General features: G+C 55.4%; 116 protein-coding genes, 2 tRNA genes and 6 pseudogenes (2 of these 124 cut by a window edge). 63 read left to right on the plus strand and 61 right to left on the minus strand.

Annotated features, from left to right (window positions below):
• From THINI_RS03920 to THINI_RS03930, 3 genes are all read right to left on the minus strand, one after another.
• Positions 1-22, minus strand: partial view of an LEA/WHy family protein gene (locus THINI_RS03920; protein WP_002707362.1) — the beginning only. It extends 422 nt beyond the left edge of the window; 22 of the gene's 444 nt are visible here — the first part of the coding sequence; its start codon is at positions 20-22; its stop codon lies off the left edge, out of view.
• Positions 23-161: 139 nt separating this feature from the next.
• Positions 162-1,250, minus strand: coding sequence for an iron-sulfur cluster carrier protein ApbC (gene apbC / locus THINI_RS03925; protein WP_002707363.1), 1,089 nt, complete (start codon positions 1,248-1,250; stop codon positions 162-164).
• A gap of 159 nt (positions 1,251-1,409) precedes the next feature.
• A complete protein-coding gene (locus THINI_RS03930; protein ID WP_002707364.1) occupies positions 1,410-2,006 on the minus strand; it encodes a DUF938 domain-containing protein in 597 nt (198 codons plus the stop codon).
• A gap of 59 nt (positions 2,007-2,065) precedes the next feature.
• Here THINI_RS03930 and THINI_RS03935 point away from each other — a divergent pair, with 59 nt between their 5' ends.
• The 3 genes from THINI_RS03935 (at position 2,066) to THINI_RS03945 (ending at position 5,128) form a co-directional block, all read left to right on the plus strand.
• Positions 2,066-2,392: a heavy metal-binding domain-containing protein gene (locus tag THINI_RS03935; RefSeq protein ID WP_002707365.1), complete on the plus strand. Its 327-nt coding sequence runs from the start codon at positions 2,066-2,068 to the stop codon at positions 2,390-2,392.
• A 5-nt stretch (positions 2,393-2,397) separates the two neighbouring features.
• Complete coding sequence (locus THINI_RS03940) at positions 2,398-2,958, plus strand: thermonuclease family protein (RefSeq protein WP_002707366.1); 561 nt, start codon at positions 2,398-2,400, stop codon at positions 2,956-2,958.
• A gap of 79 nt (positions 2,959-3,037) precedes the next feature.
• Positions 3,038-5,128, plus strand: coding sequence for a metallophosphoesterase family protein (locus THINI_RS03945; protein ID WP_002707367.1), 2,091 nt, complete (start codon positions 3,038-3,040; stop codon positions 5,126-5,128).
• 7 nt (positions 5,129-5,135) lie between these two features.
• Here THINI_RS03945 and THINI_RS03950 read toward each other — a convergent pair whose 3' ends face one another.
• Genes THINI_RS03950 through THINI_RS03960 form a run of 3 tightly spaced genes read right to left on the minus strand, consistent with a single transcriptional unit; the run spans position 5,136 to position 6,883 of the window.
• Positions 5,136-5,723 (minus strand): DUF1007 family protein, encoded by a 588-nt coding sequence (locus THINI_RS03950; RefSeq protein WP_002707368.1) that lies wholly within the window; start codon positions 5,721-5,723, stop codon positions 5,136-5,138.
• Between the two features lie 33 nt (positions 5,724-5,756).
• On the minus strand, positions 5,757-6,281 hold the full coding sequence (locus tag THINI_RS03955; protein WP_002707369.1) for a HupE/UreJ family protein: 525 nt from the start codon (positions 6,279-6,281) through the stop codon (positions 5,757-5,759).
• 11 nt (positions 6,282-6,292) lie between these two features.
• Positions 6,293-6,883 carry a HupE/UreJ family protein gene (locus tag THINI_RS03960; protein WP_002707370.1) on the minus strand — a complete coding sequence of 197 codons (591 nt, stop codon included), beginning with the start codon at positions 6,881-6,883 and terminating at the stop codon, positions 6,293-6,295.
• 110 nt (positions 6,884-6,993) lie between these two features.
• On the opposite strand from THINI_RS03960, the gene THINI_RS03965 reads away from it, so the two are divergent.
• From THINI_RS03965 to THINI_RS24055, 9 genes and pseudogenes are all read left to right on the plus strand, one after another.
• Positions 6,994-7,707 carry a class I SAM-dependent methyltransferase gene (locus tag THINI_RS03965; RefSeq protein ID WP_002707371.1) on the plus strand — a complete coding sequence of 238 codons (714 nt, stop codon included), beginning with the start codon at positions 6,994-6,996 and terminating at the stop codon, positions 7,705-7,707.
• Positions 7,708-7,763: 56 nt separating this feature from the next.
• Positions 7,764-8,078, plus strand: coding sequence for a putative signal transducing protein (locus THINI_RS03970; RefSeq protein WP_002707372.1), 315 nt, complete (start codon positions 7,764-7,766; stop codon positions 8,076-8,078).
• A 79-nt stretch (positions 8,079-8,157) separates the two neighbouring features.
• Complete coding sequence (locus THINI_RS03975; RefSeq protein ID WP_002707373.1) at positions 8,158-9,651, plus strand: leucyl aminopeptidase; 1,494 nt, start codon at positions 8,158-8,160, stop codon at positions 9,649-9,651.
• Positions 9,652-9,678: 27 nt separating this feature from the next.
• On the plus strand, positions 9,679-10,107 hold the full coding sequence (locus tag THINI_RS03980) for a DNA polymerase III subunit chi (RefSeq protein WP_002707374.1): 429 nt from the start codon (positions 9,679-9,681) through the stop codon (positions 10,105-10,107).
• Positions 10,108-10,120: 13 nt separating this feature from the next.
• Complete coding sequence (locus THINI_RS03985) at positions 10,121-10,462, plus strand: hypothetical protein (RefSeq protein ID WP_154724340.1); 342 nt, start codon at positions 10,121-10,123, stop codon at positions 10,460-10,462.
• Positions 10,463-10,530: 68 nt separating this feature from the next.
• On the plus strand, positions 10,531-13,485 hold the full coding sequence (locus THINI_RS03990; RefSeq protein ID WP_002707376.1) for a valine--tRNA ligase: 2,955 nt from the start codon (positions 10,531-10,533) through the stop codon (positions 13,483-13,485).
• 93 nt (positions 13,486-13,578) lie between these two features.
• Positions 13,579-13,800, plus strand: a complete 222-nt coding sequence (locus THINI_RS03995) for a hypothetical protein (RefSeq protein ID WP_040839070.1) — start codon at positions 13,579-13,581, stop codon at positions 13,798-13,800.
• A gap of 97 nt (positions 13,801-13,897) precedes the next feature.
• Positions 13,898-14,257: a HopJ type III effector protein gene (locus tag THINI_RS04000; protein WP_002707377.1), complete on the plus strand. Its 360-nt coding sequence runs from the start codon at positions 13,898-13,900 to the stop codon at positions 14,255-14,257.
• Between the two features lie 285 nt (positions 14,258-14,542).
• Positions 14,543-15,552 (plus strand): annotated as a pseudogene (locus tag THINI_RS24055) (ISAzo13 family transposase).
• A gap of 69 nt (positions 15,553-15,621) precedes the next feature.
• On the opposite strand, the gene THINI_RS04015 reads toward THINI_RS24055, so the two are convergent.
• Positions 15,622-15,858: a PIN domain-containing protein gene (locus THINI_RS04015; RefSeq protein ID WP_002707379.1), complete on the minus strand. Its 237-nt coding sequence runs from the start codon at positions 15,856-15,858 to the stop codon at positions 15,622-15,624.
• Positions 15,855-16,187 (minus strand): DUF7317 family protein, encoded by a 333-nt coding sequence (locus THINI_RS04020; protein WP_002707380.1) that lies wholly within the window; start codon positions 16,185-16,187, stop codon positions 15,855-15,857. The genes THINI_RS04015 and THINI_RS04020 overlap by 4 nt, the downstream gene beginning before the upstream one ends.
• A 169-nt stretch (positions 16,188-16,356) precedes the next feature.
• On the opposite strand from THINI_RS04020, the gene THINI_RS24985 reads away from it, so the two are divergent.
• From THINI_RS24985 to THINI_RS04030, 3 genes and pseudogenes are all read left to right on the plus strand, one after another.
• On the plus strand, positions 16,357-16,572 hold the full coding sequence (locus THINI_RS24985; protein WP_154724341.1) for a hypothetical protein: 216 nt from the start codon (positions 16,357-16,359) through the stop codon (positions 16,570-16,572).
• Between the two features lie 9 nt (positions 16,573-16,581).
• Positions 16,582-17,001, plus strand: a pseudogene (locus THINI_RS26260) (element excision factor XisH family protein).
• Positions 16,986-17,321 (plus strand): XisI protein, encoded by a 336-nt coding sequence (locus THINI_RS04030; protein ID WP_002707381.1) that lies wholly within the window; start codon positions 16,986-16,988, stop codon positions 17,319-17,321. Before THINI_RS26260 ends, THINI_RS04030 begins: the two are co-directional and overlap by 16 nt.
• Positions 17,322-17,325: 4 nt before the next feature.
• Here the strand turns inward: THINI_RS04030 and THINI_RS04035 are convergent, their stop codons facing one another.
• The 3 genes and pseudogenes from THINI_RS04035 to THINI_RS04050 form a co-directional block, all read right to left on the minus strand.
• The gene (locus THINI_RS04035) at positions 17,326-17,583 is read right to left on the minus strand and encodes a BrnA antitoxin family protein (RefSeq protein ID WP_002707382.1); all 258 of its coding nucleotides are present in this window, start codon (positions 17,581-17,583) and stop codon (positions 17,326-17,328) included.
• A 58-nt stretch (positions 17,584-17,641) separates the two neighbouring features.
• A pseudogene (locus tag THINI_RS27155) lies at positions 17,642-18,582 on the minus strand (IS1595 family transposase).
• Positions 18,583-18,597: 15 nt separating this feature from the next.
• The gene (locus THINI_RS04050) at positions 18,598-19,032 is read right to left on the minus strand and encodes a GIY-YIG nuclease family protein (RefSeq protein ID WP_002707383.1); all 435 of its coding nucleotides are present in this window, start codon (positions 19,030-19,032) and stop codon (positions 18,598-18,600) included.
• 292 nt (positions 19,033-19,324) lie between these two features.
• Here THINI_RS04050 and nifB point away from each other — a divergent pair, with 292 nt between their 5' ends.
• The 7 genes from nifB (at position 19,325) to THINI_RS04080 (ending at position 24,357) form a co-directional block, all read left to right on the plus strand.
• Positions 19,325-20,839, plus strand: coding sequence for a nitrogenase cofactor biosynthesis protein NifB (gene nifB / locus THINI_RS04055; protein ID WP_002707384.1), 1,515 nt, complete (start codon positions 19,325-19,327; stop codon positions 20,837-20,839).
• 11 nt (positions 20,840-20,850) lie between these two features.
• Entirely contained in the window at positions 20,851-21,129 is a 279-nt protein-coding gene (locus THINI_RS04060) for a 4Fe-4S dicluster domain-containing protein (RefSeq protein ID WP_002707385.1), read from the plus strand.
• A 99-nt stretch (positions 21,130-21,228) separates the two neighbouring features.
• Positions 21,229-21,384 carry a hypothetical protein gene (locus THINI_RS24995; RefSeq protein WP_002707386.1) on the plus strand — a complete coding sequence of 52 codons (156 nt, stop codon included), beginning with the start codon at positions 21,229-21,231 and terminating at the stop codon, positions 21,382-21,384.
• Entirely contained in the window at positions 21,377-22,666 is a 1,290-nt protein-coding gene (locus THINI_RS04065; protein WP_002707387.1) for an FprA family A-type flavoprotein, read from the plus strand. Before THINI_RS24995 ends, THINI_RS04065 begins: the two co-directional genes overlap by 8 nt.
• A 50-nt stretch (positions 22,667-22,716) precedes the next feature.
• The gene (locus tag THINI_RS04070; RefSeq protein ID WP_002707388.1) at positions 22,717-23,001 is read left to right on the plus strand and encodes a 2Fe-2S iron-sulfur cluster-binding protein; all 285 of its coding nucleotides are present in this window, start codon (positions 22,717-22,719) and stop codon (positions 22,999-23,001) included.
• A 17-nt stretch (positions 23,002-23,018) separates the two neighbouring features.
• Positions 23,019-23,366, plus strand: coding sequence for a 2Fe-2S iron-sulfur cluster-binding protein (locus THINI_RS04075; RefSeq protein ID WP_002707389.1), 348 nt, complete (start codon positions 23,019-23,021; stop codon positions 23,364-23,366).
• Positions 23,367-23,565: 199 nt separating this feature from the next.
• Positions 23,566-24,357, plus strand: coding sequence for a P-loop NTPase family protein (locus THINI_RS04080; protein WP_002707390.1), 792 nt, complete (start codon positions 23,566-23,568; stop codon positions 24,355-24,357).
• 74 nt (positions 24,358-24,431) lie between these two features.
• Here THINI_RS04080 and THINI_RS27160 read toward each other — a convergent pair.
• Positions 24,432-25,699 (minus strand): annotated as a pseudogene (locus tag THINI_RS27160) (ISAzo13 family transposase).
• A gap of 291 nt (positions 25,700-25,990) precedes the next feature.
• Between THINI_RS27160 and THINI_RS04095 the strand changes: the two are divergent.
• Positions 25,991-29,407, plus strand: a complete 3,417-nt coding sequence (locus THINI_RS04095) for a zinc-dependent metalloprotease family protein (protein WP_081485763.1) — start codon at positions 25,991-25,993, stop codon at positions 29,405-29,407.
• Positions 29,408-29,418: 11 nt separating this feature from the next.
• A complete protein-coding gene (locus THINI_RS04100; protein WP_002707393.1) occupies positions 29,419-32,004 on the plus strand; it encodes a S8 family serine peptidase in 2,586 nt (861 codons plus the stop codon).
• On the opposite strand, the pseudogene THINI_RS25000 reads toward THINI_RS04100, so the two are convergent.
• From THINI_RS25000 to THINI_RS04125, 7 genes and pseudogenes are all read right to left on the minus strand, one after another.
• Positions 31,997-32,281: pseudogene (locus tag THINI_RS25000) on the minus strand (IS30 family transposase); the annotation flags it as partial. The gene THINI_RS04100 and the pseudogene THINI_RS25000 sit on opposite strands and share 8 nt — an antisense overlap.
• 21 nt (positions 32,282-32,302) lie before the next feature.
• Positions 32,303-33,928, minus strand: a pseudogene (gene tnpC, locus THINI_RS04105) (IS66 family transposase).
• An 87-nt stretch (positions 33,929-34,015) separates the two neighbouring features.
• Positions 34,016-34,333 (minus strand): IS66 family insertion sequence element accessory protein TnpB, encoded by a 318-nt coding sequence (gene tnpB / locus THINI_RS25580; protein ID WP_169314582.1) that lies wholly within the window; start codon positions 34,331-34,333, stop codon positions 34,016-34,018.
• Positions 34,333-34,680, minus strand: a complete 348-nt coding sequence (gene tnpA / locus THINI_RS25585; protein ID WP_002706643.1) for an IS66 family insertion sequence element accessory protein TnpA — start codon at positions 34,678-34,680, stop codon at positions 34,333-34,335. Before tnpA ends, tnpB begins: the two co-directional genes overlap by 1 nt.
• Positions 34,681-34,754: 74 nt before the next feature.
• Positions 34,755-35,270 carry an IS30 family transposase gene (locus tag THINI_RS04120; RefSeq protein WP_050987995.1) on the minus strand — a complete coding sequence of 172 codons (516 nt, stop codon included), beginning with the start codon at positions 35,268-35,270 and terminating at the stop codon, positions 34,755-34,757.
• Complete coding sequence (locus THINI_RS24075) at positions 35,161-35,487, minus strand: helix-turn-helix domain-containing protein (RefSeq protein WP_081485765.1); 327 nt, start codon at positions 35,485-35,487, stop codon at positions 35,161-35,163. The genes THINI_RS04120 and THINI_RS24075 overlap by 110 nt, the downstream gene beginning before the upstream one ends.
• A gap of 101 nt (positions 35,488-35,588) precedes the next feature.
• Entirely contained in the window at positions 35,589-35,966 is a 378-nt protein-coding gene (locus THINI_RS04125; RefSeq protein WP_002707394.1) for a type II toxin-antitoxin system RelE/ParE family toxin, read from the minus strand.
• A gap of 242 nt (positions 35,967-36,208) precedes the next feature.
• On the opposite strand from THINI_RS04125, the gene grpE reads away from it, so the two are divergent.
• The 6 genes from grpE (at position 36,209) to THINI_RS04155 (ending at position 42,752) form a co-directional block, all read left to right on the plus strand.
• Positions 36,209-36,769: a nucleotide exchange factor GrpE gene (gene grpE / locus THINI_RS04130; RefSeq protein WP_002707395.1), complete on the plus strand. Its 561-nt coding sequence runs from the start codon at positions 36,209-36,211 to the stop codon at positions 36,767-36,769.
• A 92-nt stretch (positions 36,770-36,861) separates the two neighbouring features.
• Complete coding sequence (gene dnaK / locus THINI_RS04135; protein ID WP_002707396.1) at positions 36,862-38,781, plus strand: molecular chaperone DnaK; 1,920 nt, start codon at positions 36,862-36,864, stop codon at positions 38,779-38,781.
• 78 nt (positions 38,782-38,859) lie between these two features.
• A complete protein-coding gene (gene dnaJ / locus THINI_RS04140; protein ID WP_002707397.1) occupies positions 38,860-40,023 on the plus strand; it encodes a molecular chaperone DnaJ in 1,164 nt (387 codons plus the stop codon).
• Positions 40,023-40,826: a 4-hydroxy-tetrahydrodipicolinate reductase gene (gene dapB / locus THINI_RS04145; protein ID WP_002707398.1), complete on the plus strand. Its 804-nt coding sequence runs from the start codon at positions 40,023-40,025 to the stop codon at positions 40,824-40,826. The genes dnaJ and dapB overlap by 1 nt, the downstream gene beginning before the upstream one ends.
• Complete coding sequence (locus THINI_RS04150) at positions 40,826-41,506, plus strand: cytochrome b/b6 domain-containing protein (RefSeq protein WP_002707399.1); 681 nt, start codon at positions 40,826-40,828, stop codon at positions 41,504-41,506. The genes dapB and THINI_RS04150 overlap by 1 nt, the downstream gene beginning before the upstream one ends.
• A gap of 115 nt (positions 41,507-41,621) precedes the next feature.
• Positions 41,622-42,752 (plus strand): YeeE/YedE family protein, encoded by a 1,131-nt coding sequence (locus THINI_RS04155; protein WP_002707400.1) that lies wholly within the window; start codon positions 41,622-41,624, stop codon positions 42,750-42,752.
• 81 nt (positions 42,753-42,833) lie between these two features.
• On the opposite strand, the gene THINI_RS27165 is transcribed toward THINI_RS04155, so the two are convergent.
• The 4 genes from THINI_RS27165 to THINI_RS04170 form a co-directional block, all read right to left on the minus strand.
• Positions 42,834-42,986, minus strand: a complete 153-nt coding sequence (locus THINI_RS27165; RefSeq protein ID WP_211206959.1) for a cytochrome c — start codon at positions 42,984-42,986, stop codon at positions 42,834-42,836.
• Positions 42,931-43,314 carry a c-type cytochrome gene (locus tag THINI_RS25920; RefSeq protein WP_086014498.1) on the minus strand — a complete coding sequence of 128 codons (384 nt, stop codon included), beginning with the start codon at positions 43,312-43,314 and terminating at the stop codon, positions 42,931-42,933. The genes THINI_RS27165 and THINI_RS25920 overlap by 56 nt, the downstream gene beginning before the upstream one ends.
• Before the next feature lie 50 nt (positions 43,315-43,364).
• Positions 43,365-44,006, minus strand: coding sequence for a hypothetical protein (locus THINI_RS04165; protein ID WP_154724344.1), 642 nt, complete (start codon positions 44,004-44,006; stop codon positions 43,365-43,367).
• A gap of 104 nt (positions 44,007-44,110) precedes the next feature.
• Positions 44,111-45,244: an alginate O-acetyltransferase AlgX-related protein gene (locus tag THINI_RS04170; RefSeq protein WP_002707402.1), complete on the minus strand. Its 1,134-nt coding sequence runs from the start codon at positions 45,242-45,244 to the stop codon at positions 44,111-44,113.
• A 201-nt stretch (positions 45,245-45,445) separates the two neighbouring features.
• Here THINI_RS04170 and THINI_RS04175 point away from each other — a divergent pair, with 201 nt between their 5' ends.
• A complete protein-coding gene (locus THINI_RS04175; RefSeq protein ID WP_002707403.1) occupies positions 45,446-45,928 on the plus strand; it encodes a low molecular weight protein-tyrosine-phosphatase in 483 nt (160 codons plus the stop codon).
• 12 nt (positions 45,929-45,940) lie between these two features.
• Here THINI_RS04175 and THINI_RS25925 read toward each other — a convergent pair whose 3' ends face one another.
• The gene (locus tag THINI_RS25925; RefSeq protein WP_002707404.1) at positions 45,941-49,027 is read right to left on the minus strand and encodes an Rne/Rng family ribonuclease; all 3,087 of its coding nucleotides are present in this window, start codon (positions 49,025-49,027) and stop codon (positions 45,941-45,943) included.
• Positions 49,028-49,567: 540 nt separating this feature from the next.
• Between THINI_RS25925 and THINI_RS04185 the strand changes: the two genes are divergently transcribed.
• Genes THINI_RS04185 through pncC form a run of 4 tightly spaced genes read left to right on the plus strand, consistent with a single transcriptional unit; the run spans position 49,568 to position 52,583 of the window.
• Positions 49,568-50,500, plus strand: a complete 933-nt coding sequence (locus THINI_RS04185) for an RluA family pseudouridine synthase (RefSeq protein WP_002707405.1) — start codon at positions 49,568-49,570, stop codon at positions 50,498-50,500.
• Positions 50,497-51,162 (plus strand): HAD family hydrolase, encoded by a 666-nt coding sequence (locus THINI_RS04190; RefSeq protein WP_002707406.1) that lies wholly within the window; start codon positions 50,497-50,499, stop codon positions 51,160-51,162. The genes THINI_RS04185 and THINI_RS04190 overlap by 4 nt, the downstream gene beginning before the upstream one ends.
• Positions 51,159-52,103, plus strand: coding sequence for a S49 family peptidase (locus THINI_RS04195; protein ID WP_002707407.1), 945 nt, complete (start codon positions 51,159-51,161; stop codon positions 52,101-52,103). Before THINI_RS04190 ends, THINI_RS04195 begins: the two co-directional genes overlap by 4 nt.
• Before the next feature lie 3 nt (positions 52,104-52,106).
• Entirely contained in the window at positions 52,107-52,583 is a 477-nt protein-coding gene (pncC, locus tag THINI_RS04200) for a nicotinamide-nucleotide amidase (protein ID WP_002707408.1), read from the plus strand.
• Between the two features lie 15 nt (positions 52,584-52,598).
• Here the strand turns inward: pncC and THINI_RS04205 are convergent, their stop codons facing one another.
• The 3 genes from THINI_RS04205 to THINI_RS04215 form a co-directional block, all read right to left on the minus strand.
• The gene (locus tag THINI_RS04205; RefSeq protein WP_002707409.1) at positions 52,599-53,093 is read right to left on the minus strand and encodes a hypothetical protein; all 495 of its coding nucleotides are present in this window, start codon (positions 53,091-53,093) and stop codon (positions 52,599-52,601) included.
• Between the two features lie 89 nt (positions 53,094-53,182).
• Entirely contained in the window at positions 53,183-54,553 is a 1,371-nt protein-coding gene (locus THINI_RS04210) for a leucyl aminopeptidase family protein (RefSeq protein WP_002707410.1), read from the minus strand.
• Positions 54,554-54,566: 13 nt separating this feature from the next.
• The gene (locus THINI_RS04215) at positions 54,567-56,300 is read right to left on the minus strand and encodes a hypothetical protein (protein ID WP_002707411.1); all 1,734 of its coding nucleotides are present in this window, start codon (positions 56,298-56,300) and stop codon (positions 54,567-54,569) included.
• Between the two features lie 185 nt (positions 56,301-56,485).
• On the opposite strand from THINI_RS04215, the gene ndk reads away from it, so the two are divergent.
• From ndk to bamB, 7 genes are all read left to right on the plus strand, one after another.
• Positions 56,486-56,917 (plus strand): nucleoside-diphosphate kinase, encoded by a 432-nt coding sequence (gene ndk, locus THINI_RS04220; RefSeq protein WP_002707412.1) that lies wholly within the window; start codon positions 56,486-56,488, stop codon positions 56,915-56,917.
• A 61-nt stretch (positions 56,918-56,978) separates the two neighbouring features.
• Positions 56,979-58,085 (plus strand): dual-specificity RNA methyltransferase RlmN, encoded by a 1,107-nt coding sequence (rlmN, locus tag THINI_RS04225; protein WP_040839083.1) that lies wholly within the window; start codon positions 56,979-56,981, stop codon positions 58,083-58,085.
• Positions 58,086-58,090: 5 nt separating this feature from the next.
• Positions 58,091-58,825, plus strand: a complete 735-nt coding sequence (gene pilW, locus THINI_RS04230; RefSeq protein WP_002707414.1) for a type IV pilus biogenesis/stability protein PilW — start codon at positions 58,091-58,093, stop codon at positions 58,823-58,825.
• Positions 58,826-58,843: 18 nt separating this feature from the next.
• A complete protein-coding gene (locus tag THINI_RS04235) occupies positions 58,844-60,013 on the plus strand; it encodes a RodZ domain-containing protein (protein WP_002707415.1) in 1,170 nt (389 codons plus the stop codon).
• A 2-nt stretch (positions 60,014-60,015) separates the two neighbouring features.
• A complete protein-coding gene (hisS, locus tag THINI_RS04240; RefSeq protein WP_002707416.1) occupies positions 60,016-61,296 on the plus strand; it encodes a histidine--tRNA ligase in 1,281 nt (426 codons plus the stop codon).
• Between the two features lie 28 nt (positions 61,297-61,324).
• Positions 61,325-61,951: a YfgM family protein gene (locus tag THINI_RS04245; protein WP_002707417.1), complete on the plus strand. Its 627-nt coding sequence runs from the start codon at positions 61,325-61,327 to the stop codon at positions 61,949-61,951.
• 8 nt (positions 61,952-61,959) lie between these two features.
• Positions 61,960-63,120, plus strand: a complete 1,161-nt coding sequence (gene bamB, locus THINI_RS04250; protein WP_002707418.1) for an outer membrane protein assembly factor BamB — start codon at positions 61,960-61,962, stop codon at positions 63,118-63,120.
• Here bamB and THINI_RS04255 read toward each other — a convergent pair.
• Both THINI_RS04255 and THINI_RS04260 read right to left on the minus strand, forming a co-directional pair.
• A complete protein-coding gene (locus THINI_RS04255; protein ID WP_002707419.1) occupies positions 63,097-63,726 on the minus strand; it encodes a uracil-DNA glycosylase family protein in 630 nt (209 codons plus the stop codon). The genes bamB and THINI_RS04255 overlap by 24 nt on opposite strands.
• 17 nt (positions 63,727-63,743) lie before the next feature.
• On the minus strand, positions 63,744-64,058 hold the full coding sequence (locus THINI_RS04260; protein WP_002707420.1) for a hypothetical protein: 315 nt from the start codon (positions 64,056-64,058) through the stop codon (positions 63,744-63,746).
• Between the two features lie 157 nt (positions 64,059-64,215).
• Here THINI_RS04260 and THINI_RS04265 point away from each other — a divergent pair, with 157 nt between their 5' ends.
• The gene (locus THINI_RS04265; protein WP_002707421.1) at positions 64,216-64,398 is read left to right on the plus strand and encodes a hypothetical protein; all 183 of its coding nucleotides are present in this window, start codon (positions 64,216-64,218) and stop codon (positions 64,396-64,398) included.
• A 25-nt stretch (positions 64,399-64,423) separates the two neighbouring features.
• Here the strand turns inward: THINI_RS04265 and THINI_RS04270 are convergent, their stop codons facing one another.
• On the minus strand, positions 64,424-64,960 hold the full coding sequence (locus THINI_RS04270) for an NUDIX hydrolase (protein ID WP_002707422.1): 537 nt from the start codon (positions 64,958-64,960) through the stop codon (positions 64,424-64,426).
• 63 nt (positions 64,961-65,023) lie between these two features.
• Here THINI_RS04270 and der point away from each other — a divergent pair, with 63 nt between their 5' ends.
• The 3 genes from der to THINI_RS04285 are packed head-to-tail and all read left to right on the plus strand — an operon-like array spanning position 65,024 to position 68,902.
• Entirely contained in the window at positions 65,024-66,445 is a 1,422-nt protein-coding gene (der, locus tag THINI_RS04275; RefSeq protein ID WP_002707423.1) for a ribosome biogenesis GTPase Der, read from the plus strand.
• Positions 66,446-66,453: 8 nt separating this feature from the next.
• Positions 66,454-68,448: a S41 family peptidase gene (locus THINI_RS04280; RefSeq protein WP_002707424.1), complete on the plus strand. Its 1,995-nt coding sequence runs from the start codon at positions 66,454-66,456 to the stop codon at positions 68,446-68,448.
• A gap of 34 nt (positions 68,449-68,482) precedes the next feature.
• Positions 68,483-68,902 carry a secondary thiamine-phosphate synthase enzyme YjbQ gene (locus tag THINI_RS04285; protein WP_002707425.1) on the plus strand — a complete coding sequence of 140 codons (420 nt, stop codon included), beginning with the start codon at positions 68,483-68,485 and terminating at the stop codon, positions 68,900-68,902.
• On the opposite strand, the gene THINI_RS04290 is transcribed toward THINI_RS04285, so the two are convergent.
• The 7 genes from THINI_RS04290 to THINI_RS04315 all read right to left on the minus strand — a co-directional run bounded on the left by THINI_RS04290 (position 68,903) and on the right by THINI_RS04315 (position 76,888).
• Complete coding sequence (locus tag THINI_RS04290; RefSeq protein WP_002707426.1) at positions 68,903-70,273, minus strand: radical SAM protein; 1,371 nt, start codon at positions 70,271-70,273, stop codon at positions 68,903-68,905.
• Positions 70,266-70,961, minus strand: coding sequence for a prolipoprotein diacylglyceryl transferase family protein (locus THINI_RS04295; protein WP_002707427.1), 696 nt, complete (start codon positions 70,959-70,961; stop codon positions 70,266-70,268). The genes THINI_RS04290 and THINI_RS04295 overlap by 8 nt, the downstream gene beginning before the upstream one ends.
• Positions 70,962-71,106: 145 nt before the next feature.
• Positions 71,107-71,256, minus strand: coding sequence for a hypothetical protein (locus THINI_RS25010; RefSeq protein WP_002707428.1), 150 nt, complete (start codon positions 71,254-71,256; stop codon positions 71,107-71,109).
• A 62-nt stretch (positions 71,257-71,318) separates the two neighbouring features.
• On the minus strand, positions 71,319-71,897 hold the full coding sequence (locus tag THINI_RS04300; protein ID WP_002707429.1) for an NUDIX domain-containing protein: 579 nt from the start codon (positions 71,895-71,897) through the stop codon (positions 71,319-71,321).
• Between the two features lie 94 nt (positions 71,898-71,991).
• The gene (locus THINI_RS04305; protein ID WP_002707430.1) at positions 71,992-73,662 is read right to left on the minus strand and encodes a hypothetical protein; all 1,671 of its coding nucleotides are present in this window, start codon (positions 73,660-73,662) and stop codon (positions 71,992-71,994) included.
• Between the two features lie 107 nt (positions 73,663-73,769).
• A complete protein-coding gene (locus THINI_RS04310; protein ID WP_002707431.1) occupies positions 73,770-76,223 on the minus strand; it encodes an ABC transporter permease in 2,454 nt (817 codons plus the stop codon).
• Positions 76,220-76,888: an ABC transporter ATP-binding protein gene (locus THINI_RS04315; protein ID WP_002707432.1), complete on the minus strand. Its 669-nt coding sequence runs from the start codon at positions 76,886-76,888 to the stop codon at positions 76,220-76,222. The genes THINI_RS04310 and THINI_RS04315 overlap by 4 nt, the downstream gene beginning before the upstream one ends.
• A gap of 18 nt (positions 76,889-76,906) precedes the next feature.
• Between THINI_RS04315 and THINI_RS04320 the strand changes: the two genes are divergently transcribed.
• Positions 76,907-77,545, plus strand: coding sequence for an arylesterase (locus tag THINI_RS04320; protein WP_002707433.1), 639 nt, complete (start codon positions 76,907-76,909; stop codon positions 77,543-77,545).
• 89 nt (positions 77,546-77,634) lie between these two features.
• Positions 77,635-79,113, plus strand: coding sequence for a B12-binding domain-containing radical SAM protein (locus THINI_RS04325; RefSeq protein ID WP_040839091.1), 1,479 nt, complete (start codon positions 77,635-77,637; stop codon positions 79,111-79,113).
• Positions 79,114-79,117: 4 nt separating this feature from the next.
• Here the strand turns inward: THINI_RS04325 and THINI_RS25015 are convergent, their stop codons facing one another.
• Together THINI_RS25015 and THINI_RS04330 are read right to left on the minus strand one after the other, a co-directional pair.
• A complete protein-coding gene (locus THINI_RS25015; protein ID WP_002707435.1) occupies positions 79,118-79,300 on the minus strand; it encodes a hypothetical protein in 183 nt (60 codons plus the stop codon).
• The gene (locus THINI_RS04330; protein WP_002707436.1) at positions 79,279-79,482 is read right to left on the minus strand and encodes a hypothetical protein; all 204 of its coding nucleotides are present in this window, start codon (positions 79,480-79,482) and stop codon (positions 79,279-79,281) included. The genes THINI_RS25015 and THINI_RS04330 overlap by 22 nt, the downstream gene beginning before the upstream one ends.
• A gap of 144 nt (positions 79,483-79,626) precedes the next feature.
• Between THINI_RS04330 and THINI_RS04335 the strand changes: the two genes are divergently transcribed.
• The 6 genes from THINI_RS04335 (at position 79,627) to THINI_RS04360 (ending at position 86,217) form a co-directional block, all read left to right on the plus strand.
• Entirely contained in the window at positions 79,627-80,328 is a 702-nt protein-coding gene (locus THINI_RS04335) for a response regulator transcription factor (RefSeq protein ID WP_002707437.1), read from the plus strand.
• Complete coding sequence (locus tag THINI_RS23165) at positions 80,325-81,386, plus strand: PAS domain-containing sensor histidine kinase (RefSeq protein ID WP_002707438.1); 1,062 nt, start codon at positions 80,325-80,327, stop codon at positions 81,384-81,386. Before THINI_RS04335 ends, THINI_RS23165 begins: the two co-directional genes overlap by 4 nt.
• Before the next feature lie 117 nt (positions 81,387-81,503).
• On the plus strand, positions 81,504-82,433 hold the full coding sequence (locus THINI_RS04345) for an ABC transporter ATP-binding protein (RefSeq protein WP_002707439.1): 930 nt from the start codon (positions 81,504-81,506) through the stop codon (positions 82,431-82,433).
• Positions 82,430-83,203: an ABC transporter permease gene (locus THINI_RS04350; protein ID WP_002707440.1), complete on the plus strand. Its 774-nt coding sequence runs from the start codon at positions 82,430-82,432 to the stop codon at positions 83,201-83,203. The genes THINI_RS04345 and THINI_RS04350 overlap by 4 nt, the downstream gene beginning before the upstream one ends.
• Complete coding sequence (locus tag THINI_RS04355; protein WP_002707441.1) at positions 83,200-84,432, plus strand: TIGR03862 family flavoprotein; 1,233 nt, start codon at positions 83,200-83,202, stop codon at positions 84,430-84,432. The genes THINI_RS04350 and THINI_RS04355 overlap by 4 nt, the downstream gene beginning before the upstream one ends.
• Positions 84,433-84,474: 42 nt before the next feature.
• Positions 84,475-86,217 (plus strand): ABC transporter ATP-binding protein, encoded by a 1,743-nt coding sequence (locus THINI_RS04360; protein WP_002707442.1) that lies wholly within the window; start codon positions 84,475-84,477, stop codon positions 86,215-86,217.
• A gap of 18 nt (positions 86,218-86,235) precedes the next feature.
• On the opposite strand, the gene THINI_RS04365 is transcribed toward THINI_RS04360, so the two are convergent.
• Positions 86,236-86,574 carry a nucleotide pyrophosphohydrolase gene (locus THINI_RS04365; RefSeq protein WP_002707443.1) on the minus strand — a complete coding sequence of 113 codons (339 nt, stop codon included), beginning with the start codon at positions 86,572-86,574 and terminating at the stop codon, positions 86,236-86,238.
• Between the two features lie 75 nt (positions 86,575-86,649).
• Here THINI_RS04365 and THINI_RS04370 point away from each other — a divergent pair, with 75 nt between their 5' ends.
• Positions 86,650-87,219, plus strand: coding sequence for a hypothetical protein (locus THINI_RS04370; RefSeq protein WP_002707444.1), 570 nt, complete (start codon positions 86,650-86,652; stop codon positions 87,217-87,219).
• A 7-nt stretch (positions 87,220-87,226) separates the two neighbouring features.
• Here THINI_RS04370 and THINI_RS04375 read toward each other — a convergent pair whose 3' ends face one another.
• From THINI_RS04375 to THINI_RS04425, 11 genes are all read right to left on the minus strand, one after another.
• The gene (locus THINI_RS04375) at positions 87,227-89,602 is read right to left on the minus strand and encodes a sugar-binding protein (protein WP_002707445.1); all 2,376 of its coding nucleotides are present in this window, start codon (positions 89,600-89,602) and stop codon (positions 87,227-87,229) included.
• A 220-nt stretch (positions 89,603-89,822) separates the two neighbouring features.
• Positions 89,823-89,899 (minus strand) — tRNA-Pro (locus tag THINI_RS04380).
• Positions 89,900-89,949: 50 nt separating this feature from the next.
• Positions 89,950-90,333, minus strand: coding sequence for a MerR family transcriptional regulator (locus THINI_RS04385; protein ID WP_002707446.1), 384 nt, complete (start codon positions 90,331-90,333; stop codon positions 89,950-89,952).
• The gene (ihfA, locus tag THINI_RS04390) at positions 90,308-90,613 is read right to left on the minus strand and encodes an integration host factor subunit alpha (protein WP_040840026.1); all 306 of its coding nucleotides are present in this window, start codon (positions 90,611-90,613) and stop codon (positions 90,308-90,310) included. Before ihfA ends, THINI_RS04385 begins: the two co-directional genes overlap by 26 nt.
• Positions 90,614-90,636: 23 nt before the next feature.
• Entirely contained in the window at positions 90,637-93,024 is a 2,388-nt protein-coding gene (pheT, locus tag THINI_RS04395) for a phenylalanine--tRNA ligase subunit beta (protein ID WP_002707448.1), read from the minus strand.
• A gap of 13 nt (positions 93,025-93,037) precedes the next feature.
• Positions 93,038-94,057: a phenylalanine--tRNA ligase subunit alpha gene (pheS, locus tag THINI_RS04400; RefSeq protein WP_040840028.1), complete on the minus strand. Its 1,020-nt coding sequence runs from the start codon at positions 94,055-94,057 to the stop codon at positions 93,038-93,040.
• Between the two features lie 116 nt (positions 94,058-94,173).
• Positions 94,174-94,533, minus strand: coding sequence for a 50S ribosomal protein L20 (rplT, locus tag THINI_RS04405; protein WP_002707450.1), 360 nt, complete (start codon positions 94,531-94,533; stop codon positions 94,174-94,176).
• Between the two features lie 14 nt (positions 94,534-94,547).
• On the minus strand, positions 94,548-94,748 hold the full coding sequence (gene rpmI / locus THINI_RS04410; protein WP_002707451.1) for a 50S ribosomal protein L35: 201 nt from the start codon (positions 94,746-94,748) through the stop codon (positions 94,548-94,550).
• 169 nt (positions 94,749-94,917) lie between these two features.
• Positions 94,918-95,439, minus strand: coding sequence for a translation initiation factor IF-3 (gene infC / locus THINI_RS04415; protein ID WP_002707452.1), 522 nt, complete (start codon positions 95,437-95,439; stop codon positions 94,918-94,920).
• Between the two features lie 24 nt (positions 95,440-95,463).
• A complete protein-coding gene (gene thrS / locus THINI_RS04420) occupies positions 95,464-97,386 on the minus strand; it encodes a threonine--tRNA ligase (RefSeq protein WP_002707453.1) in 1,923 nt (640 codons plus the stop codon).
• A 53-nt stretch (positions 97,387-97,439) separates the two neighbouring features.
• Positions 97,440-97,516, minus strand: a tRNA-Val gene (locus tag THINI_RS04425).
• 104 nt (positions 97,517-97,620) lie between these two features.
• Here THINI_RS04425 and THINI_RS04430 point away from each other — a divergent pair.
• The 3 genes from THINI_RS04430 (at position 97,621) to THINI_RS04445 (ending at position 101,110) form a co-directional block, all read left to right on the plus strand.
• Positions 97,621-98,643, plus strand: a complete 1,023-nt coding sequence (locus THINI_RS04430) for a GDP-D-glucose phosphorylase 1 family protein (protein ID WP_002707454.1) — start codon at positions 97,621-97,623, stop codon at positions 98,641-98,643.
• 110 nt (positions 98,644-98,753) lie between these two features.
• The gene (locus tag THINI_RS23170) at positions 98,754-99,773 is read left to right on the plus strand and encodes a DUF2189 domain-containing protein (RefSeq protein ID WP_002707455.1); all 1,020 of its coding nucleotides are present in this window, start codon (positions 98,754-98,756) and stop codon (positions 99,771-99,773) included.
• The gene (locus tag THINI_RS04445) at positions 99,770-101,110 is read left to right on the plus strand and encodes a cbb3-type cytochrome c oxidase subunit I (protein WP_002707456.1); all 1,341 of its coding nucleotides are present in this window, start codon (positions 99,770-99,772) and stop codon (positions 101,108-101,110) included. The genes THINI_RS23170 and THINI_RS04445 overlap by 4 nt, the downstream gene beginning before the upstream one ends.
• Positions 101,111-101,396: 286 nt before the next feature.
• On the opposite strand, the gene cyoE is transcribed toward THINI_RS04445, so the two are convergent.
• Genes cyoE through THINI_RS04465 form a run of 4 tightly spaced genes read right to left on the minus strand, consistent with a single transcriptional unit; the run spans position 101,397 to position 104,524 of the window.
• A complete protein-coding gene (gene cyoE / locus THINI_RS04450; RefSeq protein WP_245536574.1) occupies positions 101,397-102,296 on the minus strand; it encodes a heme o synthase in 900 nt (299 codons plus the stop codon).
• Between the two features lie 25 nt (positions 102,297-102,321).
• On the minus strand, positions 102,322-103,101 hold the full coding sequence (locus THINI_RS04455) for a DUF2189 domain-containing protein (protein ID WP_002707458.1): 780 nt from the start codon (positions 103,099-103,101) through the stop codon (positions 102,322-102,324).
• Between the two features lie 50 nt (positions 103,102-103,151).
• On the minus strand, positions 103,152-103,784 hold the full coding sequence (locus THINI_RS04460) for an SCO family protein (protein WP_002707459.1): 633 nt from the start codon (positions 103,782-103,784) through the stop codon (positions 103,152-103,154).
• Positions 103,781-104,524: an SURF1 family protein gene (locus THINI_RS04465; protein ID WP_050987996.1), complete on the minus strand. Its 744-nt coding sequence runs from the start codon at positions 104,522-104,524 to the stop codon at positions 103,781-103,783. The genes THINI_RS04460 and THINI_RS04465 overlap by 4 nt, the downstream gene beginning before the upstream one ends.
• Before the next feature lie 21 nt (positions 104,525-104,545).
• Here THINI_RS04465 and THINI_RS04470 point away from each other — a divergent pair, with 21 nt between their 5' ends.
• Positions 104,546-104,797 carry a twin transmembrane helix small protein gene (locus THINI_RS04470; protein ID WP_002707461.1) on the plus strand — a complete coding sequence of 84 codons (252 nt, stop codon included), beginning with the start codon at positions 104,546-104,548 and terminating at the stop codon, positions 104,795-104,797.
• On the opposite strand, the gene THINI_RS04475 is transcribed toward THINI_RS04470, so the two are convergent.
• The 6 genes from THINI_RS04475 to THINI_RS04495 are packed head-to-tail and all read right to left on the minus strand — an operon-like array spanning position 104,775 to position 109,666.
• A complete protein-coding gene (locus THINI_RS04475) occupies positions 104,775-105,668 on the minus strand; it encodes a cytochrome c oxidase subunit 3 (protein WP_002707462.1) in 894 nt (297 codons plus the stop codon). The two genes, THINI_RS04470 and THINI_RS04475, sit on opposite strands and share 23 nt — an antisense overlap.
• Before the next feature lie 17 nt (positions 105,669-105,685).
• Positions 105,686-106,234, minus strand: coding sequence for a cytochrome c oxidase assembly protein (locus THINI_RS04480; protein WP_002707463.1), 549 nt, complete (start codon positions 106,232-106,234; stop codon positions 105,686-105,688).
• Complete coding sequence (locus THINI_RS25020; RefSeq protein ID WP_002707464.1) at positions 106,234-106,374, minus strand: hypothetical protein; 141 nt, start codon at positions 106,372-106,374, stop codon at positions 106,234-106,236. The genes THINI_RS04480 and THINI_RS25020 overlap by 1 nt, the downstream gene beginning before the upstream one ends.
• Positions 106,371-107,981, minus strand: a complete 1,611-nt coding sequence (locus tag THINI_RS04485) for a cytochrome c oxidase subunit I (protein ID WP_002707465.1) — start codon at positions 107,979-107,981, stop codon at positions 106,371-106,373. Before THINI_RS04485 ends, THINI_RS25020 begins: the two co-directional genes overlap by 4 nt.
• A 20-nt stretch (positions 107,982-108,001) precedes the next feature.
• Positions 108,002-109,126, minus strand: coding sequence for a cytochrome c oxidase subunit II (coxB, locus tag THINI_RS04490; RefSeq protein ID WP_002707466.1), 1,125 nt, complete (start codon positions 109,124-109,126; stop codon positions 108,002-108,004).
• Positions 109,127-109,171: 45 nt separating this feature from the next.
• Positions 109,172-109,666 carry a DUF2244 domain-containing protein gene (locus THINI_RS04495; protein WP_002707467.1) on the minus strand — a complete coding sequence of 165 codons (495 nt, stop codon included), beginning with the start codon at positions 109,664-109,666 and terminating at the stop codon, positions 109,172-109,174.
• A 174-nt stretch (positions 109,667-109,840) separates the two neighbouring features.
• On the opposite strand from THINI_RS04495, the gene THINI_RS04500 reads away from it, so the two are divergent.
• From THINI_RS04500 to THINI_RS04515, 4 genes are all read left to right on the plus strand, one after another.
• Entirely contained in the window at positions 109,841-110,296 is a 456-nt protein-coding gene (locus tag THINI_RS04500; protein ID WP_169314583.1) for a TlpA disulfide reductase family protein, read from the plus strand.
• Positions 110,296-111,288, plus strand: a complete 993-nt coding sequence (locus THINI_RS04505) for a COX15/CtaA family protein (protein ID WP_002707469.1) — start codon at positions 110,296-110,298, stop codon at positions 111,286-111,288. Before THINI_RS04500 ends, THINI_RS04505 begins: the two co-directional genes overlap by 1 nt.
• A 103-nt stretch (positions 111,289-111,391) precedes the next feature.
• Positions 111,392-112,612 carry a DUF1015 domain-containing protein gene (locus THINI_RS04510; RefSeq protein WP_002707470.1) on the plus strand — a complete coding sequence of 407 codons (1,221 nt, stop codon included), beginning with the start codon at positions 111,392-111,394 and terminating at the stop codon, positions 112,610-112,612.
• A gap of 167 nt (positions 112,613-112,779) precedes the next feature.
• On the plus strand, positions 112,780-113,461 hold the 5' portion of the coding sequence (locus THINI_RS04515; protein WP_002707471.1) for a hypothetical protein. 197 nt of this gene lie beyond the right edge of the window; only the first 682 of its 879 coding nucleotides appear in the window; its start codon is at positions 112,780-112,782; the stop codon falls past the right edge of the window.

Genomic DNA, 113,461 nt, shown 5'->3' on the forward strand with positions numbered 1-113,461 from the left:
AGACAAGGATTCGTTTCAGCATGTGTTTTTCTTCAGGTTGGTTGGAGTGCTGAATATAAACGAGGAAGGGGGAGGAAGAAACCCCTCCTAACCTCCCCTTATCAGGGGAGGAACAAGAGGGTGCTCCGTTTGCTTGCCCCCCTGATAAGGGGAGGAGTTTCTTAAACGTTCATGATCTTGATGGTCGGGAACTTGGTGCTGTAGTCCTTGGCTTGGCGTGCCAGACGGGCAGCTGCCTTGCGGGCGATGTCTTTGTAGATTTGCGCGACTTTGCCATCCGGGTCAGCAGCAACGGATGGGTTACCGTTGTCGACCTGTTCGCGGATTTTAATGTCCAGCGGCAGGCCGCCAAGGTAATTCACGCCGTATTGTTCCGCCATGCGCTGGCCGCCGCCTTCGCCGAAGATGTGTTCCGCGTGGCCGCACTGGCTACAGATGTGGATACTCATGTTCTCGACAATGCCAAGGATAGGCACTTCGACCTTCTCGAACATTTTCAGACCCTTGCGGGCATCCAGCAGAGCGATGTCCTGCGGGGTGGTGACGATGATTGCGCCAGAAACCGGAATTTTTTGCGAAAGTGTCAGCTGGATGTCGCCAGTACCCGGCGGCAGGTCGATAACCAGATAATCCAAGTCGCCCCAGTTGGTGTCGCCCAGCAACTGTTCCAGCGCCTGCGTGACCATTGGGCCGCGCCAGATCATTGGGGTATCTTCTTCGATCAGGAAGCCGATCGACATGGCTTTGATGCCATGATTTTCCATCGGCTCCAGACTTTTGCCGTCTTCGGAAACGGGCTGGCCGCTGATGCCCAACATGCGTGGCTGGCTGGGGCCGTAAATATCCGCATCCAGCATCCCGACAGTTGCGCCATCAGCTTTCAGCGCCAATGCCAAGTTGACGGCGGTGGTGGATTTACCTACCCCGCCCTTGCCGGAGGCGACGGCGATGATGTTCTTGATGCCATCCTTGCGTTTGACGCTTTTCTGTACGGCATGGGCAGCCACCTGGGTTTCGACAGTCACAGCGGCGTCGGCAGCGCCAGCCGCCGTCAGGGCAGCCTTGATTTCAACCGCCAGTTCATCACGGTATCCGCCTGCCGGGTAACCCTGCACCACGCGCACGGCTACCTTGCCGCCATCCACGGTAATGTCCTTGACCTGGTTGAGGGACACGATGTCCTGCTCCAGATAACGATCCTTGATTTCTTTGAGTAACGTTTCAACCTGTTCGCGTGTCATGTCAGCCATTCCGGTCTCCATTCAATGAGCTTGTAAATCTGGGCGCGATTCTACACCAACTGTTGGCAGACCCGAAATAAGCACCTATTCAGGAATGAGAATTTCCAGATCATGCGCCCGTGGCCTGAATTTTTCCGGTTTTCAGAGGGTTCTGTATTGGGTATGGCGTCAGTTTTTGCGCCATACCAGCGTCCGGTTATTCACCGGCATTTCAATATCATGCAACAGCACCATCCCCGCCGCTGCCGCTAGCCGGTTGAGGTCATCCATATCCCGAATCCCGCTGTTCGGGTCACGCATCTTCAGCCACTGGTCGAAACGCGCATTGCTGTCACTGGTGTATTGCCCACCGTAGTTGAACGGGCCGTACAGCGCGAATAGCCCGCCTTCTGGCAACAGCTTGCCAACTCCGGCGAAAAAAGCTTCCACTTCCTGCCACCCCATGATGTGTGCGGTATTGGCAGAATACACCGCATCCACCACCATGTCCGGCCATGGATCGCGCAGCACATCCAGCGGCAGCGGCGGGCGGGTATTTGGCAAGCCCGCCTCTTCCAGCCACAGCAGGATACCGGGATGGTTTTCCGCCATGTCGCTGGTATGCCACACCAGATACGGCAGGTTGGCCGCGAAATGGACGGCGTGCTGCCCCGTGCCACTGCCGATTTCCAGCACATTGCGGCAATCGCGGAACAGCGGCTCAAGCACTGCCAGAATCACATCCTTGTTCTGTTCAGAAGATTCGGCAAAAGGTTTTATTGTCATCAGGCATCCATCCGCTAGAATTCAAAGATAGCCACATTGTAACAATAACGGAGCACAACATGATCCAGTCAACCACCCCCACCATCCAGGGTAAGGAAATCACCCAGTACTACGGCGTCGTGACCGGCGAAGCCATCCTCGGCGCGAACATTTTCAAGGACTTTTTCGCCGGCATCCGCGACATCATCGGCGGGCGTTCCGGCGCTTATGAAAAGGAACTGCGCCGCGCCCGCGAAATCGCTTTCGCCGAAATGGAAGAACAAGCCCGCGAGATGGGCGCAAACGCGGTGGTTGGCATCGACATCGACTACGAAAACGTCAGCATGGGCAACGGTGGTGGCATGTTGATGGTCAGCGTCAGCGGCACAGCAGTGACAGTGAAATAACCGGCATGAAGAAACTCCTGATCATTCCACTGTCAGCCCTGTTGCTGGCAGCCTGCATCGACACCTTTGATGTCAAACCAGACAGCAAACTCCAGTCACAACTGCCGCCTGATGCAAAGGTAACCGGGGACGGCCATCTGCTTGCCAGCGGGCGCGTCGTCAGCATCAGCGACGGTGACACCCTGACTGTGCTGGGCGCTAACAACCAACGCTACAAAATCCGCCTGCAAGGCATCGACGCACCGGAAAAAAACCAGCCCTACGGCCAGAAATGCAAGGAAGCCCTGATGATGGCGACCGCCAACCTGCCGGTCGAGGTAGAAGCCTACAAGCTCGACCGCTATGGGCGCATCATCGCCAAAATCATGGCTGGCGGTAAAGACGTAGCGCTGGAACAAATCAACAACGGCTGCGGCTGGCATTACACCGCGTATGCCAAAGAGCAAAGCGCCGCCGACCAGCAAGCCTATTCCGCCGCCCAAAAGCAGGCGAAGAAGTCGCGCAAGGGTTTGTGGCGCGACAAACAGCCCACCGCACCGTGGGATTTCCGCCGCCAGCAGCGCTAGAAGGGCATTTCCATTCGACAAACTTATCGCTTTCGGCCTATGCTTGCTGTAACAAACAGCAAACATGGGCGGCTTTACCATGGAAGAATCCCTTACCCTCCCTGCACTACCGCGTATTCTGGCAGGCCCCATCCTGCGGCGCGTCACCACCGGCAGCGTCACCGTGTGGCTGGCCAGCAGCACTGAACTGAAACTGACCTTACGCATTCTGGATGCCAGCGGCGCGCTGATCAGCCAGCCTGCGCAACCCGATTCCATCCACCGTTCCCACATTATCCCTGGCCAGTCAAACTGGCAGTTGGGTAAACAATTGTGGGTCACATTGGTGGAAGCTTGTCCACTCGCCACAACCTTCCCCACCGATGCCCTGCTCAATTATGAGCTGTTTGACCATAATGCCAATACGCTGCTGGATCTGGATGATGTTTGTCTGGCCGGAGAAAGGCTCCCTGGTTTTTTCATCCCCAGCCAGCTTGGGGTGATTGCCTATGGCTCCTGCCGCAAAACGCACGGCTTATCGTTCAACGACGATGGGCAGGTGCAGCACAAAGATTCGCTGGCACTGCTGACCGACCAGCTGGAAGACACCCGCCGCGACCTGGACAAACGCCCTGCCATGCTGTTCCTGGTCGGTGACCAGATTTACGCCGATGATGTGCGGCCAGAGCTGATGGTTTACCTGCAAGCACTGGCACTGCAACTGATGGGCAAGGACATCGCGCTGCCCGATAACGCCAATGTTTGCCAGATTACCGACGCAGAGCGTTCCCTGATCAAGACCGGTTGCGGCCTGACATCCAGCTCCAAATATGCGCATGTACTCAGCTTTGGCGAGTACGCCGCCCTGTATCTGGTCACGTTCGGCAACCGGGTCGGTTTCCAGTTCAACGCCAGCGGCATGGAAAAGGCCGAGGAACTGAACGGTCTGGAACGCTTTTCCCCCGACAAGGTGCAGGATCTGGAGCGGCACAGCCTGCAAGCCTTTGTCGAAAGCCAACCGCAGGTGCGCAAAGCATTCGCCAACATCGCCACCTACATGAATTTCGACGACCACGACATCACTGATGACTGGAATTTGTGCCGTAGCTGGTATGACACGCTCAGTTCCAGCAGGAATGGCACACGGGTGATCTCCAACGGGCTGGCCGCCTACTGGGCGTTCCAAGCATGGGGCAACAGCCCGGCGCAGTACCACGACAGTTTCATCCAGATCATCAAAGATCATCTGGATGACCCGGACGACCCGCCCAAAGCCGCCGAATACGACTTTCATCTGTGGAAATTCCGTCGCTGGAGCTTTGTGCTACCCACCACGCCGCCCATTTTCGTGATGGATTCGCGCACCCAGCGCAATTTCGGCAGTAACAATGAACCGCCGCAACTGATGGATCGTTACGCGCTGGATGAAATGCGCGGTGAATGGCTCAATATTATCGACACCAACCAACAGCCCATCTTCATTACCGGCACGCCGGTATTCGGCTTTTCCTCGATCGAATGGTTGCAGGATTTCCTCTACCGCATCGGTGTACTGGCGGGCGGTTTCACCGGCCTGTTCAGCGCCAGCAGCATGGACGTGGAAAGCTGGGTCGCCAACCGGCGCGGGATGGCATTTTTCCTCGACACATTACGGGTACGGATGAGGCTGGAAAAAGTGACCTTCCTGTCCGGCGACGTGCATTACAGTTTCGTCAACCGCGCGACCTACACCAACCGCAGCAATCCGCTGGATCCGCAAGTGTTGCAATGCCTGCAACTCACCAGCAGCGCGATGCGCAACACGCCACAGGTGGGGCGGATGCTGGAAACCTTCCTCGCCAACTGGGCCACCAAGGTGCGGCGCGGCCACTGTAGCCCGGAAACCTTGCCGTGGTGGGAACGGGTATTTTTCTGGCGGTTGTTCCGTTACGACACCTGGAAAATGAAAGTGAGCGGCATACCCGGCATCGCATCAGACCGGCGCAAACTCACCCCGTGGTGGAAGATATTCCTGTTCTGGCGCATGATCGACATCGAAAACAAACGCCCTGTGCTGCGTACCGAGCTGAACTGGATTACCAGCCGCCCCAATGTGGCACTGGTGTATCTGAAGAATGGCGAAGTGGTGCGCCAAGTGCTGCTCTCAGGCGACCAGCGGGAGAACAACCTAGTTTACGAAATCAAGCCCTGATCATTGGCTATCTGCACTGTACATGCGCGATTTGGGCAGGGTCGCCATGGGCAAAGTCTTCTTTCTGCTCCAACCCCACTGTGCAGGTAGCCTTGAGTTTGCTTCCCAGCTTGATGCGACTGGCATCCCGGTATTTCAGCGTCGCGCTACCGCTGGAATCAGCGAGGGCGACATCCAGCTTTTTCCCCGCCAAATGTTGTGGCGTCACAATCGGTAACAGGAAATCCAGTTGCAGGCGCTGGTCTTGCGTCAGTTCCAGACGATACCGGGTCACGGTAACCAACTGCAATGCCTGCCCATCCAGATTCAGGCGGGTGAAATAGTTCAGCTTGAGCAGGTCACCCAGCATTTGATCTGCCAGTGCTTGCAGGCTTGCGGCGCGCTTACCAGCGGACAGATCCTCGCCTTCCAGCAACATTTGCGAAACTTCCTGGCCATACAGCCAACGCATTTGCAGACCGGTCAACTTACCACTGGCGTCTTCCACCAACTGGTTGTTGACATCAATATCGTAGTGAAAACCACCAGCCAAAACCGGTCTGGTAAAACTCGACAGCACGACCGCCACACCCAGCCAAAAATTGTTAAAAGACATAAAAAAACACCAATAAACAATTGAATTAAATAGCTATGGCTTGACCAGCATAAAAGTCAATACCATCATGGCGCTGGCCAGCACCCAGGAACCGATTACCCGCAGCACAATACCATCCAGCAAGTTACGCAGCAGATAGCCGGTTAGCGCCAGTAAAACCAACACCCCACTGGCACCAACCAGCGTACCCGCCAGCATGGCCTGAATTTTCATGGCTTTCATGCCGGGGATCAGGGCAGGCGCAGAATCCAGCCCCACCAACAGCGCGCCAAAACCTGCCAGTAACACACATAACCAAGGCGGCAAACCCAGGCGCAAGGCCAGCAGTGCACCCGCGATACCTGCCAGTATCAGCAGCAACACTTCGTTACGCCAGTCAGCTACACCCAACTGGGTCAATTCCAACCCCAGCAACGCCAGTAGCAGGAAAACCAACCCGCCTGAACGCATTTGTCGCATACCTTGCTGCCCAAGCAGTAACCCCAACCCTATCAAGGCAATCAGGTGAGCCGGATACAGTAGCGGGTGCTGCAAACCTTGCAGGAAAAAATGCATCATGGGTGAGCCGCTTACAGCAAACCAGCCAGAAAACCGACACCCGCCAACGCAATCACCGCGCCGCTGGCCCGGACAGCCGTATTGCCCCACTGCCAGCGGGACAATTCACCGAAGGCGATCCCGCTCAGGTGCAGCAAACCGGTCGCCACCACAAAACCGATGCTATAAACAAGCGGGTTAGCAGCAACCGGCAATTCCGCCCCATGCGCATGGCCGTGGAAAATGGCGAAAGCGCCCACCAGCAACGCCGCCACCCACAACGGCGGGCGTACCGCCAGCACCACCATCAGCCCCAGCACCAGCGCCGATGCCGCAATACCGGTTTCGACCCCAGGCAGCGGAACACCCACGACACCCAACATCCCACCAAACGCCATGACCACCGGAAACACCACCGGCAACAGCCAAATCGCAGGCCGCCCCAGAAACGCCCCCCACAAACCGACCGCCACCATGGCCGCCACATGATCCCAACCAAACAGCGGGTGGGTGAAACCACTCATGAAACCGCCGCTGAGGCTGGCGGCGTCGGAATGCGCCAGCGCTGTCCCTGTTGTCAGCGCCAGCAACAACAATACCCTGGCCATCTGTTGCAATCCCATTCAATGTCTCCTTGATCTCTGCTGAATGGCTGGCATTGTAGTCCAAAAACTTGAATACCCGGCAGGGATTCATGCCAAAATAAACCCTCCGTAACCATCTGCTGACCGCCATGCAAATCCACAACCCAAATGCCAACACCCTTTGCAACGAACTCGACCTGATCGGTAAGCACCTGCCGCTGGAGAACGCCACCGTGCTGGAACTCGGCTGCGGCAAGGCGCAAATGACGCGCCGCATCGCCGACCGTTTCCCGGTTACCCGCATCATCGCCACCGAAGTCGACCAGATCCAGCACGCCAACAACCTGGCCAGCGAACGCCCCGCCAATATCGAATTCCACGCAGGCGGCGCGGAAGCCATTAACGCGCCCGACAACAGCATCGACGTGGTATTCATGTTCAAATCCCTGCACCATGTGCCGCGTGAGCTGATGGGGAAAGCCATGCAGGAAATCGCCCGCGTGCTCAAACCCGGCGGCATGGCATGGATTTCCGAACCGGTGTACGCAGGCGATTTCAACGACATCCTGCGCCTGTTTCACGATGAAAAAGTGGTGCGTGAGCTGGCCTTTAATGCCGTGCGTGAAGCGGTCGAATCCGGCAAACTGGAATTGGTGGAACAAATTTTCTGCAACACCGAAAGCCGTTTCGCCAACTTTGACGAATTTGACCAGCGCATCATCCAGGTCACCCACACCAACCACCAACTGGATGACACGCTGTACCAGAGCGTAAAAACCCGTTTCAACGCCCACGTAAGCCCCGAAGGCGCACGCTTCCACAACCCGGCGCGTTTCGACGTGCTGCGCAAACCTGTCCAGTGAACCCAGTGATTATCAGGAATTGCCGTGGCAACAGGAAAAAACGCTAGAATGTCAGCATGATGAAACGTGTCTACACCTCCGCCACCCCGATGATGGCCAGCTTCCTGCATGACGTGCTGGAAAATGCCGGTATCCGCTGCATCCTGAAAAATTACTTCCTCAGTGGTGGTACAGGCGAACTGCCGGTCAACGAAACCTGGCCGGAACTGTGGGTGCAAGAAGCAGACGAAACCCGCGCCCTCGCCGTCATCCGCCTGACCCTGGAGGCCCGCACGAATGCCCCTGACTGGACTTGCCCCAGTTGCCACGAACGCATCGAAGGCCAGTTCCAGGCTTGTTGGAACTGCGGTTACACTGCCGAATCGGCATGAACAACGGCAGTCTTTCAGGATTGGAATTCTGTCGTGTAAACTGTGTCACGACAACAAAAGCCATCTGAAGGGATAACGCATGAACTACCATTTCGAACCGTCTGCCAATGCCGCAGTATTACACACTGACTGTGTGATTGTGGGCGTTTACCGGCATGGCAAGCTTTCCGCCGCAGCCGCCCAACTGGATGCCGCCAGCGGCGGCGCACTGCAAAACCACCTCGACATTGGCGATTTCAGTGGGGATAAAAACCGCACTAGCCTGCTGTATAACCTGCCCGGCGTCACCAGCAAACGGGTACTGCTGGTAGGAATGGGGGAAAAAGACAAACTGACGCTGGAAGCACTGGCGCAAATCACCCAAAGCGCCGTCAATGCCCTGAAAAGTGGCAAGGTTGGCAATGCCATTTCCTTCCTGACTGATGAAATTGCCTCCGAATACCTGCAAAGTGCCGTGCGCCAGACAGTTACGGCTGTAGCCGACGCGCTCTACACCTTCGATGCCTACAAGAGCAAAAAGGATGATGCCGCCAAACCCATGCTGGAAGGCTGGATAATTGCCCACACCATCGCAGGCGATTTCAGCGCCGCCGTCACCCAGGGGTTCGCCATCGCCGAAGGGATGCAGGTCAGCCGTGACCTTGCCAACAGCCCCGGCAACGTCTGCACCCCCACGTATCTGGCCGAAATCGCCCAAGAGCTGGCCAACTCCTGCAACAAGGTGGACATCAACATCCTGGAAGAAACCGACATGGATGCGCTGGGCATGGGGTCATTCCTCTCCGTATCCAAGGGCAGCGAACAGGACGGCAAGCTGGTGATCCTGCAATACCACGGCGGTAATGCCGGGGATGCGCCTTTCGTGTTGGTCGGCAAAGGCATCACCTTTGACACCGGAGGCATTTCGCTCAAACCGGGCAATGCGATGGATGAAATGAAATTCGACATGACCGGCGCAGCCAGCGTGATCGGTACACTCACCGCTTGTGTGGCAATGCAGTTACCGCTGAACGTAGTGGGTGTAATCGCTGCGGCTGAAAACATGCCCAGCAGCAGAGCCAGCAAACCCGGCGATATTGTGACCAGCATGTCCGGTAAGACCATCGAAATCCTCAACACCGACGCCGAAGGCCGTCTGGTACTGTGTGATGCCCTCACCTACGTGGAACGCTTCAACCCCACCGCCGTGGTCGACATCGCCACCCTGACCGGCGCGTGCATCACGGCGCTGGGGCACCACACCTCCGGCTTGCTCAGCAACAACGACGCGCTGGCGGAAGAGGTACTGGCGGCAGGCAAGCAAGCCTGTGACGAAGCCTGGCGCTTGCCAATGGGCGAAAAATACCAGGATCAGCTCAAAAGCAACTTTGCCGACATGGCCAATATCGGCGGGCCACCAGCGGGGACGATTACCGCCGCCTGTTTCCTGTCACGCTTTACCGAAAGTTACCCGTGGGCGCATCTCGACATTGCCGGGACAGCCTGGAAAGGTGGCGCGGCCAAAGGCTCTACCGGTCGTCCGGTTCCTCTGCTTTGTCAGATCCTGATCAACCGTGCCAACCAGCATGGGTAACCCGATGCATACGCCCGCCCAGTGCCCATGACGAAAATTGATTTTTATGTTGGGAAAACCCATGGCTTGCAGGCACGGCTGATGCTGGCCTGCAAGGTGGTGGTGAAGGCTTATCAGCAGCAAATGCATACCTACATCCACACCGACTCCGCCACGACCAGCCAACGTCTGGATGATTTATTATGGACATTCAATGACTTGCTATTCATCCCTCATGCGCTGGCTCCAGTGCGTGAACAAAATGAACTCATCCTGATCGGCCATGATCACGAACCGATGGAAAATTGCGGGCTGCTTATCAATCTTTCCAACGAAGTACCAGGATTTTTCTCACGTTTTGAACGATTAGCCGAAATTCTAGATCAGGAAGAACCCGTAATACACGCTGGTCGTAAACGCTACCAGTTTTACCGTGACCGGGGCTATAATCTGGACTATCATCAACTTAAGATTTAAACAACGACGGACTATGATGCGGCAAGACTTCGACAAAACCATCCGTATTCCAGTCATTACTGATCTGGTACGGGCAGGTGACAGCGAAATTGTCAGTCAGGCACGCAACCCCCGTTCCCACCAACAACGCCGTGAAACCTTTGAACAACGCCTGAAAGAGCGCATTGCCGAGCTGCAATCCGCCACCGGGCAGGACGAATACTCCGGTCTGGCGCGTGCCCACGCCATCCGCTCCGAAAACAACAAGCAGGCAGCCCCCCCACCTACCCCGACCCGCCTCGACCCTTCCGTGGAAAAACACATCGACCAGGCGCGTGACGAGCTTCTGCGTGAACTTTCCAGCATGTTGAAGTGATTTCCCACCCGGGTAATAAACCCGCTATAATGCCGCTCTTTTTCATCCATTATTGAAAAGCGGCGGCTATGGACAAGACCTACCAACCCCAGGACATCGAACAACGCTGGTATCAGCATTGGGAACAAAGCGGCTATTTCGCCCCACAAGGTGACGGCAAGCCGTATTGCATCATGATCCCACCGCCGAACGTGACCGGTACTCTGCACATGGGGCACGGTTTCAACCAGATGGTGATCGACACCCTGATCCGCTACCACCGCATGAAGGGCGACAAGACCCTTTACCAGCCGGGTACTGACCACGCAGGTATCGCCACGCAAATGGTGGTCGAACGCCAGTTGAATGCACAAAATATTACCCGCCACGATCTGGGCCGGGAAAAATTCCTCGAAAAAGTTTGGGAATGGAAAGAACACTCCGGTAACACCATTACCCGCCAGTTGCGCCGCCTGGGCACTACACCGGACTGGTCGCGTGAACGTTTCACCATGGATGATGGCTTGTCCGAAGCCGTGCGCGAAGTGTTCGTGCGCCTGCATGAAGAAGGTCTAATTTACCGTGGCCAGCGTCTGGTGAACTGGGATCCCATTTTACATACTGCCGTTTCCGATCTGGAAGTCATTTCCGAGGAAGAAAACGGCTTCATGTGGCACTTCCGCTATCCGGTAGCCGATGCTGGCGGCAATGCTACCAACGAATTCCTGACCGTTGCCACCACCCGCCCGGAAACCATGCTGGGTGACTCCGCCGTTGCGGTACACCCTGAAGATGAGCGCTATAAGCAATTGATTGGCAAGCAAGTTGTGCTGCCACTGGTTGGCCGCCTGATCCCGGTCGTTGGCGATGAATACGCCGACCCGGAAAAAGGCACAGGTTGTGTCAAGATCACCCCAGCGCACGATTTCAACGATTATCAGGTAGGCAAGCGCCATAACCTTGAACTGATTAATATTTTTACGCAAGATGCAAAAATCAAATCTAGCCACTTTGACGATATGTCTTGGGGGCATCGTGCATCTCCTGATGTCCCATCCGAACTCCAAGATAAAGTAGGAATTACAGATGTAGATAGCCCACATTTGCAAGGAAATACATCTGCCGGTATTCCAGAAAAATATCGAGGCTTGGATCGCTATGAAGCCCGCAAACAGATCGTGGCGGACATGGACGCACTCGGCCTGCTGGCGGAAATCAAGGATCACAAACTGATGGTGCCGCGCGGCGACCGCTCCGGCACCGTTATCGAGCCTTACCTGACTGACCAGTGGTACGTTGACCTGACCCGTGACATACAGCCGGATGGCCGCCCCGGCGGTAAAACCGCTATTGCGCAACCGGCGATTGATGCGGTGGAAAGCGGGAAAATCCGTTTCATTCCGGGCAACTGGGTAAACACCTACAATCACTGGATGTACAACCTCGACGACTGGTGTATCTCTCGTCAGTTGTGGTGGGGACACCGCATTCCGGCGTGGTATGACAACGCAGGTAACGTCTACGTCGGGCGTAATGAAGAAGAAGTCCGCAGCAAGAACAATCTGCCTGCCGACCTTGCCCTGCGTCAGGATGAAGACGTGCTCGACACCTGGTTCTCCTCTGCACTGTGGCCGTTTTCCACCCTTGGCTGGCCGAATGTGGACGACGAAGCGCTGAAAAACTTCTACCCCACCCAGATGCTGATGACCGGTTTCGACATCATCTTCTTCTGGGTGGCGCGCATGATCATGTTCGGCTTGAAATTCATGGGCGACGTGCCGTTCCACGATGTCTATATTCATGGCTTGGTGCGTGACGCCGAAGGCCAGAAAATGTCCAAATCCAAGGGCAACGTGCTTGACCCGCTGGACATCATCGACGGCATCGACCTTGAATCACTGGTCGCCAAGCGCACCAGCGGCATGATGCAACCGCAACTGGCCGCCAAGATCGAGAAAGCCACCCGCAAGCAGTTCCCGGATGGCATTGAACCTTATGGTACGGATGCGCTACGTTTCACTTTCGCCTCCTTCGCCACCGCCGGGCGCGATATCCGCTTTGACCTGCAACGGCTGGAAGGCTACCGCAATTTCTGCAACAAGCTGTGGAATGCCGCGCGTTACGTACTGATGCAGTGCGAAGATCAGGATACCGGCCTCGATGCCAGTCTGCCGGTGGAGCTTTCCGCTGCCGACCGCTGGATCCTGGCACAATTGCAAAATACCACGGCAGAAATTACCGACCACATCGACAACTACCGTTTCGACCTCGCCGCCAAGGCCATGTACGAATTCGCGTGGCACGAATACTGCGACTGGTATCTGGAACTGACCAAACCGATCCTCGGCAAGGCCAACGACAATGAAGCTGCCAAGCGTGGCACCCGCCGCACGCTGGTGCGTGTTCTGGAAAGCACCCTGCGCCTGATGCACCCAATCATGCCCTTCATTACCGAAGAAATCTGGCAGAGCATCAAAGGGCTGGCGGGAACAGATAGTGCTTCCGGCGATTCCATCATGCTGCAACCCTACCCTGTCGCTGATGAATCCCTGATCGACAAGGCTGCCCTGACCGAAATCGAATGGGTGAAAGCCTTCATCATGGGCATCCGCCGCATCCGCTCCGAGATGGACATCAAGCCGGGGCAAGCGCTCGACGTGCTGCTGCAAAACTGGAGCGACACTGACAAGGTGCTATACGCCAATAGCGAAGCCTTTGCCCGCTCACTCGCCAAGGTTGCATCCGTCACCTGGCTGGCGAAAGACGAAACCGCGCCAGAATCCGCTACTGCCCTGGTAGGCGAAATGAACGTGCTGATTCCGCTGGCTGGCCTGATCGACAAGGCTGCGGAAATCGCCCGCCTGGGCAAGGAAATCGACAAACTGCAAAAAGGTCTGGCAGGTCTGGAAGGCCGCCTCAATAACCCCGCATTTGCCGAAAAGGCGAAACCGGAGGTCGTGGCAGCTGCGCGCCAGCAGGCTGAAGAGCAGCATACAGCCTTGACACAGTTACAGGCACAACTGGAAAAGATCAAAGCTTTGTAGTGTGAAAACCCCGGCTTGGAATGTAAGTGAATTACCGGATATGCCCACCTGTTCGGGTATACTTCAGGCTCGTCCGTTTCGCAGGAGCCTTTCATGCCCCAGTCCGACGCCCTGATCTTTGAAGTCTCCCACAGCATTCAACACATCCGTGCTGCTGAACTCCCGCAAAATGCCCATCGTGGTCGAATTCACGGGCGCATGGCCGGAACCCTGCATCCGTATGGAAAACGCCCTGGGCGCACTGGCACGGGAAATTCCCCGGCCAGTTCATTTTCGCCAACCCGGAATACAAGGATGGTGCTGCCCGTGAAATGATTATCAACCTGACCAACATGCTGACGCCGAACGACCCTGAACTCGCCAAAGCATTCCGTCGACGTTTGGGCAGCGCCACTGCATAAGGAGGATCACCATGAGTATTGATGAACTGTTAAACCAGCTCGAAACGCAGCCTGATCAGATCGACTTTGCCAGCGTCATCACGGCCATCGAAGTACATTACGACTATACGCCGCAGGCATTTAGCAACGGCGTGAATGGCAGCAGCGTAAGCAACCCTGCCGGCACCAATGAAGGCTCCTGCAAGGTATTCGCCTTCGCGCAATTACACAACCTGTCCGAATTCCAGACCCTGAAGCTGTTTGGCGAACATTACCGTAAAGTGCTGGCGACGCCGGACGAAACCGACCACGCCAATATCCGCGCCTTTATGCGCCACGGCTGGGAGGGCATCCAATTTGATGCGCCAGCATTGCAAGCAAAAGCGGTTTAAGGGGATTTCCCTGAAAGATTCCCCCGCAATGGCTACACTTGTCTTATCGACAAGCGGAGTCCCTATCCCCATGCCCCCGAACCCCAAACAGCTAACCCGATCCTGAGCGAATCCCAGATAGCCGACCTGAAACTGGCGGCCTCGAAAATGTCTGGCAGCACCCGCCGTGCGTTCCAGGCGGACATGAGCCGGAAATATTGTGCAGGCAACGCCCGCCAGACTGAAAGGTGTTTTGGCTGGGGTCGGGAGGGGGTGCAGTTGGGTTTGGAGGAACAGCGCAGCGGCATGGTTTGCGTGGGTGCGCAGGCGGCGTATTGTGGCCAGAAGCGCTGGGAGGAAACCCAGCCGGAAGCGGCAGCCGCCTTGCTGGCGCTGGCGGAAGCACATAGCCAGCAAGACCCGACATTCCGCAGCAGCATCGCCTACACCCGCCTGACGGCGGCGGAAGCCATCCGGCAGTTACAGGCCATGGGGTTCAGCGGTGGACAAGTGCCCGCCCCCAGCACCATGGCGCGGATACTCAACCGGAATGGCTACCGCCTGCGCAAGGTGGAGAAAGCCAAGCCGCAAAAAAAATTCCAGAAACCGACGCCATCTTCGCCAATATCCAGGCCAACGATGGGCAGTTTGCCGATGGGGCGGTCAAACGCCTGAGCATGGACTGCAAGGCGACCGTCAACATCGGTGACTACTCACGGGGCGGGAAAACACGGGGTGACAATAAAGCCGCTGACCATGAGATGGGCTGCAAAGAGAAATACATCCCTTTTGGCGTACTGGATGAGGACAGTGGGCAGGTTTACCTGACCTTCGGCAGTTCCAGCAAAACCAGTGACTTCATCGTGGATTCCCTGTGCCGGGTATGGGAACAGATGCCTTCTGCTGACAAGGACGCCTGCCAGTGCATCCAGATCAAAGCGGACAATGGCCCGGAAAGCAGCGGGATCAGGACGCAATTCCTCAAGCGCATGGTGGAATTCGCCAACCATACCGGTAAGACAGTCCACCTGCTGTACTACCCGCCTTACCACAGCAAGTACAACCCGATTGAACGCTGCTGGGGGATTCTGGAACAACACTGGAACGGCACCCAGCTCAAGGATGCCGAAACCCTGCTGGAATGGGCAAAAACCATGACCTGGAAAGGCATCAACCCCATGGTCGAATTCAGCCACAAGGTTTATGAGAAGGGCGTGACCCTCAGCAAAAAAGCTATGGAGGCTGTTGAGGCGAGGCTGGAAAGAAATGCTGCTTTACCAAAATGGGACATTCTGATTCGCCCTGTTTTTGGGTAATATCTTTGAGGTAAATCACCTAAGTGCACAAGTCAGGAAAATCCGCTAAACCTTTAACTCCCCGGGAAGTTAAGGAACCGGAGCGCACGCACCCTGTATCTGATCGTTGCTGGCGACGCGCAGCCAACCGGCTTCCAGGGCTGATTTCAGTTTTTGGCTGCCGGGGCGCTGGGCGTCAGGTTTCAGTTCGGCGTGGACTGCGGGGGGAATCCATATTTCCGCATACAACAGGTGCAGCAAATCAAGCTGGCCGATACGCGCCAAACCTATCAACGGGCTGGAATCGGCAATGACAATGCCGCTCAAAGCGCGTGCTCCAGTTCCCCCTCCAGTTCTTCGGGCGGGTAGTCCACCGCATCAATACCGCTTGCGCCCAGCAGTTCGATGAATTCCTCCAGATCAAGCCCGGCGAAACGGGCGGCCTGGGCAAGCGTCATCTGGCGGGATTGTACGAAATACAAGGCCATTGTCCGCTGTACGCCGTGGCGCAGCAGGTTTTCATCAAAGGGAATCGCCAGCATGGAAGGTTTGCCGTGCTTGGTGATAACGGTCATGTGACCCTGTTCGGCGTGCTTGATCAACTCACCGGAACGGTTGCGCAAATCACGGGCGGAGAAGACTTCGACAGCTTGCATGGTGATGTTTCCCGGATCAGTTATGTACACAAAGTGTAGCACAGCTCATATTTGGAAAACCCAAGCAAATGGTAGAATGTTGCCGCCGCTGAACAAACAAAATACCGTTCTCACCAGCGGATTTTACGGCTAAACTTTTCCTTATCGCTTTATCCACGGTACAAAAATCATGACAATTTCTGTACGTCCATCACCGGAAATGCCACCGGGTAACTATTCCCGGCAGCTATCCTCACAACAGATTAAGATGCTCAAGACATTGGCAAACAAACCGGATACAGAAATTGATCTGAGCAACATCCCCGAAGCAGGTAATGGCGCATGGAAAGATGCTGTACCCGGAGCATTTTCTGTCGCCAATAATCCCGGCCAAACCGACCAATAAGGAGCAAAGATGCCGCGTCTGGACGTTTACCACGATCAAGTCAAACGGGCACTGGAAAAGGATGGCTGGGTCATCACTCACGATCCGTTCCCGCTGACGATGGGCAAGAAGCGCATGTTTGCAGACCTTGGCGCGGAAACATTGCTCAGTGCGGAAAAAGAGTAGGCCAGAATTGTTGTCGAAATCAAAAGCTTTACGGGTGTATCCGTTATCAAGGATTTGGAGCAAGCGCTGGGGCAATACACGCTTTACCGGCGGATTCTGGAAGTAAAGGAACCGGAGCGCATCCTGTATCTGGCGGTCACGACCCGCGTTGCCCGTGAAGTTTTCGAGGTGGAATTAGGCCAATTGTTGCTGGATACGGGGTCTGTGCGTATTCTGGTATTTGATGCGGAACAGGAGGTTATCACCCAATGGCTACCCAACTAGACTACCCGGCGCTGATCAAGCGCATCCTGCTGGAGTACACTCAATACAAGCCCGTGTATGGCGACATCGAAACCACCGTCAGCTTTGATGACGAACATGCCAACTACGCCTTGTTGCAGTCAGGCTGGGATGGGGATGACTACCTGCATGGCGCGATTGTCCATATCCGTTTGATCGACGGCAAAATCTGGATTCAGTATGACGGCACGGAAGAAGGCGTCGCCACCGACTTGCTGGAAGCGGGCGTGCCGAAAGCGCATATCGTGCTGGGATTCCGGCATCCCAGCGAACGGAAATATACGGGGTTGGCGGTGGCGTGAGTAATCAGGCTGCAACCTGTTTCCTTTCCGCCATCATTTCTTCACGGATAACCCGGCGTAATACCGTCTCCAGCGATTGGCCTTCCTGCTTGATATGGGCTTTCAAGGCATCGTTGATCAGGCTCTGATAGTTGCCGCCGCCCTTCACCTGATCCCGGAACCATTGCACGACATCAGGGTCGAACCGGATGGTGATCTTCTCCTTGTTGGTCTTGATGACCGCGCCGCGTTTGCCGCCGCTGAAATCATGCTGGTTATTCATAATGTAATTGTTGATGAATATTGTTAATAATGTAAGGCTCAATATGCGTTTCAGGGTCTTATCCCAACAGCAGCGAAAGCAAGGACTGTAAGGCAGCTTGCCCCCGTTTCCTGATGTTGTGAAGAGACTCGAAGAATGCAAGGTAACACGGTAGCTTTTCTTGTGAGATCCCCCCGATGAGGTCGTAACCATGAGCGTAACAGTGACCAAAAACCTTCCATCGTATTGACGTGGACTTCATGGAAACCGTCACCATCTTCGTCACGGGGCATATTCGCCTGCGCCATGGTTGACGGTTTTGTGGGCATAGCCCCATTCTTCCAATCGGCTGTAAATGTTGTACTCATCGGTGTAGACCAGCGTGCCTGCTGCCACCGTTTCCACAATCAACGGCTTGATCGTCGTCTGTTTCACATTCGCCAGCATACGGATCACGACCTCCCCGGAACGCTGGATCATGCCGAAAATGGGTGGTTTGTCCTTTCCAGTGTCCCACGCCCCGGCGCACCTTTCAGGGCGCGGCGGCGACCTTCACGCCCAGCATCCGCGACGGCTTCGGGGTTTCCCTTGTGTCCAGCCTTGACATAAACCTCATCAAATTCAACATTCCCAAACAGGTTTACTTGGCGTTTTTTTTCTTCGTACACCACGCCGTAACTGTTCCGTCATCGCCTGAACATCATCCTTGTTCAACCCCAATTCGCGGGCGATTTGTTGGTTGGACAGGTTCAACGACATCAGGTACAGGCACAACACCCACACCTTCAGCGGCTGGTGGTGGCCTTCAAACACCGTTCCCGTCAGGTCATCAAAACGCTTTTGGCAATCCTTACACTGGTAACGCTGGCGTTCCTGCTGGGTGTCATCCTTGCCTCGACGGATAGTGTCCTGTGAACCGCAGTGCGGACAAATCACCCCATTAGGCCAACGCACGGAACGGACTTGCTCGAAACAGGCGGCATCACTGGTCAGGCTGGAAATACTGATGAGCGAGGTCATAAAGCCTCTCCTTGGCTATCGGAAATGACTAACTTTACCGCTATCCATCACGTTTGCAATGCCGGGGAAAACAAGACCCTGAAACGCATATTGAGCCAAAAGAGATTCAATAGCTTCGATATCTTTTTTATAAGTATAGCGAGGATATTCCTCACGTTTTTTATCCATGTTATCAATAAGATACCAGCTTGTAAACTTTCCAATTGAAGCCGCATACACTTGAATTAAATCAGATTCAAATTTTATCCATGGCATATGTTGTCTTAGGCGGCGTTCAATTCCATGCAAAGTCATGCCTATATAGACTAACTGGTTTTTTCCGTATAAAGGATGCGTACTATAAATGGCATAAAGAACGTGATTTTCACAAGATTTACTAAGCTTAATATCCTCAGTTATGGAAAAAGGCCCCTCCCAAAATACATCAAACACCTGTTCTTCACGCACCATAGTAATTAACTCCACCTCGTTCCACAGCTCAAAAAAATTCCCAAAAGGCGATTTTATCGCCAATAGTTTATTAGAGACTACTCTTTCGCTTCAACAAATAATTTAATCTGTCGCTTTCCCTACATCACATTCCCGACATTCCCCCTCAAAACCTCTTGTAGCACAACCAACACAACCACCCCATCCCATTGAAAAACAAACAATAAACCCAAAACCCACCCACTTGGCACGCAACTTGAAACAGTCCCCCCAACACCCACACGAAACCCTTTTCGTTACGGAGAACACGCGCATGGAACTGACTGTTTTAGGGCAAAGCCAAACCGACACCGCTCCCGCCGCCGGGGGGTGTTCCTCCAGCGGTTGCGGAGGCAGCGACGATCAACTGAGCCACCTGCCGGAACACATCCGCGCCAAGGTGCATAACCACCCGTGCTACTCCGAAGAGGCGCACCACCATTACGCGCGGATGCACGTCGCGGTCGCCCCGGCCTGTAACATCCAGTGCCATTACTGCAACCGCAAGTATGACTGCGCCAACGAATCCCGCCCTGGCGTGGTTTCCGAGCTGCTCACCCCCGATCAGGCGGTGAAAAAGGTCATGACCGTGGCCGCCAACATTCCGCAGATGACCGTGCTGGGCATCGCCGGCCCCGGCGACCCGCTCGCCAACCCGGAACGCACCTTCGACACCTTCCGCCAACTGACCGAGAAAGCGCCCGACATCAAGCTGTGCGTCTCCACCAACGGTCTGGCCCTGCCCGAACAGGTCGAGGAACTGTGCAAGCACAACATCGACCACGTGACCATCACCATCAACTGCGTCGACCCCGACGTCGGCGCACAGATTTACCCCTGGATATTCTGGAACAACCGCCGCATCCACGGGCGCAAGGGTGCTGAAATCCTCATCAAGCAGCAGCAGAAAGGTCTGCAAATGCTCACCGAACGCGGCATCCTGGTGAAGGTCAACTCGGTGATGATTCCCGGCGTCAACGACAAGCACCTGGAAGAAGTCAGCAAGGTGGTCAAGGAAAAAGGCGCGTTCCTGCACAACGTCATGCCGCTGATCGCCGAAGCCGAACACGGCACCTTCTACGGCGTCATGGGCCAGCGCGGCCCCACCCACGACGAACTGCAAACCCTGCAAGACGCCTGCGCAGGCGACATGAACATGATGCGTCACTGCCGCCAATGCCGCGCCGATGCGGTAGGCATGTTGGGTGAAGACCGTGGCGATGAATTCACCATGGACAAGATCGAAGCGACGGAAGTCGACTACGCCGCCGCCATGGTCAAACGCGCCGAAGTCCATGCCGCCATCGAAGCCACCCTCGCCGCCAAACAGCAGAAGAAAAACGAAACCTTCATCTCGCTGGCATCCCTCGGCGTCAAACCGAAACAGGAAACCCGCCCGGTACTGATGGCGGTCGCCACCGCCGGTCAGGGCGTGATCAACCAGCACTTCGGCCACGCGCGCGAATTCCTCATCTACGAAGCCAACGCCCACGACGTGCGTTTCATCAGCCACCGCAAAACCGACCTGTATTGCAGCGGCGATGACACCTGCGGCGACGGCGAAAGCGTCCTGCAAAAAACCATCAACGCGCTCAAGGGCTGCGAGGTGGTGCTGTGTTCCAAGATCGGCTACGAGCCATGGGGAATGCTGGAAGAAGCCGGAATCATGCCCAACGGCGAACACGCGATGGAAGCCATCGAAGACGCGGTAGCTGCCGTCTATAAGGAGATGGCCGACAAGGGCTTGCTCGACAAAAAACCTGAAACCCAACAGCGCGCTACGGCGTAAGGAGATCAGTCATGGCATTACAAATTGTTGATGGATGCGTGAACTGCTGGGCATGTGAGCCACTCTGCCCCAGCCAGGCCATTTACGCCGCGCTGCCCCACTTCCTGATCGACGCGAAGAAATGCACTGAATGCGACGGCGACCACGCCGACCCGCAATGCGCCAGCATCTGCCCGATCGAGGAAGTGATTGTGGATAGCGCGGGCGCGGCGCTGAACCCGCCGGGTTCGCTGACCGGCATTCCGCCGGAGCGGTGGGAACAGGTGCGGGCGGAGATACAGGCGAGGTAGGAGGTAAAGAGGGCGTATGCAATACGCCCCTACGAAGACCTGCCCTGTAGGGGCGTATTGCATACGCCCTCTTCAGGCGCACAACACGAGGACAACACCATGCAATCACGTTTCCAAAAACTCCTGCAAAAACTCAGCCATCGCACGACGATCGACCCGGCGCTGAAACGCGCCTACCCCGGCCTGCCCGCCTACCTGCTCAAGCGCCATTCCGCCCTGCTGGCCCTGACACTGGAAGGCCACGGCCATGGCTGACAAAGCCCCGTTGGATGTGTCGAAATGGAAAGAGGCAGTTGAATTCGCTCCCGGCGTCTACTGGATAGGTGCGCTCGACCCTACCCTGCGTACTTTCGACATCATCCTCAGGACTGCCAACGGCACTACCTATAACTCCTACCTGGTGCGTGGCAGCGAAGGCGTGGCAATTATTGATACCGTCAAGGAAGAGTTTTCCGACGAATTTTTCCGGCGACTGGAATCGGTCGCCAGTTACGACGAAATTAAAGTGATCGTGCTCAACCATCTGGAGCCGGATCATAGCGGCGCGTTGCCGGAACTGATGCGGCGTGCCCCGCAAGCGCGGCTGTACATTTCGCAGCGTGCGACCTCTATGCTCAAGGCGTTGTTGCGACCCAATCGGGAAGAGCCGTTTGAATACACCACCGTCAACACCGACGACCGCGTAAGTCTGGGTGACCGCCATCTGCGCTTCCTGCACACACCGTTCCTGCATTGGCCGGATACGCAATGCACCTATCTGGAAGAGCAGCAGATACTCTTTTCCGGCGATGTATTCGGTTGCCATTATTGCGACCCACGCCTGTTCAACGACCGAGTGGGGGATTTCCATTTTTCATTCGATTATTACTACGCGCACATCATGCGCCCCTTCAAAGAGTGGGTGCTGAACGCGCTCAAGCTGATCGAGCCGTTGCGGATGCAGATCATCGCGCCGACCCACGGGCCGATTTTGCGTGACCGCCCGCGCCGCTATGTGGCGCATTACCGCGAGCTTTCCACCTCCAGCCTCAGCCGCGAGTATGAGAAAACCGACAAGTCGCTGATCATTTTTTACATGAGTTCTTACGGTAATACCGCACGCATGGCCGAGGCCATTTACAACGGCGCGGATGAAATCGAGGGTGTGCGCGTGTCGCTGTATGACCTGGAAGGCGGCGAGGTTGACCCGTTCGTGGATTTGATCGAGGAAGCCGACGCGCTGCTGTTCGGTTCCCCCACCATCAACGGCGATGCGGTCAAACCGGTGTGGGATCTGCTGTCCTCGCTGGCGGTGGTCAACCTCAAGGGCAAGCTGGGTGCTGCGTTCGGTTCCTACGGCTGGAGCGGCGAAGCAGTGCGCATGATCGAAGACCGGATGCGCGGCCTGAAAATGCGGGTTCCACGCGAAGGTCTGCGCGTCAAACTGATTCCGACGCAAGAAGAACTGGATGAGTGCTTAGGGTTTGGTAGAGAAATAGCCAATATTCTGACCGGCAAAGAACAAAAGCCCGAAGTCATCGACTTCGCCAGTCTTTGATTTTCGCCGCCAGACACCATTTTTAACTAGCAAGTAAAGGAAGATTCAACATGCCAAAAGCGAAAATTACTTTTGAGGACATCCACCAGACGGTCAATGTCCCTGCCGGAACCCGTGTGATCGAAGTCTCGGAAAAGATCGGCGCGGGCGTGATCTACGGCTGCCGCGAAGGCGACTGTGGCACCTGCATGATGGAAGTCACCGAAGGCTGGAACAACCTGACCGAGCCTTCCGTGCTGGAAGAAAAAGTGCTGCGTGAAAATATGGCTGGCCGTCATTTCCGCCTCGCCTGCCAAGCACAAATCCTCGGTGACTGCAAAGTCAAACCGGCCTGATTTTAAGGAGAAAACCCATGCCATTGATTACTTTTTCCAGTCCTGAATACAAGGACAAAACCGTTTATGCGGTCGCGGGCAGTTTCACCGAAACTGTCCTGAAAATCGCTAAAACCAACAAGATTCCGATCGACTTTTCCTGCGAAAACGGCGAGTGCGGCACTTGTGTTATCAAGGTAACGCAACTCGGCGATAACGCCCCGATGGGTTATCACCTAGAAGAAAAGGAAAAGGCTATCCTGCTCGAACTTGGCAAAGTCAGCAAGGACGAACTGGAAGACATGATCGTCAACGACCTGCCGAGCAAGTGGCGGTTGGCCTGCCAGTTTATTCCGCGCGATGAGGATATTCTGGTCGAGTATTGAGTTTGTCCTGTAGGGTGGGTGGAGCCGCAAGCGTTCCCCCACCGTCCCCACCTTAATTCCTAGCAGATAAATCCACTATTCCTGTGCCGAGAACTTCATGAAACGCTCATGATTCAGTATGCTGCGCCGCCATATAATCAGACCTTCCCTCTGAATATGATCAACAATGATTTTTGACCCCACCAATACGGAGAAAACTATGGGCAGCATCCATTTCATCGGCGGCGAAAAAGGCGGCGTCGGCAAATCCCTGACCACACGCTTGCTGGCACAATACTTCATTGATCGTGGCATTGTGTTTGCCGGTTTCGATTCCGACCAGTCACACGGTACGTTTTCGCGCTTTTACGCCGAATTCACCGCACCGCTGGACGTAGAAAAATATGACAGCCTCGACGCCATCCTCGAAACAGCGGAAACCTACCCGAACACTGAAATCCTGGTTGATCTTGCTGCCCAGACCGGTAAGCACCTGCACCAGTGGATTGAGGAAAGCGATGTATACGGTATTTTCGCCGAACTGAACCGCCCTGCCTACCTGTGGCATATCATGGATGACGGCGCAGATTCCATGTTCCTGCTGGACAAATGGCTGGAAACACAGCCGCAGGGCGTGCAGATCGTGGTCGTCATGAATGAAGGGCGCGGCGAAGATTTCAGCCTTTTCGAACAATCCGCCACTTACCGCAAAGCGCAGGAACAAGGCGCGCAGTTTGTCACCCTGAAAAAGCTGCAACCTCACCTGATGCAGAAAGTGGATTTCAGCAACCTGAGCTTCTGGGCCGCCGCCAACAACCGCGATCTGATGAGCATTGCCGAACGCAAGCGCGTCGCCGTCTGGCTGGAGAACAGTTATGCGCAGTTTGATACCCTGTTTCCAGCACAGGAAGAGCCTCAGCAGGAAGAGGCTGCAACAGCTGAAATCCCGTTTGAAACAGCACCTGTTGATGAGGCTATCCAGTTTATGGAAGCCAATCAAAATTACGCTTAAACACCATTTTCCCGGTGGTACTTGAGCTTTTGGACGGGTTTACGGGCGGTTTTAGGTGATTTACCTCAAAGACATTACCCAAAAACAGGGCGAATCAGAATGTCCCATTTTGGTAAAGCAGCATTTCTTTCCAGCCTCGCCTCAACAGCCTCCATAGCTTTTTTGCTGAGGGTCACACCCTTCTCATAAACCTTGTGGCTGAATTCGACCATGGGGTTGATGCCTTTCCAGGTCATGGTTTTTGCCCATTCCAGCAGGGTTTCGGCATCCTTGAGCTGGGTGCCGTTCCAGTGTTGTTCCAGAATCCCCCAGCAGCGTTCAATCGGGTTGTACTTGCTGTGGTAAGGCGGGTAGTACAGCAGGTGGACTGTCTTACCGGTATGGTTGGCGAATTCCACCATGCGCTTGAGGAATTGCGTCCTGATCCCGCTGCTTTCCGGGCCATTGTCCGCTTTGATCTGGATGCACTGGCAGGCGTCCTTGTCAGCAGAAGGCATCTGTTCCCATACCCGGCACAGGGAATCCACGATGAAGTCACTGGTTTTGCTGGAACTGCCGAAGGTCAGGTAAACCTGCCCACTGTCCTCATCCAGTACGCCAAAAGGGATGTATTTCTCTTTGCAGCCCATCTCATGGTCAGCGGCTTTATTGTCACCCCGTGTTTTCCCGCCCCGTGAGTAGTCACCGATGTTGACGGTCGCCTTGCAGTCCATGCTCAGGCGTTTGACCGCCCCATCGGCAAACTGCCCATCGTTGGCCTGGATATTGGCGAAGATGGCGTCGGTTTCTGGAATTTTTTTTGCGGCTTGGCTTTCTCCACCTTGCGCAGGCGGTAGCCATTCCGGTTGAGTATCCGCGCCATGGTGCTGGGGGCGGGCACTTGTCCACCGCTGAACCCCATGGCCTGTAACTGCCGGATGGCTTCCGCCGCCGTCAGGCGGGTGTAGGCGATGCTGCTGCGGAATGTCGGGTCTTGCTGGCTATGTGCTTCCGCCAGCGCCAGCAAGGCGGCTGCCGCTTCCGGCTGGGTTTCCTCCCAGCGCTTCTGGCCACAATACGCCGCCTGCGCACCCACGCAAACCATGCCGCTGCGCTGTTCCTCCAAACCCAACTGCACCCCCTCCCGACCCCAGCCAAAACACCTTTCAGTCTGGCGGGCGTTGCCTGCACAATATTTCCGGCTCATGTCCGCCTGGAACGCACGGCGGGTGCTGCCAGACATTTTCGAGGCCGCCAGTTTCAGGTCGGCTATCTGGGATTCACTCAGGATCGGGTTAGCTGTTTGGGGTTCGGGGGGCATGGGGATAGGGACTCCGCTTGTCGATAAGACAAGTGTAGCCATTGCGGGGGAATCTTTCAGGGAAATCCCCTTAGCTCGTAAACCCTTAGCCCACTATAGACCGCACCAACACATTAGCGAAACACCATCCGCACACTATGAATGGGCATGGCATAGACTTTGACTAACGATTGCGATATGTGTTCTGACCAAGCAAAATCGAATACCCACCTACTCGCCCGGTGTTTTGTCAGCAATCGTCGTATGCATTAGTAGACTCCTTATCCTATTTTTAAATCTAAATATTAATATGTTCTATTATTAACCGAATAGTGTGTTAATATTACTCAATACATGATCTTTATCATGCTTGGCAGGACATCAACAGGGGAAGAGGGCTTTATCATGGGGAGCAGCTGGCTTGCACCACTAGCGCACATCACAACATCACGATCACAGGTAAAAATGCATCTCAGACAAGAGACTTCTCTTTTGTATCTGCCGATCTTCTATTTAATTTTTACTCTTTTCCTCACATTTGTCTATTCAACAGCGGCAAAAGCCGCAAGCACGCCTACAACTACAACATCCACGGAAGGGCTGTTTACAGTCGTTCCTTCTCCCAATGTTCAGGTTGATGTTACAGACGCAGCGTTGCGTAGCCGTACAGTCCAGATAGATGTTGGACAGCTCCTTGGCAAGCAACAGACCACCCTGCCAGCTGATTTGCAACAGGCTACTTCACTAGAGCAACAGGCAACCATTACCTTGAACCTGTTTGACGATGCTGTGTTTCAGGTCAAAAAAACCAAAACCTATACCAATGATTCCGGCAGTCAGACATGGGTCGGGGAGGTGGAAAGCCTGCCAGGTAGCACCATCATTTTCGTGATACAGAAAGGTAGTTTTGTGTATGGTGCTGCCGAATTGCCTCGCCGAGGCCAGTTCTCCATTCGTCCAGTCGGTAATGATATTCATGTGATTGAGCAGATTCGGGACTTGTCGCTGCTTTCCGGGGAAAATGACGCCCGCATTCCGGCAAAGCAAGACAATACTGGCCTTATCAAGCCACAAGATTTACCGGTTGAAATTTCCAATGATGACGGCTCCATCATTGATGTTTATGTTGCTTATGATCAGGACTCCAGTGGTGGTTCTGTCGCTGCCGCAGACGCGCAAGCTTATGCCGAGTTGTTCATTGCCTATACCAACCAAGCTTATGAAAACAGCAATATTAATCAAAGGGTTTGGCTGGTTGGTAATGTTGATGGCTTTAACTATTCCGATACGGGTTCATTAGATGATGCGCTAACCACAGCAAAAAATGGTGGTATCAATGGTTTACATAGTAAGCGGGACGAATATCATGCTGACCTTGTAATGTTTTTTACCCCAAGCAGTGGTTCGAGTTGTGGAGGACTGGCTTACCTGCAAACCACTAATGACAATGTTGGCTGGCAGAACCTGGGTTTTGGGACTATGAATGGTTGTTCATTTGGTCAGTCAGTTTTTGCGCATGAGCTGGGACATAATATGGGCAGCCGCCATGACTGGTATGTCGATAGTGGTACAAGTCCAGCGACAATCGCGCATGGTTATATCGATACCACCAATCGTTTCCGTACCATTATGTCCTATGGAAACCGATGTTCTGCTTTAGGTATTTCTTGTCCCACCATTGCATACTTCTCCAATCCGGCAGTTAATTATGCAGGGTCTCCAACCGGGGTCGCCAGTGGCACAAGCACAAGCTGTGCGGAGGGGAGTGCAAACCCAACGGTGGAATGTGATGCGGATAACACGACGAATTTCAACACAAAAGCCGCCATTACCTCACAATTCCGTGATAGCCGCCTGACCTGGACCGGCGCGGTCAATTCAGATTGGACAAATGCGAATAACTGGACAATCAATGAAGGCGCTCCTGGCGCAACCACTGCGGTTTTTCGCGCGCCACGCTCCTATGACAATGTTTATATCCCCAGTGGTTTGGGAACCTACCCTACCATTGCTTCAGGCTCCGTAACCGCACGCGAACTAACTATTGCCAGCGGCGCGACCCTGAACATGAGTGGGGGAACACTCACTGTCGGGTGGAGCTGGAAAGACGCAGGGGGCTTCAATGCGACCGGCGGAACCGTTATCTTCAGCGGCCCGATTGGCATAGGCATCACATCTTCATCAGCTTTCAACAATGTGCAAATCGGCAGTGGCTCCGACACTAGTGAAGTTACCCTGGAAAGCAATCTCAATATTGATGGGAATCTTCAGATTAGCGCCGGAGCAACTCTCAACGCCGCCACTTATACGATCAATATTGCCGGTAACTGGAATGACTTGGGCGGTGGGTTTAACAGGGATACAAGCACCGTCATTTTTGATGGAACAAACCAGAATATTGATGAAACCACCCATACAACCCTGCTAAATGAGAACTTTGATTCTGTTCCATCAACTTGTGGCTGCGTGAGTAGTGGCCCATCGGGCTGGAACCGTTCAGGAGACGGCTCATCCTTTCTTTTTGGCAGCTCAATAGCTTACCACTGGCATGATTCAACCAATGCTTGGCTTTTCACAAACGCATTGAGCCTGAAAACTGGTATTTTATATACCTTCAGTTTTGACTATAAGAAAGGATCGGGAATCAGCTCCATTGCTGTTCACTACGGCAATACGCAAAATTCAGGTGGAATGAACACGTTAATTGGTTCAATTAATAACTCGAACATTTCCACTGCATTCCAGACCACATCATTTAATTTTAGCGTTCCTGCCGATGGTATTTACTACATTGGAATTAACAGCACTCAAACAGGTTATTACAACAAATTTGATAACATCTCACTTGCGGGAGTTGGCAAGTTGGATTTCCATAATTTAACCATTGGCTCAGGTACGACTACATTCAATGGTGATGTTACGATTGCTAACAACCTGCAAACAGATAATGGGGGGCTGGCAGATTTCTCCACCCATACGATTACTGTAGAAGGAACGGTTACCAATAACGGGGGGATTAAGCAAACCAGAACGGCTGCAAATAGCGCTGTTACCGAGTTTACCCGGATTAGAAATGCTGCCGGTACTGCTGAAAAATACTACGGTATCGACATCGTTCCGAATTCTGGCTCTATGGGCAGCACCACCGTCGTGGTGCAGGGTAATCAGCAGTGTTCTGCTTCAGGCCCGCCTGCCACGGGGGTTAAACGTTGTTATAGCATAACACCCACCACTAACCAGACAGCGGATATTGGCTTTTATTACCGCAGTGCTGAGAGTAACGGTAATACCGCACCCAATGCCTATATCAATACCGGTGGTGGAACCTGGGTGGCTCAAAACACATCTGCCCGTGGTGGTAGCGGCGAGGCATTATGGGTGGATAGTTCTGGGATAACCGCTTACGGCTCATTCGCCCTGTCAGACAACGCGGCTGATCAGGATAGTGATGGCAAACCGGATGCCACTGATAATTGCCCAACAATTGCCAATCCCAATCAAGAAAATAACGACAATGATGCACAAGGCGATGTTTGTGACGATGATGACGATGATGACGGGATGCCGGATGCCTGGGAAAACCAATACCTGACAGGGTCAAATCCCTTGAACCCATTTGTGAATGATGCTAATGCAGATAATGACGGTGATGGCACCAGTAATCTGGAGGAATACCAGCAAGGACGCAATCCTACTGACCCATCAGATGCGACCAGTAATAATGCAGTGAATATCATTCCGATTATTATGGAGATGTTGCTAGAGAATTAGGCTGTATTCTCATGAAAAAGCGTTTGCCGCCTACCTCTGATTTATTTAAGCAGGTATTGCTACCCTTTATTTTGGTAATACCTTGCTTATTAACACTGGCATATGCCTCCGCCTCGCCGGATGAAACCGGCAATGTCACCGAAGCAGTTTTCGGGCAAAAAACACCTTTCCCCAAAGGTAAGGTGAAATCACGCCCCAATACACCTGCCAATACAGCGGTTGGCCAGCTTGCTGACAAGGAATTCTACTACTACCGGCAGGATGGCTCCCTGGTTCAATTTAGCCGCAAGGATGACCTGCACGTATTGGTAAACCCTCCCGGTAAAGTCATTATCAATACTGCTGCGCCTGGCATCCTCTCACAACACGCCAACGATATTTATCTGGAAAAAAACACGGCTTTCACCCATGAACTGGTATTCACCCCAAAATCCCCCGTAAATCGGGACAAGTTATTCGCCGATATGCAAGAAATTGCCGGAACAGGCGCATTCATCTCACCGGTCTTACAGGCTGATAAACACAAAGCTAGCCCAGAGATTGCAGTGAGCCGTGGCATCATCGTGCACTTGGTGGAAAGCACCCATGAGACTGAAGGATTGGCAGTACTGCAAAATCATCCCGAGATCATGACAATAACACCCCTGAGATTTTCCAACCGGGAGTACCAATTGACATTGGGGGATGATGTTGCGGATGCTGCCGCTGTATTCCGGCTGACCAGGGAACTGGCACAACTGGATTTCATCCAATGGGCAGAACCTTTGCTGTTGGCTCCACCGGTCAGCATGGGCTTTATGCCTAATGATCCCCTTTTCCCGGAACAATGGCATTTACACAATACTGGCCAAAACGGTGCCCTGCCAGATGCTGATATTGATGCCCCGGAAGGCTGGGAAATCAGCCAGGGCAACAATACAGTCATTGCCATTATCGACGACAGTATCCAGACCAGCCACCCCGACCTGCCCATCTGGCACAACCCTGGGGAAAGTGGCGACGGAAAAGAGTTGAATGGCCTTGATGATGATGGTAACGGCTACATTGACGATTACCAAGGCTGGGATTTTTTTTCCCGCGACAACGACCCAAGCCCCAATGCATCATCGGAGATCCATGGCACTGCGGTCGCTGGTGTAGCCGGGGCACGGGGAAACAATGGGCAAGGTGTCACCGGGAGTGCGGTTAATGCCGAAATTTTGCCTTTGCGTTGGGGCTATGACTGTACTGACCTGGCCAATACATTGCGTTACGCAGGTAAATACGCTGACGTAGCGAGCAATAGCTGGAGTGTAGGCGGTTGTGAAAATACGCTGGATTCAGCGATTGCGGATGTCGTAAACGGCACTATTAGCGGTGCACGCCGGGGCAACAAAGGTGTACCCCTGCTGTTTGCCACCGGAAACGATGCCAGTGGATGGGTGAAATTCAATCTAGCTAATCTGACGGCTGGCGAACATGTATTTGAGTGGGTGTTCTCCAACGATACCGATATTACCCAAGGGTATAACACAGTATGGCTGGACGATATTACCTGGCCGGGTGGTGAAGTAAGCAATTTTGAAAATGCCATAACAGGCACTACACCCGCCGGTTTCAACACGACTGGCGATTCAGCCTGGACGGTCGTGCAGGATGGCGTACATGCGCGTGGTGCTGTAGGCAAATCCATCAAAGCCGGGAATATTTCCAGCAACCAAAGTACCCACCTGCATACCACCCGCAACATTCCGGCGGGGGAACTCAGTTACTGGGTTTGGGTGTCATCGGAAATGAACTATGACTATTTCAAGTTTTATGTGGATGGCAGCCTGACACACCAATATACGCCAGGGCAATACGGCCATCACAATGCAGTTGCCTACCCGGCCTCCAACCCTGACACCATTGCCGTGGGGGCAAGCACAGATGGTGCCATCAGCGGGCTGGAAGAGCGCGCCTACTATAGCCAGTTCGGCCCGGAACTGGATGTGGTTGCCCCTTCCAGCAACCAGAACCAGCGTATCACCACCACCGACCGGGTTGCGGCAAGTGGCTACTCGACTGGTGAATACACAAGCAATTTTGGTGGTACTTCGGCGGCCACCCCCCTGGTTGCTGGTGTCGTGGCTGACCTTATCGCTTTCGACCCAAACCTGACGGCTGCCAGCATCCGGGAAGTATTACATAGTACTGCTGAAAAGATAGGCCCTTACCCCTACGTGAATGGCCGCAATGACTACTATGGCCATGGGCGCATCAACCTGTTCCATGCCTTGCAATCATTGGACAACGATGGCGACCTCATCCCAGACAGCACGGATACAGACGATGATGATGATGGGATGCCAGATACATGGGAAGAAGCCAATGGCTTAAACAAAAATTTTGCTGCCGATGCTGACGAAGATGCAGATGGTGACGGGTTGACCAATGTGGAGGAATACCAGCATGGCACACACCCCCATATGCCTGACAGCGACAATGACGGTATGGATGACAAAGACGAGCTGGATGCAGGCCACGACCCTACAAATCCGGTGGATGGGATGATGAACGATGATGCAAGAAAGATCCTGCCTATCATCGTGGAATTATTGCTTCGAGAATTCAAGTAATAAGTGCATAACCCAGTAACTTTTCAGCGTCGACGCCTGCCAGTTCACGGAACACCTCGTAAGGCGTCCTGAACCCCAAGCACTTCCTTGGCCTGTTATTGAGTTTATGTACAGCCTCCAACACCTGTCGAGTCGTCACGTCCACCAATCCCATTGCTTTAGGGAAGTATTGGCGTAACAGCCCATTGGCATTCTCATTTTGCCCGCGCCCCCACGAATGGTAGGGCTTGGCGAAATACGTTTTGCACTCAATAGCTTGGGCAACTTGCTCATGTTTGGTAAGCGCCGTTAAATCGCCCTACTTGCCCTTGTCAAAAAAAGGGACTTTTTTCGCACATTTCTCCAGCGGCACATTCCATGGCAGGAGGGCCTCCCATTTTTCCAGGGTGTCGGCCTGGGCGATATGCTCCAGCAGATAGCGGATATAGGCATACGGTTCGAGGCCGTTGGCCTTGGCGGTTTCAATCAGGGAATAACAGGCGGCGCTGGCGCGCGCGCCATGCGGGGTGTCGGCAAACAGCCAGGCTTTGCGGCCCACGGCAAAGGGGCGGATGGCGTTCTCCGCCAGCACATTGCTGATATGCAGGTCGCCGCGTTGGCAGTAGCCACTCAGGTATTCCCACTGGTTGAGGCAGTATTCCATCGCCTTGCGGGTGAGGCCGCCTTTCATCACCTTGCCGACCTGCGTTTCCAGCCAGGTTTTCAGTTCGTTGAGCAGGGGCACGCTCAACTGCTGGCGCAGGCGGTATTTCTCCGCCGTGTCCAGACCCTTGATGTTGTCCTCGATGCGGTAGAGCCTGCGGATCATGCCCAGGGCAATATCCGCCAGGGTGGGTTTGCCACGGGCCTGTTTGCCGCCCGCCGCCTTGACGGCCTCCACGAACTTGCGGCGGGCATGGTCCCAGCAGCCAATGCGGGTGATGGCGTTGTTGCGGCACACGGCGGCGTAACCGGAATAGCCGTCGGCCTGGAAAATGCCGTGGAAGTCCATCAGTAGGCGTTCGGGGACGCTCCCCGCCCGGCTGGGGTCGTATTCAAACAAGACCGCCACCTGGTTCGGCGGGCCGCCCCGCACCACCCACATCCATTTGTCGGCCTGGGCGGTTTTTGCCGTCCTCCTTCAGCACCTGGATGCGGGTTTCATCGCCTTGCAGGTAAGCGCCGCTGTTCTGGGTTTCGCGCAGCAGGTTGAGCAGGGGTTTGAAGCTGTCCTCCAGACGGATGATCCAGTGGGCCATGCTGCTGCGGCTGAGTTCCGCGCCGTGGCGTTTGAAAATGCCCTCCAGGCGGTACAGGGGCAGGCCATCGGCGTATTTGGCGATGATGACCTGCGTCAGCAGGTTGAGGCTGGCATGGCATTTGCCCAACGGATGGGGCGGACGGGCGGCGGCGACCAGCGTTGGCCCGCCATCTGCCGTTGCCGGGGCGGGATCCTGGCTGGCCCCGGCGGCAAACACGGCTTTTTCCTGCCAGTATTCCAGCACCACCAGTTGCGCCGGGATGTAGTCCAGCTCTTCCTTGACCTTGGTGAAAAACGTGCGGGTCGCCCCGGCTTTTCCGCATCACCCAACAACAGCTCCACCCGTTGGCGCTTCAGCCCGGGCGGGAAGCCGCGCTGGCGTTGGCTGGGGCGGGGCCTGGCGGGTTCCGCCTCCGGCAGTCGTCCGGCGATGTCCTCCAGCGCGGTTGCCAACTCGGCTTCATCAAACAGGTCAATCTGGAAGGGGAGCTTTTCAGACTGGGCGCTAAACCGCTGTATTTTGGCCAGGCGCAGCATTTCTTCCAGGAGCTGGATATGGTGGTCACGCTGTTTCAGGACGGCGGCAAATTCCGCCTCTTGCTGCGCCAGCAACTGGCGCAGGCGGGCAGCGTCCAGGTCGCTATGGGATGTGGTTTTGGGGGCTGGCGGCGGTGCTAAATCCATGGGTTAAATGATAACAAAATCATCAGGATAAGTCGCTAAAACAGCGCCCCGTAGCACAACTTTTTATGCCCTTTGAGCAGGCTGATGTCATAACCGTCCAGCAGCCAGTTGATCTGCTGGGCCGTCAGCGCCATCACCCCGCCATCCCCCCGTTTGCGGCCAATGGAACTTCTCTTCCGCCAGGGCTTTGTAATACAGCACAAAGCCATTGTCTTCCCAATACAGGCATTTGATTTTCGTGCGCTGGCGGTTGGTGAAGGCGTACAGCGCCCCGGCAAACGGGTCGTGGCCCAATTCCTGCGCCACGATCGCCGCCAGCCCCTGGGCGGCCTTGCGGAAATCAATGGGCGGGCGGTAAAGGTAAATGTCCGGCATCTCCCCGGCGGGGCGGAAATAACGGGCCATTACAACTGCCCCAGCAACCGGCGCAGCAAGGCCACATTGCCGGGGTGGATATTCCTGATCACCAGGCCATTCGGCAGGGACAGCTCCAGGCCATCGCCCGTCCGGGCGTCTGTCCCCGGCTGCGCCGGGCGGACAGTCACGAAACCGGAAGGCTCTGGCAATACCGGGCGTTTGCCATCCCCGGGCGGCTTGCCCGCCGTACCGCATAATTTGCGCCGCCAGTAGACAAAGCCGTGGTAACTCAACTGTTCCTGTTCACAATACTGGACTCCGGAAAGGCCGGAGGACTGGAAGCGTTGGAGCTGGGCTTGCCAGTACGCCAGACGCCCATCTTGACCTGGATTCATCGTGTTCTCCCATGCAATCTGTTGCTGATGGGCTGAGTGTCCGGGATTACGTGGGGCGCTGAAAGGAGGGGGATTTAGAAGCGCTTACCATGTTTGGCAAACTCTTTGCCGTTATCGAAGGTGAGCGTGTGTACCCACTCCTTGAAGCCGGACAGCAAGGTGATAATGCTGCCCGTCACGGCTTCAGCAGTCTTGTTCTCCACGGGAAATGCCAGACGTAGCTTGGATTTGCGTCCGTCCAGCGTCACCAATGCACCTTGGTGTCCCTTGCCGATCATGGTGTCCGCTTCCCAGTCGCCTAGCCGTTCACGTTGGTTGGCGACCTCTGGACACCCATCAATGTCCACCCGGTTGGGGATGCCTTTGACACTGCCAGTGCGGCGACCATAACGCTGGCGGTATTTCTTCGCATGGCGGCGCAGGTTCAAGTACAGCTTGCCACCCGCACGTTTATCCTTCAGCACCTGCTGGTAGATGGTTTCAGGGCAGACAGCCGTCTTGCCTTCTTCTTTCAGTCCGCCGCTGATCTGTTCGGGGCTCCATTGCTGTTCCAGTAGCGTACTGATGCTGCCCGCCAGTTCCGGGGTCAACCTGACCCGCTTTGGGTTTGTCCGCGTGGCGTTGCTGCGCTTTGGCGTGCGCTTGCTTATGCCGGTAGCCGCGTGCCCCCCGGTTGCGGGTCAGTTCACGGCTGACCGTCGATTGGCTGCGCACCAATGCTTTCGCTATGGCCGTCGTCGAATCACCCATCTTGTGCCGTGTTTCGATATAATGCCTCTCCTCAGAGGTAAGCTGTGTGTAAGCCATGAAGCTCTCCCGTCAGTGGTTTTTCGGGATGCTTTTTACCACATCTTGCCTCTGACCTGATGAAGAAAGCCGCATCCCGTCTCGATTAACGGGTTATGCACTTATGATACGAATTCGCCTGTTTCAAGGCGTTCCAGTATTTGATAAATTGAGATCGCTTGTTTGGCCTCTTTCGCAGGTGTTTTTCGTGTGGATTTTAAGAAGGCATGGATCATGACTAAATTTCCATCCTTGGATCGGGCAAACAGTACCCTGGCTGATTCTTGATCGCTGTCAACCCTGAGTTTGTAGATAGTGCCCTTGTAGTTCCAGATTCTTGAGTTCAGTGTTTTGAGCTGTTTGCTATGATAAACATCGCCATGCTGCGTATAAGATTGAAATTTATCGTGTATCTTGCTGCGAAGCTCCTCTGATATTCCATTGAGAAAAATATATAAAGGGCGGGTATTATCATTTTCCTTGGGTAGCAGTATCTTCATAAGTTTTTTGATTAGCAGTTGCTTCTTTCCAAATCCAAACCATCAGCCAAAGTGAAGCCTGAAGCAATTTGTCGACCTCAGTTCAAATTCTATCCTTTCCTAGTCATTTCCCGAAGATTGTACGCATAGTTGGGGTAGGGTGTTACACATCCCAATAATTTTCTGTCTTCTTGCCTTGAAATCCCCACCCCAAACCCCTACTTTCCACGGCGAAATGATTTTTATCGCTGTGGAGTAGCACAATGAATGATCCCAAAGACAACGAACTGCGTGACGCAGCAGCAACCGGGGCGCAAGATGCAGCTGTCGACGCGGCGCAAGAAGTGACCGACGTTGAACCGCTGGGCACTGAAGGGCTGCAAGCCGAACTGGAAAATGCCAAAAAGGAAGCCGCCGACAACTACGAACAGTTCCTGCGCGCCCAGGCTGAAATCGCCAACCAGCGCCGCCGCACCGACAAACAGGTCGAAGACGCGCACAAATACGCCGCGCAGAAATTCGTCGAGGCCCTGATCCCCGTCATCGACAGCCTGGAAATGGGCGTACAGGCGGAAGGCGACATCGACCAAATCCGCGAAGGCATGAAACTGACTCTCAAGCAGTTTGAAACCGTTATGGAAAAATTCAACATCGAAGCCGTCGGCAAGCCGGGTGATGCGTTCAACCCCGAGCACCACCAAGCCATGTCGATGCAGCCTCACCCCGACTTTGACAACAACACCGTCTCCATGGTCATGCAGAAAGGTTACCTGCTGAATGGCCGCGTGGTACGCCCCGCCATGGTTATGGTCAGCAAAAAATGAAGAATCTGTTACACGGGCTCTTGAAAACGGGCGAATAACCCCACATTAACAAGCCAATTGAGCAAACACCAAGAATTCTGGAGAAACACATCATGGGAAAAATCATCGGCATTGACCTTGGCACGACCAATTCCTGCGTCGCCATCATGGACGGCGACAAGCCACGGGTCATTGAAAACTCCGAAGGCGACCGCACCACCCCTTCCATCATCGCGTTCACCGAAGATGAAGTGCTGGTCGGCCAGACCGCCAAACGCCAGGCCGTCACCAACCCGGAAAACACGCTTTATGCCATCAAGCGCCTGATTGGCCGCCGCTTCCAGGAAGATGCGGTACAGAAAGACATCAAGCTGGTGCCTTACAAAATCGTCAAGGCTGACAACGGCGACGCATGGGTAGATGTGCGCGGCAAGAAAATGGCTCCGCCAGAAATTTCCGCGCGCGTCCTTATGAAGATGAAAAAGACCGCCGAAGACTATCTGGGTGAACCAGTCACCGAAGCGGTCATCACGGTTCCTGCCTATTTCAACGACTCCCAGCGTCAGGCAACCAAGGATGCAGGCAAGATCGCCGGTCTGGAAGTCAAGCGTATCATCAACGAGCCAACCGCAGCGGCACTGGCTTACGGCATGGACAAGTCCAAGGGTGACAGCAAAATCGCGGTATATGACCTCGGTGGCGGTACGTTCGACATCTCTATCATCGAAATTGCTGACGTTGATGGCGAAATGCAGTTTGAAGTGCTTTCCACCAACGGTGATACCTTCCTTGGTGGTGAAGACTTCGACATGCGTATGATCGACTATCTGGCGGATGAATTCCGCAAAACCAGCGGCGTTGACCTGAAAGGTGACCCGCTGGCGATGCAGCGCCTGAAAGATGCAGCGGAAAAAGCCAAGATTGAGCTATCTTCCAGCCAGCAGACTGACGTAAACCTACCGTACATCACTGCAGATGCCACCGGCCCGAAACACTTGAACATCAAGGTAACACGCGCCAAGCTGGAAGCACTGGTAGACGACCTGATCAGCCGCACCATCGAGCCATGCAAGATTGCGCTGAAAGACGCTGGCCTGTCTGCCTCCCAGATCAACGACGTGATCCTGGTTGGTGGCCAGACCCGTATGCCGAAAGTGCAGGAAGCGGTCAAAAACTTCTTCGGCAAAGACCCTCGTAAGGATGTAAACCCTGACGAAGCGGTTGCAGTCGGTGCAGCGATCCAGGGCGGCGTACTCAGTGGTGGCGTGAAAGACATCCTGCTGCTGGACGTTACCCCGCTGTCACTGGGCATCGAAACCCTGGGCGGCGTTTCCACCAAGCTGATCCAGAAGAACACCACGATTCCTACCAAGGCATCACAAGTGTTCTCGACGGCGGATGACAACCAGACTGCTGTAACTGTGCATGTGCTGCAAGGCGAACGTGAAATGGCACGTGACAACAAGTCACTGGGCCGTTTCGACCTGCAAGACATCCCGCCTGCACCGCGTGGTATGCCACAAATCGAAGTCACTTTCGACATCGACGCCAACGGTATCCTGAATGTTACTGCGAAAGACAAAGCGACCGGCAAGCAGCAGAACATCGTCATCAAGGCGTCTTCCGGCCTGTCCGATTCCGAAGTCGAGCAAATGGTCAAGGATGCCGAAGCGCACGCTGAGGAAGACAAGAAGCAGCGCGAACTGGTTGATGTCCGCAACCAGGCTGACAGCATGATCCATGCGACCGAGAAGTCGATGAAAGAATACGGCGACAAGGTACCGGGTGCTGACCGTGCCAATATCGAGTCCCTGATCAGTGAGCTGCGCGATGCTATCAAGGGCGACAACAAGGACGTCATCGAGCGCAAATCCGAAGCGCTGATGGAAGCCTCCGGCAAGCTGATGCAGGCCATGGCTGGTGGCGCTGAAGGTCAGGCGGCTAGCGGCGACCAGGCTCAGGCTGGTGGTGGCAAACCAGCGGATGACGACATTGTTGACGCAGAGTTTGAAGAAGTCGACGGCAAGAAGTAAGCTTTTAGCCTTTTGATCTGACAGGCGCAGCGGGATTTTCCTGCTGTGCCTGATTTCGTCTAAGCAGGAACCGAACCTATGTCCAAGCGGGATTACTACGAAGTCCTTGGAGTACAAAAAAACGTCAGTGAGGATGAGCTGAAAAAAGCCTTCCGCCGGTTGGCGATGAAATACCATCCTGACCGCAATCCGGATGATACGGAAGCCGAGGCCAAATTCAAGGAAGCCAAGGAAGCTTACGAAATTCTCAATGACCCGCAAAAGCGTGCTGCCTATGACCAGTTCGGCCATGCGGGGGTTGACCCTTCCTCTGGCGGCTTTGGCCGGGGTAATGGTGGCTCGCAGGCTGGTTTCGGCGACATTTTCGAGGACATTTTCGGCGATATTTTTGGCGGAGGCCGTGGCGGGCGCGGTAGCGGTGGTTCCAACCGCGCCTACCGTGGCAGCGACCTGCAATACAATCTCGAATTGATGCTGGAAGAGGCCGTTTTCGGCACAACCACCGACATCCGCGTGCCTTCCATGCAGACCTGCGACACCTGTAACGGTAGCGGGGCGAAGCCGGGTACGCATCCGCAAACCTGCCCAACCTGTCACGGCAATGGCCAGGTGCGTATCCAGCAAGGCTTTTTCGCCATTCAGCAAACCTGCCCGCACTGCCACGGCAGTGGCAAAATCATTTCCGACCCCTGTACGGATTGTAATGGCCAAGGGCGCAAGGAAAAGCAGAAAACTCTCTCCGTGCGCATTCCGGCGGGCGTCGACAATGGTGACCGGGTACGGCTGGCAGGCGAAGGTGAAGCGGGCATCAACGGCGGCCCGGCAGGCGATTTGTACGTGCAAGTGTTCGTCAAGGCGCATTCCCTGTTCCAGCGTGATGGCGACAACCTGTATTGCGAAGTGCCGATCCGTTTCACTACGGCAGCCCTGGGCGGTGAACTCGAAGTCCCGACCCTGGACGGCAACAAGGTTAGCCTCAAGATTCCGGCGGAAACTCAGACCGGCAAGCAGTTCCGTCTGCGCAGCAAGGGCGTGAAATCTGTGCGCAGTGCCAGCGTCGGCGACCTGATCTGTAAAGTGGTCGTGGAAACTCCGGTCAACCTGACCAAGCGCCAGCGCGAATTGCTGGAGGAACTCGATACCACCATGCACGCAGGCGGCAAGAAACACAGCCCGCAGGAACACGGTTGGCTGGACAAAGCCAAGGATTTCGTCAAAGACCTGTTTGAAGGGGAAAAATAATGACAAGGATTGCCATCGTCGGCGCGAGTGGGCGCATGGGCAAGGCACTGATCGAAGCTATTGCCAACACCGAGGGTCTGGAACTGAGCGTAGCAACCGAACACCCCTCCAATCCGCTGATTGGAACGGATGCCGGTGCAGTCGCTGGTGTCGGGGCGAATGGTGTCCTGATTGCACCTTCGCTGGATCAGGCAGCCAACGATTTCGACGTACTGATTGATTTCACCCGCCCTGAACCCACGCTGGCACATCTGGCGTGGTGTGCTGCGCACGGCAAGAAAATCGTCATCGGCACCACCGGTTTCGATGACGCAGGCAAGGCGGCCATTGCCAAAGCGGCAGAACAGGTTCCGGTCGTATTTGCCCCCAATATGAGTGTGGGCGTTAACCTGTGCCTGAAACTGCTGGACATGGCCGCACGGGTACTGGGCGATAGCGTCGATATTGAGATCATCGAAGCCCACCATCGCCACAAGGTTGATGCACCTTCCGGCACAGCCTTGCGCATGGGCGAAGTGGTCGCCGATGCACTCGGGCGCGACCTGAAAGAATGTGCGGTTTACGGGCGCGAAGGCGTGACCGGCGAACGCAACCGCCAGGCCATTGGCTTTGCCACTGTGCGCGCTGGCGATGTCGTCGGTGACCATACCGTGATGTTTGCGGACGTCGGCGAGCGGGTTGAAATCACCCACAAGGCTTCCAGCCGCATGACCTTTGCCAAGGGTGCGGTGCGTGCTGCTGGCTGGTTGCAGGACAAACAATCCGGCCTGTTCGATATGCAGGATGTACTGGGGCTGAAATAATGCAAACCACACCCGTCCGCCTGTGGGATTTACCCACCCGCCTGTTCCACTGGACATTGGTACTGGGAATGGGTTTTTCCTGGTTCTGCGCGGAAACCGGTGGCAACTGGATGGAATGGCATGAGCGCAGCGGCATGTTCCTGCTGGCTTTGGTGCTGTTCCGTATCGTATGGGGTTTTATCGGCAGCGATACGGCACGCTTCGGCCAGTTTCTGGTTTCCCCAGCCAAGGCGTTCCAACACCTGAAAGAACTTACCAGCAAGGCAACTGCCTTCCATGCCGGGCATAACCCGCTGGGTGCATGGATGGTGCTGGCGCTGTTACTGGGCATACTGACGCAAGGCGTAACCGGCTTATTCGCTACCGACGATATCATGACGGAAGGGCCGCTGATTGGCCTGGTGTCCGGCAAAACGGCTGAGTCACTGACCAGCATCCACCATTTCACTTTCAATCTCATCCTCTTACTGGCTGGTGCGCATATTGCCGCAGTCATGTTCTACCGTTTCTACAAACGCACCAACCTGATCAAGGCTATGCTCATCGGCAAGGCTGACTGGCCTGCCGGGCAAACACAACCCAAATCATTGGCATTCAAGCCCGCGTGGTTGGGCTTGCTGGTATTTGCCGTGATTTATGCCTTGGTCTATTTCGGCATTGCCTGGCTGGGCAAGCTTTAAATTGCCCTCATCTTGATACATATCATTAGCCGTTAATAATATACTCAATAAAATACCACCCATTGCGTTTGGTTAATGTCTTCCCCGCTTTTACTTCAGGGGAAGGGGGAATGGGATGATGTTTGAAACTTTATTTGATCAGTTCAGCACCGGCGAAATAGCGGCCATCATTGGGCTGGCTATAGGCTTGATTTTCGGCATATTTGCCCAACAGAGCCGTTTCTGCCTACGGGCGGCCTGCGTGGAGTTCTGGCGCGGCCAGACTGGTAAGAAATTTGCCATCTGGTTGCTGGCATTTGGTGCCGCCATGCTCGGAACCCAATACTTCATCGAGATGGGGGCCATTGATATCGGGCAAGTCCGCCAGTTGAACAACACCGGTTCCATGTCCGGAGCAATTATTGGTGGCTTGCTGTTTGGTGGTGGCATGGTGTTGGCTGGTGGCTGTGCCAGCCGCCTGCTGGTACTTTCCGCCACGGGTAATATGCGCACCATGGTGGCAGGGCTGGTGGTGACGATTGTTGCCCAGGCATCGCTGCGTGGCGGGCTTTCACCCTTGCGTGAGGAAATTTCTTCCTGGTGGCTGGTGGACGGCAGCGCCCGCAGCTTTGCATCCTGGCTGCCGCCACACGGTGGTCTACTATTAGGGGTGGTATTTATGGGCCTGGCGTTATGGATGGCAAATCGTAGCGGCATCAACAAGTGGTGGGGCTTTGCCGCTGTCATTACCGGCCTGTCCGTGGCTTTGGGCTGGTTGCTGACCAGTTGGCACGCGGCCAATTCCTTTGACATTGTTCCCGTCAAAAGCGTCAGCTTCACTGGCTCTTCCGCCGATACCCTGATGGGGCTGATCAATCAGCCGACCTTACCTTTAAGCTTCGATATTGGTCTGGTTCCCGGCGTCTTTATCGGTTCCCTGCTGGCTGCATTGGCAACGCGGGAATTCCAGTGGCAAAAGTTCACGGCTGACAGTGGCTTCACCCGCTTTTTCGCAGGTGCTGCCCTGATGGGATTTGGCGGGATGCTGGCCGGTGGTTGTGCGGTAGGCGCAGGCGTAACCGGCGGTGTCATGCTGGTGATTACGGCTTGGGTCGCACTGTTCAGCATGTGGATTGGTGCCGGTATCATGGACTGGCTGGTTGACAGGAAAGCTGATGAAGCCAAGGCTGCGGTCGAAGCGGCCAAACGTGCCGCTGAGGTCATGCCACAATTTGCCAAAGCGCCTGAGATAGTACAGGCAGGCTGAAGCTTCCTGCCCACTGCAAAAACAATGCCCCTGATTGGGCTTTACCTGATCAGGGGCATTGTTTGTGAAGCAGGCAAGCGTTTAGTCTTCCTTGTATTCCTTGTGGCAAGCCTTGCAGGATTCACCGACTTTGCCGAATTGCGGCTTGATGGCAGCCATGTCGCCGCCTTTGGCGACTTCAGCCAGTGAAGCAGCTTCGACCTGGAAGGGTTTCCATCTTCTTCTTGAAGTCATCCATGTTAGACCAGATTTCAGATTTGGCTTCGGTTTCACCCATATCACTGCCTTCGATAAAGCCATTGATGGGGAACTTGCTTAAGGCGGCTACCGCTTCAGCATTCTTGGCAAACGCTTCCGCGTTGAATTCCTTGTCACCCTTAACCATAGCCGCCATTGGGCCAAAATGGTACTTGATCATGTGGAAAGCATCCTGACGGTATTCAATTGCCATTTCTTCCGGGGATTTTTGTTCATCATCTGCGATCACGTTAGAGGCGGCAACCACACCGACAGCGATGACGGCAGAGGCAAACAGTTTGCGGGTAGTAGACAGTTTCATCATTGCTAGCTCCTGAGTTGGACGGGAAATAAACCCATTGGTTTTGTTCCGCGCTATTCTCGCAGCTTTCGGCGCAGATGTTCAATAAAAGCGTACAACGGTGAGTAATGGTTGTAAATCGGGGTCAGCTTGCCGTTGAATGTGCGTTTGAAGCGGTTGATGCCCTGCATGACCGGGTCATTGGCATCAACCACATAACCACCCCAATCATAGGTCTGGAAGCCTGATGCCTTGAAATAACGCATTCCCTGCCAATGCAGGCAGCGGTTGGCAAACCCCATGGAGCGGCGCATATCCGTATCCTGGTTGTAATCCTGACAACTGGCGGAAATCAGTAGGTTGACCATCGCTGTGGAGGCAGATAGCAGGTAGAAGTGGCAAATGACTGGCTTGCCCTCATAATCCACGCTGAAAATACAGTAATTTTCCCTGCCGATGGCTTCGGCATCTTGCACCGAAAACAACGATAACCCGCGCGCTTTGGCGAATGTATTGTACAGAGGAATGAATTTCTCCATTGGGGTGGACACATTCAGGGTGAAACGCCGTTCAATTTCGCAACGCCGGATCTGGTTCCGGGTGTCCTTGGGGAAGTTTCGGAAAATCGTTTCTTCAGGGGGGGAAAGGTCAGTTACCAGGGTATGGCGGTTCTCGGTACGGAAAAAATGCGGTTTCCGCGCCGAATAGCAATCCATGTACGCTGTCGGCAGGAAACATTCCGACCAATCGGTCTGTTCAGGGGATGAGAAATAGTATTTACGAAAAGGAATACCGAATTTCGTTTGTTCTACAAGCATGGTTATTGTTTGAATAGTTGCTGGAATACGCCGGATTTTTGTATTTCTCCGGCTACCAGCTTATGCCCATTTTCATTCCAATGCCAGTCCAAAGGGACAAAATCGACAGTTTGCCCGTCTTGCTGCGCCTGATAAAAAACCGGATGCATGTCTACGACTTCGTAGCCACGCTGCCGGGCTGTCTGAGCAAAATATTGCCGCATCAAACCAAAATAGCTGCTATCAGCTGCTTGCTGCATAGTTTCGCTGCGTACTTCACGCATCCCGTCAAGTACAAACACAATTTTATCGGCAGGCAGGCCGCTTTTTTCCGGCAAATACTGGAAAAACAGGTCAACCACACGGCGGGAATCGGCCAGTTTTTCTGTACTTACCTCGGCATTCACCCCGCCAAAACGCGGCTGGGCTGCCTCAGCTTCCTTGTTGAAGGGCAGAGCTTTCAACAAAGTGTCAGGGCTTAGGCGCGCTGTCAGGTACAAATAGCGTACCAAGGCGGAATGGCGCAGCAGATCCCGCACGTTTTCACGATGCCCGTCATATTCCAGCAGTTGTAAGCGGGCATCTGCGCTGGTGTCAGTAAACAGGTGCATCCCCGGGCTGGAAAGCTGGCGGTATTTCAGCAGGCTTTCGTCGAAATCATTGGCGACGATTGAAAAAGCCATCGCCCTTGGCTGAAATTCCTGACGGGCAAACTGGGCAAAAGCCAGGTACTGTGACAGGGGTGAACTCTGGATACCAATGCCGTAAAACCTGCCGCGCCCCCCCAGCTGTTGCTGGATCAGAGCCTGCGCAGTGGCTTGGTTGGCAACCTGCTGGGCTTCGATAAAACTGTCGCCAATCAGCACCATCAGGGGTTTGGTGGTTGGCACGTAATCATGATCATCGAGAAAGCCGTAATTATTGGACTTTTTATCTTGTACAATCTGAAAGGTACTGCCGAGACTGTAGCGGATGCTGGAATGGGGAGGGTAATGAATGATCGGGTTGGCTGCATTGACCGGCAACGCCATGAAAGAATCACGCACGGGCAGGAAACGCATAACCAGTTCCAACCCAGCCAAGGCAATCATCAAACCTATCACCACGGTCAAAAAATTCAGCCCCCAGTTTTTTAACCGTGATTTTTGCACTGCCATAAAATTTGCCTGCTAATAAGTGCCTTGACTTTTATTGTAGGCAATAGGCATAAATTTACGCCTATCAGGCAGGATAGATGGTAGTAAAGAAAAGACAGGGCATAGCTCACGGTTTTGTTGTGCTTTACCCAGCCCTGGCTAATCATATGGGTGTTCATTCCTGCGCTTCCCGAAGCGCCAAACCATAAGGAGTCTTGGGATATGATGAAAAAAGTAAGCGTTTTGTTCGTGTGCATGGGCAATATTTGCCGCTCCCCGACCGCGCAAGGCGTATTTGAGCAATTGGTGCAATCACAAGGTTTAGCTGAACATATCGCCATCGACTCTGCCGGAACCCATGCCTACCACATCGGCAACCCACCCGACCAGCGTTCACAAGTGGCAGCACAAAACCGTGGTCTGGATTTGTCAGGGCAGCGCGCCCGCAGGGTGGAATCACCTGATTTTGAACGGTTTGATTACATCCTGGCGATGGATCGCTCCAATCTGGAGGATTTGCAGCATTTGGCCCGACAAGAGCAGCTGGAACGCATTCACCTGTTCATGCGTTTTGCCACCCGCTGGCATGTTGACGAAGTGCCTGACCCCTATTACGGCGGCGGCAGCGGCTTTGAGCGGGTACTGGATATGGTGGAGGATGCGGCGGCAGGCTTGCTGGAGCACATCCGCCGCAACCATCTTTAGTGAGCACGACCCTTATTCGGGGTCAACATGCATCCAGGAAGGACGCTTTTTAACAGGGGCAGATGCCGTTTCTTCCGCCGCAAGCGCCGGTTCCGGTTGTTTGGCTTCGGCTGGCGCGAGTTTGGAAACAGGCTCTGCCTCTGCCACTTTCTCCGCTTGTACAGGCTCCGGTTTTGCCGGGCTGTCCGTTTGGGCGGGTTTTGGTTCAGGCAGCTGTTCTTCAGCTTTAGCCAGCTCAGGTTCTGGTTCAGCTGGCTTTTCGGCCTTGACCGGCATGGGCTCTGGTTCAACCGGCTTTTCAGCCTTGACTGGAGCTGGTTTTAGCTCAGCTGGTGCTTTAGTTTCCGGTTTTGTTTCTCCAGAAGCGGGGGCTTCTGTTGGTTGCACCGCTTCAGGTGGCTTGGTTTCAGCTTTGGGAACAGTGGCTGTTTTTCCCGTCGACAAATCAAGAATGAGTGGCTCAAGGTTTTCTGGCTGCGGCGGCTGACCCGTTTCCGTGGCTGCCTGACGGGGTGGACGTTGACGGTTTTGCCCGCCACGCGGGCGGCGGGTGCGGCCACGGCGCTCGCGGGGAACCCGCGAAGGCTGCTCCGAGGCTTCGCCGACATCAGCATCATCTCCAGCTTCATCCGTTTCTGCATCAGCATCAATGCTGGTTATTTCTGGCTGGTTGTCGCCAGTATCGTGCCGATTTTCTACGGATTCAGGGGCACTTTCTGTACGCAGGGTTTCGGAAGCCTCTTCATTAGCATCTGGCTGTGCCGTAAGCTCAGCTGCTTGATGGCGAGGAGAGCGGCGCTGATTTTCCCTGGGTACTTCAGCTGCTTCTGTTTCTGCTGTTTCTACGTCTGGAGAGTTTTCCTCTGCCTGCTGGCGATTGCCGCGCGGGTCACGGCGGGAACGGTCACGGCGGTTTTGCTGCTGGCTATTACCCCGGTTGCCTGATTCCCTGTTGTCACGGGGAGCAGCCAGCGTGATTTCGAGCGGAGTGTTTGAATCTTGCTCACCCGCATTGGCAACGTCTGGTTCAACCGCTGGGGGGCGTACCTGCTTTTGACGGCGACCCTGTTCGTTAGGGGAGCCATTGTCTTCGCGTTCATTACGGTTGCGGTTACGGTTGCGGCGGTCATTATTCCGGTCGTTGTTGCGCTCATGTCGGTTTTCCCGGCCATTGCGGGAACGCTGTTCATCACCCGCAGGTGTCTGTTCAGCAGTTGCGGCGGCATCAGATTTGTCGTTGCCTCTGGAACGGTCGCGCCGCTCGTTACGCTTGTCACGCGGTGAGGGCTGCTCCGTTTTTTTGCGGGCTGGCTGACTAGCTGCTTCCGACTTACTGGCTGCCTCCTCCGCCGCTTTATCCACGCTGGGGTTGCTGCCAAACAGGCTGTTGAAAATACGACGCACCAAACCCGGCCCTTTGACAGGGGCAACAGATACAGCCACTGCCGCTGGTTCGACGGCTTCCCCGTTGCTGCGCAGTGACTGTGGCGCAGGAGAGCTGGGCATCACATTGGTGACAGCAGCTTCTACTGGCATTTGGGTCGGCAGCGCTTCCTGCGGGATGCTGTCTTCCTGGGTTGGTGGCGCTGGAATGAAGTGGTAGCTGTGGCCTTCCACGTCCTCCAGATTATCACTGCGGATACGGCTGATGTCGTAGTGTGGTGTCTCCAGGTAAGGGTTGGGAATGATGGTCAGGTCAACATTGCGGCGTTGCTGGATGTCGTTGATCGCCTGGCGTTTTTCATTCAGCAGGAAGGTGGCGACGGCAACTGGCAACTGGGCGATGACCTTGCCAGTCATTTCTTTCATGGCCTCTTCTTCCACCAAACGCAGGATGGAAAGCGCCAGGGAGTCGGTACTGCGGATATGGCCGTGACCGGTGCAGCGTGGGCAGATGATCTGGCTGGATTCACCCAGTGACGGGCGCAGGCGTTGGCGGGACATTTCCAGCAGGCCGAAGCGGGAAATGCGCCCGACCTGTACGCGCGCGCGGTCGAGTTTCATGGCGTCGCGCAGGCGCTTTTCGACTTCGCGTTGGTGTTTACTGGGAAGCATGTCGATAAAGTCGATGACGACCAGCCCCCCCAGATCGCGCAGACGCAACTGGCGGGCAATTTCGTCGGCAGCTTCCAGATTGGTGTTGAGAGCGGTTTCCTCAATGTCATGCCCCTTGGTGGCGCGGGCGGAGTTGATGTCGATGGAAACCAGCGCTTCGGTATGGTCGATGACGATAGCACCACCGGAAGGGAGGCTGACAGTGCGCTGGAACGCTGTTTCAATCTGGTTTTCGACCTGGAAACGGCTGAATAGCGGTGTGCCGTCGGTGTAATGCTTCAGTTTGCGCAGATTGTGTGGCATCACCGCCTGCATGAAGTCACGCGCCTGCTTGAATACCTTGTCGTTGTCGATGACGATTTCGCCAATATCGCGGCGGAAATAGTCACGCAGGGCGCGGATAATGACGTTGCTTTCCTGATACAGCAGGGTCGGGCCTTTGTGCTGCTGGTAGGCTTGCTGGATGGCTGTCCACAAGGTCTTGAGGTAATCCAGATCCCAGGAAAGCTCTTCAGCATCCCGCTCGATACCGGCGGTGCGCACGATGACGCCCATGCTGTCCGGAATTTCCAGCTCGTTCAGGGTTTGTTTGATTTGCTGGCGATCCTCGCCCTCAATACGACGGGAGACACCACCCGCTTTCGGGTTATTCGGCATCAGCACCAGATAGCGGCCAGCCAAGCTCAGGTAGGTGGTCAGGGCTGCGCCCTTGTTGCCGCGCTCTTCCTTGTCAACCTGCACCAGCACTTCCATGCCTTCGCGGATCACGTCCTTGACGCTTGGGCGGCCTGTGACCTTGGCGTCAGCGCGATAAAATTCCGGCGCAATTTCGCGGAAAGACAGGAAACCATGCCGCTGCGCGCCATAGTTGACGAAGACGGCTTCGAGGCTTGGCTCAACACGGGTTACAACACCCTTGTAGATATTGGCTTTTTTTTGCGCGCGGAAGGGGTGTTCAATGTCGAGGTCGTACAGGCGCTGCCCGTCGACCATGGCGACGCGAATCTCTTCCGGTTGCGTCGCATTGATCAGAATACGTTTCATGTACTACATAAACCTTGTTATGCAGCACCTGTTACCTGTTTGTTTGCAGGTGGGGAGACTATCTTGGTTCGAATAATATCAAATAGTTAAGCTAATCGTACTAACGACTGGCCTGGTTATCTCCACCTTCGTAAAGAATCGTTCGGTTAGCAAGGGTCATGGAAAAAAGCCTTATTTCCCTATAAGGGCGGCACATGAATGTTGTAAACCGCTGGCGCATTCTTGCAACAGACATCAGCAACAAGTCCTGCTGTTAATGTCATACCTGTCTGCCTACTGTTTATTTCGCATGACAGGCATTGGTAGGGGGCAGGGATTGTTACGCTTATCCTGGTTACCCCGGCACAAATTCCCGTCTGGATATGCTTCGCGGAAGAATTTGTGATTGAATCGCTCAGGCATTGGGTCATATCATCGCGTTCGGATTTGATCGAACCCACTGTGTCAGGTTTTCACCCGAAATCTGCCTGCTGCGAATATATCAATTCGGTTAATCAGATTCAATTTGCATTTACAATTAGTTGGTATGTTTTTTCACTTATGGCAGTCGAATACTACACAGTCACCGAAAATGAAGCCGGGCAGCGCATCGACAACTTCCTGATCCGCCACCTCAAGCAGCTTCCCAAAAGCGCCATTTACCGGATTTTGCGTAAAGGCGAAGTACGGGTTGATAAAAAACGGGTTAAACCGGAGAAGAAACTGGAGTTGGGTGAAAGTATCCGTATTCCGCCCATCAAATCGGAAGCGGATGTAATTCCTACAGACAAACCGGTTGAGGCATCACAAGGCTTGCTGGATATGCTGGAGAAAGCCGTGTTGCGTGAAGATGAGCAACTGATTTTCATCAACAAACCCTCCGGCTTGCCAGTACATGGCGGTAGTGGACACAAGTTGGGTTTGATTGAGGCTTTCCGCCAGTTACGCCCCAATCTGCCGTTTGTAGAGCTTGCCCATCGGATTGACCGTGACACCAGTGGCGTGGTGATTCTGGCAAAATCGCGCCAGGCGCTAACTGAACTGCACGATTTGTTCCGCTATGGCCGAATCGACAAGCGCTATCTGGCTCTGGTGGCAGGCAAGTGGACACATGGCCGTCAGCACGTCACCGTGAACTTGGGGAAGGAAGAAGGTAAGCGCCAGAAAGTGCAGGTCACAGACGAAGGTAAAGAGTCCGAAACCATTTTTTCCCCGGTCAAAAACCTGCGCGGCGCGGCTTTGGTCGAGGCGCAAATCCTGACCGGGCGGATGCACCAGATCCGCGTTCAGTTGCAGCACCTGGGGCATCCGATCCTGGGTGATGACCGCTACGGCGATTTTGCCCTCAACCGGCAGTTCCGTGAAAAGGGGTTGAAACGTCTGTTTCTGCATTCCGCCAGCGTCAATCTGGTGCTACATCTGACTGGGCGGCGTTATGTGGTGGAAGCGCCGTTACCCGATGATTTGCAAACCGTGGTGGCTAACCTGCGATGAAACCTTATTCCATACTGATTTTTGACTGGGATGGCACGCTGATGGATTCAGAGGCACACATCACCCAGTGTATGCGTAACGCCATCGCCATCGTGGGGACGGAACCGCGCACGGATGCAGAAATCCGCCACATCATTGGTTTGGGGCTAGAAGAAGCCATCCAGCATCTGTATCCGGACAAGCCCCGCAGCCTGATCCGCGCCATTGCCGACGAATACCGGCAGGAGTTTCTGGTACGCAGCAAGGGTGGCAGCGAACTGTTTGCCGGTGCACGGGAAACGCTTCATGCCTTGAATGCGGAAGGTTACTATCTGGCAATAGCGACCGGCAAATCCCGTCGCGGGCTGGACAAGGTGCTGGACGAAACCGGGCTGGGAGCGCTATTCCCCATTACCCGCTGCGCCGATGAAACCCACTCCAAACCGCATCCCCGGATGCTGGAAGAGATTTTGACAGACTATGACGCCGCAGCGCATGATGCCCTCATGGTTGGTGACAGTGAATACGACCTGCTGATGGCACGGAATATCGGTATGGATTCGCTGGCTGTCAGTTACGGCGTGCACGCGCTGGATCGCCTGTTGCAACATCAGCCGCGCGGCCATGTCGACGACGTTACCCACATTCCCGATTGGTTGACAACACAAAAGGATAAAAAATGAGTCAAGAAGAAACCCAAGCGATCCAGGTACTCAGGGAAGTCGCACTGGAAGGCATCAAGGAACAACGGCGGGCGCGGCGATGGGGAATTTTTTTCAAGCTGTTTTTTGTCGCCTACCTGCTGATTTTGTTGTTCGCCCTGCTTGGCACTGGCGCGTCATCCAGCAAACTGGCGGATGCAGACGAAATTACCGCCGTGGTCGACATCAACGGCGTAATCATGGACGGTGCGGTGGCCAGTGCTGAAATGGTCATCCCGGCACTGCAAGACGCCTTCGAGAACAAAAAAACCAAAGGCGTGATGTTGCGTTGCAATAGCCCCGGTGGCAGCCCAGTTCAATCCGGCATCATCAACGATGAAATCAAGCGTTTGAAAGCCGAACACAAGGATATTCCGGTCTATGCCGTCATTTCTGACTTGTGCGCATCCGGCGGTTACTACATTGTAGCTGCGGCAGACAAGATTTACGCAGACAAGGCCAGCATCGTCGGCTCCATCGGCGTGCGCATGGACAACTTCGGTGCAGTGGGGCTGATGGAAAAGCTGGGGGTAGAACGCCGTCTGTATACCGCTGGCGCGAACAAGGGAATGCTCGACCCCTTCCTGCCTGAAAATACAACCCAGGTAGCGCATGTACAGAAAATGCTGGACACCACCCATCAGCAGTTCATCCAGGTAGTGAAGGAAGGCCGCGGCGAACGCCTGAAGGATAACCCTGACATCTTTTCCGGCCTGTTCTGGACGGGCGAGGATGCGGTCAACCTGGGCCTGATCGATGGCTTGGGCAGTGATGCCTATGTTGCACGTGACCTGATCAAGGCAGAAGAAATGGTCAACTTTACGTCCGAAAAAGACTTGCTGGAGCGCCTGAGCGAACGGGTAGAAACCTCCCTGCACATGATGCTGGGCAACGGCTCGACCCCGCGGGCTGTCCTGCGCTAAGCCATGTGGGATGAACTGATCACACAACTGGCTGACGCCCTGCAAACCAAAGGCTGGATGTTGGCAACCGCAGAATCCTGCACTGGCGGCTGGATTGCCAAGGTCTGCACCGACATGGCGGGCAGTTCCGCCTGGTTTGAACGCGGCTTCGTCACTTACAGCAATGCAGCCAAGCAGGACATGCTGGACGTACAAGCCGTGACATTGGCGAACAATGGAGCAGTCAGCGAAGCGGTAACAGCAGAAATGGCGGCTGGCGCACTGTCGCATTCCCGTGCACAAGTCGCCGTATCGGTCAGCGGCATTGCCGGCCCCGGTGGAGGAACCCCAACAAAGCCGGTCGGCACAGTCTGTTTCGGCTGGGCTATGGAAAACGGCACGACACGCACTGAAACCTGCCACTTTGACGGAGATCGGGAAGCTGTGCGCCAGCAGTCAGTGGAGCACGCCTTGCGCATCCTGCTCCAGATGACCCGGTGACGCCCAAGCATGGATCTAACGGACGGGTAACGCCACCACCATCCTGAACTCAATGCGCTCACCCCCACCACCCCTGAGCCAGAAATTCTGCACGGCGATTTGCTGTTCCTGCGTTGTCACAAATTGCATCGTATAGCCAGGCGCAATATCCGGAATGCTGAGTTGCGCGGGATCAGGGCTTGTTCCCCACACCACTGCGTTATCACCCAGGTTCATGATATACGCAGTAGCGGGCGGAACATCCAGCTGATTACCCACTATCAGGGCATCCAGTTTCTCTTGCATGGCAGGGGCGTCAGCAATCTGGCCAAAGCGCCCACTGGCGGCATCGTATTCCAGATGCCCCAGCAAGTCGTACAGCAACTCACCCTGCACCTCAGGGTTGGCCACTGCCTTGTAGGGAAACACCAGCAAGGAAGCCGCCAAAAAGGCAAGCATCAAGCCTGCCAACGCAACACCCAGGGCAACACTGCGGGCGCTGACATGACGAGACAAAAAACGTCGAGGCATGTATCCAACCTTATCCAACACTCAATGCCAAGGAGTATAGTCCAGAATAAAGAATATGAATGCCACCTGAATCTAATTGATCAAAATTTTTATGCTGCGGGATAAACCGACTCAAGATACGCATAGACAGCAAACAAACCCATAGCCTCACCACCAACCGGTCGCCCTGCCCGTTCGCGGCTATTCCACGCCATGATGTCGAAATGCGCCCAATCAACCTCTTTGGGTATAAACTCGTTCAGGAACAGCGCCGCTGTGATAGCGCCACCGTAGCTGCCGCCGCTATTGGTGAAATCCGCATGGTTGCTTTTCAGCTGCTCGAAATACGGCTGGTGCAGCGGCAGGTTCCAGATCAGTTCACCAGACGCTGCCGACGCCGCCTGAAGCTTGGCCGTCAATTCACGATTATTGCTGAAAAAGACCGGGATTTCCGTACCCAATGCTACCCGCGCCGCGCCAGTCAGGGTGGCGAAATCCAGCAGCAGTTGCGGTTTCTGCGCCACGGCATCGGTTAGGGCATCACACAGCACCAGCCGACCTTCGGCATCGGTGTTATCCACTTCCACTTGCTTGCCCGCGCGGGTGGCGAGGATGTCGCCAGGGCGAAAGGCATCCCCACCGATAGCATTATCCGCCGCCGGGATCAGCACCCGTAAATGCACCGGCAGTTGCAATTGCATGATCAGCCGTGCCAGCCCCAGCACATGCGCCGCCCCACCCATGTCTTTTTTCATCAGGCGCATGTATTGGGAAGGCTTGATGTCCAGCCCTCCGGTATCGAAGCAGATGCCCTTACCTACCAGCGTCACCGCGGGGTGGTCAGGGTTCCCCCAGCGCAATTTCAGCAGGCGCGGGGCATGGCTGCTGGCACGCCCTACCGCATGGATGGCGGGATAGTTTTCCCGTAACAGATCTTCCCCAACCACTTCGCTGAAATCAGCCCCGAAAGCTTTCGCCAGTTGCCCCGTTGCTGCCGACAAGTGTTCCGGCATCATGTGGTTGGCGGGCTGATTGATCAGATCCCTCACCAATGCAACCGCCTGGATGAAAGCTCTCGCCCTGTCCTGCTGTTCCGGCATGTACAGGACTGGCCTGGGTTTGTTGTCTGGCTTGGTGAAGTTTTCAAACCGGTAGTAGCCCAATCCCCAGCCTAGGCTGGCAAGCAAACGGTCGGATTCCGGCCAGTCACATTCCAGATGGTAGTGCCCGCCCGGCAACTTACCCGGCAGACCCGCAATCGCCCAGCGCAGGCTATCCGCTTCGTCGTAGCCTGCCAGCACCTTGCTGATGCCGCCTTGCACATCCGGCAGCAGGCAAACCTGCCCCGGTTTGGCGCTGAAAGCGTGCAGTTTCGCCCAGTGCTGGCTGGCTTCCGGCAGGGAGGCCGCGAAGCCCCCCCACCCTGCCTGCGTCAGGGGATGCAAGGCAATGGAATTGGCTGGTTTTTCCTGTGTAAACATGCTTTCCCCTGCCTTAGTGACGGCAATCTTGCCACCAGCACGGCGTGCTGCTGATGAAGTCCAGCAGTGCCTGATACTTCGGAGCCTGGCTGGCTGGCTGGGTGATATATTCTTTCACGCCCCAAGGCCCGTGCTTGCTGAACACGCGCGGTGCGGTGTAATGCATCAGCAGTGCGCCACCTTCCGCTTTCCAACCATTCAGGAAACGGTCGTAGATGCCGCGCATCCGTGGGTCACGGTTGGCGGCATATAGCAGCGGGTTGGGGAACTCATCATCGGTTTTGGTATGGAAATCCGCCAGACCCTGACCGGCTTCATACGCCACCAGTTGCACGCCGTATTTATCGGTAATCGCCTTTTGGGTGCGGATATAACCCATCACCTTGTCATGTGAATAGCGGTACACCGGGTTGGTGATCAAGCCCAGCGCGTCATCCACATTCTTGATGGTGCGCACTTCGGCATGGCCACCGAACACATACGGACCAATGGCGAATGCGTCAGCATGTTTGTAGGCATCCTTGTGGCTAAGCACGGTTTCGGTCAGCTCGGTATTGATAGTCCAGCCAGACAGGATGCGCACCAGGCGCTGCGAGCCACCAAACACACTTTCCCAAATATTGAAGATTTCTACTGCACGCTGTGAGTAGTAACGGTAGCCCGCGCGTTTGGCGTTGGAATCCAACCCCAACTTCATCCCCATGTCGATCATGTGGTTACCCTGGGTGAAAATGGTGTTCCAGGTTTCGTTGCTGTATTCGATATGCGGCTTGAGGTTGCTGTTCAGATGTTGTTTGACGTAAGTGGCATACTGGCGCACGTAGTCGTCATCCGCCCCATGCGGGAGAGTAAACCATGGGTCGGCATTCATACGGTTGGCCAGTTCGACCTGGATTTCCAGTGGCGCGCCGCGCGTGCCCTCCTTGCCGCCCCAGGTCGCTTTGTCCAGCGTGTTGCGGCCAGACCAGCTGCGGTCGGTGCTGCGGGTGACGCCGCTCATGTTCATGAAACGGATGGCACGGAAATCTTTCATGAAATTCATGAAATCCGGGTTGAAAATAATGCTGCCCGCATGTTCCACGAAGGATTGGTAATTGCCGCTACAATCCGAAGCGGAAGCCACGCGCTGGAATGGGTTACTGGCGCAAACCCCGCCCGGTGGCAGGATACGGATATTGCGGACGTAATCCTGTGGGTTACTACGGGTGATCAGCAGCGACGCATTCAACATGCCATCCGCGCCCGCATCGATCTTGATGGTGTCATAGCCCTTGCCATGCTCTTGCAGGCTGGCATCATTCAGGTACTGGATGTCGCCTTCGCCATCATATAACACAGTATACGTCCCAGCAGGAATGACCGCAGCAGGTAGGTTGGAAAGGAAGCGGGTTCCCGCTTGCCCACCGTTCAGGTTGGCGGGCCAGCCGTTAGCATCATAGCTAACGTTGCCCTTGGTCAACCACGGCGCTGCTTCGGCAAATGGCATGGCGGCACGCATCAGGTCGATGAACGGCATACTGGCGTCACTTTCGTTCACTTCATTGGTGTTGGTACCAATGGGCGAAGCGGAATTTCCCCGGGAAAATGCGCCTTTGGAGGCGGACATCACCGCGCTGGAAGACGCCCTGAAAGCAGTGGCGGATGAATCGGAACCTGATGAGGTTTTGCCTGGAGTGGAACCGCAGCCGGTAGCACCCAGCAGCAAAATACTTCCAACTACCGCCATTCGGGTTAGTTTGGCCAGCATAGTCATAAAATCCTTTGTGCAAAATTCTTGTGAGTCATATTTCCGGATGGAAGTCTAGCATGAGGTTGGCACTTCTGCGACGAATATGCTTTTTTCACAACCGCCTAATCTGTTTGCCTGCATGGTGCACACCCATTACAATTGCGCCCTTGTTACAGATTAAACATTCTACTGGAGTACCAACCGTGGCTATCGAGCAAACCATTTCCATCATCAAACCTGACGCCGTTGCCAAAAACGTTATCGGCCAGATCTACAGCCGTTTTGAAAACGCTGGCCTGAAAATCGTTGCTGCCAAAATGCTGCACCTGAGCCAGGAAAAGGCAGAAGGCTTCTATGCTGTACATAAGGAACGCCCTTTCTTCGCTGATCTGGTTGCTTTCATGACCTCTGGCCCGGTGATGGTACAGGTGCTGGAAGGCGAAAACGCTGTTGCCAAAAACCGTGAACTGATGGGCGCCACCAACCCCAAGCAAGCTGATGCAGGCACTATCCGCGCTGATTTCGCCGAATCCATTGATGAAAATGCGGTTCATGGCTCTGACAGCCTGGAAAATGCGAAAATCGAAATTGCCTACTTCTTCGGCGAAGAAGGTCTGTGCCCACGCACCCGTTAATCTGATCTGCCTCTTTGCCCTCACCCCTTACGGGGGAGGGTTGGGAGGGGGGAATAAAAAATTGTCCGACACTGTTAACAAAGTCAACTTACTGGATTTCAGCCATGAAGGCATGAAAGCGTATTTCACTTCTATCGGTGAAAAACCTTTCCGCGCCACCCAACTCATCAAATGGCTGCACCAGATGAATGTTGGCAGTGTTGACCAGATGACCAATATCAGCAAGCCGCTGCGCCAGTTCCTGACGGAAAATACCGTCATCCGCGCACCGCAGATTATCATGGATCAGCACTCCGCCGATGGCACCCACAAATGGTTGCTGAGATTGGACGACGGCAACGCCATCGAAACCGTATTCATCCCCGAAGACGACCGTGGGACCCTGTGCGTTTCCTCGCAGGTTGGCTGTGCGCTGGATTGCACCTTCTGTTCAACCGCCCGGCAAGGTTTCAACCGCAACCTGACGACGGCAGAAATCATCGGCCAGTTGTGGGTAGCCAAACGCACCCTACAAGCCGACCCCGGGGGGGCGCGCGTGATCAGCAACGTGGTCATGATGGGCATGGGTGAACCACTGCTAAATTTCGACAACGTGGCCAATGCCCTGATGCTGATGATGGATGACAACGCTTACGGGTTGAGCAAGCGCCGTGTCACCCTCAGTACTTCCGGCGTGCTGCCAGCCCTGGCGCGCCTGGCCGACACCATGGATGTATCACTGGCCGTATCCCTGCACGCGCCCAACAATGAAGTGCGCAACCAGTTAGTGCCACTGAACCGCAAATACCCCATCCAGGAACTGATGGCGGTCTGTCGCCAGTTTCTTGCCAAGAAAACCACCGAGCGCAATCATATTACCTGGGAATATGTCATGCTGGAGGGCATCAATGATAAAGATGAACATGCCCACCAGTTGGTGAAACTCTTGAAGGGCATCCCATCCAAAATCAACCTGATCCCTTTCAACCCGTTCCCGGAAACCCGTTACAAACGCTCCAGTAACAACCGGATACACCGTTTTCGTGATATTCTGGCGGCGGCGGGGTACACTGTCATCACAAGAAAAACGCGGGGAGAAGATATTGATGCGGCATGCGGCCAACTGGCCGGGCAGGTCAATGACAAAAGCCGCCGGGAAATCCACTTCGCCCGCATTGAACAAGGGTAATAATAATGAAAACAATCAGATTTGCTTTGCTGTTGGTGTTTCTTGTCAGCATCACAGCGGGCTGCTCCAGCAACCCCTCTTCCAGTTCCGACAAGGCGACAAACTACTACACTCAGCTAGGCATCGGCTACCTGCAGAAAGGCCGGCTCGATCTGGCTGCCCTCAACCTGGAAAAGGCACTAGCAAAAGATTCCAGTTCAGCTGACACCCACCATTATTACGCGCTGCTACAGGAACGCCTGGAGAACAATGAGAAGGCAGGCAAGCATTTCCGCAAAGCCATCAGCATCACCCCCAAGGATTCTGCCCTGCTCAACAATTACGGCTCCTACTTGTGCCGCATGGGCAAATATTCCGCCGCCGAAGACGCTTTTCTCGCAGCTGTGCGCGATCCGCTCTATAAAACACCGGAGTTTGCCTATACTAATGCCGGTATCTGCACCCGTAAGACGGGTGATTCCGCTCGGGCAGAAGACTATTTTCAGCAAGCACTGGCCAAAAACAACCGTTTTTCGGAAGCCCTCTACCAGATGGCCAAACTTAACCAGGAAAAAGGCGACTACGCCAAGGCAGAAGCATTTCTTTACCGCTATAATGAGAGCGCAGCCCCTAGCCCCGAGAGTTTGCTGTTGTGTTATCAGGTGCAAACCAGCCTCAAGGAAATGGACAAAGCAGAAGCCTGTGCCACCGCGTTACGGGCAAAATTCCCGGAAAGCGCTGCAGCTGGCCAGGTTAATTGATAAAAAGTTGGAGGACACGTGACGGATACAGCCCCCCCAGTTGAAGAAAAAAAAGCATCTGTCGAACCGGGAGACCTGACCGCGAAACTCGTGGAGTGCCGGGAAAAAGCTGGTCTTGATATTGATCAGGCAGCAGAAGAATTGCACTTGTCTGTCCATATCCTGCAAGCACTGGAACGGGAAGATTTTACCCGCCTGCCGGAACCCCCCTATGTGCGTGGCTATCTGCGTGGTTACGCCAAACTGGCTGATACGGATGCGCGTGAACTGATCCGCACCTATGAAGCCTTGCGCGGTGCCAATCCGGATGAAATTGCCCACCATTTCGCGCCTGCCCGCCCCCTTAACAAGGTTACACAACCCGCCATTTCCAGCTCGACCCTCAAATTTATTGGCTTTGGCGCACTGGTATTGTTGCTAGGGCTGGTTTCCATGATCCCTGGCGTGCGTGAATGGGCAAGCCACACTTGGGCATCGTTTTCCGCCCAAACCAACCCGCCGGATGTGCCGCGCCCCCCTTCCGCCATGGACGCCTACGTAGCCCAGAAAGCAGCCCAGGAACGGGAGAAAGCACAAGAAGAACAACAGGCCAAACAGGCAGCAGCCCAGCAACAAGCCGCAGCCCCAGCCGTGCCCGCAGCAAGCAGCGCCCAGGATACCCCTGCTGCCCAGGATGCAACCGCATCCACCACGGTAACACCAGCAACAGAACCCACACCCACGCAAACGGCTGACGCGGACACATCTGCCAGCCTGGACAGCCCGGCGATCACGTCTGCAACGGCTGACGCCACTAACACTGCTGCGGCCACACCAGGTGCAACAACACAAAATGCCCCTGCGACAGACGCAGCATCCCCGACCCCAGCAGCAAGTGCAGACCAGACAGGTGCAAACAACCCAGCCGCACCCGCTGCTGATGGAACCACGGCGCAGCAAACCCCTACCGGTGCACTCAACATCAAAATGGAGTTTGCGGAAGATGTCTGGCTACAAATCAAGGGTCATGAGAACAAAACCCTGTTTGAGTCGCTCAATACAGGTGGTAGCATCAAGGAATTCCAGGCTGCTACCCCACTAAGCTTCAAGGTCGGCAACGCACCTGGTGTAAAAATTTACATAAACGGGCAACTGTTTGACCAGACCCCCTACGTCAAGGGCAGTGTTGCCCGCTTCAAACTCGATTAAGCATGAGCAAAAATATCCAATCCATCCGCGGGATGAATGACATCCTGCCGGATGCATCCCCCGCATGGCAGTATTTCGAGCAGACCGCCCGCAGCCTGTTGGGTCGTTACAGCTACAACGAAATCCGTATGCCGATTGTGGAACAGACCGACCTGTTTTCCCGCGCCGTGGGCGAAGTCACCGATATTGTCGAAAAGGAAATGTACACCTTTGCCGACCGTAACGGCGACAGCCTGTCACTGCGCCCGGAAGGCACCGCCGGTTGCATCCGCGCCGGTATCCAGCATGGTCTGTTACACAACCAGCAGCAACGCCTGTGGTACATGGGGCCGATGTTCCGCCACGAACGCCCGCAAAAAGGCCGTTACCGCCAGTTCCACCAGATCGGCGTGGAAGCCTTCGGCATGGCCGGGCCGGACATTGACGCCGAACTGATCGCCCTGACCGCACGGCTGTGGAAAACGCTCGGCCTGCGCAACCTGCGCCTGGAATTGAACACCCTGGGTACACCAGAATGCCGCCACGCCTACCGTGAATTGCTGGTGGAGTATTTCAGCGCCCACGCCGATAGTCTGGACGAAGACTCCAAACGCCGCCTGCACACCAATCCGTTGCGTATCCTCGACACCAAGAATCCGGACATGAAAGCGCTGGTCACCGCCGCACCTAGCCTGCACGACCATCTGGATGAAGTTTCCCGCGAACATTTCACCGCACTGCGTGCCCTGCTGGACGCCATGGGCATCGAATACGAAATCAACCCCCGGCTGGTACGTGGGCTGGATTATTACACCCACATGGTATTTGAATGGGTGACGGATGAGCTCGGCGCGCAAAGCACCGTTTGCGCCGGTGGCCGCTATGACGGGCTGGTGGAACAGCTTGGTGGCAAGCCAACCCCCGGTGTCGGTTTCGGCATGGGTATGGAACGCCTGATCCTGCTGCTGGAAACCCAGGGCATCGCCGCACCTGCCGCCAACCCGGACGTATTCCTGATCATGGCAGGCAACGCCGCCCTCCAGGCTGGCCTGGCCATAGCGGAAACCCTGCGGGACGCCCTGCCAAACTTGCGCCTGACCAGCAACTGTGGTGAGGGCAGTTTCAAGACCCAGATGAAACGCGCCGACAAATCCGGCGCTGCCGTTGCCCTGATTTTGGGCGAAAATGAGGTGCAACAGGGCGTTTGTGGCCTGAAACCCTTGCGCGGCGACGGCGGGCAGATTAACCTGCCCATCAGCCAGGTGGCTGAACAAATTTCCGTTTTTCTAGCAAAAACACAATAATAGCAATCTTGCTTCAAAGGGCAGAACAATGAGTGATTACAAAACCGACGACGAAAAAGTTGAAGAACTGAAAGTCTGGTGGAAAGAAAACGGCACATCCGTGGTAGCCGGGGTAGCGTTGGCCATTGCCGGGCTGTTTGGCTGGCAGTACTGGAAGGATTACCAGGAAACCAACGCCGCTGAAGCATCCGCCCTCTACGCGCAAGCCAGCAAGGCCAGTGAAACCTCGCTGGAGCAGGCTCAGGCAGACATCAAGACCCTGCAAGGTGACTACGCCTCCACGCCCTATGCGGCTATTGCCAGCCTAAAGCTTGCACAGCAATACGCCGAAAAAGGCGAATACGAGCCAGCCGTCACCGCCCTGCAATGGGTTATCGACAACAGCAAGGAAGCGGATTTCAAACATCTGGCCAACATCCGCCTTGCCCGCACCCTGCTGGCGATGCAGAAAACCGACGAAGCGCTGGGGCTGGCCAACCAGTCCTACCCAGTGGCCTACCAGTCATTGGTGGACGAGCTGAAAGGCGACATTTACGTTGCCCAGAACAAAACGACGGAAGCACGCGCAGCCTATGACAAAGCCATGCTCGGTAGCGCAGGCGGGTCGACGGAATTTATTAAAATCAAGCGGGACAATCTTGGCGAAGGAGCTTAAGGACTACTATGAAACGGATTACTGCCGCCCTACTGATCACCCTGAGCCTTTCCGGGTGCAGCACTTTCCAGCAGATGACCTCGGCCATCATGCCTACCAGAGACAGTAATCCCCCCAAAGCGCTGAAAGAATTCAAGCCAACCGCCACTGTGCGCACGTTGTGGCAAGCCAATACCGGCAGCGGTGCAGGTAAACAGTATGTGCGCATACACCCTTACGTCGACAACAGCGGTGTTTTCGTGGCAGGTGGCAAATCCGCCAGCGCTTGGGACAAGGCCAGCGGCAAGCGCCTATGGCAAGCATCGCTGACTGAAGACATCACGGCTGGCGTCAATGGCGGCGAAGGCGCGGTTTTCGTGGGGGGTGGCAATGGCAGCGCTATCGCCCTCGACCGGCAAACCGGCAAAACCCTGTGGAAAACCAGCCTGGGCAGTGAAGTGCTGGCTGTTTCCCCCGCTAAAAACGGCATTGTCGTATTCCGCACCAGCGGCGGTGGCCTTTATGGCCTTTCCACCTCCAGCGGCGAAGGGCTGTGGAAACAAATGCGCCAAAGCCCCATCCTGTCGTTACGCGGAGCCAGCGTCCCGCTGGTGGTGGGCGGCATGGTCATTGCTGGTTTCGACAGTGGTGTCGTCACGGCATTTGACATGCGCAACGGTGCGGGGTTGTGGGAAATCCCCCTTTCCATCCCCCGTGGCAGCAGCGACCTTGACCGCATGACCGATGTGGACGGCAAGATGAAAGCACTCGGCGAAGCCCTGTTCGCCACCAGCTACAATGGCCAGATTGCCGGCATCAACATGCGCAACGGTACCGCTGCGTGGGCAGCGCCCTACTCCAGCCACACCGGCGTGGATGCCGACCCCAACGGCCTGTACACCAGCAGCGAAGAAGGCTACCTGTGGAAACTGGATCCGCAAACGGGTAACCCACAGTGGAAAATGGACGATCTGGAGGGCCGCCAGCCCACTGCCCCTACCCTGGTTGGCCATTACATCACCGTTGGCGACAAGGACGGCTACCTGCACTGGGTCAACGCCAGCAACGGCCAGCTGGCCGCCCGCGTGCGCGGCGATACGGCTGGTTACACCACCGAACCAGAAGCCGATGGCAACGTCATTTATACGCTGGGCAAAAGCGGACAACTATCCGCTCTCACCATCCAATAGACCGCGCCATGCTGGGTGAGCCTCGATTAGCGCGAGCGCTTCCCGCAACAAGGTTTTCCCCGGTTCCATGCGTGGCCAAGTTGACAGGCCGGAAGGGTGCGGCAGTGGAATCAGGTCAGTGCCCCGGCCTTGCAACACTATCCGGTGGCACTTGCCTACGACCTCATCCAGTTTTTTTGCGCTCAGGAACTGGTTGATCGCCAGCTTCCCCACCAAAATAAGCAGTTGTGGCTGTAACAGACTTAGTTCCGCCTGCAACCAGCGTGAACAAGCCATGATTTCCCTTTCCGATGGCATCCGGTCACCACCTTTAGGGTTTTTGCCGGGAAAACAGCGGCACACGGCGGACATATAGACCCGCTGCCGAAAGCTTTCCTCATCCAGTCCGATGCCTTCAAACCATTTGAACAGGGTTTTGCCTGCTGTCCAGCCAAATGGGCGCATGACTTTTGCTTCGTGGATACCGGGTGCTTGCCCGATCGACATCACCGGCGACATCACGGGATTGCCGGTAATCACCGGGCGGATCATTTGCGGGCAAAGCGTACACTGGCGCAGAGCTTGCTGGTGTGCAACAAGCTCTGGATGGGGATGGATGATGTCCATATGGATACAAGGGGAAGTTATTTACCCGCAATGGACAGATACAGATACAGCAAGCCAAGGGTAATGGCGATGCCAACCAGCCCCATGACAACCGTGCCAAGGTATTTTTTCCGCAAACCGTACATAATCCAGTAGGTTTCCAAACCCACAAAGGCAGCCGCCGCGCCATAAGCAATAAAGACATTGGCGTTTTCAAGGCTGGTGGCCGAAATGAATACGACGTAAAAAACAAACGCTACCCCAATGGGCAACAACGAAAACACCCAGTTCGCCACCACGTCGGGGCTATCTTTCGCTGCTGACAACTGATCAGGGGTATTTTTTTGTTCCATACTGCGCTCCTCCTAGTACATTGAACTGGCGTATACCCTACGCAATTTTTACCACAGACGCCATGACTTCCCTCAAACAGGTAACAAAAATGTATGCGCCTGCATACCTGTGCAGAGCGTGCTACACTCAGCACATGCCCATATACGGATAAAATTCATGCAAGACCCCGATCAAGACCCTGAACAACAACGTAACTTCTGGATTGGCAACGGCCTGTTGGGTCTGGCCTTGCTGATGCTGTTTTTCATGGAACCCCTCTCGGAAATGCTGGGGATGGGCGCTGTTGCCGCGTGGATGGTCTGCGCTGCTGCCGGCACTTACTTCATTATGAAAAAGTGACTCCGCGCCAACCAGTTGTGCAACCCTACCTTGGCAACAAAAATGACAAATTATGCACCTGAAACACCCCCTGCTTACGGTCACTGAAAAAACACTCCAGCGTCTTGCGCACTGAATGGAAGGCCAGCTCCTCCCACGGCACTTCATGCTCATGGAACAAGCGCGTCTCCAGACTTTCCGATCCAGGGTAAAAATCATCCGCCACCAGTTCGCAACGGTACAGCATGTAGACATGGCTGACATGCGGAATACTGATCACGGAAAACAGGCGCAAATCCCGCAGCTTGGCATTGGCTTCCTCATGCGCTTCGCGGGCGGCGGCCTGCTCGGTGGTTTCGCCGTTTTCCATGAAACCGGCGGGCAAAGTCCACAAACCGTAACGCGGCGCAATCGCCCGGCGGCACAATAACACCTGTCCCCCCCAGACCGGCAATGCCCCCGCGATGATTTTCGGGTTCTGGTAATGGATGACGCCACATTCACCACAAACATGGCGCAAGCGGTCATCGCCGTCGGGAATTTTTAGGGTCACAAGCGCGCCACATTCGCTGCAATAATTCATGTTTTTTCCTCAAATAATGCTATCCTACCCGCCTTCAAGTGAAGCTTTGACCTGATTTATACCATGAAACCCGTTCTGGCACTGATTGGCCGACCCAATGTAGGCAAATCCACCCTGTTCAACCGCCTGACCCGCTCGCGCGACGCGCTGGTGGCGGATTTCCCCGGCCTGACCCGTGACCGCAAATACGGCACCGGCGACCACCATGGGCGCGGCTATATGCTGATCGACACCGGCGGCCTCAGTGGCGAAGAAACCGGTATCGACGAATACATGGCGAAGCAGACCCGCGCCGCCATTGCCGAATCCAGCGCCATCCTGTTCCTGGTGGACGGGCGTCAGGGGCTGACTGCGGCTGACGAACAGATTGCCCGCGACATCCGCCAAACCGGCAAGCCGGTATTCCTGCTGGTCAACAAGATTGACGGCGTGGATGCAGATCAGGCTTCGGCGGAATTCTATGCACTGGGCTTCACCGAAGTCTTCATGATTGCCGCTTCCCAGGGGCGTGGCGTCACTTCGATGATCGACGACATACTGGATCATCTGGGCGCGGAATTTGAGGACGAAGAAGAGCAAGAAGATGACGGCAGCATCAAGATTGCTTTCATAGGCCGCCCCAACGTCGGCAAATCCACCCTGATCAACCGCATCCTCGGCGAAGAGCGCGTGATCGCCTTTGACCAACCGGGAACCACCCGTGACAGCATTTTCATCCCGTTTGAGCGCGACGGGCTGCGTTACACCCTGATCGACACCGCCGGGGTACGCCGCCGCCGCAGTGTCGATGAAGCCATCGAAAAGTTCAGCATCATCAAGACCCTGGACGCCATCCAGCGGGCGCATGTCGTGGTGATGCTGGTGGACGCGCATGACGCCATCACCGACCAGGACGCCCACCTGCTGGGGCTGGCACTGGAAGCGGGCCGCGCCCTGATCATTGCCGTCAACAAGTGGGATGGCCTGGAATCGGATGAACGTGACTGGATCAAGCAACAGCTCGAAGTCAAACTGCCCTTCGTGCTGGATTTCGCCGAAGTCTTTTTCATTTCCGCCCTACACGGCTCCAACGTCGGCCTGCTATATGCAGCGGTGAAACGCGCCTACGATTCCGCCATGCTCAAGGTCGCCACTTCGCGCCTGACGCGGATTCTGGAAATGGCTGTACAACAGCACCAGCCGCCCCTCACGCGCGGCCAGCGTATCAAACTGCGCTACGCCCATCAGGGTGGCAGCAACCCGTTCCGCCTGATCATCCACGGCAACCGCACCGAATACGTGCCGGACAGCTACACCCGCTACCTGACCAACTATTTCCGCCAGACCCTGAAGCTCACCGGCACGCAGGTGCGCGTTGAATACAAGACTGGTGAAAACCCCTACGAAGGCAAGCGCAACACCCTGACCCCACGGCAGGAATACAAGCGCCAGCGGATGCTTGGTCATGTGATCAAGGAACGCAAAAAACGGGCAAAAAAGAAGTAGGCCCCCTCATGTCTTCTGCCGACGACAAGACCCCGGAAGACGACAGCACTCTGCTGGATCTGCCAGACATTACCCCACGTTACGTGCGCCTGCGTGAAGCCCTGCCCAACAATGCCGGCCTGACTCTGACGGAAAAACGCCTGCTGATCAGCCAGGCCAGGTTGCTGCTGGAACACGTTTACGTCCACTTGCACCTGAAAAAAGCGCTTTACGGCATCGACCCGGTACAGCGCCTGACTCTGCTGCAATACCGGCTGGAAAATGCCAGCGATGTCATCACCACCAGTGAACTGGAATTCCACAGCGAATTACTGGCCATCTTCAACGACGTGCATGACCTGCACACCAATTACATCCTGCCCCAGCCTTACCGCAGCATGACGGCGTTTTTGCCGTTCCTGTTGGAAGAATGCTTCGACGAGCAGCGCAAACCCCATTACATCGTCAGCAAACTGTTCCGCGATTTCCACCACCGCGACTTCCGCCCGGGCGTGGAAATCATCCGCTGGAATGGTCTGCCGATTGCCGAAGCCATCCGCCAGAATGGCGCGCGCGAGGCCGGTAGCAACCATGCGGCACGTTTCGCCGTCGGCCTCAGTTCCCTGACCATCCGCCCACTGGCCACCAGCTTGCCGCCGGATGAAGACATTATCCGCCTCAGCTACCGCAACCATGGCGGGCAGGTCAACACCATCGAATTTGAATGGTGGCTGCTTGAGCACACGCCGCCTGCCGAAGAAGACGGCCTGACGCCCATGGATGCCGAAGCGGAAGAGCTGTACGCCGCCGCGCAAATGGGCAATTACCTGAAAACCGGGCGCATCAACCATTGCCGTAAAATCCTGTACGCCCCCGACGCCTGGCGGGCGGAACAAATGCAGGACAATGCCGAACGATTTTCCCTGGATGAATCGCTGGAAACCGTTTTCCCCGCCATTATCCGCGCCCGACCCGTCACGACACCGCACGGCAGGTTTGCCTATATCCGCATTTTCAGTTTTATCGTCCCGCAGCCGGAAATTTTCATCTCGGAAATCATCCGCCTGCTGTACGAACTACCACAAGATGGCCTGATACTGGATGTGCGCGGCAATTCCGGCGGCTACATCAACATGGCGGAACGCCTGCTGCAACTGCTCACGCCCCACCTGATTGAGCCGGAAAAGGCGCAGTTCCGCGCCAACGCTTTCACCCGCGAACTGTGCAAATACAATGCGCCGTCAAAAGTCGCACCCGGCATCGACCTGTCACCGTGGACACCATCGCTGACCCAGGCGCACGCCAGCGGCTCGCTGTATTCCACCGCCCACAGCCTGACCAGCCCGGAAGAAGCCAACAACCTCGGCCAGATTTACAGCGGCCCGGTGGTATTGATTACCGACGCCCAGTGTTACAGCGCCACCGACATGTTCGCCGCCGGGTTCCAGGATCACAATATCGGCAAAATCCTCGGTGTGGATGACAACACCGGCGCGGGCGGCGCGAATGTCTGGACGCACTACCTGTTGCGCAGGCTGACCACCATCCCCGCAATCACCGCCAATGCAGGCACACCCAATCTGGAAGCTCTGCCACGTTACGCCGATTTCCGCGTCTCCACCCGCCGCATGTTGCGGGTCAAAGGTAAAAGCGGGATGCCGCTGGAAGATTTCGGCATCGCGCCCGACGCCCGCCATTACATGACCCGCCGTGACCTGCTGGCAGGCAATATCGACCTGATCAACCATGCCGCCAGCCTGTTGGCCAGCGCCCCACGCTACCGGCTGCAAACCGACATCCGCACGCAAAACAAGCGCTGCAAGCTGCACATCACCGCCACCAACATCGACCGGCTCGACTGGTATATTGACGGTCGCCCGGCAGGGTCACGCAACGTTAGTAACAGCAAGTTTAGCATTCCCATCCCACACGCTGCCTTCGGCAAAACCGCGCGGCTGGAGGCGTATGCCAAGGGGAAAAAGGTAATTAACCGGCTGGTGACGCTGGCTTGCGCCGACGATTGACCCTTCCCAAATTCAGATTTACCGGAACAATGCCATGTGGTTACAGAAAGAACTGAGACTGAAAGCCAAACCGCGTGGTTTTCACCTGATTAGCGATGAAATCCTGCACCAGCTACCGGAACTTGGCTCCATCAACATTGGCCTGATGAATATCTTCATCAAGCACACCTCCGCGTCACTGACCATCAATGAAAATGCCGACCCCAGCGTGCGGCAGGATTTTGAAAGCTTTTTTAACCGCGCCGTACCGGAAAATGAACCCTATTACCGCCACACGGATGAAGGCAGCGACGACCTGCCCGCCCACCTGAAAGGCAGCATTCTGGGTTTCAGCCTGAATATCCCCATCAGCAACGGGCGTTTGAACATGGGAACCTGGCAAGGCATTTACCTGTGCGAACACCGCAATTACGGTGGTGCGCGCAGTATCGTTGTCACCGTACAGGGGGAATAACTACTTCCCACGCACTTGGTCACGGTAGAACAAATTCCAGGTGTCAAACGGGTAAATCCTGCCGTTTGGCTCGACGAAATGGGTGCAGGAACGCTTCACCGAACCAATGTCGAAGTCGTATTTGTCCATGAACGCCATGATGACGATGCGGAACACATTGTCGTAGGTCAGCCCGTCGCCCTGGATGCGCGGCAGGCAGCACAGCATGGTTTGCAGGTTGCCGGTAGTCTGTTCGCTGCATGCATCCAGCGAAAACAGTTTCAGGAAAGCGTTTTTCAACCCCGGACTTTTTTCAAAGGTAATGGTGTTATCCACGCCCTTGAGCAGTTCTTCGCGCGGCAGCAAACCCGTTACTGGCACGATTTCCCCGCCCATTTTGATGCCGTAGCCGATGGAAATATTTTCCGGGTGGCAGGGCAGCGGGATCATGTCGGTATCACCGAAGGGGTTGTCGGCTTCGATGATGCGGGTGCGGATTTCGCTCAGGGTAATACGGTTGGCAGGCTTGTCGCCTTCGTTGCGCCCGGCGTCCTGCACCGGCTGGAAGGTAATGCCGCGCACGCATTTCCACTGCTGGGCGAAGTTGATGATCTCGCCGATTTCATCGTCATTCACGCCCTTGCGGATCACGCACACCAGCGTGGTGGAGATGTTGTGCTGCTCCAGCTTTTTCAGTGCCTGTTGGCGGATACTACGCATGTCCTGCCCACGGATATTTTGCAGCGCTTCCGCTTTGAGTGAATCGAATTGCAAGTAGACCTCGAAACCCGGCTTGAGGCTGGCGAGTTCCTCCACCAGATGCGGGTCACGGGCGATGCGGATGCCGTTGGTGTTGAGCATCAGGTGGCGGATCGGGCTGGCTTTCAGACGCCGCAGAATATCCATCAGTTGCGGATGCAGGGTCGGTTCGCCACCGGACACCTGCACCAGATCGGGCTGCTGCTCACTGGCCAACAGGGTTTGCAGCATGGTTTCGATGTCTTCCATGCTGCGCGGGTTGCCCATACCAGGTGCGGAATTGGCGAAACACACGGGACAGTGCATATTGCATTCGTCGATGATTTCAAACAGCGCCAGGCAGGAATGCTGCTCGTGGTCAGGGCACAGGCCGCAGTCGTGCGGGCAACCCTGGTTGATTTCGGTCTGGAATGCGCCCGGCATGTCGCCCGGTTTCAGATAATCCTTACAGCGCTTGTAATACCCGATGTCGGTGGAAACCAACGTCTTTTGCACGCCGTGTTCCTGGCAGCGCTTCTGGTAATAGACATTGCCATGCTGGAACAGGATTTTGGCTGGCACGACCGCAAGGCATTCCTCGCACAAGGATTGTGTCTGGCCGTAGAAGATGTAAGGTCGGGCTTTGTTACCCATGATTGCGACTCCGGTTGAGCATCAACAGCGCATACGCCAGCAGCGCCAGACTGAGCAGGTGGAACAGGTTCAGGCCAGCCAGCAGCGGCGGGTAAGGCTTGAGGAATTCCCACGCAAAACGTTGCCCCGCGTATACCAACACAAATACATAAAAGCCCTGCGCCTGCCAAAATACTGGATTCCGAGGGTAACGCAGCAGTAAAACCACCAGAAATGCCAACATGGTCAGGCTTTCGTACAACTGCACAGGATGCCGCTGCACACCATCACCAAAATCGACGCCCCAGGGCAAGCTGGTTTCCGTGCCATAGGTGAAATCCGGCAGGCCGGCGAGAAAACAGCCTACCCGCCCGACCACAATCAGCATGATCAGACCAGGGACGAAATACAGCCCGGTAGACTGGCGGATTCCAGCGAAATATTTGAAGGTTTCCGCTGCCACGATCGCGCCGAATACCCCGCCCAACATGCTTTTGGCGACGCCACCCTGCCCTGCGAGGTGCAGGTTGAGCGTCCCGAACAGCGTACTGCCTGCCGCCAGCCCCAGCAGCAAGGCCAGCAGATAATAATGATGCTGGGAGGAATCGCTAATCCCGGCAGGCCGTGACAGCACATATTGGCGACGGAACCACAGGCTGACCAACACCCCACTGACCAGCGCCAGCAAGTCGAACAAGAAGTGCAGCATCACAGCTGTTTACCCCGCAGCAAGAGGAGCAGCGGCCACAGTAATCAACAGAAAACTACCAAACAACAACAAAACCAGTACACCGAAAGACCACAACAACCAAAACAATAAACTTCCTGCCAGCGGATACGTATGTTCAGACATATCAGCTGCCTACCGGTGCAGGCGGCTGTTCAGGCGCAGGCGGTGGCTCCACCGGGCGGGAATTATTACTGTAAGGCAAACTGGAGCAACCCAACGCAAGCCAGATGGCGACGATACCACCCGTTAACCAGACAAGATATTTTGCTGCCATTTCTTCATCCCTCCGTTTTTAGCAGTATAGCAATATCTGCAAAGGGAAACGGCTGGGTTTCTTCAGCGCATCTTTTCCAACGCCAGCCATTGCAGGGCGATGATTGCCAGTGACGCCTGGATTTTACCCGCACGCAGCCATTCCATCACGATCTGGCGCGGGATAACGGAAACGCGGATGTCTTCGTGCTCGTGCGGCAGGCCATGGATGCCGGTTGGCACGCTAGACAAATCCACCGGCGCGTAGTAAAGGCTGATGATTTCGGTGGAACCGCCCGCGCTGGGGTAGTAGTCCATAATGTGTTCCAGCGTGTCGACCGTGCAACCGGCTTCCTCCATGGCTTCGCGGCGGGCTACGTCTTCGTTGCTTTCGCCGTCCTCGACGATGCCGGCGACGATTTCGACCATCCATGCGCCTGCCGGGTCACGCAGCGCAGCACCGGGGCGGAACTGTTCCACCATCAGCACAGTGTCGGCCTTGGGGTCATGCAGCAATACGGCGACGGCGTTGCGGCGCTCGAAAATTTCACGCCTAACCCTACCCGACCAGCCACCTGCAAACAGCTCGTGGCGGAATTCATAGGCGTCGACGCGGAAAAAGCCCTGGTACAGGTTTTGCTGGCTGAGGATGTCGAATTTCATGGTGTAATATCATGGGCAGTGGGTCAAAGGGGCAGTGTGCGGTAGAGGGAAAAGAATTGCAAAAGTAACCCAGCTACGCCGGGTCGCCCATCCCTTACAAAGACTGCCACAACGACGTGAAATCATCCTCATCCTCTTCCAGCGCACGATCCGACAGGGTGGTGAAGCGGAAATAGGCAAACGCCCCCAGGCATTCATCCAGCAACACCAGCCGCACCCGTTCTTCGCGCTCGGCAAATTCCAACTTGATTTCATCCCCTGCCTGGAAAATGTAGGCAGGCAGGATCAAGGCCGGGTCTGGCCGTGCGCCCTCGATGCTCGGCAACATCAGGCCATCAACAGGCAGTTTCTGGGTCAAGCCACGGTTGATGACCTGTTGCACTGAAAGCACCATGACCTTGGTGGAAAGCAATTCCACGCCGCAGCACAAGCCCTTGCCAGCCACAAATTCCATCCACTTGATCACCCCAATCATCCAGACAGAATTTTCATCGGCCAGATCGCGCAAGCCCACGATTTCACCGACCCGCGCACCGGACTCTTCCTTGCCCTCCCAGCACAGGCCGTAGCCGCCGACACTGGTATTCATGACTTTCCAGCTATGGATGCGCGCCCCGTCCTCCTCGCTGACATGCTGGATGACAGCCTGCTGGGCTTCCCCCTCGTCTTCATAATCACCTGACAGGAATACATTGAACAGCATGTCTTCCGCTTCGGCGTCTTCGTTGGCTTCAGTCCGCTGGGAATGGCGGATCACCCCCAGCACATCCGTCATGCGCGTCACCATACCGATGCTTTCCTTTTTCGGAAAACGGTTGAAACTGCGGTTGCGCACAGCCGTCAAGTGATAAATGACCCGCTTGGCCAGATTACGGCTCAGGCCATCGTGCAGAATCATGGCAGGGATACCCTTGGCTTCCAGCTCGCGGATATGGTCGTCCATGCAGGCCACCAATACTTTCAGGGTGATGACCCGGACTGTCGGCGAATGCGGCAGGTCGCTAATGGGCATCATTACCGCCGGTTCATCGCTGTTGAGCACAGCGGCATGGACATAATCGCCGATCTGTTGCCCACCGGAATCCGGCGAGATACCCGCCAGATGGGAATGCTTCACAAAATACTGCATCAGGCGGGTCACTTCCCCCTGCCGCAAACTGTAGGGCTTGACCAGCGCCAGCAGGTTCATCTGGATGTAACGCGCCTCAATAGTGGGCGCGCCAGGGGAGGGGTCGCGGATTTTTAACTGGTCAACGCCATTTTCCGTCGCCAGCAAATACAGGTGGTGGATGTCGTGCCACAAAGTTTCGCGGGTACGCACATACACCGAATACGTCAGCAGCAGCACCCGCCCCATGAAATCCAGTGCGCGGTAAATCGTCATTTGGAGGGCTTTTTTATTGCCTTCCTTTTTAGTCAGCATATCCAGCGCCGCCACCTGATAGGAACCGGCAAACTCCAGCATCAGCGACTGGGTAAGCTCGAAAATCTTTTGGCTTTTTTGCGTCAGGGGAAAGGCGCGCGCCTCCAGATGGCGCTGCAATGCCTCCAGGGAAACTTCCACCGCCGGGCGCAGCATTTCGCTGATATTCAGACGGGTCATGGCGGGCAAGGCACGCCGGTTCAAATCCACCAGCCCATGGAAGATGCGCCGGGTGGTCTCGCCGGGGTCTGTCAACGGCAGGCTGGCTATCCAGGCGCGTGCCTTGCTTTCAGACAGCGGGATGAAACGTTGGTTGGAAACGGGGGCTTCTGCTATCGCCATAGGTCTACTATCCGTTATTATTTTTTCTGTATCACCGCAGTGTAGCAGCATCAAACGCCATGCACGACTACCTTGCGACAATCGCGCATAGCGGCGCAGAAATCCCCCTAAGCCTTCAGTAAGGACATAGGCAAAACATTCAACAAACCACGCAAATTCCAGTAGCCTGCCACACCGACCAGAAGGCTGCCTGCTACCCCACCAACCAACAGCGGTAACAAATTCAGTTTCATGTCGAGGTCAAACAGGTAATAACCAAACAGGTTACCGGCAGTCAGAGCCAGCAGCCCAGCCAACACACCCGCCAACGCGCCCAGCAACAGGAATTCACCCCAGATGCGCCAGCGCAGTTCCGCCCGACCCGCGCCCAGCGATTTGAGGATGGCGATTTCGCGCCGCCGTTCGGCTTTCTGCGATTGCAAGGCCGCAATCAGCACCACCACGCCCGCTATCAGAGTGAAGACGAAAATGCCCTGTACAGCCATGCTGACCTGCGCGATCAGGGAACGCACCTGCCCGACAATCGCCCCCACATCAATCGCGGTCACACTGGGGAACTGGCGGATCATATCCGTCACCAAGGCTTTTTTCGCGCCCAAATGGATGCTGGTGATGTAAGTGCTGGGCATTTCCCCCAGACTGCCCGGCGCGGCAATGACGAAAAAATTAGGCTGCATACTGTCCCAGCGCACCTCGCGCACACTGGTCACCGTATCGCTCAGGCGTTGCCCGGCGATGTCGAAAGTCAGCCGGTCACCCATGCCGAAGTGCAGGGTTTCGCCAATGCCTTTTTCGATGGAAAAACCTGCCACGCCCTGGTCAAACCATTTGCCCTCCAACAGAGCGTTGCTGGCGGGGAATTCGCTGAATGACGACAGGTTGAATTCGCGCTCCGCCAAGCGCTGGGCGCGCGGATTTTCCAGCTTGTCGGGGTTAACCGGCGCACCATTGATTTCCACCAGCCGCCCGCGAATCATCGGGTACAAGCTGGTTTTGATACTGTGTTGCGCAAAAAACTGTTCCAGCGACCTGGCCTCGGCAGGCTGGATATTGATGAGAAAATGGTCTGGTGCATCCGCTGGCAGGGCTTCCTGCCAACGATCCAGCAAGTCGGTACGCACCGTAGTCAGCAACAGCAAGGAAAACAGCCCGGTGGCGAACACCACCACCAGCAACACGGCGCGGCGTGAACGCCCCAGCGAAGGAATCCAGCGGCTTTGCCATTTCCTGCCCACTGCCTGCATCAGACGCAGCGCCGCCACCGACAACGCCCAGAACAGGCCAATACCCACCAGCAAACCTGCCAACAACATGGCGGCCAATTGCAAATCCTGCGCTTGCAACCACAACAGGCCGAAAACCGCCACTAACAGACTAGCCAATACCACCCACACCGACTGATGCGGGCGTTGCAATGCCCCCTGCAAAATCTGCATGGGTGACGTATCCACCAGGCGCAACAACTGCGGCAAGGCAAACCCAAGCAGCAGAATGACTGCCGTCAGCAAACCGGTCAGTGCGGGCAGCAGGCTAGGCGCGGGCAAATCCTCGCCCACAAACTGGCTCAGCCATGCCGCCAGCCCGAATTGCACGACCAGACCCAGCACAGTGCCCACCACACCCGCCAGCACTGCCGTCAGCAGCAGCGAAAACGCATGGTCGAACAGTACCCGTTTACGCGACATCCCCATCGCTTTTAACACCGCCACCGCAGACAACTCACGCCGCAGCAGGCTGGTGGAAGTCAGCGCCACCGCCGCGCCCGCCAGCACCACGCTCAGCAGCGCCGCCAGCCCGAGGAAACGCCCGGAACGTTGCAAGGTTTGCTGTACGGATGACAAATCCTCATCCAACGTGCGGATGCGCTCAGTAGGCTTCAGTTCCGCCTCCAGCGTTTTGCGCAATTGCCTAACCGCACCGCCATCACCGGCGAACAAGTAATTGAAACTGGCGCGGCTGGCCGGGGTCAACAACCCGGTAGCGGGCAGGTCATCCAGATTCATCAGCACCACCGGCGCAAGCTGGAACAGATTACTGCTACGATCGGGTTCCTGCGTCAGGACGCGGGCAAGTCTGAAAGTACTGCGGCCAAGCATCACTTCTGCCCCTGCTTGCACACCGAGTTCCGCAAACAGCCGGGCTTCCGCCCAGATTTCACCCCGGGCGGGCAGCTGGCCAGTCGCCAGTGTTTCCGGCGCATCAGGCGTGGCTGCCGTTTTCAGGTCGCCACGTAATGGGTAATTGTTGGACACCACCTTGAGCTGGCTCAGTTGCAACTTGTCACCGTGGGAAACCATGCTGGGGAAGCTGATGGTTTCTGCCGTTTCCAGCCCCAGTGCCTGGCCGCGTTTCAAATAGGCGTTGTCCAGCGGGCGGGCAGAACTCAGTACCAGGTCGCCACCGAGAAGCTGGCGGGCTTGTCCCTGCATGGCGTTTTCCACCCGGCTGGTGAAGAAGCTGACGGCAGTCACGGCGGTAACGGAAACGATCAGGGCAAGCAGCAGCAGGCGGAGTTCGGGCATACGCCAACGCTGTTGCCAGTGGCGGAAGAGCAGGCTCATACCAGCCTCCCCTCTTCCATCCGGTAATGTTGCTGGCAACGCGCCGCCAACGTTTCGTCATGCGTGACCAAGACCAACGTGGTGTGGAATTTTTCCTGCAAGGCAAACAGCAGGTCGCTGATTTCGTGGCCAGTAGCACGGTCGAGGTTACCGGTCGGCTCATCCGCAAACAGGATTTGCGGGCGGGTAACGAAAGCGCGCGCCAATGCCACCCGCTGCTGTTCCCCGCCGGACAGCTGGTTAGGGAAATGGCTCATGCGTTCACCCAACCCAACTTGTTGCAGCGCTGCGCGGGCCAGTTTCTCCTTCTCTCCTTGCCTCCCCAACTCCAACGGCAACATGACATTTTCCAGCGCCGTCAGATTTTCCAGCAGATGAAACGACTGGAACACAAACCCAACCTTGCCCAACCGCAGTGCCGCCCGCTGGTCTTCATCCAGCCCGTCCAGCGCCTGCCCGAACAGTTGCACCGAACCGCTGCTAGGCAAATCCAGCCCCGCCAGCAAGCCCAGCAGCGTACTCTTGCCGGAGCCGGAGGTGCCGGTAATCGCGACCGATTCCCCGCTGTCAATTGAGAGGCTGATACCACGGAGAATTTGCAAATCACGCCCGGCTTGCGGGATAGTTTTCACTAGGTTGTCGGTCTGAATGGCTGTGTTATTCATTTTGTAAGGAATCCGTTGATGTTGCGCGTACTGTACCTGATCTTCGCCGCCGTTTGTTTTTTACCGGTCGGGAATACGGTTGTTCTGGCTGATGCGACGCCCCCGCCTGCGGACAATTCCCCAACCCTGCTGGTGTGGGGGGATAGCCTGAGCGCGGCCTACGGCATCCCGGTCGACAAGGGTTGGGTAAGTTTGTTGCAGGGCAAGCTGGACGACCAGTACAAGGTGGTGAATGGCAGTATCAGCGGGGAAACCACCGCAGGCGGCCTGACGCGGCTGCCGGATGCATTAGAGGCATTTAAACCGGCTTATGTACTGCTGGAACTGGGCGCAAATGATGGGCTACGCGGCATTGCCCTGGATGAAATGCGCGGCAATCTGGAACAGATGATCAAGCTTTCACAAGATGCAGGGGCGAAGGTGGTGCTGATCGGCGTCGTGCTGCCACCCAATTTCGGCGCTGTTTTTACCGAAAAATTTGGCACTGCCTATGCGGAACTGGCTGAACAACACGAGCTACCGCTGGTTCCCAGCCTGTTGCAGGATGTGGCGGATAACTGGGATTTGATGCAGGCGGATGGGCTGCACCCTGTAGCCGAGGCGCAGCCGAAGGTGCTGGAGAATGTGCGGAGTGTGCTGGACGGAGTTCTGCACTGACCAATGATAACAAGAATTTACAAAAATTCGGCATAACGCAGTAATTTATGGTATTAATTGGCCATACTCCACACAAGACTGCATTTTTGATGAAAACAACGCCTACCATCCTGATTGTCGACCTCAACAATTTTGCCCGCTACCCCACCCTCGCCATCGGCTATCTCGTCGCCCCGCTACGTGCCGCCGGTTTTCAGGTGGAAGTGCTGTCCCCACTGGCGCATGGCGCGCCCGCCATGACCCACGAACAGCAGGAAACCTGGCTGGAACACGCCAAGCGCCGCCTGTATTTTTCCACCCACCCGTTGATGCAGCGCCTGCACGAACCGTTACGCGCAGCCTACGCCCGTCGCAGTTTCCGCGCCCATCCGCCCACCCTGGCCATGCTGGAACAACGCCTGCAACACAACCCGCCCGACATCATCCTGTTGTCAGCTTATCTGGAACACTTGCCCACCGTGACGTGGATTGGGCAACAAGCCAGCCAGCGGGGGGTTCCGGTCTTGCTGGGCGGCCCGGCTTTCACCCACCCGCAAACCATCCAGGCGTGGCGTCAACTGGAAGGCATCAGTGCCATTTTCGCCGGGGAAGCCGATTTCGTGATCACGGAACTGGTCAAAGCGATACTGGAGGGGCAGGATTTGCAGGCATGGGCAGGCGTTTCCAGCAGTAGCAGCGAAAATCTGGACGCTGCCCCGCCACTGCAAGGTCTGGAACGCCTGCCCATGCCCGATTTCAGCGATTTCCCGTGGGAACGCTACCCGCACCGCATTATCCCGGTGATGACCGGGCGCGGCTGTAGCTGGAATGTGTGCACATTTTGCAGCGACGTGATTACCAGCAACGGGCGCACGTTCCGTTCCCGTCCATTAGCAAAAATTCTGGATGAGCTGCGCCAGCAGGCGGAACGTTATCAGGCGCGCGATTTCATTTTCCTCGACCTCAAACTCAACTCCGACCTGGAGGTTTGGCATGGGCTGATCGACAACATCCAGCAAACTGTACCGGGTGCGCGCTGGATCGCTACCGTGCATGTCGATGGCAAGGGTGAAAACGGGCTGGATGCGGCCACATTGCAGGCAGCCAAAATGTCTGGCCTGACCCGCATCAGTTTCGGTCTGGAAACCGGTAGCCAGCCATTGGCACGGCGCATGGGCAAAGGCACGCGGGTGGAACGCAATGCACAGTTTATTCAGGATGCGCACCGGGCGGGTTTGAGCGTGCGTTGTTCGATGATGTTGGGTTACCCCGGCGAAACAGCGGATGATCTGCGCGCTACCCTCGAATTCTTGCAAACCCATCAGGCACAACTTGACCGTATCCGCCCTGCCCGTTTCAAGGCGATCCCCGGAACCCGTTTTGAACGGCTGTATCACAATCGCCCCAGCCGTTTTGCGGGCATTGATGTGCAAGGCTGGAATTACCGGCTGGCGCGCGCTGATTACCGCAACCGTAACACGCGTTGCCCAGTTTACCGTAAGGTGAAACGCGACATCCTCTCGACCATCCACGCCATCAACAGCCAGCCCTTGCGGGATGATGCGCGCCAGTTTGACGGGTTGATGTGAGCTGTTACTGGATGTTTGCTGGCCGTGACGCCTTCATGTCTTCGCCCAGGGACATATCCCGCCGTTGCTGGCGGTAGGCATGTTCCAGTTCTTTCAGCCGCCCATTGCGCTTGCACCAGGTGAATGCACCGATGGAAGCAGCTGCGCAGGCCAAAACGCCCACCATTACCACCCAGAATCCTGCCATTTCCCGTCTCCTCTCTCTATCATGTTTGCCGCCGGTTTTTCCACACCAGCACCCTGCGGCTGTACAGCCTGTATCCGCAACAACCAGCACATCGCGCCTAAATCACCCCGCCTGAACAGGTCATCCCGCCGTTTTTCCATTTCCCAACGGGTAACGGTTAAGGACTGCCGTAAATGGCTCATATTAATATTTCCTGATTTGCCAGTTCCTTTTGGATAAGCAGTGTAAATGCCCCACGGAGAATCAGGATATAGGTGTTTCCCTGACCGTCATATCGGGGATTCCATGCTTGTCAGCGTAGCGTTAGCTATGAAAGACTGCCCACCATGAGCACCGCATCCCATACGACGGAAAAAACCTTGCACCGCTGGCGCATCCTGGTCGTGGATGACCACCCGCTGGTGCGCGCTGGCCTGGCATCCCTGATTAGCAATGAAGCGGATATGGACGTGTGCGCGGAAGCCGCCGGGCAAGGCGAAGCGCTGCAACGCCTGAAAGAATGTACACCTGACCTTGCCATCATCGACATTTCCCTGGGGGAAGGCAGCGGTTTCAGCCTGATCCGGCACATCAAGGCGGCGGGGACGCCGGTGCGGATGCTGGTGCTGTCGATGCACGACGAATCCCTGTATGCCGAACGCGCCATCCGCGCCGGTGCGATGGGCTACGTCAACAAACAGGAAGCCGCAGAACACGTGGTAGAAGCCATCCGCAAAGTGCTGGCCGGAAAAGTCTACCTGAGCGAACGGGTGACGGAACGGATTTTGCTCGGCATGACCCAGGGTAGCTCCCATGACGACGATTCCCCACTGGCCAACCTGTCCGACCGGGAGCTGGAAGTGTTCTGGCTGGTCGGCGAAGGCGTCGGTGCCAGTGAAATTGCCTCACGCCTGCACCTAAGCGTCAAAACCATCGAAACCCACCGCGATAAACTCAAGAAAAAACTCGGCATCGACTCCGCCAGCGAGCTGAACCGTTTCGCCATGCAATGGCTGCTGGAACACCCGGCCAAAGAGCGTACCCCATGATAAGCATAAACAAACCAGCCTTCCCGGCAAACCAGAGCAAGGAAGAATGCCTGCGCCAACTGCGGGAAAACGAATACCGCCTGCTGGCCATTCTGGACAATGCCGCCGAAGCCATCGTCTGCGTCGACAGCAATGGTTGCATCCTCGACTTCAACCGAGCCGCCGAACGCATGTTTGGCTATCAGGCCAATCAGGTGGCCGGGCAGGACATCAACACCCTGATCGTGATGGCCGAAAACGAACGCGCAGCGGATTTCCTGGATGAATTCCTGCGCCAGCCCCGCCCGCGCGTGCCGTGGCGCAATCTGGAACGCATGGGCAAGCGCAACAGCAGCCTGTTCCCGGTGGAACTGGCGATTGGTGAAATCGATAGCCTCGGGCAGTTTTCCTTCATTATCCGCGACCTGAGCGAATACAAGCGGCTGGAACAGCAAGTCATCGACGCCAGCACCCTGGAACAGGAAAGTATCGGCCACGAAATCCACGATGGTTTGGGTCAGCAACTGACCGCGCTGGATTTGCTGGCCACCAGCCTCGCCCGCAAGCTGGAACGGTCTGGCAGCCCGGACGCTTCCACCGCTGCCGTCTTAGCGCACCATGCCCGCGAAGCACTGGCCGAAGCCCGCTCCATCGCCCGTGGCCTGGCCCCGGTAGCAATTGACCCTGACGGCCTGAGCACGGCACTGAACGCGCTGGCTGAAAGCAACCGCGCTGCGACCGCCATCAATTGCCAAGCCTCTATCCGCAGCCCTGTCAGCATCCCCGACAGCCGTATCGCCACCCACCTTTACCGCATTGCCCAGGAAGCCGTCACCAACGCCATCAGGCACTCGGGCGCACGCAATATTGAACTTAGCCTGAAACAAAAAAACGGGCTAACCTTGCTTTGCGTACAAGACGATGGCGGTGGCCTACCCACCAACGCCTCGCAACAAGGGGGATTGGGCTTGCACATCATGCGTTACCGCGCCAACCTGATCGGCGCTCAGTTGAACATTACGGGCAACACCTCTGGCTGCCGGGTCTGCTGCACGCTCCCCATTCAGAAAGCTCAGTAAATCAGCGCCTGATCAGCTTCCAGGGTTTCTGATACGAAGGTTGCGTACTGACGGCAATAAACCCTACGCGCAGGATCGTGCTACCATCCCTGCTTTCGGTTCCAACAGAAAAAACGCATGACGACTGCACTGGACATTCAGGGTCTACGCAAGACTTACAATAACGGCTTCGCTGCACTCAAGGGTATTGACCTGCGGGTGGAACAGGGGGATTTCTTTGCCCTGCTGGGTGCAAACGGTGCAGGAAAATCCACCACCATCGGCATTGTCAGCTCGCTGGTGAACAAGACGGCGGGTAAGGTCAACATTTTTGGCTACGACCTCGACAGCCAGCGCGAACAGGCCAAAGCGCAGATCGGGCTGGTGCCACAGGAATTCAATTTCAACATGTTCGAGCCAGTGGTGGAAATTGTGGTCAACCAGGGCGGTTATTACGGCATCCCCCGCAAGGAAGCGTTCGCCCGCGCTGAAACCCTGCTCAAACAGTTGGGCTTGTGGGAAAAAGCCCGCGAAATGGCACGCAACCTGTCCGGCGGGATGAAGCGCCGCCTGATGATTGCGCGTTCCCTGATCCACCAGCCACGATTGCTGATCCTCGACGAGCCTACTGCCGGGGTGGACATCGAAATCCGCCGCTCGATGTGGGATTTCCTGCGCAAACTGAATGCGGAAGGCACCACCATCATCCTCACCACGCATTACCTGGAGGAAGCCGAAAGCCTGTGCCGTAACATCGGCATCATCGACAAGGGCGAGCTGATCGAAAACACCAGCATGAAAAAGCTGCTCAACCGGCTGGATACCGAAAGTTACGTGTTTGACCTGGCCGAACCGCTGGTAGAACTGCCATCAACCAGCTCGAACCTGTGCCATTGCAGCCTACAAGACCCGACCACGCTGGAAGTCGCTTTCCACAAGGAACATTACTCGCTCAACCAGGTGTTTGCCTTCCTCAACGATCAGGGCGTGCAAGTCCACAGTATGCGCAACAAAACCAACCGGCTGGAACAACTGTTCCTGGAACTGGTGGAGGGCAACAAACCATGAATGCAGCACAGAAATGGACAGCCTATTACACCATCCTGATCAAGGAAGTGTTACGCTTTAGCCGCATCTGGAAGCAGACCATACTGCCGCCGGTGATCACCACTTCGCTGTATTTCGTGATTTTTGGCAACCTGATTGGCGAGAAAATCGGCGAAATGGATGGGCATCGTTACATTGATTTCATCATGCCCGGCTTGATCATGATGACGGTAATCACCAACGCCTACGCCAATGTGGTGGCGTCGTTTTACGGCAGCAAGTTCCAGGGCAATATTGCGGAAATGCTGGTGTCGCCTACCCCGAACTGGATCATCCTGGCAGGCTTCGTCAGTGGCGGGGTGGCACGGGGCATGGCGGTAGGCATCGCGGTAACGTTGATCTCGCTGCTTTTCACCCACCTGCACATGCAACATTTCTGGGTAATGGCCTCCATCGTCACCATGACGGCGGTGCTGTTCTCGCTGGCGGGGGTCATCAATGCCGTGTACGCACGCAGTTTCGACGACATCAATATCATCCCCACCTTTGTGCTGACGCCACTGACCTATCTGGGCGGGGTGTTTTACTCGATTTCCACGCTACCTGAGTTCTGGCAAAAGGTATCGCTGCTGAACCCGGTGCTGTATATGGTGAATGGCTTCCGCTTTGGAATTCTGGGTGTGTCGGATATGCCGGTGTGGGTGAGTTATGGGGTGATTGCGGGCTTTATCCTGTTGCTGGGTGGGTTTAGCCTGTATTTGCTGAATAAGGGGACTGGGATTCGGAGTTGAGCAACAGTGTCATCATCGGTGGTGGCCCTGCCGGGTTGATGGCTGCCGAACAACTAGTCAATGCCGGGTATGCCGTTGACCTGTACGACGCCATGCCTACTGTCGGGCGCAAGTTCCTGCTAGCCGGAATCGGCGGGTTGAACATCACCCACTCCGAACCTTTCGACGCATTTTGCAGCCGCTACGCCGAGCGCCAGCCGGAGTTGCAGCCTTTGCTGGAAACTTTCGGCGCAGAGGCATTACGCCAGTGGTGCGCGGAACTTGGGGTGGAAACTTTCATCGGCACATCGGGTCGGGTATTCCCCAAGGAAATGAAAGCAGCCCCCTTACTTCGGGCGTGGCTGGTACGGTTGAAACGCAAAGGCTTGCGCGTGCACACCCGTCATCGTTGGCTGGGGTGGGATGAGCAGGGGCAGCTTGTTTTTCAGACTCCGCAAGGCATGGTTGTTAAAGAAACCCCTCCCATCATCCTCGCCCTCGGCGGTGGAAGCTGGAAAAAGCTCGGCAGCGACGGTGCGTGGGCAAAGCTGCTGTCAGCACGGAATATCCCAATCGCACCACTCCAACCCGCCAACTGCGGCTTCCTCTGCCGCTGGAGCGAACACCTGCGCACCCGCTTTGCCGGTTCCCCGCTGAAATCCGTCACCCTCAGCTTCACGGATCTGGCGGGGCAAACCGAAACGCGCATGGGCGAAATGATCCTGACGGAACGTGGGGTGGAAGGCAGCCTGATCTACGCTTTTTCCGCCCGCCTGCGCGACATGATAGCGGCACGCGGTAGCGCCACCCTGCATCTGGATTTGCTGCCTAACCACAGCCGTGAACAAATCGAAGCGGCCTTGCACAACAAACCAGCCAGCAAAACACTGGGCGCTTTCCTGAAAAGCCGTTTCCGATTGGATGGCGCAAAAACAGCGCTCCTGTTTGAAGTGCTGGATAAATCACAGTGGCAAAACCTGCCGCTACTGGCTTCCACCCTGAAAGCCATCCCCATGACGCTGATAGCGACCACCCCCATCGACGAAGCCATCAGTACCGCTGGCGGCGTCCCCTTCGAGGCGCTGGATGAAAACCTGATGCTGCGCGCCATGCCGGGCGTGTTCTGCGCCGGGGAAATGCTCGATTGGGAAGCGCCCACCGGCGGCTACCTGCTGACCGCCTGTTTCGCCACCGGGTGTAAGGCCGGGCAAGGCGTGATCCGCTGGCTGCAAACCCAAACCGTTACCTGAAACCGTCAGGATTTTCCCCACCTGCTCTGCTACCATCCCCGCATGGACGTTATTTTTCGCGAATATGGAAGCATCATCCGCCAGAAATGGGGCTGGTTCCTGGTAGTGGTACTGGGCATCAGTGGCGGCGTGGGGCTGGATGTTGCCGTACCCTTATACTACAAAGACATTGCCAACGGGCTGGCGCAAGCCTATTCCCCCGACATTGAATCCCAACTGTTATACAGCCTGGGCATGATCGCCTTGATGTACGCAGGCATCTGGCTAAGCTGGCGGGCGCTGGAACTGGGCATGATCATGTTCCAGAGCTGGGGGCTGAACCTGCTCGACAAACGCTGTTTCGAGGTGCTGGTGCGGCAGCGCTACCACTTTTTCGAGAACAATTTTGCCGGTAGCCTGGTCAAGCAGGCCAACCGCTTCATCAAGGCGTTTGAAACCGTCATTGACTGGCTGATTTTCCAGTTCTACGGCAGTTTGTTGATGATTACGCTGTCCTTCATCATCTTCTATCAACAACAACCGCGCTTTGCCCTGTATTTCCTGATCTGGGTGGTGATTTTCATCGGCTGGAGCGCTGGCTATCTGGTGTGGAAATTGAAGTTCGACACCCGTGTGGCGGAACTGGATTCCAAACTCGGCGGCGCGTATTCAGATGGCATCGCCAATATTTCCATCGTCAAAAGTTTTGCCCTGGAGCAGCAGGAACGCAGCAATATCAGCGACCTTGCCGACGAGTCCTATAAGCGGCGCAATATTGCCTGGCTGCTGATGTTCGTGTCGTTCGCCGTACAGGGCTTGCTGGTGTTCGGGATTGAACTGCTGCTGGTCTACCTGATGATCCGCAAATGGGAAACAGGTGGTTTCCAGATTGGGGAATTCGTGCTGTTCCAGAGCATCCTGCTGCTGCTGATTCGGCGGCTGTGGGATTTCGGGCGCGATTTCCGGCGCTTTTTCACCGTATTGGCGGATGCACGCGAAATGGCCGATGTGTTCCGGCAGGCGGATGTGGAGCAGGATAAGCCAGGGACACAGGCACATACGATCAGTCAAGGCGACATCCGCTTCGAGAATATCGGTTTTGCCTATGGCGGGGCTGGGTTGTTCAACGGTTTTGACCTGCATATCAAACCGGGCGAAAAAGTGGCGTTGGTGGGCCATTCCGGCTCCGGCAAGACTTCCCTGACCAAATTGCTGTTCCGCTTTGTCGAGCCGCAACAGGGCAGCATCCTGTTCGACGGGGTGGATGCGCAGGGTTTCACGCTGGAATCGCTGCGTTCACAAATTTCGCTGGTGCCACAGCAACCGGAACTGTTTCACCGTAGCATCCGCGACAATATCGTCTTGGGCAAATCCATCAGCGAAGAGCAGCTACGCGAGGTTGCCCGCAAGGCACAGGCACTGGAGTTCATCGACAAATTACCGCTGGGTTTTGCCACCATGGTCGGGGAACGTGGGGTTAAACTGTCAGGTGGCGAAAAGCAGCGGGTAGCGATTGCACGGGCCTTCCTCGACGATGCACCAATCGTGGTACTGGACGAAGCCACCAGCGCGCTGGATTCCCTCACCGAGCAACAAATTCAGGTCGCCATTTTCGAGCTGATCGAAAACAAGACGGCGATAGTTATCGCCCACCGGCTGGCTACCATCCTGCGCATGGACAGGATAGTGGTGCTGGAAAATGGGCTCATTATCGAACAAGGTACGCACGCCGAACTGCTGGCGCTACACGGCAAATACTTTGAGATGTGGCAGCACCAGAGTGGTGAGTTCTTACGGACAGATTAAACGTCGGCCCATCCGTGGCTACAATTCGGTGTATTTTTTTGCAGATCCTTTGGAGAGTTCCACAGGGTATTTGCGGCGGTTTTGCAGCATTTTTTCGCGGACTGCGGCTTCCAGGTCTATGCCCAAATCGTGGCACAGGTAGGTCAGGTAAACCGCCACATCCGCCAACTCTTCTCGCAGGCGCGGCAGCAATGCCTGCACCGCTTCGCCGCGCGGGTCTTGCCACTGGAACAGTTCCAGCACTTCGCTGGCCTCCAGTGACAGGGATATGGCAAGGTTGCGCGGGGCGTGGAACTGTTCCCAGTCACGTTCGGTGCGGAAACCCAGTAATTCTTCTATCAAATCGGCAGGCAGCATGGCATTGTCCCGTTGAAATGCAGAAACCATTATAATGCCAGTAACCCGACCTGACAGAATAAAAGGACACGCATCGTGTTGAAATTTCTTCCCGGCATTTTGCTGCTGCAAGCCCTTACGGCGGCGCTGGTGCTGTTGACCCCCTCAGAGCTGGAAAGTTGGGGGTGGCTGCGTTTGGCTACGCCAATCGTGATTATTGGGTTGGTGACAGCGGCTTGGTTTGGCAGCATTGCTTCCCACCAGCACAAGGATACCATCAGCCGTTTGCAGGAAAATCATGCGCGCGAGCGTGAAAACCTGCGCGTCAATGCTGAACGCGCCAAAACCCGGCTAGTCAAACAGGCGCAAAAGGAAACCATCCAGGAAGTGCGCCGTACTTCCACCCAGGCCAATATCAAGGTAGGGATGGCGTTTGCGGGCGCGGCGGGATTGGGCGGGTTGCTGCTGCTGACGCAGTTCATGACGCTGGGGTTATTGACGCTGACAACAGCAGGCGGAGCACTCGGCGGTTACATCTTACGCATCCGGCAGGAGCGAAGAAACGCTTCCCAGCCCCCGTTGATCAGGGGAGGGAGCAAAACCAGCCTGCCACCCAATAACCGTGGCACTACCCAGCTTCCAGCTTCTTTGCAAAAGGGGGAGTGAGGGGAAGTTATCTTCCGCTGAACAGGATAACGCCCCACTGGCTGGGGTCATTGAGGGCGTTTTTATCCTGTGCCATCCACGTAACCCTGCCATCGCGGCTTCCGCCATCATCGTCATCATTGATGGCAACATTGGCACTCACCCGGTCACCGATTTTCGGCTTCATGCCCAACGCTTTCCACGGAATCCAGGCTTCCAGCCAGTAGCCGTCATACACGGCACGCATGTCAAAACGGATGCTGTGCAAGGCTTCCGCCGATAATGGGGCAGAATTTTCCCCCAGCGTGGCCTGATCCTGGCCACAGGTGAACACCAGCTGGTAGTCGTGTTTCCCGTCCAGATGCCCATCCCGGCTGTTATCCGTATCAAGCATGAACATAATGGAATCATCATCCTGGGGATTATCCGAATCCCACACCCGCTTGCTGTCGTAGGCGCGCACGGTCAGGAACAGGAAATCATCATCCCATTTACCCTGCCACTTGCCGAACAGGTTGCGCTTGTCCCAGACGCTGCCTTCCAGCAGCAAATCCAGCGTGCGCGGGTTTTCCAGGAAAAACACCCGATCCGGCTCGCGGGCTGGCCGCCAGACGATGACAGGCTCATTCGGGTCACGCGGCTGGGTGGCCAGTGGATTATGGGCTGGTTTGGGCAAGGTTTGATCCACCCACCATTGCTTGTGCTGAGCGATGAAATCCAGCACTGCATTGTATTTGGGGGCTTGCGTGCGCGGCTGGGTAATGTACTCCTTCAAACCCCAGCAACCAAACCATTGACAGGTACGCGGGGCGGAAAACAGCATCAGCAACTTACCGCCCTCCTGCCCCCAGCCGTCGAGGAATTGCGTGTAAAGCTCCCCCATACGCGGGTCACGGTTGGCGGCAAACAGTAGCGGGTTGGGGTGCTGGTCGGGTTTGCGGGTTGCCCAGTCCACCAGCCCCTGCCCGCCTTCGTAGCCCAGCAGGTCGACCCCGAACTGTTGCGCCAGTTTGGCGTGTTTGCGTACCCCTTCCAGCACTTCGGGCAGGGAACGGTAGGAATTCTTGTCAGTCGTCAGGCGGAAAATGTCATCCACCGTACTGGATTCGCGGAAACCCTTGATATTACCACCGAAATACGGCGCAATCGCCAGCGCATCCACGTTTTGGTAAGTATCGTCGTAACTCAGCACCTTCTCGGCGAAATCCGGGCGTGTATCCCAACCCCCCAATACCCGCACGAAACGGTCACGCCCACCGAACACCTGTTCCCACTCAGCAAAAATCTGCCGGGCGCGGATGGTGTAATATTCGTAACCCACTTCCGCCGCATTCAGCCCCAGCCCCAGTTCGATGCCCTTTTTCTGCGTGTATTCGTCGTGGCTGAAGGTAGCGTTCCAGATTTCGTTGGAATATTCCAGGTAGATTTTCAGTTCAGGGTTGAGGTGGTCGCGCACGTAGGCGGCATATTCACGCACATATTCGTCATCGGCGGCGTGGGGGATGTTGAACCAAGCATCCTTGTGCAGGCGATTGGCCAGTTCCACCATGATTTCCAGCGGTGCACCGCGTGCGCCGTAGGTTCCACCCCAGGTAGCCTCTTCCATGCGCGGGCGGTCGGCCCAATGCTCCACCGGGTTGCGGGTGATACCGGACATAGGCATGAAACGGATGGCCTGGAAATCCTTCATGAAATCCAGATAATCGGGGTTGAACACAATCTGGTCGTAGTAATCCACGAATGGCAGGAACATGCCATCCGTCGCTGTACAAGCACTGGCATCTTCCGCCCGCTTGAGCGGATTGTTCTGGCAGATGCCGCCCGGTGGCAGAATGCGGATATTGCGCAGGTAATCGTCCGGATTGGTGTAGGCAATCACCAGACTGGCATCCAGACGGCCATTGGTTCCGGGGTTGAGCTTGATGATGTCACGCCCCGGCGAGTGGCTGACCAACACCGCATCATTACCATAGCGCAGTTCGCCATCACCGTCATACAACACCGTGTATTCACTTGCCGGGATCGTGTCAGGCGGCAATTCGCCAAGAAAACGGGTTCCTGCCTCGCCGCCATTCAGGTTACTTGGCCAGCCGTTGGCGTCATAGGTAACATTTTCCGCCTTTAAATGCAGGATGTTTTCCTGGAAGGGATTGGCAGAACGGAACAGGTCAACGAATGGAATGCTGGCATCGCTGTAGCCGATTTCATTCGTGTTGATGCCGAGGGAGGATTCCTGCTGGATGGCGGGTAACTCTACCTGCCCGACAGGCGGCGTTGGCTGTGTTTGCGGGGGCTGCGTCACCGGTTGTGGTTTGCGCCATTCCCGGTAAAGATAAAGCCCGGCTTGCAGGAGAACCAGCAACAGGGCAAGGGCTAATAGAATTGTGATGATTTTACGTAGCATCCGCCAAGTTTAGGCGATGAATGCCACAAATTCACCTCTGTTAATTTTCTTTCCATATGTCCGTATCTCCACATTATCAAGTTGAGATACGGACAATAGTACAGCCTTTGGCGTGGGCTTGGGTGATACCGCATGGTACAGCCTGATACAACAAAAGCCCTTACAGATTACGGCCTGTAAGGGCTTTTGGTACGGCATGACACCGCATGAATCAAGTAATTGGTCGGGACGAGAGGATTCGAACCTCCGACCCCCACACCCCCAGTGTGGTGCGCTACCAGGCTGCGCTACGCCCCGACCGAAGGGATGCAAGCTTACCCTAACGGGCTGGCAAGCTCAAGTTGAAATCAACCACGCAGGAGGTACAGGATACGCTCCAGTTCCTGCACCACCGGCGTAAAATCTTGCCCGTCGAGCACGATGGGTTCGGGCGGAAGTTGGGCGGGTGGAGGGTTATGGGCATCTTCCAGCAATTTCTGCCGCGCGCCACTGATGGTGTAGCCCTGCTCGTACAACAAGGCTCGGATCTGGCGGATCAGCAGGACATCTTCCCGCTGGTAATAACGCCGGTTGCCACGCCGTTTCATCGGCTTGAGGGATGGGAATTCCTGTTCCCAATAACGCAACACGTGCGTTTTTACGCCGCACAAGTCACTCACCTCACCGATGGTAAAATAGCGTTTGCCTGGAATGGGCGGTAACTGGCTATTCGGCGTCGCCGCTTCCTGCATATTCCTCTACCCGCTGCTTGAGCTTCTGGCCGGGGCGGAACGTGACTACGCGCCGCGCCGTCACAGGAATTTCTTCCCCTGTTTTCGGGTTACGCCCCGGGCGCTGCGTCTTGTCACGCAGCATGAAATTGCCAAAACCGGACAATTTCACGTTCTTGCCGGTTATCAGGGCGTCACTGATTTCCTCGAAGAACATTTCGACCAAATCCTTGGCCTCGCGCTTGTTCAAACCCAGTTCTTCAAACAGATGTTCAACCATGTCTGCCTTGGTTAATGTTATTGTCATGCACGTTTTTCCTGTTTTTAACGCAATACTGCGCCGACTTCATCCTGAAGCGAAGCCACGACGCCATCGACTATCCTGTTTATTTCCGCATCTTCTAGAGTGCGCGAAAAATCCTGTAAAATCAAGCTTAAAGCGACACTTTTCTGGCCATCGGGTATGCCTTTACCCGCATAGACATCAAATAAATAATAGGACACCAATTGGGGAACAGCCGCTTTTTTAACGGCATTTTCCAATGCTACCGCCAAAACATCCTGCCTGACCAGTAACGCGAGGTCGCGGCGGATGGCCGGGAAGCGGGAAATGGCCTGGTATTTCGGCAAAATACGCTGCATCAACTGTTCCATATCCAGTTCAAACAGGTATACCGGCTGCTCCAAACCCAGTTTTTCCTCAATGCGGGGGTGCACCATACCCATCCAGCCGACAACTTCCGTATCTGTCATAATTTCGGCCGACTGGCCAGGATGCAAAGCTGAATGTGCCACCGGTGCAAAATGGAAGTTCGTTCCGACAACCTGTTCCAGCAGGGTTTCCACATCACCTTTCAGGTCGTAGAAATCAACCGGGCGGTTTGTCTGTGCCCACTGTTCCGGGTACAGATTGCCGGTTATCACGCCAGCCAGACGGGTTTGCTGCTGTAGCTTGCCAGCTTCATCCTGAGAAAAAGCCGGGCCAAGCTCAAACAGGCGCACCCGGCTCTGCTGCCGGTTCAGATTATAGGCTACAGAACGCAACAAGCCAGACCAAAGTGTGCTGCGCATGACGCCCAAATCAGCAGAAATCGGGTTGGCCAGCGCGATACTGCCAACGGCTGGCGCAAGCGTCTGTTCCATTTTGGGGTCAACGAAACTGAACGTAACAGCCTCCTGATAGCCACGCGCCACCAGCAGGTTGCGCAACCTGCCCTGCCCTACGGACTTTTCGCTCGGCTGGGTAATGCGTGGTGCACGCGGGCGCAGTTCCGCCGGAATCGAGTCGTAGCCACGCACGCGCGCCAATTCCTCGATCAAATCTTCCTCAATGGCGAGGTCAAAACGCGCCAGTGGGGCTTTCACCTGCCACCCTGCATCGGTGCTGGTAAATGCGCAATTGAGGCGCGCCAATACGCCTTCCACAGTAGCATCGTCCATGGTCACGCCCAGCACGCGACGGATACGTTCAGGGCGCAGCAGGATGGATTTGCGTTCCAGCACGCTGGCATCCGCGCAGGTATCAACCACCGGCCCGACTTCACCGCCACAAATGTCCACGATCAGTTGCGTGGCACGTTCCATCGCCGTGAGCGGCATATCCGGATCTACGCCGCGCTCGAAACGGGCAGAAGAGTCGGTTTGCAAACCGTAGCTGCGCGCCTTGCCCATGATTTTGTCGGGGCGAAAATGGGCGCTTTCCAGGAATACATTACGGGTGGCATCAGTAACCGACGTGGGTTCACCACCCATGATGCCCGCCATAGCCACCGGATTGGCGGTATCAGCAATCACCAGCGTATCGGCGCGCAGGGTGGCGGTTTGCCCATCGAGCATTACCAGCGTTTCACCCTCATTGGCGTAACGCACCATAATGCCGCCTTGCAATTTGTCGAGATCGAAAGCGTGCATCGGCTGGCCAAGCTCCAGCAACACGTAGTTGGTCACGTCCACGGTGGCAGAGATGCTGCGGATACCAGCGCGGCGCAACTTTTCCTGCATCCACACCGGGGTCGGCGCTTGCGGGTTGATGTTGCGGATGATGCGGCCTGCATAACGCGGGCAGGCATCCGCCGCCTGAATGTCGATAGGGAAAGTGTCGGTATGCTGGGTAGTACAGGATGGGATTTCCGGCACATGCAGCGGCACATCCATTACCAGGGCAGTTTCGCGCGCCACCCCGATCATGCTCATACAGTCGCCACGGTTAGCGGTAATCGCCAGCTCAATAACTTCATCGTCCAGTTGCAGGTATTTGCGGATGTCCATCCCGACCGGCGCATCGTCTGGCAGCTCCAGTAAGCCGTCGGACTTTTCCGACATGCCCAGTTCGGTGGAGGAACACAACATACCAAAGGATTCAACGCCACGCAGCTTGCCTTTCTTGATCTTCAGATCCTTGCCATCCGGCAGCGGCAGTACTGCGCCAATCAGCGCCAACGGCACCTTGATACCAGCACGCACATTGCTTGCGCCACAAACGATTTGCAGGGTTTCGCCCCGGCCATTGTCTACCTTGCACAGGCTCAATTTGTCGGCATCAGGGTGTTTTTCACGCTCCAACACATGACCAACCACAATGCCGGTAAAAGCGGTCGCCACCGGGTCACGCGCTTCTACTTCACAGCCAGACATGGTGAGCTTGTCGGCGATTGCATCCAGCGTTTGCGGCGTATCAATCCACTCACGCAGCCATTTTTCACTGACTTTCATAAGGTTACCCCGCTTAGTTGAACTGTTTCAGGAAACGCACGTCGTTATCAAACATTACGCGCAAGTCATTGATCTGGTAGCGCAACATTGCCAGCCGCTCGACACCGAAACCAAAGGCGAAACCGGTGTATTTCTCGCTGTCGATCCCGACATTTTTCAGCACATTCGGATGCACCATGCCACAGCCCATGACCTCCAGCCAGCCAGTACCCTTACACACGCGGCAACCATCGCCGCCACAATGTACGCACTGGATATCGGTTTCCGCTGATGGTTCGGTGAACGGGAAGAAAGTGGCGCGGAACCGGGTCGGCAGCTCATCCACTTCAAAGAATGCTTTAAAGAAAGCTTCCAGAATGCCTTTCAGGTCAGCGAAGGTAACATCTTCATCTACCATCAGCCCTTCCACCTGATGGAACATCGGGCTATGGGTCATGTCGGAATCGCAACGGTATACACGCCCCGGCGCAATAATGCGCAACGGTGGGGGGTTGTGTTCCATGTGACGGATTTGCACAGAAGACGTGTGGGTACGCAGCAGCAACCCGCTTTCCATGTAGAACGTGTCGTGCATAGCGCGTGCCGGGTGCGACTCCGGAATATTCAGCGCCGTAAAGTTATGGAAATCGTCTTCGATTTCAGGGCCTTCTGCCAGACTGAAACCCAGCTGTGCAAAGATCCCGCTAATGCGTTGAATGGTCAAAGTTACCGGATGCAGGCTGCCGGTATCCATACGGCGGCCTGGCAGGGTTACGTCGACCTTTTCCGCTTGCAGACGGGCATTCAGCGCCTCGGCTTGCAGACTTTGCTTGCGGTCTTCAATCGCTACAGTCAACACCTGCTTGGCATTGTTGATTTCCGCGCCAGCAGCTTTACGCTCTTCATGCGGCAACTTGCCCAGTTGCTTGAGCTGCTCGGTCAGCAGGCCACTCTTACCCAGATATTGCACCCGCACCTGATCCAGCGCAGCAAGGCTGGCGGCTTGCGAAATCTGCTCGTGGGCGTGGCCCATCAGTTCCAGCAAACTTTGCACGACGATTTCCTTTTTTGGGGTTGTGATGAAAAAGCAAAAGGCGGGGAGAGGCATAAACCTTCCCCCCGCCTTTGCTCACCCGGTTAAGGGTACTTTTTAGTGCACTTTAATGCAGCTTAGGCAGCCAGGGCAGTTTTTGCCTTTTCTGCTACTGCACCAAACGCCGCGATGTCATGCACAGCCAAATCAGCCAGTACTTTGCGGTCAAGCGCAATACCCGCTTTCTTCAGGCCATTCATCATGCGGCTGTAAGACAGGCCAAACTGACGTGCACCAGCGTTGATACGCACGATCCACAGGGCGCGGAACTGGCGTTTTTTCTGACGGCGGTCACGGAATGCATACTGGCCTGCCTTGATAACTGCCTGGTGTGCAACACGGTAAACACGGCTACGGGCACCGTAGTAACCTTTAGCCAACTTCAGAATTTTCTTGTGACGGGCGTGTGCCGTTACACCACGTTTTACTCTTGCCATTTGTCAGTTCCTCCTTAGGCGTAAGGCAACATTTTTTGAATGCTAGCGTGATCCGCAGCAACAACGTAGTTGTCGCCGGAACGCAACTGACGCTTACGCTTGGTGGACTTCTTGGTCAGAATGTGACGCAGGTGCGATTGCTTGCGCTTGAACAGGCCGCTACCGGACTTCTTGAAGCGTTTGGCCGCAGCGCGGCTCGATTTCATCTTAGGCATCTTTGTCTCCTTCAACTAGAGGTAGATAAAACATCCTGCAAGAGTGCCTTACCTTAACAGGATGATGTTTGAAGAAAATCCCCCCCGATCCCCCTTCTTCAAAGGGGGGAGGCAAGAACTCCTGCCTTAGTTAGCCCCCTTGAAAAAAGGGGGGGGTGGGGCGATTTTCTTATACTTTCTTTTTCGGTGCCAGCATCATGACCATCTGGCGACCTTCGAGCCTTGGAAACTGTTCGACAACCGCCAGCTCTTCCAGCTCTTTTTCAACCCGCTTGAGGACATCCATCCCCAGTTCCTTGTGCGCCATTTCGCGCCCCTTGAAACGCAGGGTAACCTTGACCTTATCGCCTTCGTCCAGAAACTCTTTCAGCTTGCGCATTTTGATCTGGTAATCGCCTTCATCCGTCGCCGGACGCATCTTGATTTCCTTGACCTGCACCTGCTTCTGGTTTTTACGGGCCATGGCGGCTTTCTTGCTTTCGTCGAAGCGGAATTTGCCGTAATCCATAATGCGGCAAACCGGTGGTTTCGCATTGGGCACGATTTCCACCAGATCGAGTTCAGCGTCGTAAGCCATTTCCAGCGCGTCCCGCAGGGAGACTACGCCTTTATTCTCACCTTCGGCATCAATCAGACGAATCTTCGGAACATTGATGTCGTCATTGATGCGGTGTTCTTTTTCGAGAGCGATAAGTTGAGTCCTCGTTTTACAGCCTTATAAAAGCATTGAACCGCGCGCAGCAATCTCCTCGCCCAGACATTGCTGTATATCAGCCAGGGTGAAATTCCCCAAGTCTTTGCCGGAGCGCGTGCGCACGGTGACAGATTGTGTTTCCACTTCGCGGTCACCGACTACCAACAAGTAGGGCACACGCTGCATGGTATGTTCGCGGATTTTAAAACCAATTTTTTCATTTCTCAAGTCTGCGACCGCACGGATGCCTGCATGTAGCAATTGCTTGACTGCATCTTGCACGAAATCGGCCTGCTTGTCAGTGATATTCATTACGACGGCCTGGGTTGGTGCCAACCACAACGGGAACTTGCCCTCGTAATGCTCGATCAAGATGCCGGTGAACCGTTCCAGTGAACCAAACAGGGCGCGGTGCAACATAACCGGGCGCTTGCGGCTATTGTCCTCTGCCACGTAAGTCAGGTCGAAACGTTCCGGCAGGCTCATGTCCACCTGCAAAGTACCGCACTGCCAGTCACGTCCTATGGCATCGCGCAGTACAAATTCCAGTTTCGGGCCATAGAATGCGCCTTCACCGGGGAACAGGGTGTAGGGCAGCCCCATGCTCTCCAGGGAATCCGCCAGTGCGTGTTCGAGTTTGTCCCAGATTTCGTCGCTGCCTATACGGTTTTCCGGGCGGGTGGAAAGTTTAATGTGGACATTTTCAAACCCGAAGTCTTTATAAATGTCCAGTACCAGTGCCGCCACATCTTTACATTCCTGCGCCATCTGTTCTTCGGTGCAGAAAATGTGGGCATCATCCTGGGTAAAGTGCCGTACCCGCATCAAGCCGTGCAAAGCACCGGATGGCTCATAGCGGTGCACCTTGCCGAATTCGGCCATCCGTAACGGCAGGTCACGGTAACTTTTCAGCCCCTGCGCAAACATCAACATGCCACCGGGGCAGTTCATTGGCTTGAGGGCAAATACACGTTCGTCTTCCGTGGTGGTGGTGAACATGTTTTCACGATAGTTGAACCAGTGGCCGGAGGTTTCCCACAGGCTACGATCCATGACATCAGGCGTATTGACCTCGACATAACCAGCCTGCTGCTGGCGCTTGCGCATATAGCCAATCAGTTCCTGGAAAACTGTCCAGCCCTTGGGATGCCAGAACACCGACCCAGGTGCCTGCTCCTCAAAATGGAACAAATCCAGCTGACGGCCCAGCTTGCGGTGATCGCGCTTTTCGGCCTCTTCCAGCATGGTCAGATAGGCTTGCAAGTCCTTCTTGTTAGTCCACGCCGTGCCGTAAATGCGCTGCAACATCTCGTTGTTGGAATTGCCACGCCAATACGCGCCCGCAACCTTCATCACCTTGACGGCAGGAATCTTGCCGGTACTCGGCACATGCGGCCCACGGCACAGGTCAATGAAATCACCCTGGCGATAGAGGGAAAGCACCTGCCCTTCCGGGATGCCTTCGATAATCTCGGCCTTGTAGGCTTCACCCATGCCTTTGAAGAAACTGATTGCTTCGTCACGCGGCAAGGTACTGCGCTCGACCGGAATATCCTGCTTGATCAGTTCCTGCATCTTCGCATCAATCGCCTGCAAGTCTTCCGGCGTGAACGGGCGTGGGGTGGAAAAATCGTAGTAGAAGCCATTCTCAATAGTCGGCCCGATGGTAACCTGCACATCCGGGAACAATTGTTTGACTGCCTGCGCCATCAGGTGGGCAGAGGAATGGCGGATAATGTCCAGCCCTTCTGCGTCTTTGGCCGTGACAATGCTCAAGGCTGCGTCATGGTCAATCACATAGCTGGCATCGACCAAATCCCCATCGACCTTGCCTGCAAGCGTCGCTTTGGCAAGACCTGCGCCGATGTCGGCTGCAACTGCGAGAACAGAAAGGGGAGTTTCGTAAGAACGTTGACTTCCGTCAGGGAGGGTAATAACTGGCATATTATGCTCCAGTGGTGGCCTATACGAGGGGTCACATGGTTATTAATAAGGAATGGTAGGCGTAATTGGACTCGAACCAACGACCCCCACCATGTCAAGGTGGTGCTCTAACCAACTGAGCTATACGCCTGTCGTCGAAGGAGGCAGATTATAGCGGGATTGGTTAGGAGTGCAAGATTTTTTTGTCATGGCAGGGCTGTTACACTGCGCCAAACCGCCAAGGAACCCATACCGATGTTCATCGCCCCTAACTTGCCAGATTTCAAACGCCGTTTCGCTGCTGGCCTGCAACAAATGCTCTCGCCGGATGGATTGGGAGCATTTATCCTGGTGCTGGCCAACAGTATGCAGGATAAGGCATTGTTCACCTTGCTACGGAATCCATTGGGTGAAACCTTCAAACACTTGCAAGCACTTGCCCCCGCTGGCCCGGAAGATGACAAGGCAGTCTTTGCGGCGCTATCCGCCAACGGTATAGACGAGCTATCTTCCTGGCAGCTCCACACCCTCGATGGTTGGGAGCTGGTAACCAACCCACTGCGTTCCCTGCGCCCTGCGCGTGTTTCCAGCGACGTTTTCCGGGAAATCCGCCTGCCATTCGCCCCCGGCAAATTCCATTTCAACAAGCCATTTTTGCGCCCTGAAATCTTGTGGGAAGGCGTTACGGCAGGCATGAACCTGCGGGTGATGTACAACAAATTTCCGTTTGCGCCCTGGCATTTGCTAGTAGTGCCGGAAGCGGAACAGACCCTGCCGCAATTCCTGACCCAAACGCACCATACCCGTATGATGGAATTGGTTGCCAACACAGCGGAAAGCCTGCCGGGTTTGGGCATGGCCTTTAACAGCCTGGGGGCTTATGCCTCTATCAACCAGTTACATTTTCAGGGGTTTGTGCGGGCAACACCGTTCCCGGTAGAACTGCCCCGCTGGCGGCATAATGGCGGGGCGGAAGCTTATCCACTGGAATGTCTGCGTACCAACTCCGTGGAAGCGTCCTGGCAAACCATCGCGTCGCTGCATCAGGCCAACCAGCCCTACAACTTGCTGTACCGGGCGGATGCCTGTTACATCCTGCCACGCAAAGGGCAAGGTACGGTGGAATTGCCTGCCTGGGCGCAAGGCATCGCTTGGCACGAAGCCTGCGGCGTGTTCACCCTGCCGGATATGCAAACCGCTACGGCACTGGACGCCAACACCATTTTCCGCCAACTGGCGCAACTGCACGCCAGCCTCCCTACCCAATTGGCATCATGATTATTTGATTTTTATCAATTATGCTCCTATAAACTTCCTAAAGGGGGAAACCACTAAAATACTCCATAATTTCAAAACACAACGGAGTTTCGCCAGAGGAGGATAAGTTCATGACATCTATTGCAAGCGGCCAGCAGGCTGCCAGTGAGCCTGATCCAGGCATCCGTAAACTCGACACAGGCGCCCCAATGCGCTGGTTGGGAAAAGGCTGGGATGATATGCGGGCCAGACCCGTCGCCAGCCTGGCTTACGGGCTGGTGTTTACCATCGCCGGTATCCTGATGATATGGCTAGGCCCGGCCAACCCCATCTTTACCTTGTTCCTGCTGTCGAGCTTCATGTTGATTGGTCCGTTGGCGGCGGTGGGGTTGTATGACATGAGCCACAGGATCGAAGACGGTGAAACCCCTTCCCTGCTGCACGCGCTTTCCAACGCGCGTTTCAGTACTTTCAAGCTGATCATGTTCGGCCTGATCTTGGGGATGGTCATCCTGCTATGGACTGTCATCACCACAGCGGTCGTCAATCTGTTTTTCGGGAATAGCCCGCTGGTGATGGATAGCCTGGGCGCGCTCATGAACGGGCAAAATTCCTTGCCGTTTTTCGCCATTTTCATCCTCAGCGGTTTGGTACTGGCCTTGCTGGCGTCGGCGGTCGCGATCATATCGGTTCCCTTGGCCAGCCATCGACGGGCGGATACCATCACTGCCGGAATCATCTTACTGGTGCTGCTGGTGGTGTGGGCACGGCTGATTGCCATGCTGTTTGGCTTGTTTTTTGGCAACACCGGGCTGATTAGCGGTGGCTGGCAAACCTTGCTGGGGGATGCCAATTTCCTGCCCTTTTTCGTAACCTTTGTCTCCTGCGGCTTTGCACTGGCGCTGGTGGCTTTCAGCATCAGCGTTGTTACTGTGCAATACATCTCCCACCGGGATGTAGGCCTGATGACGGCGATTTCAACCAGCATCCGTGCTGTGGCGAAAAACCCGGTGGTGATGATGCGCTGGGCGGCAATGATTGCCATCATGATGATCTTAGGAATGGGTGCGTTTTTCATTGGTCTTGCGGTAACATTGCCAGTCATTGGCCATGCCAGTTGGCACGCTTATCGTGAGACGGTAGAAGATTGAAACAACAGACATTTGTATTGCCTGCCCCACAAGGCCACGCCCGCACGCTTGCTGCGGGCTGGTTGAAGCTGGGTGTTTTTGCATTGCTGGCGGCAGGGGTTTTCTCGTTGCTGCTGGTGTTGTCACGCACGCCGGGCGTGCAGGACGTTATTCCCTGGCTGGACTTTTTCCATACTGCGCTGGTGGTGCATGTGGTGCTGTCGGTGGTGATCTGGTTTATTGCCTTTGCTGGGGTGCTATGGACGGCCAATAGCCGCATCAACCAGCCCTTGTGGGATAAATCCATTCTGGCCGTCGCGGCTGTCGGTACGGCGCTGATTACGCTGTCGCCCTTCACCGGGGACGGCAACCCCCTGTTGAACAACTATGTACCCATATTGCAGCAACCGGTCTTTCTGTGGGGGTTGGGAATATTTGGCGTAGGGTTTACCTGGTTGATTATCCGCTCGCTGATGGTAGCGGAGTGGCGGGTTCCGGTCGAAACGGGAATTTACCTCAGCATTCTGACGGAAGCTGTTGCGCTGCTTGCCCTGCTGATGAGCGGGGTCAACATGCCTGCGGATTACAGCGGGCAGGCTTTCTATGAGTTACTGTTCTGGGGTGGCGGCCATACCCTGCAATTTGCGCATACCCTGCTGCTGATCGTGGCTTGGTTGTGGCTGGCAGAAGCGACTGGTGCGTCTGTGCAGCTTGCCCCCCTGCCCGCCAAAATTCTGTTCGGGCTGATGTTGCTGCCGGTGCTGGCCGTACCGTACATTTATATGCAACACGACCTTGCTTCAGCTGAACACCGCGCGGCTTTTACCCATTTGATGAAATACGGCGGGCTGACGTCCCTGCCACTCGGCGCAATGGCAGCTTTTTATGCCTTGACAACCACACGGGCGGGGGATGTGGGCTTGCATCCACAGCGTAATGCGCTGTATGCCTCTATCATCCTGTTCGCGGCGGGGGGCATTATCGGTTTCCTGATCCATGGGGTGAACGTGGTTATCCCAGCCCACTACCACGGCTCAATTGTTGGGGTAACGCTGGCGTTCATGGGGTTGACTTACTACCTGCTGCCGCGCCTGGGTTTCCAGCCGGTGGTGTCAAAATGGGCTGCATGGCAGCCGTATGTCTATGGCGGCGGCCAGTTGATGCATATCCTGGGTTTGGCATGGTCAGGTGGCTATGGGGTACAGCGTAAAACTGCGGGGGCAGCGCAGGGCTTGCACGACCTACCCCAAATCCTCGGCATGGGCATGATGGGGCTGGGTGGCCTGATCGCCATTATTGGCGGGGGTATTTTCGTGATCGTGGCATTGCGTGCGATGTATGCCCGGGCGCAAATTTGAAACAGGCACTTTCCCTACCCCGATATTCCGACTTGATATGGAAAAATAATGCCCATTTCTTGCCCTAAAGGGTGGTAACATTAGACAACTTAATGGGAATCAAGGGAACCCTAATCATATGGCGATAACGAATGTCTGCACTTGTTCACGTTGCTTATCAGCCGCGCGCCGTGTCCGCCCTGGCTTCTGGCGAAGCCTGTTTGCGTGGGGCAAATCGTACTATCGCTGTTATAACTGCAACCTGCGCTTTTGGACGCGGGGATAATAGCAGCAATAGATACCCAGCCTACAGCCACGCCAACAAATAGTGATCCGCCAGCAACGCAATAAACAACACGCTCAGGTAGAAAATCGAATAGCCGAATGTTTTCATCGCGTGCTGGTCGCCTTCACTGCGGTACAGCACGACCGCGTGATACAGGAAACCAGCGCCCAATGCGATAGCTGTCAGCAAATACAGTACGCCACTCATGTGGGTCAGGAACGGCATCAGCGTCACTGCAATCAGCATCAGCGTATACAGCACGATATTCAGCTTGGTGAAGGCCACGCCGTGGGTCACGGGCAACATCGGTACACCTGCCCTGCGGTAGTCTTCCCGGCGCTTGATCGCCAGCGGCCAGAAATGCGGTGGTGTCCAGATGAAAATAATCAGGAACAGCAGCAGTGCGTCGGTATGCAACTCCCCCGTTACGGCAGTCCAGCCCAACACCGGCGGCGCTGCGCCAGCCGCCCCACCCAGCACGATATTGTGCGGGGTGGAACGCTTCAGGAACATGGTGTAAATGACTGCATAGCCGACCATCGAAGCCAGCGTCAACGCTGCCGTCAACCAGTTAACCATGACGCCGAGGATAACTAAAGACAACACGCCCAGCCCCGCTGCAAACACCAGTGCCTGCGCTGTACTAAGCTGATGTTGCGGCAACGGGCGGTTTTCCGTGCGCTGCATGACAGCATCAATGTGCTGATCGACAATGTGATTGATTGCCGCCCCGCAGGAAGCGCCCAAGCCAATGCCTAACAAGCCCCAAAAAAGGGTCGTCAACGGCACGGAATCATGGGTAGCCAGCAACATCCCGACCATGGCGGTAAACACGATCAGGCTTACCACCTTCAGTTTGCACAAGCCGAGATAGGCTTTCCAGTTCACTCCTGCATCAATGGCAGCGGCATTAATCATCATTATTCTCCAGATAGTGGCTCAGCATTTACTCTTCGGCAATCAGGTCACGGTAGGCGTGCCAGCTTGCATGGCCAGCAATCGGCAAGGTAATGGCCAACCCAACGAAAAAGAAAATAAAGCCGAGGAACATCAACGTCGCCAAAATCAGCGCCCAGCTCAGCATTACGCCCGGGTTAGCCAACACTGCCTTGACGCTGGTGATCATCGCAGTTACAAAGTCCACACGTCTGTCAGTAATTAGCGGCACAGAAACAACGCTGATAGCAAAAGCAACGGCGGCAATCAGGCCACCGCCCAGCATCCAGGCAAACAGGAAAGGCACAAACTCTTCCTGGCTCAGGAGGGTATCAAGCAGGCTATTCGTGATGGTGACATTATTGAACATCAGAGCTACCGTCACGGATGACAGCAATGCCCAAATACCCATCAACACACCCAGCACCAGCGCAAAACTAACCAGACTGATGGCATTGAAGCGCAAACCATCTATCCCCTGGGTGAAATGGGGTGTACTGCCCTGCTCCAGCGTGCGGCTCATACAATAAAAACCGACTGCCACAATCGGGCCTATGATTAGAAAACCCGCTGCCATGGTGGTAATGAAGATCGGATTGCTCCAGGCCATCGCTGCCAATAACAACCCCAGCACAACATAAACCATGCCATAGGTAATACTGGCTCCCATCGACGCCTTGAAATCCTTGATGCCAGCATTGAGCCAGCGCATGGAGGCTTCAGAATCGACTTTACGCACCACCAGACGGGGTGCTTCTGCCATGTGATCCATACTACTCATTGTAGCCATAACACGTTCTCCTCTTTGCGTTGTTGAAATCAGCCTTTGCGGCTTTTTGTTTACCCCACCTGCGAAACTTTCAACAGGCGGCGCAGATCCTTGATCATCAGTTCCCCACTGAAACCAGGCGGGTAGGACATCATCACATTCCCTAATGGATCAATGATGTAGATGCCATCCTGTGCTACCGGATTGGGGGTTTGCAGCAAGCCCTGCAAGCGGGCAACGGATTCCGCCGGGCCTGTCGCCAACCTCACCCCGTCATGTACTTGCAAGTGCGGTAGCAGGGCAGCAAGCTGGCTGGTTTCAGTCAGCACCAACAAACGTTCCACCCGGCGGCGTTCGTTGCCCATGGCTTGGCGCACCTGCCGCAGGTGATACAGATTTTGCTGACAAGCCTGCTGGCAAGCGGAATCGGCGACCGTCGCCAACACCCACTTGCCGCGCAAGTCCGCTATATTGAAGGTAGTACCATCCGCCCCCAACAGGGGTAATTCACCTACTGCGCGCACGGGAGATATCAACGTGCCGTGGTTGGTAGTGACGGGGGCGGGCAAACGATCCATAAACTGGTAATACAGCCAGCCCGCCAGATACGGGAATGCGCAAACCACCACCAGAATCCAGAATGTCCGGTTGCTGCGTCTGGGTTGGGTAGCAGTGGTTGGGGCAGTCTCAACAGCGGCGCTCATGGCGTCTCCTTTTTATGGGTATTCAGGTACAGGTAGGCTGCCAGCACAATCAGGCCGAACGCAGCCCACTGGATGCTGTAGCCGATGTGCATCCCGGCCTTGTTTTCGTAAGCAGGCCAGTCGCGGCGCAGGCCATCGGCGGAATCCGTCGTTTGTAGCAGCAAGTAAGGGGCAAGCGGATACCCGAGCTTCTGCGCCAGCTTCGCCTGGTCAAGGTAGAGCCAGCGCTGGTTGCCTTCTGCATCCGCCGGGATGTCGCCGAACAAAAACACGGGTTTGGAACGTGGGGAATCCAGTGTGCCGGACAGCAGCACCTCCCCTACCGGAGTGGTGATATTGGGCAATACTTTGCGGTCAGCGCCCACCTTCACCCAACCACGGTTGACCAGGATATGTTCGCCAGTGGCGTCCAGTTTCAGTGGCGTGATGACGTGATAACCAGCCTTGCCCTGATGCACGATATTATCCAGCAGCAGAGTGCTGCCGGTTTCCCATGTACCGGAAACCTGCGCCGGGCGGTAACGCTGGGCTGGCCACTCCACCTTGTGTTGGTTCAGGTTAATGGCAGGCAGGGTTATTTGCCGGGCAATATCCTGAGCCACTTGCTGCTTGTATTGCGCCCGATGGTATTGCCAGATCGACAGGGAAGTGAAAATGCCCACCATCACCGCCGTCAGTAATGTGGCAAAAAGCGTAGGCCGGAAGCGGTAACTTGCGGTTATACTGGCATTTTCACTCATTTGTAACAAACCGAGGCTCCTATGTGGTTTAAAGTTCTGATCATCATCAATCTGGCCCTGATCCTGCTCAGCCTGGTCTCCGGTGTGTTTTTTCTCGCCAAAGACAATGGCAAATCCAATCGGGTGGTGACTTCATTGACGACGCGGGTAGCGCTGTCGGTATTCCTCATCCTGATGTTGACGGTGGGCTACCTGACGGGACAAATCCAGCCGCACGGCGTTGTACCGCAGGCAGCCACCGATAACGCCCCTACAACCAGTACACAAAAATAAACAGGGCAATCCACACCACATCCACAAAGTGCCAGTACCATGCCACCGCTTCAAATGCGAAGTGGTTATGCTCGGTGAAATGGCGCTTCATGCTGCGTACACAGATCACGATCAGCATGATCGTACCAATCGTCACATGCAGGCCGTGGAAGCCGGTCAGCATGTAGAAAGTGGAGCCGTACACCCCTGAATTCAGGGTCAAATCCATTGCATGATGGGCGTGCCAGTATTCATACGCCTGGAGGCAGAAGAAGATCACACCCAAGGCGATAGTCAGCATCAAACCCAGCACCAACTGCCTGTTATTGTCCTTTTTCAACCCCCAATGCGCCCAGGTCAGGGTGACACCACTGGATAACAGGATGACGGTATTGATAAAGGGAATTCCCCATGCCCCCATGGCCTCTTTCGCCGCCACGTACTTGGCTGTGCCTGCATCTGGCAAATTCAGCAGCGGCCAGTTGTACTTGAAGCCTTCCCACAGGATATTGGAAGTGGCCAGATGACCTTCCCCCCCCAGATACGGCAGGGTGATATTGCGCAGGTAATACAGACAACCGAAAAAGGTGATGAAAAAGGCCGCTTCCGAGGTGATGAACCAGAACATCCCCTGCCGGAATGAACGGTCAACCTTACCGTTGTACTTCCCGCTCAGGTTTTCGTCGATTACCGCCCCAAACCAGCCATGCAACAAGTGCGCAAGCAGCGCAAAGCCCGTCACCATGATCAGGCTGCCCGCAAAATCCATCTTGTTGATGGTCAGTATCAGGCCGAAAAACAGCAGGAACATGCCCAACACAGCCTTGATCGGCCAGGGGCTAGGTTCCGGGATGAAATACGCATCTTTATCCGCGTGTGTTGCATGTGCCATGACTCCTCCATCCTCCTTTAATTCTTGCTCACTTGTTCTGTATTCATGAATGTGTACGAAAGCGTGACGGTTTCGTATTCAGCCGACACTGCCGGGTCAATGGCAAAACGCACGGGCATTTCCTTCTCCTCCCCCGGTTGCAGGGTTTGCTGGGTGAAACAAAAACATTCCAGTTTCTTGAAATGCTGCGTCACCTGCCAGGGGGTAATACCCGGTACTGCCTGCCCAGTAATCAGTCGGTCAGTCGTGTTTTTCACGTAATAGCTGACGGTTGCCAGTTCACCGGGGTGCACCTGCACCGTCCGGGTCATCGGGTGGAACTCCCACGGCAGGTTGGCGTTGACGGTGGAATCGAATTGCACCGTGATCTGGCGGCTTTTATCCTCCGCAAACGCCGCCGTATCCGCCACGCGCCCACCCGCGCTACCCGCCACGCCATTGATTCCCCCGACCTCACAAATCAGGCCATACAGGGGAACCATGGCGAAACCGAAGGCAAACATCCCCGCCACGACCAAACCGAGGCGAACAGTCGTTTTGCGGTTTTGGGCGGTGCGCTCATCCATCAACCCATGCCTCCGCCACTCATGACTTTCGGCAGGTACAGGAAGGTGTACAACACACCCGCCACGGCAATAACCCCAAGGATAATCGCCACTCGCAGATTGGCCTTACGTAGCTTGTCGTCGTCATGCTTATCCATCATTTGACTACCGGCGCTTCAGTGAAGCTGTGGAACGGAGGCGGCGAAGGCAGCGTCCATTCCAGCCCGGTCGTGCCGATCTGGGAACCTTCCCACGGCTTGGCCGGTGCTTTCGCCCCCCCCTTTATGGTCTTGAAAATGATGTACAGGAATAACAAGTGCGACAGACCAAACATGAAACCACCGATACTGGAAATCACGTTGAACTCGGTGTACTGCACGCTGTAATCTACAATCCGGCGTGGCATCCCCGCCAACCCGGAGAAGTGCTGCGGGAAGAAGGTGATGTTGAACGAGATGGTCGTCCACCAGAAGAAAATCTTGCCCAGACGCTCGTCATACATATGCCCAGTCCACTTCGGCAGCCAATAGAACACGCCCGCATACAGGCCGAATACCGCTCCTGGAATCAGCGCGTAGTGGAAATGCGCCACCACGAACATGGTGTCGTGATACTGCATGTCTGCCGGAACCACAGCCAGCATAACGCCAGTCACACCCGCGAACGAGAACATCAGGATAATGGCAATACCAAACAGCATCGGTGTTTCAAACGTCATCGAACCGCGCCACATGGTGAAAATGAAGTTCAGCAGCATTAACCCGACCGGAATCGAAATCAGGATGGTGCCAATCATAAAGTAGTTGGTAGCCCCCAGCGACATACCGATGGTGTACTGATGATGCGCCCACACCACCATGCCCAGCGCTGCCAGGAACGCCATCCCCCACACCAGTGACTTGTAGCCGAACAGCGGTTTGCGCGAGAAGGTAGGAATCACCAACCCCAGCACCCCGATAGAAGGCAACAGCAACACATACACTTCCGGATGCCCGAAGAACCAGAACAAATGCTGGAACAGAATCGGGTCACCACCACCGGCAGCATCAAAGAAAGACGTACCGAAATGGCGGTCAAACAGCAGCATCGTCACCGCACCCGCTAACACCGGCATAACCGCAATCAGCAACAAACCGGTGAAGAACCAAGCCCACACGAACAACGGCATTTTCATCATGGTCATGCCGGGCGCACGCATGTTGAGGATAGTGGTGACAATATTGATAGACGCCAAGATCGAAGAAATCCCTAACAGGTGGATGGCGAAAATGGTGAAGTCCATCCCGATCCCCGCCTGTACCGACAACGGCGGCAACAACGTCCAGCCGGTATTGACCGGCGCACCACCTTCCGGAAAGATGTACGGAGCCAGGATCGACAGGATCAACATCAGCGCCGCCGCAGGCAACAACCAGAAACTGAGGTTATTGAGGCGCGGAAGAGCCATATCCGGCGCGCCAATCATCATCGGGATCATCCAGTTGGCCATCCCCGCCGCAGCGGGCATCACCATGCCGAAAATCATCGCCAACGCATGGTCAGTCACCATGTTGTTGTAAAAATCCGGGCTGGCCAACTGCACCCCCGGCATGAACAATTCCGCACGGATGTACATCGCCATCGCCCCGCCGAAAAACAGCATGAACAAGGCAAAAAACAGATACATCGTACCAATGTCCTTGTGGTTGGTGCTGTAAACCCAGCGTTTCCAACCCTTTGGTGGCCCGTGGTCGTGATGGTCGTCGTGTGCTGTGGCTGCTCCACTCATGGGAAACTCCTCCTCAAAAATTATCGTGCTGCTTTTACATCGTTAGGCTGGACAACATCACCCGCAGTGTTGCCCCAGGAATTGCGTTCAAAGGTAATGACCGCCGCAATATCCAGATCATTCAATTGTGGCCCCCAAGCAGCCATGGCCGTGCCAGCCTTGCCTTTCACCACGATATTGATGTGATCGGTAGCGACACCGTTGGCAATCTTGCTGCCTGCCAATGCCGGGAATACGCCGGGGATACCCTGGCCGGCAGCCTGGTGGCAAGCCATGCAGTTTTTGGTGTAAACCTCCTGCCCCTTGGCGACCAGTTCTTCTTTCGCCCACACCTTGTCGGATGAAGCTTCGGCAGCCGCTTGCGCCAGCGCTGCTTTCTTTTCAGAACGCCACTGCTCAAATTTTTCCGGGCTGACCGCCGTAACTACCGCAGGCATGAAGGCATGACCCGTGCCGCAGTTCTCATAGCATTGCCCACGGTAAGTGCCTTCTTTGGTGATGTTCGTCCAGGTCTCGTTGATATAGCCGGGGATGTTGATTTTCTTGGGAACGATTTCCGCGATACCCCAGTTGTGCAATACGTCGGTGGAAGTCAGCAGGAAACGCACCCGTTTGCCGGTCGGCAACACCAGCGGCTCATCCACATCACGCAAATACAGCGGGTCAGTCGGCTCCAGCTTTTTCAGATTGCTGACGATTTTGATGTCATCGTCCATGTATTCATAAGTCCATTTCCACTGCGAGCCGATCACCTTGACGGTAACGTCTGCCTTATCGTGGGATTCGACCGACGACAGGGTGGAGGAAGCAGAACTGGCAATGCTCAGGTCGATCCCCAATACAATGACGGGAACCAGCACCCACGCCCAACGCCCGAACCAGTTATTGTGGAATTCCTGATCAGCGACCGCCCCTTTGGAATGGCGGAAAGCATACAGGGCATACACAATCATCGCGGTCACGATCACCATGATGATGGTCGCAACCCAGGTGGTCAGCATGTGCAGGTCGAAAATTTCCTGCGTAATCGTCGACGCGGGTGGGTTCAAGTTGTATTCGTAAGCCGCGCTAGCCGCGCCTGCCCACAGGCCGGATACGCCCGTAACCAGTATTGTAGCCAGACTGCTTATTTTTTTTTCTGACATGCCTCCTCCTAACATGTTTACTCCTCAGGTAATGGGTGTTTTTGTTCAGGCCATCCGGCGGCAATCCTCCAACGACGCCTTGATGGTTGCTGCGAATGCCTTGCGGTCATCTTCAGTCAGACAGACGCCAATTTCGACACTGCGTCCATGCGACTGCAACAACAGCTTGCCGGGATACCAACTGTGTTGATCCAACTGAAGTACGATGTTTACCCAATGGGTCTGGAAGCGGCATTCTTGTAAGACTTTTACACCGCTGCGGGCAATGAACAGGATGGAATCGGGGCCGATCTGGATGGTTTCAGAATAGCGGGAACCGCGCTCGAACAAATACAGGCCACCACCCAACACCACAATCTCAAGCAAGGTGAAGGGCAACACCAGCCATGCCCCCAACAAAATGAAGCGCAGTGCCACCAGCAGGGATAAAACGGCAACCGCGATGAAAAAAACCAGCATCCCCTCGCGCGACAAAGAGCGGTTGGGCCGCACCTCAAAGGTTCGGCAGACATCGGTCATGTTGTTTGTAGCTGTCACCACAACAATCCCTCTCCGCTGGTTGCAAGTGTGTGAAATCACACGGCCTGAGTTAATATATCCTAGTTTTTGATTATTATCATTGAAATTTGTTGCCCGATCTGCATGTTGGAATTTAATAATAAACTGAAATACTTTGCGCCCATCTTGCTGATTTTGGCGGGAGGCATTGCTGCCATGCTGTTAACAGAACGGCAGACTAATCGCTTTAAACCGGTCAGCCTGCCGTCACTGAATGGCGAGCGTATCTCTATTCCCGACCAGCGGGGAAAGCTCACCTGGGTTAGTTCCTGGTCAGCCAGTTGCGCTATCTGCCTGCATGAATTGCCGGAACTGGAAAGGCTCTACCAACAATATGGCGACCAGTTATCCATCGTGGCGCTGGCGATGCCGTATGACCCACCCAACGCCCTGCTGGAAGTGCGTGACCGCCTGCAACTCTCCGTACCGGTGCTGCTGGATCTGGATGGGGAAACTGCCCGCCAGTTAACCCCTGATTTGGTCGTACCGAGCCATCATTTGATTGACAGTCAAGGAAATGTTCTGCTCAACTGGCGAGGCGCTTTAACACGGGATGAAATATTGGCGAGATTAAAGCCCCACCTGCAAACCCAAGCTGTAAACGGACAATAATGCAAACACTGTACTCACGCTTACTCTCCATCACGTTGCTGCTGGCGCTGATGGTCATCGTGCTAGGAGCCTATACACGCCTTTCCGACGCTGGGCTTGGCTGCCCTGACTGGCCAGGCTGCTACGGACATCTTGCCGTGCCTGATGTAGTGGACAGCACACAATTCCAGCGCCCGCTGGAAGAACACAAAGCCTGGAAGGAGATGATCCACCGCTACGCCGCCGGAACGCTGGGCTTACTGATCCTGGGTATTTTTCTCATCAGGCTGGTATTCAGACGCCAGTTCCAGCAAGGGCTGTTACTGCCCGCGCTGCTGCTGGGAACCGTTATTTTTCAGGCGGCATTGGGGATGTGGACAGTGACCTTGCTGCTTAGCCCGATGATCGTGACTGCGCATTTGCTGGGCGGTTTCACCACGCTATCGCTGGTGTGGCTGCTATGGCTGCGGCAGCACGCAACGCAGCCAGTCACCCTTTATTCCCCGGAATCAGCACGCTTGAAAACCCTGGGCCTGATCGGCCTGCTGCTATTGATCGGGCAAATATTCCTGGGCGGCTGGACCAGTACCCATTACGCAGCTGTTGCGTGTGGAACCAGTTTCCCCACCTGCCACGGAAACCTGTGGCCGGATGCTGATTTTGCCACCGGTTTCGCATTTGCATGGCAGGAAGGAACGGATTATGAGTTCGGCATACTGGAAAACCCGGCGCGCACAGCCATCCACATGCTGCACCGGCTGGGGGCGTTGACAGTATTCCTGTTCCTGGGTGGCCTGATGCTGTGGGCAATCCGTAAGCGCCAGCAGATGCTAGGGCAGGTTCCACACACCATTCTTTTGCTGTTGTTCACCCAAGTGACGCTGGGCATCCTGAATGTGGTACTCGCCCTGCCCTTGCCGATTGCTACTGGGCATACACTGGTAGCAGCCTTGCTGTTGCTGGCAGTCATCACGCTGAATTATCGGTTGATGGTGAAGAAAGTTTTGCACTGATCCGAACCAACTCACCCCGAATGCCTACTCATAAGCACATGGCAGCCCAGGGAAATGGCGGCTATAATGTTGCCGTTTCTGGTTTTTGGGAAAGGTTTCCAACATGAATCTGATTTCACCCTTCAAGGGCTTGCGCCCGGCTCCGGGTCGGGGCGCTGAAGTGATTGCGCCACCGTATGATGTGTTGAATTCTGCCGAAGCACGTGGGCGGGCCGAGGGCAAGCCGTGGAGTTTCCTGCATGTCTCCAAGCCGGAAATTGACCTGCCGGAAGATACCACCCCCTACAGCGAGGCCGTGTACGCCAAGGCGGCGGAAAACCTTCAGCACACTATCGATGCCGGTTTACTGGTGCAGGATGAACAGCCGTGTTACTACGCCTACCGTCTGGTCATGGGGAACCATAGCCAGACCGGGCTGGTAGCGGGGGCTTCCATCGCCGATTACGACACCAACCGCATCCGCAAGCATGAATTCACCCGCCCGGTGAAGGAAGATGACCGCGTGCGCCAGATTGATGCGGTCAATGCGCAAACCGGGCCGGTGCTGTTGGCTTGTCCCGATACGCCAGCGGTAGACCAGATTCTGGCCAAGGCTTCCCAGGGCGAAGCAGTGCTGGATGTTACCGCCGATGACGGCATCCGCCACACCTTGTGGGTGATTGATGACGAGGGCAGCATTGCGCAACTGACGGCAGCTTTCAACGCCATGCACGCGCTGTATATTGCTGACGGGCATCACCGTTCCGCTGCGGCTTCGCGGATCGCCAAAATGCGTAATAACCAGCAGGGTTCCGGTTATTTCCTGTCGGTGATCTTCCCTGCGCACGAGATGAAAATCTTCGACTACAACCGTGTGGTTCGCGATTTGCATGACATGGATCATTCCCAGTTTCTGGCGGCGGTTGAACAGAACTTCGATCTGGAACCTTCTTCCACACCCGTCAAGCCCGAACAGGCAGGCGTGTTTGGCATGTATATGGATGGCCAGTGGTTCAAGTTGACCCTGCACGCCGAACTGATGCCGAATGACGACCCGGTAGCGCGGCTGGATGTCAGCCGTCTGGCGCGTTACCTGATCGAACCGGTACTGGGCATTACCGACCCGCGCCGCGATGACCGCATCGACTTCGTGGGCGGTATCCGGGGTCTGGAAGGCTTGGAAAAGCGTGTCAACAGCGGTGAAATGGCAGTTGCGTTCTCGCTTTACCCCACCAGTATGGAAGATCTGATGGCAGTGGCTGACAACAACGATGTGATGCCACCCAAATCTACCTGGTTCGAACCGAAGCTGGCGGATGGCGTGGTTTCCTACCTGTTGGGTTGATATAAATAAACCCCTCCCCGACCCTCCCCTGATAAGGGGAGGGGGTCATAATGCGGAGAAAATTCGCCCGTTTCCTTGCTTGTAAATATCAGAGTTGGCTTATATACTCTGCCCATTATCCATAATGGACTAATCCGTTACTCGGAAAACATGGGGCGGAAAATATAATGATGAAAGCCATACCACAGTCCTTAAAACCTGCTTTTACCAAAACCCTGACGAAGACCACGCAACCACGCAAAATTTCCGTGGGGCTGGATGTCTTTGGCAACGCAATCCCTGATGTGAAATCTGCTTTGGTTGAAGATACCGGCAAAGCGCTGCGCATCGTCAAGCGGCAAGACATGGTTGTCAAACCTTCCCGCAAACGCAGCCGCAAGCAATCTGCTGCCACTTCAACAGCATTGGTTCCGGTCACGCCTACTTTGCTGGGCTTGGGTCATCTGGTTCCATGGTGGACACAACAAGCTTCCAACCAGAAACAGGCAAAAACCAGCGAACCTGTTACTGCAACCAACACCAAACCGGTTGATCATCCTGACGGCATCAGTGAACGGTTGGAATACGCATTCAAACGCTTGCACCAGGAGTTCAACGAGCGTGAGCAGCACATCGAAGACAAAATGCGTGAGCTACGCGCAGAACACCAAAATATTCTGGCCACCCAACCCAAAACACGCGCATGGATCTTGCCGGTGGCAGTGGTTGGCGCATCGGCGATGGGTTACATGATGTATGTGATGACCAGTATGCAAGGTTCCATGACCGCCATGTCGGGCAACATCAACACCATGAACGGTCACATCGGTACGATGGCAAACGATACCCAGGCTATGTCGCAGAATACCC

Source organism: Thiothrix nivea DSM 5205 (assembly GCF_000260135.1).
GTDB classification, from domain to species: Bacteria; Pseudomonadota; Gammaproteobacteria; order Thiotrichales; family Thiotrichaceae; genus Thiothrix; species Thiothrix nivea.

Bases quoted from the DNA above. Each gene is read 5' to 3' on its own strand.
- pilW (WP_002707414.1), top strand. From the start codon at position 58,091: ATGAAAACAATCAGATTTGCTTTGCTGTTGGTGTTTCTTGTCAGCATC.
- THINI_RS25925 (WP_002707404.1), bottom strand. From the start codon at position 49,027: ATGAAACGTATTCTGATCAATGCGACGCAACCGGAAGAGATTCGCGTC.
- THINI_RS04150 (WP_002707399.1), top strand. From the start codon at position 40,826: ATGCAAACCACACCCGTCCGCCTGTGGGATTTACCCACCCGCCTGTTC.
- THINI_RS04470 (WP_002707461.1), top strand. From the start codon at position 104,546: ATGTGGTTTAAAGTTCTGATCATCATCAATCTGGCCCTGATCCTGCTC.
- THINI_RS04285 (WP_002707425.1), top strand. From the start codon at position 68,483: ATGTGGTTACAGAAAGAACTGAGACTGAAAGCCAAACCGCGTGGTTTT.
- THINI_RS03935 (WP_002707365.1), top strand. From the start codon at position 2,066: ATGATCCAGTCAACCACCCCCACCATCCAGGGTAAGGAAATCACCCAG.
- THINI_RS03985 (WP_154724340.1), top strand. From the start codon at position 10,121: ATGATGCGGCAAGACTTCGACAAAACCATCCGTATTCCAGTCATTACT.
- THINI_RS04330 (WP_002707436.1), bottom strand. From the start codon at position 79,482: ATGAGCCATTTACGGCAGTCCTTAACCGTTACCCGTTGGGAAATGGAA.
- thrS (WP_002707453.1), bottom strand. From the start codon at position 97,386: ATGCCAGTTATTACCCTCCCTGACGGAAGTCAACGTTCTTACGAAACT.
- THINI_RS03970 (WP_002707372.1), top strand. From the start codon at position 7,764: ATGATGAAACGTGTCTACACCTCCGCCACCCCGATGATGGCCAGCTTC.
- THINI_RS04300 (WP_002707429.1), bottom strand. From the start codon at position 71,897: ATGAAATTCGACATCCTCAGCCAGCAAAACCTGTACCAGGGCTTTTTC.
- THINI_RS04465 (WP_050987996.1), bottom strand. From the start codon at position 104,524: ATGAGTGAAAATGCCAGTATAACCGCAAGTTACCGCTTCCGGCCTACG.
- THINI_RS04060 (WP_002707385.1), top strand. From the start codon at position 20,851: ATGGCATTACAAATTGTTGATGGATGCGTGAACTGCTGGGCATGTGAG.
- THINI_RS24075 (WP_081485765.1), bottom strand. From the start codon at position 35,487: ATGGCTTACACACAGCTTACCTCTGAGGAGAGGCATTATATCGAAACA.
- pncC (WP_002707408.1), top strand. From the start codon at position 52,107: ATGTGGGATGAACTGATCACACAACTGGCTGACGCCCTGCAAACCAAA.
- THINI_RS25015 (WP_002707435.1), bottom strand. From the start codon at position 79,300: ATGGCAGGATTCTGGGTGGTAATGGTGGGCGTTTTGGCCTGCGCAGCT.
- der (WP_002707423.1), top strand. From the start codon at position 65,024: ATGAAACCCGTTCTGGCACTGATTGGCCGACCCAATGTAGGCAAATCC.
- THINI_RS04265 (WP_002707421.1), top strand. From the start codon at position 64,216: ATGCAAGACCCCGATCAAGACCCTGAACAACAACGTAACTTCTGGATT.
- tnpA (WP_002706643.1), bottom strand. From the start codon at position 34,680: ATGAATCCAGGTCAAGATGGGCGTCTGGCGTACTGGCAAGCCCAGCTC.
- THINI_RS04050 (WP_002707383.1), bottom strand. From the start codon at position 19,032: ATGGTGCGTGAAGAACAGGTGTTTGATGTATTTTGGGAGGGGCCTTTT.
- THINI_RS04280 (WP_002707424.1), top strand. From the start codon at position 66,454: ATGTCTTCTGCCGACGACAAGACCCCGGAAGACGACAGCACTCTGCTG.
- rpmI (WP_002707451.1), bottom strand. From the start codon at position 94,748: ATGCCTAAGATGAAATCGAGCCGCGCTGCGGCCAAACGCTTCAAGAAG.
- THINI_RS04505 (WP_002707469.1), top strand. From the start codon at position 110,296: ATGCAAACACTGTACTCACGCTTACTCTCCATCACGTTGCTGCTGGCG.
- apbC (WP_002707363.1), bottom strand. From the start codon at position 1,250: ATGGCTGACATGACACGCGAACAGGTTGAAACGTTACTCAAAGAAATC.
- THINI_RS04075 (WP_002707389.1), top strand. From the start codon at position 23,019: ATGCCATTGATTACTTTTTCCAGTCCTGAATACAAGGACAAAACCGTT.
- THINI_RS04320 (WP_002707433.1), top strand. From the start codon at position 76,907: ATGTTGCGCGTACTGTACCTGATCTTCGCCGCCGTTTGTTTTTTACCG.
- THINI_RS03945 (WP_002707367.1), top strand. From the start codon at position 3,038: ATGGAAGAATCCCTTACCCTCCCTGCACTACCGCGTATTCTGGCAGGC.
- THINI_RS04260 (WP_002707420.1), bottom strand. From the start codon at position 64,058: ATGGAACAAAAAAATACCCCTGATCAGTTGTCAGCAGCGAAAGATAGC.
- THINI_RS03950 (WP_002707368.1), bottom strand. From the start codon at position 5,723: ATGTCTTTTAACAATTTTTGGCTGGGTGTGGCGGTCGTGCTGTCGAGT.
- pheT (WP_002707448.1), bottom strand. From the start codon at position 93,024: ATGAAAGTCAGTGAAAAATGGCTGCGTGAGTGGATTGATACGCCGCAA.
- THINI_RS04480 (WP_002707463.1), bottom strand. From the start codon at position 106,234: ATGGATGAGCGCACCGCCCAAAACCGCAAAACGACTGTTCGCCTCGGT.
- THINI_RS24995 (WP_002707386.1), top strand. From the start codon at position 21,229: ATGCAATCACGTTTCCAAAAACTCCTGCAAAAACTCAGCCATCGCACG.
- rplT (WP_002707450.1), bottom strand. From the start codon at position 94,533: ATGGCAAGAGTAAAACGTGGTGTAACGGCACACGCCCGTCACAAGAAA.
- THINI_RS04305 (WP_002707430.1), bottom strand. From the start codon at position 73,662: ATGGCGATAGCAGAAGCCCCCGTTTCCAACCAACGTTTCATCCCGCTG.
- tnpB (WP_169314582.1), bottom strand. From the start codon at position 34,333: ATGGCCCGTTATTTCCGCCCCGCCGGGGAGATGCCGGACATTTACCTT.
- THINI_RS04430 (WP_002707454.1), top strand. From the start codon at position 97,621: ATGTTCATCGCCCCTAACTTGCCAGATTTCAAACGCCGTTTCGCTGCT.
- THINI_RS03990 (WP_002707376.1), top strand. From the start codon at position 10,531: ATGGACAAGACCTACCAACCCCAGGACATCGAACAACGCTGGTATCAG.
- THINI_RS04155 (WP_002707400.1), top strand. From the start codon at position 41,622: ATGATGTTTGAAACTTTATTTGATCAGTTCAGCACCGGCGAAATAGCG.
- THINI_RS04000 (WP_002707377.1), top strand. From the start codon at position 13,898: ATGAGTATTGATGAACTGTTAAACCAGCTCGAAACGCAGCCTGATCAG.
- THINI_RS04035 (WP_002707382.1), bottom strand. From the start codon at position 17,583: ATGAATAACCAGCATGATTTCAGCGGCGGCAAACGCGGCGCGGTCATC.
- THINI_RS04070 (WP_002707388.1), top strand. From the start codon at position 22,717: ATGCCAAAAGCGAAAATTACTTTTGAGGACATCCACCAGACGGTCAAT.
- THINI_RS04125 (WP_002707394.1), bottom strand. From the start codon at position 35,966: ATGAAGATACTGCTACCCAAGGAAAATGATAATACCCGCCCTTTATAT.
- THINI_RS04345 (WP_002707439.1), top strand. From the start codon at position 81,504: ATGACGACTGCACTGGACATTCAGGGTCTACGCAAGACTTACAATAAC.
- THINI_RS25010 (WP_002707428.1), bottom strand. From the start codon at position 71,256: ATGGCAGCAAAATATCTTGTCTGGTTAACGGGTGGTATCGTCGCCATC.
- THINI_RS04100 (WP_002707393.1), top strand. From the start codon at position 29,419: ATGAAAAAGCGTTTGCCGCCTACCTCTGATTTATTTAAGCAGGTATTG.
- THINI_RS03955 (WP_002707369.1), bottom strand. From the start codon at position 6,281: ATGATGCATTTTTTCCTGCAAGGTTTGCAGCACCCGCTACTGTATCCG.
- THINI_RS04460 (WP_002707459.1), bottom strand. From the start codon at position 103,784: ATGAGCGCCGCTGTTGAGACTGCCCCAACCACTGCTACCCAACCCAGA.
- THINI_RS04255 (WP_002707419.1), bottom strand. From the start codon at position 63,726: ATGGACATCATCCATCCCCATCCAGAGCTTGTTGCACACCAGCAAGCT.
- THINI_RS04375 (WP_002707445.1), bottom strand. From the start codon at position 89,602: ATGCTACGTAAAATCATCACAATTCTATTAGCCCTTGCCCTGTTGCTG.
- THINI_RS25020 (WP_002707464.1), bottom strand. From the start codon at position 106,374: ATGATGGATAAGCATGACGACGACAAGCTACGTAAGGCCAATCTGCGA.
- THINI_RS04360 (WP_002707442.1), top strand. From the start codon at position 84,475: ATGGACGTTATTTTTCGCGAATATGGAAGCATCATCCGCCAGAAATGG.
- dnaJ (WP_002707397.1), top strand. From the start codon at position 38,860: ATGTCCAAGCGGGATTACTACGAAGTCCTTGGAGTACAAAAAAACGTC.
- THINI_RS03975 (WP_002707373.1), top strand. From the start codon at position 8,158: ATGAACTACCATTTCGAACCGTCTGCCAATGCCGCAGTATTACACACT.
- THINI_RS04485 (WP_002707465.1), bottom strand. From the start codon at position 107,981: ATGAGTGGAGCAGCCACAGCACACGACGACCATCACGACCACGGGCCA.
- THINI_RS04205 (WP_002707409.1), bottom strand. From the start codon at position 53,093: ATGCCTCGACGTTTTTTGTCTCGTCATGTCAGCGCCCGCAGTGTTGCC.
- THINI_RS03940 (WP_002707366.1), top strand. From the start codon at position 2,398: ATGAAGAAACTCCTGATCATTCCACTGTCAGCCCTGTTGCTGGCAGCC.
- THINI_RS04500 (WP_169314583.1), top strand. From the start codon at position 109,841: ATGCTGTTAACAGAACGGCAGACTAATCGCTTTAAACCGGTCAGCCTG.
- THINI_RS04325 (WP_040839091.1), top strand. From the start codon at position 77,635: ATGAAAACAACGCCTACCATCCTGATTGTCGACCTCAACAATTTTGCC.
- dnaK (WP_002707396.1), top strand. From the start codon at position 36,862: ATGGGAAAAATCATCGGCATTGACCTTGGCACGACCAATTCCTGCGTC.
- THINI_RS04020 (WP_002707380.1), bottom strand. From the start codon at position 16,187: ATGCAAGCTGTCGAAGTCTTCTCCGCCCGTGATTTGCGCAACCGTTCC.
- THINI_RS04195 (WP_002707407.1), top strand. From the start codon at position 51,159: ATGAGTCAAGAAGAAACCCAAGCGATCCAGGTACTCAGGGAAGTCGCA.
- THINI_RS04310 (WP_002707431.1), bottom strand. From the start codon at position 76,223: ATGAGCCTGCTCTTCCGCCACTGGCAACAGCGTTGGCGTATGCCCGAA.
- THINI_RS04245 (WP_002707417.1), top strand. From the start codon at position 61,325: ATGAGTGATTACAAAACCGACGACGAAAAAGTTGAAGAACTGAAAGTC.
- THINI_RS23170 (WP_002707455.1), top strand. From the start codon at position 98,754: ATGACATCTATTGCAAGCGGCCAGCAGGCTGCCAGTGAGCCTGATCCA.
- THINI_RS27165 (WP_211206959.1), bottom strand. From the start codon at position 42,986: ATGACTTCAAGAAGAAGATGGAAACCCTTCCAGGTCGAAGCTGCTTCA.
- THINI_RS04510 (WP_002707470.1), top strand. From the start codon at position 111,392: ATGAATCTGATTTCACCCTTCAAGGGCTTGCGCCCGGCTCCGGGTCGG.
- THINI_RS04080 (WP_002707390.1), top strand. From the start codon at position 23,566: ATGGGCAGCATCCATTTCATCGGCGGCGAAAAAGGCGGCGTCGGCAAA.
- THINI_RS03995 (WP_040839070.1), top strand. From the start codon at position 13,579: ATGCCCCAGTCCGACGCCCTGATCTTTGAAGTCTCCCACAGCATTCAA.
- THINI_RS04455 (WP_002707458.1), bottom strand. From the start codon at position 103,101: ATGGCTACAATGAGTAGTATGGATCACATGGCAGAAGCACCCCGTCTG.
- THINI_RS23165 (WP_002707438.1), top strand. From the start codon at position 80,325: ATGATAAGCATAAACAAACCAGCCTTCCCGGCAAACCAGAGCAAGGAA.
- THINI_RS04170 (WP_002707402.1), bottom strand. From the start codon at position 45,244: ATGGCAGTGCAAAAATCACGGTTAAAAAACTGGGGGCTGAATTTTTTG.
- THINI_RS04290 (WP_002707426.1), bottom strand. From the start codon at position 70,273: ATGGGTAACAAAGCCCGACCTTACATCTTCTACGGCCAGACACAATCC.
- THINI_RS03960 (WP_002707370.1), bottom strand. From the start codon at position 6,883: ATGGGATTGCAACAGATGGCCAGGGTATTGTTGTTGCTGGCGCTGACA.
- hisS (WP_002707416.1), top strand. From the start codon at position 60,016: ATGAGCAAAAATATCCAATCCATCCGCGGGATGAATGACATCCTGCCG.
- THINI_RS03980 (WP_002707374.1), top strand. From the start codon at position 9,679: ATGACGAAAATTGATTTTTATGTTGGGAAAACCCATGGCTTGCAGGCA.
- THINI_RS04385 (WP_002707446.1), bottom strand. From the start codon at position 90,333: ATGCAGGAAGCGGCGACGCCGAATAGCCAGTTACCGCCCATTCCAGGC.
- THINI_RS25920 (WP_086014498.1), bottom strand. From the start codon at position 43,314: ATGATGAAACTGTCTACTACCCGCAAACTGTTTGCCTCTGCCGTCATC.
- THINI_RS04065 (WP_002707387.1), top strand. From the start codon at position 21,377: ATGGCTGACAAAGCCCCGTTGGATGTGTCGAAATGGAAAGAGGCAGTT.
- THINI_RS04215 (WP_002707411.1), bottom strand. From the start codon at position 56,300: ATGCTGGCCAAACTAACCCGAATGGCGGTAGTTGGAAGTATTTTGCTG.
- THINI_RS04365 (WP_002707443.1), bottom strand. From the start codon at position 86,574: ATGCTGCCTGCCGATTTGATAGAAGAATTACTGGGTTTCCGCACCGAA.
- THINI_RS04335 (WP_002707437.1), top strand. From the start codon at position 79,627: ATGAGCACCGCATCCCATACGACGGAAAAAACCTTGCACCGCTGGCGC.
- coxB (WP_002707466.1), bottom strand. From the start codon at position 109,126: ATGTCAGAAAAAAAAATAAGCAGTCTGGCTACAATACTGGTTACGGGC.
- dapB (WP_002707398.1), top strand. From the start codon at position 40,023: ATGACAAGGATTGCCATCGTCGGCGCGAGTGGGCGCATGGGCAAGGCA.
- bamB (WP_002707418.1), top strand. From the start codon at position 61,960: ATGAAACGGATTACTGCCGCCCTACTGATCACCCTGAGCCTTTCCGGG.
- THINI_RS24985 (WP_154724341.1), top strand. From the start codon at position 16,357: ATGACAATTTCTGTACGTCCATCACCGGAAATGCCACCGGGTAACTAT.
- THINI_RS04475 (WP_002707462.1), bottom strand. From the start codon at position 105,668: ATGGCACATGCAACACACGCGGATAAAGATGCGTATTTCATCCCGGAA.
- THINI_RS04165 (WP_154724344.1), bottom strand. From the start codon at position 44,006: ATGGATTGCTATTCGGCGCGGAAACCGCATTTTTTCCGTACCGAGAAC.
- THINI_RS04295 (WP_002707427.1), bottom strand. From the start codon at position 70,961: ATGCTGCACTTCTTGTTCGACTTGCTGGCGCTGGTCAGTGGGGTGTTG.
- cyoE (WP_245536574.1), bottom strand. From the start codon at position 102,296: ATGATGATTAATGCCGCTGCCATTGATGCAGGAGTGAACTGGAAAGCC.
- THINI_RS04350 (WP_002707440.1), top strand. From the start codon at position 82,430: ATGAATGCAGCACAGAAATGGACAGCCTATTACACCATCCTGATCAAG.
- THINI_RS04315 (WP_002707432.1), bottom strand. From the start codon at position 76,888: ATGAATAACACAGCCATTCAGACCGACAACCTAGTGAAAACTATCCCG.
- THINI_RS03965 (WP_002707371.1), top strand. From the start codon at position 6,994: ATGCAAATCCACAACCCAAATGCCAACACCCTTTGCAACGAACTCGAC.
- THINI_RS04185 (WP_002707405.1), top strand. From the start codon at position 49,568: ATGGCAGTCGAATACTACACAGTCACCGAAAATGAAGCCGGGCAGCGC.
- THINI_RS03930 (WP_002707364.1), bottom strand. From the start codon at position 2,006: ATGACAATAAAACCTTTTGCCGAATCTTCTGAACAGAACAAGGATGTG.
- THINI_RS04270 (WP_002707422.1), bottom strand. From the start codon at position 64,960: ATGAATTATTGCAGCGAATGTGGCGCGCTTGTGACCCTAAAAATTCCC.
- grpE (WP_002707395.1), top strand. From the start codon at position 36,209: ATGAATGATCCCAAAGACAACGAACTGCGTGACGCAGCAGCAACCGGG.
- nifB (WP_002707384.1), top strand. From the start codon at position 19,325: ATGGAACTGACTGTTTTAGGGCAAAGCCAAACCGACACCGCTCCCGCC.
- THINI_RS04210 (WP_002707410.1), bottom strand. From the start codon at position 54,553: ATGTTTACACAGGAAAAACCAGCCAATTCCATTGCCTTGCATCCCCTG.
- THINI_RS04095 (WP_081485763.1), top strand. From the start codon at position 25,991: ATGATCTTTATCATGCTTGGCAGGACATCAACAGGGGAAGAGGGCTTT.
- THINI_RS04175 (WP_002707403.1), top strand. From the start codon at position 45,446: ATGATGAAAAAAGTAAGCGTTTTGTTCGTGTGCATGGGCAATATTTGC.
- THINI_RS04030 (WP_002707381.1), top strand. From the start codon at position 16,986: ATGGCTACCCAACTAGACTACCCGGCGCTGATCAAGCGCATCCTGCTG.
- THINI_RS04190 (WP_002707406.1), top strand. From the start codon at position 50,497: ATGAAACCTTATTCCATACTGATTTTTGACTGGGATGGCACGCTGATG.